This is a genomic window from Halorientalis sp. IM1011, assembly GCF_001989615.1.
Classification (GTDB): Archaea; Halobacteriota; Halobacteria; order Halobacteriales; family Haloarculaceae; genus Halorientalis.
The window spans coordinates 1,388,997-1,499,706 of record NZ_CP019067.1 but is presented as its reverse complement, the minus strand read 5'-3'; the positions used below and the strand labels follow the sequence as shown (position 1 = coordinate 1,499,706).

108 protein-coding genes and 3 tRNA genes (2 of these 111 only partly in view) are annotated in these 110,710 nt (G+C 67.6%); 56 read left to right on the top strand and 55 right to left on the bottom strand.

Annotated features, from left to right (window positions below; translation table 11 throughout):
• The 3 genes in view from BV210_RS07525 to BV210_RS07515 are tightly spaced (at most 1 nt apart) and all read right to left on the bottom strand, a layout consistent with a single transcriptional unit that may run on beyond the window.
• A protein-coding gene (locus BV210_RS07525) for a hypothetical protein (protein WP_077206032.1) crosses the window boundary here: on the bottom strand, nt 1-993 show its 5' portion. The gene continues 171 nt to the left of window position 1, outside the view; 993 of the gene's 1,164 nt are visible here — the first part of the coding sequence; it begins with the start codon at nt 991-993; its stop codon lies off the left edge, out of view.
• A gap of 1 nt (nt 994) precedes the next feature.
• Nucleotides 995-3,367 carry a cytochrome c biogenesis protein CcsA gene (gene ccsA / locus BV210_RS07520; RefSeq protein ID WP_077206031.1) on the bottom strand — a complete coding sequence of 791 codons (2,373 nt, stop codon included), beginning with the start codon at nt 3,365-3,367 and terminating at the stop codon, nt 995-997.
• Entirely contained in the window at nt 3,364-3,834 is a 471-nt protein-coding gene (locus tag BV210_RS07515; protein WP_077206030.1) for a thioredoxin family protein, read from the bottom strand. Before BV210_RS07515 ends, ccsA begins: the two co-directional genes overlap by 4 nt.
• Before the next feature lie 262 nt (nt 3,835-4,096).
• On the opposite strand from BV210_RS07515, the gene BV210_RS07510 reads away from it, so the two are divergent.
• From BV210_RS07510 to BV210_RS07485, 6 genes are all read left to right on the top strand, one after another.
• Nucleotides 4,097-5,353: a c-type cytochrome gene (locus BV210_RS07510; RefSeq protein WP_077206029.1), complete on the top strand. Its 1,257-nt coding sequence runs from the start codon at nt 4,097-4,099 to the stop codon at nt 5,351-5,353.
• A 27-nt stretch (nt 5,354-5,380) separates the two neighbouring features.
• Nucleotides 5,381-6,073, top strand: a complete 693-nt coding sequence (locus BV210_RS07505) for a cytochrome c biogenesis CcdA family protein (protein WP_077206028.1) — start codon at nt 5,381-5,383, stop codon at nt 6,071-6,073.
• Nucleotides 6,074-6,137: 64 nt separating this feature from the next.
• Nucleotides 6,138-6,863 carry a cytochrome c biogenesis protein gene (locus BV210_RS07500; RefSeq protein ID WP_253741617.1) on the top strand — a complete coding sequence of 242 codons (726 nt, stop codon included), beginning with the start codon at nt 6,138-6,140 and terminating at the stop codon, nt 6,861-6,863.
• A complete protein-coding gene (locus BV210_RS07495) occupies nt 6,863-6,982 on the top strand; it encodes a CcmD family protein (RefSeq protein WP_077206027.1) in 120 nt (39 codons plus the stop codon). The genes BV210_RS07500 and BV210_RS07495 overlap by 1 nt, the downstream gene beginning before the upstream one ends.
• Before the next feature lie 96 nt (nt 6,983-7,078).
• The gene (locus BV210_RS07490; RefSeq protein WP_084802598.1) at nt 7,079-8,143 is read left to right on the top strand and encodes a CPBP family intramembrane glutamic endopeptidase; all 1,065 of its coding nucleotides are present in this window, start codon (nt 7,079-7,081) and stop codon (nt 8,141-8,143) included.
• A 45-nt stretch (nt 8,144-8,188) separates the two neighbouring features.
• Entirely contained in the window at nt 8,189-9,241 is a 1,053-nt protein-coding gene (locus tag BV210_RS07485; protein WP_077206026.1) for an aldo/keto reductase, read from the top strand.
• Between the two features lie 61 nt (nt 9,242-9,302).
• Here BV210_RS07485 and BV210_RS07480 read toward each other — a convergent pair whose 3' ends face one another.
• Both BV210_RS07480 and BV210_RS07475 read right to left on the bottom strand, forming a co-directional pair.
• Complete coding sequence (locus BV210_RS07480) at nt 9,303-9,707, bottom strand: pyridoxamine 5'-phosphate oxidase family protein (protein WP_077206025.1); 405 nt, start codon at nt 9,705-9,707, stop codon at nt 9,303-9,305.
• A gap of 45 nt (nt 9,708-9,752) precedes the next feature.
• Nucleotides 9,753-10,100, bottom strand: coding sequence for a hypothetical protein (locus BV210_RS07475; protein ID WP_077206024.1), 348 nt, complete (start codon nt 10,098-10,100; stop codon nt 9,753-9,755).
• Between the two features lie 174 nt (nt 10,101-10,274).
• Here BV210_RS07475 and BV210_RS07470 point away from each other — a divergent pair, with 174 nt between their 5' ends.
• Nucleotides 10,275-11,378 (top strand): tRNA (guanine(26)-N(2))-dimethyltransferase, encoded by a 1,104-nt coding sequence (locus BV210_RS07470; protein ID WP_077206023.1) that lies wholly within the window; start codon nt 10,275-10,277, stop codon nt 11,376-11,378.
• On the opposite strand, the gene BV210_RS07465 is transcribed toward BV210_RS07470, so the two are convergent.
• The gene (locus tag BV210_RS07465; RefSeq protein WP_077206022.1) at nt 11,375-11,776 is read right to left on the bottom strand and encodes a hypothetical protein; all 402 of its coding nucleotides are present in this window, start codon (nt 11,774-11,776) and stop codon (nt 11,375-11,377) included. The genes BV210_RS07470 and BV210_RS07465 overlap by 4 nt on opposite strands.
• A 111-nt stretch (nt 11,777-11,887) precedes the next feature.
• Between BV210_RS07465 and BV210_RS07460 the strand changes: the two genes are divergently transcribed.
• Both BV210_RS07460 and BV210_RS07455 read left to right on the top strand, forming a co-directional pair.
• Entirely contained in the window at nt 11,888-13,165 is a 1,278-nt protein-coding gene (locus tag BV210_RS07460) for a YihY/virulence factor BrkB family protein (RefSeq protein WP_077208005.1), read from the top strand.
• Between the two features lies 1 nt (nt 13,166).
• Entirely contained in the window at nt 13,167-14,072 is a 906-nt protein-coding gene (locus BV210_RS07455; protein WP_077206021.1) for a phosphatase PAP2 family protein, read from the top strand.
• A 46-nt stretch (nt 14,073-14,118) separates the two neighbouring features.
• Here the strand turns inward: BV210_RS07455 and glnA are convergent, their stop codons facing one another.
• A complete protein-coding gene (glnA, locus tag BV210_RS07450) occupies nt 14,119-15,492 on the bottom strand; it encodes a type I glutamate--ammonia ligase (RefSeq protein ID WP_077208004.1) in 1,374 nt (457 codons plus the stop codon).
• Nucleotides 15,493-15,619: 127 nt separating this feature from the next.
• Between glnA and lrp (BV210_RS07445) the strand changes: the two genes are divergently transcribed.
• The gene (gene lrp / locus BV210_RS07445; protein ID WP_077206020.1) at nt 15,620-16,075 is read left to right on the top strand and encodes an HTH-type transcriptional regulator Lrp; all 456 of its coding nucleotides are present in this window, start codon (nt 15,620-15,622) and stop codon (nt 16,073-16,075) included.
• A gap of 9 nt (nt 16,076-16,084) precedes the next feature.
• Here the strand turns inward: lrp (BV210_RS07445) and BV210_RS07440 are convergent, their stop codons facing one another.
• On the bottom strand, nt 16,085-17,872 hold the full coding sequence (locus BV210_RS07440) for a hypothetical protein (RefSeq protein WP_077206019.1): 1,788 nt from the start codon (nt 17,870-17,872) through the stop codon (nt 16,085-16,087).
• A 145-nt stretch (nt 17,873-18,017) separates the two neighbouring features.
• On the opposite strand from BV210_RS07440, the gene BV210_RS07435 reads away from it, so the two are divergent.
• Together BV210_RS07435 and BV210_RS07430 are read left to right on the top strand one after the other, a co-directional pair.
• On the top strand, nt 18,018-18,635 hold the full coding sequence (locus BV210_RS07435) for a TetR/AcrR family transcriptional regulator (RefSeq protein WP_077206018.1): 618 nt from the start codon (nt 18,018-18,020) through the stop codon (nt 18,633-18,635).
• On the top strand, nt 18,632-20,077 hold the full coding sequence (locus BV210_RS07430) for an MATE family efflux transporter (protein WP_077206017.1): 1,446 nt from the start codon (nt 18,632-18,634) through the stop codon (nt 20,075-20,077). The genes BV210_RS07435 and BV210_RS07430 overlap by 4 nt, the downstream gene beginning before the upstream one ends.
• Here the strand turns inward: BV210_RS07430 and BV210_RS07425 are convergent.
• The 11 genes from BV210_RS07425 to BV210_RS07375 all read right to left on the bottom strand — a co-directional run bounded on the left by BV210_RS07425 (nt 20,074) and on the right by BV210_RS07375 (nt 30,769).
• Complete coding sequence (locus BV210_RS07425) at nt 20,074-21,027, bottom strand: AEC family transporter (RefSeq protein WP_077206016.1); 954 nt, start codon at nt 21,025-21,027, stop codon at nt 20,074-20,076. The genes BV210_RS07430 and BV210_RS07425 overlap by 4 nt on opposite strands.
• Nucleotides 21,028-21,095: 68 nt before the next feature.
• Nucleotides 21,096-21,791, bottom strand: a complete 696-nt coding sequence (locus BV210_RS07420; protein WP_077206015.1) for a PGF-CTERM sorting domain-containing protein — start codon at nt 21,789-21,791, stop codon at nt 21,096-21,098.
• 44 nt (nt 21,792-21,835) lie between these two features.
• Entirely contained in the window at nt 21,836-24,490 is a 2,655-nt protein-coding gene (locus BV210_RS07415; protein ID WP_077206014.1) for an alkaline phosphatase PhoX, read from the bottom strand.
• 213 nt (nt 24,491-24,703) lie between these two features.
• Nucleotides 24,704-25,156: a hypothetical protein gene (locus BV210_RS07410; RefSeq protein WP_077206013.1), complete on the bottom strand. Its 453-nt coding sequence runs from the start codon at nt 25,154-25,156 to the stop codon at nt 24,704-24,706.
• 351 nt (nt 25,157-25,507) lie between these two features.
• Nucleotides 25,508-27,169 (bottom strand): thermosome subunit beta, encoded by a 1,662-nt coding sequence (gene thsB / locus BV210_RS07405; RefSeq protein WP_077206012.1) that lies wholly within the window; start codon nt 27,167-27,169, stop codon nt 25,508-25,510.
• 204 nt (nt 27,170-27,373) lie between these two features.
• Nucleotides 27,374-28,246, bottom strand: coding sequence for an alpha/beta fold hydrolase (locus BV210_RS07400; protein ID WP_077206011.1), 873 nt, complete (start codon nt 28,244-28,246; stop codon nt 27,374-27,376).
• Nucleotides 28,247-28,301: 55 nt separating this feature from the next.
• Entirely contained in the window at nt 28,302-28,694 is a 393-nt protein-coding gene (locus BV210_RS07395; protein ID WP_077206010.1) for a hypothetical protein, read from the bottom strand.
• A gap of 42 nt (nt 28,695-28,736) precedes the next feature.
• Nucleotides 28,737-29,558 (bottom strand): DUF6159 family protein, encoded by an 822-nt coding sequence (locus tag BV210_RS07390; RefSeq protein WP_077206009.1) that lies wholly within the window; start codon nt 29,556-29,558, stop codon nt 28,737-28,739.
• A 514-nt stretch (nt 29,559-30,072) separates the two neighbouring features.
• Nucleotides 30,073-30,154: transfer RNA gene (locus tag BV210_RS07385), tRNA-Ser, on the bottom strand.
• A gap of 34 nt (nt 30,155-30,188) precedes the next feature.
• On the bottom strand, nt 30,189-30,392 hold the full coding sequence (locus BV210_RS07380; protein ID WP_077206008.1) for a hypothetical protein: 204 nt from the start codon (nt 30,390-30,392) through the stop codon (nt 30,189-30,191).
• The gene (locus BV210_RS07375) at nt 30,392-30,769 is read right to left on the bottom strand and encodes a Rid family detoxifying hydrolase (protein ID WP_077206007.1); all 378 of its coding nucleotides are present in this window, start codon (nt 30,767-30,769) and stop codon (nt 30,392-30,394) included. The genes BV210_RS07380 and BV210_RS07375 overlap by 1 nt, the downstream gene beginning before the upstream one ends.
• A gap of 105 nt (nt 30,770-30,874) precedes the next feature.
• Here BV210_RS07375 and BV210_RS07370 point away from each other — a divergent pair, with 105 nt between their 5' ends.
• Together BV210_RS07370 and BV210_RS07365 are read left to right on the top strand one after the other, a co-directional pair.
• Nucleotides 30,875-31,729, top strand: coding sequence for an SDR family NAD(P)-dependent oxidoreductase (locus BV210_RS07370; RefSeq protein WP_077206006.1), 855 nt, complete (start codon nt 30,875-30,877; stop codon nt 31,727-31,729).
• A 31-nt stretch (nt 31,730-31,760) separates the two neighbouring features.
• Nucleotides 31,761-32,720 (top strand): patatin-like phospholipase family protein, encoded by a 960-nt coding sequence (locus BV210_RS07365; protein ID WP_077206005.1) that lies wholly within the window; start codon nt 31,761-31,763, stop codon nt 32,718-32,720.
• Here BV210_RS07365 and ilvA read toward each other — a convergent pair.
• From ilvA to BV210_RS07345, 4 genes are all read right to left on the bottom strand, one after another.
• Nucleotides 32,717-33,928 (bottom strand): threonine ammonia-lyase, encoded by a 1,212-nt coding sequence (ilvA, locus tag BV210_RS07360; protein ID WP_077206004.1) that lies wholly within the window; start codon nt 33,926-33,928, stop codon nt 32,717-32,719. The genes BV210_RS07365 and ilvA overlap by 4 nt on opposite strands.
• 297 nt (nt 33,929-34,225) lie before the next feature.
• The gene (locus tag BV210_RS07355) at nt 34,226-34,873 is read right to left on the bottom strand and encodes a hypothetical protein (protein ID WP_077206003.1); all 648 of its coding nucleotides are present in this window, start codon (nt 34,871-34,873) and stop codon (nt 34,226-34,228) included.
• Nucleotides 34,874-34,915: 42 nt separating this feature from the next.
• Nucleotides 34,916-35,311 carry a hypothetical protein gene (locus tag BV210_RS07350; RefSeq protein ID WP_077206002.1) on the bottom strand — a complete coding sequence of 132 codons (396 nt, stop codon included), beginning with the start codon at nt 35,309-35,311 and terminating at the stop codon, nt 34,916-34,918.
• A gap of 304 nt (nt 35,312-35,615) precedes the next feature.
• The gene (locus BV210_RS07345) at nt 35,616-36,224 is read right to left on the bottom strand and encodes a hypothetical protein (protein WP_077206001.1); all 609 of its coding nucleotides are present in this window, start codon (nt 36,222-36,224) and stop codon (nt 35,616-35,618) included.
• Nucleotides 36,225-36,400: 176 nt separating this feature from the next.
• On the opposite strand from BV210_RS07345, the gene BV210_RS07340 reads away from it, so the two are divergent.
• From BV210_RS07340 to lrp (BV210_RS07295), 11 genes are all read left to right on the top strand, one after another.
• Entirely contained in the window at nt 36,401-38,605 is a 2,205-nt protein-coding gene (locus BV210_RS07340; protein WP_077206000.1) for a (Fe-S)-binding protein, read from the top strand.
• 290 nt (nt 38,606-38,895) lie between these two features.
• The gene (locus BV210_RS07335) at nt 38,896-39,492 is read left to right on the top strand and encodes a PH domain-containing protein (RefSeq protein WP_216640647.1); all 597 of its coding nucleotides are present in this window, start codon (nt 38,896-38,898) and stop codon (nt 39,490-39,492) included.
• A 416-nt stretch (nt 39,493-39,908) separates the two neighbouring features.
• A complete protein-coding gene (locus tag BV210_RS07330; protein WP_077205999.1) occupies nt 39,909-41,402 on the top strand; it encodes a hypothetical protein in 1,494 nt (497 codons plus the stop codon).
• A 37-nt stretch (nt 41,403-41,439) separates the two neighbouring features.
• Complete coding sequence (gene hemB, locus BV210_RS07325) at nt 41,440-42,420, top strand: porphobilinogen synthase (RefSeq protein ID WP_077205998.1); 981 nt, start codon at nt 41,440-41,442, stop codon at nt 42,418-42,420.
• Nucleotides 42,421-42,509: 89 nt separating this feature from the next.
• Entirely contained in the window at nt 42,510-43,178 is a 669-nt protein-coding gene (locus BV210_RS07320; protein ID WP_077205997.1) for a DUF4129 domain-containing protein, read from the top strand.
• Nucleotides 43,175-43,708, top strand: a complete 534-nt coding sequence (locus BV210_RS20250; RefSeq protein ID WP_077205996.1) for a hypothetical protein — start codon at nt 43,175-43,177, stop codon at nt 43,706-43,708. The genes BV210_RS07320 and BV210_RS20250 overlap by 4 nt, the downstream gene beginning before the upstream one ends.
• Entirely contained in the window at nt 43,705-45,006 is a 1,302-nt protein-coding gene (locus tag BV210_RS07310) for a DUF58 domain-containing protein (protein ID WP_077205995.1), read from the top strand. Before BV210_RS20250 ends, BV210_RS07310 begins: the two co-directional genes overlap by 4 nt.
• Nucleotides 45,003-45,485 (top strand): hypothetical protein, encoded by a 483-nt coding sequence (locus tag BV210_RS07305; protein ID WP_157525916.1) that lies wholly within the window; start codon nt 45,003-45,005, stop codon nt 45,483-45,485. Before BV210_RS07310 ends, BV210_RS07305 begins: the two co-directional genes overlap by 4 nt.
• Nucleotides 45,486-45,941: 456 nt before the next feature.
• The gene (locus BV210_RS07300; protein ID WP_253741615.1) at nt 45,942-47,324 is read left to right on the top strand and encodes an ammonium transporter; all 1,383 of its coding nucleotides are present in this window, start codon (nt 45,942-45,944) and stop codon (nt 47,322-47,324) included.
• Nucleotides 47,325-47,693, top strand: coding sequence for a P-II family nitrogen regulator (locus BV210_RS20600; RefSeq protein WP_253741613.1), 369 nt, complete (start codon nt 47,325-47,327; stop codon nt 47,691-47,693).
• A 3-nt stretch (nt 47,694-47,696) separates the two neighbouring features.
• The gene (gene lrp, locus BV210_RS07295) at nt 47,697-48,155 is read left to right on the top strand and encodes an HTH-type transcriptional regulator Lrp (RefSeq protein WP_077205993.1); all 459 of its coding nucleotides are present in this window, start codon (nt 47,697-47,699) and stop codon (nt 48,153-48,155) included.
• 37 nt (nt 48,156-48,192) lie between these two features.
• Here the strand turns inward: lrp (BV210_RS07295) and BV210_RS07290 are convergent, their stop codons facing one another.
• Nucleotides 48,193-49,071 carry a mechanosensitive ion channel family protein gene (locus BV210_RS07290; RefSeq protein ID WP_077205992.1) on the bottom strand — a complete coding sequence of 293 codons (879 nt, stop codon included), beginning with the start codon at nt 49,069-49,071 and terminating at the stop codon, nt 48,193-48,195.
• A gap of 152 nt (nt 49,072-49,223) precedes the next feature.
• The gene (locus BV210_RS07285; protein WP_077205991.1) at nt 49,224-51,035 is read right to left on the bottom strand and encodes a nitrite/sulfite reductase; all 1,812 of its coding nucleotides are present in this window, start codon (nt 51,033-51,035) and stop codon (nt 49,224-49,226) included.
• Between the two features lie 340 nt (nt 51,036-51,375).
• Between BV210_RS07285 and BV210_RS07280 the strand changes: the two genes are divergently transcribed.
• Nucleotides 51,376-51,678 carry a hypothetical protein gene (locus tag BV210_RS07280; protein WP_077205990.1) on the top strand — a complete coding sequence of 101 codons (303 nt, stop codon included), beginning with the start codon at nt 51,376-51,378 and terminating at the stop codon, nt 51,676-51,678.
• 2 nt (nt 51,679-51,680) lie between these two features.
• On the opposite strand, the gene BV210_RS07275 is transcribed toward BV210_RS07280, so the two are convergent.
• From BV210_RS07275 to nasA, 3 genes are all read right to left on the bottom strand, one after another.
• Nucleotides 51,681-52,985 carry an MFS transporter gene (locus tag BV210_RS07275; RefSeq protein WP_077208002.1) on the bottom strand — a complete coding sequence of 435 codons (1,305 nt, stop codon included), beginning with the start codon at nt 52,983-52,985 and terminating at the stop codon, nt 51,681-51,683.
• Between the two features lie 327 nt (nt 52,986-53,312).
• The gene (locus BV210_RS19800) at nt 53,313-53,480 is read right to left on the bottom strand and encodes a hypothetical protein (protein ID WP_157525915.1); all 168 of its coding nucleotides are present in this window, start codon (nt 53,478-53,480) and stop codon (nt 53,313-53,315) included.
• Nucleotides 53,480-55,624: an assimilatory nitrate reductase NasA gene (gene nasA, locus BV210_RS07270; RefSeq protein ID WP_077205989.1), complete on the bottom strand. Its 2,145-nt coding sequence runs from the start codon at nt 55,622-55,624 to the stop codon at nt 53,480-53,482. The genes BV210_RS19800 and nasA overlap by 1 nt, the downstream gene beginning before the upstream one ends.
• A gap of 330 nt (nt 55,625-55,954) precedes the next feature.
• Between nasA and BV210_RS07265 the strand changes: the two genes are divergently transcribed.
• The 3 genes from BV210_RS07265 to BV210_RS07255 all read left to right on the top strand — a co-directional run bounded on the left by BV210_RS07265 (nt 55,955) and on the right by BV210_RS07255 (nt 58,986).
• Entirely contained in the window at nt 55,955-57,295 is a 1,341-nt protein-coding gene (locus tag BV210_RS07265) for a glutamate-1-semialdehyde 2,1-aminomutase (RefSeq protein ID WP_077205988.1), read from the top strand.
• A 71-nt stretch (nt 57,296-57,366) separates the two neighbouring features.
• Nucleotides 57,367-58,143 (top strand): formate/nitrite transporter family protein, encoded by a 777-nt coding sequence (locus BV210_RS07260; RefSeq protein ID WP_077205987.1) that lies wholly within the window; start codon nt 57,367-57,369, stop codon nt 58,141-58,143.
• Nucleotides 58,144-58,188: 45 nt separating this feature from the next.
• On the top strand, nt 58,189-58,986 hold the full coding sequence (locus BV210_RS07255) for a hypothetical protein (RefSeq protein WP_077205986.1): 798 nt from the start codon (nt 58,189-58,191) through the stop codon (nt 58,984-58,986).
• A gap of 16 nt (nt 58,987-59,002) precedes the next feature.
• Here BV210_RS07255 and BV210_RS07250 read toward each other — a convergent pair whose 3' ends face one another.
• Nucleotides 59,003-59,335, bottom strand: coding sequence for a multidrug efflux SMR transporter (locus BV210_RS07250; protein WP_077205985.1), 333 nt, complete (start codon nt 59,333-59,335; stop codon nt 59,003-59,005).
• An 88-nt stretch (nt 59,336-59,423) separates the two neighbouring features.
• Here BV210_RS07250 and BV210_RS07245 point away from each other — a divergent pair, with 88 nt between their 5' ends.
• Nucleotides 59,424-60,272, top strand: a complete 849-nt coding sequence (locus BV210_RS07245) for a ribose-phosphate diphosphokinase (RefSeq protein ID WP_077205984.1) — start codon at nt 59,424-59,426, stop codon at nt 60,270-60,272.
• Between the two features lie 189 nt (nt 60,273-60,461).
• On the opposite strand, the gene ileS is transcribed toward BV210_RS07245, so the two are convergent.
• Nucleotides 60,462-63,713, bottom strand: coding sequence for an isoleucine--tRNA ligase (gene ileS / locus BV210_RS07240; protein WP_077205983.1), 3,252 nt, complete (start codon nt 63,711-63,713; stop codon nt 60,462-60,464).
• A gap of 87 nt (nt 63,714-63,800) precedes the next feature.
• Here ileS and BV210_RS07235 point away from each other — a divergent pair, with 87 nt between their 5' ends.
• The 6 genes from BV210_RS07235 to BV210_RS07210 all read left to right on the top strand — a co-directional run bounded on the left by BV210_RS07235 (nt 63,801) and on the right by BV210_RS07210 (nt 72,085).
• Nucleotides 63,801-64,433, top strand: a complete 633-nt coding sequence (locus tag BV210_RS07235) for a uracil-DNA glycosylase family protein (RefSeq protein ID WP_077205982.1) — start codon at nt 63,801-63,803, stop codon at nt 64,431-64,433.
• A 64-nt stretch (nt 64,434-64,497) separates the two neighbouring features.
• Nucleotides 64,498-67,719 (top strand): PAS domain-containing protein, encoded by a 3,222-nt coding sequence (locus tag BV210_RS07230; protein ID WP_077205981.1) that lies wholly within the window; start codon nt 64,498-64,500, stop codon nt 67,717-67,719.
• A gap of 88 nt (nt 67,720-67,807) precedes the next feature.
• Complete coding sequence (locus BV210_RS07225; RefSeq protein WP_077205980.1) at nt 67,808-68,947, top strand: hypothetical protein; 1,140 nt, start codon at nt 67,808-67,810, stop codon at nt 68,945-68,947.
• A 72-nt stretch (nt 68,948-69,019) separates the two neighbouring features.
• Nucleotides 69,020-69,889, top strand: coding sequence for a ZIP family metal transporter (locus BV210_RS07220; protein ID WP_077205979.1), 870 nt, complete (start codon nt 69,020-69,022; stop codon nt 69,887-69,889).
• A gap of 77 nt (nt 69,890-69,966) precedes the next feature.
• Nucleotides 69,967-71,787 (top strand): LEA type 2 family protein, encoded by a 1,821-nt coding sequence (locus BV210_RS07215; protein ID WP_077205978.1) that lies wholly within the window; start codon nt 69,967-69,969, stop codon nt 71,785-71,787.
• Between the two features lie 76 nt (nt 71,788-71,863).
• On the top strand, nt 71,864-72,085 hold the full coding sequence (locus BV210_RS07210; protein WP_077205977.1) for a hypothetical protein: 222 nt from the start codon (nt 71,864-71,866) through the stop codon (nt 72,083-72,085).
• A 247-nt stretch (nt 72,086-72,332) separates the two neighbouring features.
• Here BV210_RS07210 and BV210_RS07205 read toward each other — a convergent pair whose 3' ends face one another.
• Genes BV210_RS07205 through BV210_RS07195 form a run of 3 tightly spaced genes read right to left on the bottom strand, consistent with a single transcriptional unit; the run spans nt 72,333 to nt 74,687 of the window.
• Complete coding sequence (locus BV210_RS07205) at nt 72,333-73,484, bottom strand: thiolase family protein (protein ID WP_077205976.1); 1,152 nt, start codon at nt 73,482-73,484, stop codon at nt 72,333-72,335.
• A 53-nt stretch (nt 73,485-73,537) separates the two neighbouring features.
• Nucleotides 73,538-74,263, bottom strand: coding sequence for a HalOD1 output domain-containing protein (locus BV210_RS19500; protein ID WP_084802595.1), 726 nt, complete (start codon nt 74,261-74,263; stop codon nt 73,538-73,540).
• A 1-nt stretch (nt 74,264) separates the two neighbouring features.
• Nucleotides 74,265-74,687: a hypothetical protein gene (locus BV210_RS07195; protein ID WP_077205975.1), complete on the bottom strand. Its 423-nt coding sequence runs from the start codon at nt 74,685-74,687 to the stop codon at nt 74,265-74,267.
• A 200-nt stretch (nt 74,688-74,887) separates the two neighbouring features.
• Between BV210_RS07195 and BV210_RS07190 the strand changes: the two genes are divergently transcribed.
• From BV210_RS07190 to BV210_RS07175, 4 genes are read left to right on the top strand one after another with little or no spacing between them, the layout of a single operon-like run.
• Nucleotides 74,888-75,265, top strand: a complete 378-nt coding sequence (locus tag BV210_RS07190; protein WP_216640645.1) for a DUF5658 family protein — start codon at nt 74,888-74,890, stop codon at nt 75,263-75,265.
• A 58-nt stretch (nt 75,266-75,323) separates the two neighbouring features.
• A complete protein-coding gene (locus tag BV210_RS07185) occupies nt 75,324-75,749 on the top strand; it encodes an HIT family protein (protein WP_077205974.1) in 426 nt (141 codons plus the stop codon).
• A 43-nt stretch (nt 75,750-75,792) separates the two neighbouring features.
• Complete coding sequence (locus tag BV210_RS07180) at nt 75,793-76,518, top strand: AAA family ATPase (RefSeq protein WP_077205973.1); 726 nt, start codon at nt 75,793-75,795, stop codon at nt 76,516-76,518.
• A gap of 38 nt (nt 76,519-76,556) precedes the next feature.
• Nucleotides 76,557-76,760: a hypothetical protein gene (locus BV210_RS07175; RefSeq protein ID WP_077207999.1), complete on the top strand. Its 204-nt coding sequence runs from the start codon at nt 76,557-76,559 to the stop codon at nt 76,758-76,760.
• Here BV210_RS07175 and BV210_RS07170 read toward each other — a convergent pair.
• Complete coding sequence (locus tag BV210_RS07170; protein ID WP_077205972.1) at nt 76,757-78,037, bottom strand: hypothetical protein; 1,281 nt, start codon at nt 78,035-78,037, stop codon at nt 76,757-76,759. The two genes, BV210_RS07175 and BV210_RS07170, sit on opposite strands and share 4 nt — an antisense overlap.
• An 86-nt stretch (nt 78,038-78,123) precedes the next feature.
• Here BV210_RS07170 and BV210_RS07165 point away from each other — a divergent pair, with 86 nt between their 5' ends.
• A complete protein-coding gene (locus tag BV210_RS07165) occupies nt 78,124-79,860 on the top strand; it encodes an ATP-dependent DNA helicase (RefSeq protein ID WP_077205971.1) in 1,737 nt (578 codons plus the stop codon).
• Nucleotides 79,861-79,989: 129 nt separating this feature from the next.
• Here BV210_RS07165 and BV210_RS07160 read toward each other — a convergent pair whose 3' ends face one another.
• Together BV210_RS07160 and BV210_RS07155 are read right to left on the bottom strand one after the other, a co-directional pair.
• Nucleotides 79,990-81,012 carry a class I SAM-dependent methyltransferase family protein gene (locus BV210_RS07160; RefSeq protein ID WP_077205970.1) on the bottom strand — a complete coding sequence of 341 codons (1,023 nt, stop codon included), beginning with the start codon at nt 81,010-81,012 and terminating at the stop codon, nt 79,990-79,992.
• Nucleotides 81,009-82,154 carry a 60S ribosomal export protein NMD3 gene (locus BV210_RS07155; RefSeq protein ID WP_077205969.1) on the bottom strand — a complete coding sequence of 382 codons (1,146 nt, stop codon included), beginning with the start codon at nt 82,152-82,154 and terminating at the stop codon, nt 81,009-81,011. Before BV210_RS07155 ends, BV210_RS07160 begins: the two co-directional genes overlap by 4 nt.
• Nucleotides 82,155-82,264: 110 nt before the next feature.
• On the opposite strand from BV210_RS07155, the gene htpX reads away from it, so the two are divergent.
• The 3 genes from htpX to BV210_RS07140 all read left to right on the top strand — a co-directional run bounded on the left by htpX (nt 82,265) and on the right by BV210_RS07140 (nt 84,634).
• Nucleotides 82,265-83,134 carry a zinc metalloprotease HtpX gene (gene htpX / locus BV210_RS07150; protein ID WP_077205968.1) on the top strand — a complete coding sequence of 290 codons (870 nt, stop codon included), beginning with the start codon at nt 82,265-82,267 and terminating at the stop codon, nt 83,132-83,134.
• Between the two features lie 93 nt (nt 83,135-83,227).
• Nucleotides 83,228-83,911: a DUF2270 domain-containing protein gene (locus BV210_RS07145; protein WP_077205967.1), complete on the top strand. Its 684-nt coding sequence runs from the start codon at nt 83,228-83,230 to the stop codon at nt 83,909-83,911.
• A gap of 90 nt (nt 83,912-84,001) precedes the next feature.
• Nucleotides 84,002-84,634, top strand: a complete 633-nt coding sequence (locus BV210_RS07140; RefSeq protein ID WP_077205966.1) for a hypothetical protein — start codon at nt 84,002-84,004, stop codon at nt 84,632-84,634.
• Here BV210_RS07140 and BV210_RS07135 read toward each other — a convergent pair.
• A complete protein-coding gene (locus BV210_RS07135; RefSeq protein WP_077205965.1) occupies nt 84,631-85,296 on the bottom strand; it encodes a histidine kinase N-terminal 7TM domain-containing protein in 666 nt (221 codons plus the stop codon). The genes BV210_RS07140 and BV210_RS07135 overlap by 4 nt on opposite strands.
• Nucleotides 85,297-85,491: 195 nt before the next feature.
• Here BV210_RS07135 and radA point away from each other — a divergent pair, with 195 nt between their 5' ends.
• Nucleotides 85,492-86,529 (top strand): DNA repair and recombination protein RadA, encoded by a 1,038-nt coding sequence (gene radA / locus BV210_RS07130; RefSeq protein ID WP_077205964.1) that lies wholly within the window; start codon nt 85,492-85,494, stop codon nt 86,527-86,529.
• Nucleotides 86,530-86,679: 150 nt separating this feature from the next.
• On the opposite strand, the gene BV210_RS07125 is transcribed toward radA, so the two are convergent.
• Nucleotides 86,680-87,123 (bottom strand): acyl-CoA thioesterase, encoded by a 444-nt coding sequence (locus BV210_RS07125; protein ID WP_077205963.1) that lies wholly within the window; start codon nt 87,121-87,123, stop codon nt 86,680-86,682.
• A 324-nt stretch (nt 87,124-87,447) separates the two neighbouring features.
• On the opposite strand from BV210_RS07125, the gene BV210_RS07120 reads away from it, so the two are divergent.
• From BV210_RS07120 to BV210_RS07105, 4 genes are all read left to right on the top strand, one after another.
• Entirely contained in the window at nt 87,448-87,849 is a 402-nt protein-coding gene (locus tag BV210_RS07120) for a DUF2178 domain-containing protein (RefSeq protein WP_077205962.1), read from the top strand.
• Nucleotides 87,846-88,070, top strand: a complete 225-nt coding sequence (locus tag BV210_RS07115; protein ID WP_077205961.1) for a helix-turn-helix transcriptional regulator — start codon at nt 87,846-87,848, stop codon at nt 88,068-88,070. The genes BV210_RS07120 and BV210_RS07115 overlap by 4 nt, the downstream gene beginning before the upstream one ends.
• Before the next feature lie 243 nt (nt 88,071-88,313).
• On the top strand, nt 88,314-88,532 hold the full coding sequence (locus tag BV210_RS07110; protein WP_077205960.1) for a hypothetical protein: 219 nt from the start codon (nt 88,314-88,316) through the stop codon (nt 88,530-88,532).
• A complete protein-coding gene (locus tag BV210_RS07105) occupies nt 88,525-88,722 on the top strand; it encodes a hypothetical protein (RefSeq protein WP_077205959.1) in 198 nt (65 codons plus the stop codon). The genes BV210_RS07110 and BV210_RS07105 overlap by 8 nt, the downstream gene beginning before the upstream one ends.
• Nucleotides 88,723-89,001: 279 nt before the next feature.
• On the opposite strand, the gene argF is transcribed toward BV210_RS07105, so the two are convergent.
• The 9 genes from argF to BV210_RS07060 all read right to left on the bottom strand — a co-directional run bounded on the left by argF (nt 89,002) and on the right by BV210_RS07060 (nt 98,168).
• Nucleotides 89,002-89,889, bottom strand: coding sequence for an ornithine carbamoyltransferase (gene argF, locus BV210_RS07100; RefSeq protein WP_077205958.1), 888 nt, complete (start codon nt 89,887-89,889; stop codon nt 89,002-89,004).
• Nucleotides 89,890-89,891: 2 nt separating this feature from the next.
• The gene (locus BV210_RS07095; protein ID WP_077205957.1) at nt 89,892-90,977 is read right to left on the bottom strand and encodes a [LysW]-lysine hydrolase; all 1,086 of its coding nucleotides are present in this window, start codon (nt 90,975-90,977) and stop codon (nt 89,892-89,894) included.
• On the bottom strand, nt 90,974-92,113 hold the full coding sequence (locus tag BV210_RS07090) for an aspartate aminotransferase family protein (protein ID WP_077205956.1): 1,140 nt from the start codon (nt 92,111-92,113) through the stop codon (nt 90,974-90,976). Before BV210_RS07090 ends, BV210_RS07095 begins: the two co-directional genes overlap by 4 nt.
• Nucleotides 92,110-92,937, bottom strand: a complete 828-nt coding sequence (locus tag BV210_RS07085) for an acetylglutamate/acetylaminoadipate kinase (protein ID WP_077205955.1) — start codon at nt 92,935-92,937, stop codon at nt 92,110-92,112. Before BV210_RS07085 ends, BV210_RS07090 begins: the two co-directional genes overlap by 4 nt.
• Nucleotides 92,938-92,959: 22 nt before the next feature.
• On the bottom strand, nt 92,960-94,015 hold the full coding sequence (gene argC / locus BV210_RS07080; RefSeq protein WP_077205954.1) for an N-acetyl-gamma-glutamyl-phosphate reductase: 1,056 nt from the start codon (nt 94,013-94,015) through the stop codon (nt 92,960-92,962).
• On the bottom strand, nt 94,015-94,929 hold the full coding sequence (locus BV210_RS07075) for a RimK family alpha-L-glutamate ligase (protein WP_077205953.1): 915 nt from the start codon (nt 94,927-94,929) through the stop codon (nt 94,015-94,017). The genes argC and BV210_RS07075 overlap by 1 nt, the downstream gene beginning before the upstream one ends.
• 46 nt (nt 94,930-94,975) lie before the next feature.
• Entirely contained in the window at nt 94,976-95,140 is a 165-nt protein-coding gene (lysW, locus tag BV210_RS07070; protein ID WP_077205952.1) for a lysine biosynthesis protein LysW, read from the bottom strand.
• A 229-nt stretch (nt 95,141-95,369) separates the two neighbouring features.
• The gene (gene argH, locus BV210_RS07065; RefSeq protein ID WP_077205951.1) at nt 95,370-96,902 is read right to left on the bottom strand and encodes an argininosuccinate lyase; all 1,533 of its coding nucleotides are present in this window, start codon (nt 96,900-96,902) and stop codon (nt 95,370-95,372) included.
• 3 nt (nt 96,903-96,905) lie between these two features.
• Entirely contained in the window at nt 96,906-98,168 is a 1,263-nt protein-coding gene (locus tag BV210_RS07060; protein WP_077205950.1) for an argininosuccinate synthase, read from the bottom strand.
• A 357-nt stretch (nt 98,169-98,525) separates the two neighbouring features.
• On the opposite strand from BV210_RS07060, the gene BV210_RS07055 reads away from it, so the two are divergent.
• The 3 genes from BV210_RS07055 to BV210_RS07045 are packed head-to-tail and all read left to right on the top strand — an operon-like array spanning nt 98,526 to nt 99,540.
• Nucleotides 98,526-98,708, top strand: coding sequence for a hypothetical protein (locus tag BV210_RS07055; protein WP_077205949.1), 183 nt, complete (start codon nt 98,526-98,528; stop codon nt 98,706-98,708).
• Between the two features lie 58 nt (nt 98,709-98,766).
• Nucleotides 98,767-98,982, top strand: a complete 216-nt coding sequence (locus BV210_RS07050; protein WP_077205948.1) for a hypothetical protein — start codon at nt 98,767-98,769, stop codon at nt 98,980-98,982.
• 48 nt (nt 98,983-99,030) lie between these two features.
• Nucleotides 99,031-99,540, top strand: a complete 510-nt coding sequence (locus BV210_RS07045; protein WP_077205947.1) for a 2'-5' RNA ligase family protein — start codon at nt 99,031-99,033, stop codon at nt 99,538-99,540.
• 1 nt (nt 99,541) lies between these two features.
• Here BV210_RS07045 and BV210_RS07040 read toward each other — a convergent pair whose 3' ends face one another.
• Together BV210_RS07040 and BV210_RS07035 are read right to left on the bottom strand one after the other, a co-directional pair.
• Nucleotides 99,542-101,665, bottom strand: coding sequence for a helicase C-terminal domain-containing protein (locus BV210_RS07040; RefSeq protein WP_253741657.1), 2,124 nt, complete (start codon nt 101,663-101,665; stop codon nt 99,542-99,544).
• A gap of 140 nt (nt 101,666-101,805) precedes the next feature.
• Nucleotides 101,806-102,762 carry a cation diffusion facilitator family transporter gene (locus BV210_RS07035; RefSeq protein ID WP_077205945.1) on the bottom strand — a complete coding sequence of 319 codons (957 nt, stop codon included), beginning with the start codon at nt 102,760-102,762 and terminating at the stop codon, nt 101,806-101,808.
• Nucleotides 102,763-102,870: 108 nt separating this feature from the next.
• On the opposite strand from BV210_RS07035, the gene BV210_RS07030 reads away from it, so the two are divergent.
• Nucleotides 102,871-103,380: a metallophosphoesterase gene (locus BV210_RS07030; RefSeq protein WP_077205944.1), complete on the top strand. Its 510-nt coding sequence runs from the start codon at nt 102,871-102,873 to the stop codon at nt 103,378-103,380.
• A gap of 203 nt (nt 103,381-103,583) precedes the next feature.
• Here BV210_RS07030 and BV210_RS20455 read toward each other — a convergent pair whose 3' ends face one another.
• On the bottom strand, nt 103,584-104,408 hold the full coding sequence (locus BV210_RS20455; RefSeq protein ID WP_077205943.1) for a helix-turn-helix domain-containing protein: 825 nt from the start codon (nt 104,406-104,408) through the stop codon (nt 103,584-103,586).
• A 105-nt stretch (nt 104,409-104,513) separates the two neighbouring features.
• Between BV210_RS20455 and BV210_RS20755 the strand changes: the two genes are divergently transcribed.
• Together BV210_RS20755 and BV210_RS07020 are read left to right on the top strand one after the other, a co-directional pair.
• Nucleotides 104,514-104,642, top strand: a complete 129-nt coding sequence (locus tag BV210_RS20755) for a hypothetical protein (RefSeq protein WP_256385563.1) — start codon at nt 104,514-104,516, stop codon at nt 104,640-104,642.
• A gap of 230 nt (nt 104,643-104,872) precedes the next feature.
• The gene (locus tag BV210_RS07020; RefSeq protein ID WP_077205942.1) at nt 104,873-105,973 is read left to right on the top strand and encodes an aminopeptidase; all 1,101 of its coding nucleotides are present in this window, start codon (nt 104,873-104,875) and stop codon (nt 105,971-105,973) included.
• A gap of 183 nt (nt 105,974-106,156) precedes the next feature.
• Here the strand turns inward: BV210_RS07020 and BV210_RS07015 are convergent.
• Together BV210_RS07015 and BV210_RS07010 are read right to left on the bottom strand one after the other, a co-directional pair.
• Nucleotides 106,157-106,264, bottom strand: a tRNA-Ile gene (locus tag BV210_RS07015).
• Nucleotides 106,265-106,395: 131 nt separating this feature from the next.
• Nucleotides 106,396-106,500 (bottom strand) — tRNA-Asn (locus BV210_RS07010).
• Nucleotides 106,501-106,600: 100 nt separating this feature from the next.
• Between BV210_RS07010 and cca the strand changes: the two genes are divergently transcribed.
• Complete coding sequence (gene cca / locus BV210_RS07005; protein ID WP_077205941.1) at nt 106,601-107,974, top strand: CCA tRNA nucleotidyltransferase; 1,374 nt, start codon at nt 106,601-106,603, stop codon at nt 107,972-107,974.
• Here cca and BV210_RS07000 read toward each other — a convergent pair.
• From BV210_RS07000 to BV210_RS06990, 3 genes are all read right to left on the bottom strand, one after another.
• Entirely contained in the window at nt 107,953-108,963 is a 1,011-nt protein-coding gene (locus tag BV210_RS07000; RefSeq protein ID WP_077205940.1) for a histone deacetylase, read from the bottom strand. The genes cca and BV210_RS07000 overlap by 22 nt on opposite strands.
• Entirely contained in the window at nt 108,960-109,400 is a 441-nt protein-coding gene (locus BV210_RS20815; RefSeq protein WP_077205939.1) for a histone, read from the bottom strand. The genes BV210_RS07000 and BV210_RS20815 overlap by 4 nt, the downstream gene beginning before the upstream one ends.
• 65 nt (nt 109,401-109,465) lie before the next feature.
• Nucleotides 109,466-110,710, bottom strand: partial view of a single-stranded DNA binding protein gene (locus BV210_RS06990; protein ID WP_077205938.1) — the 3' portion only. It continues 219 nt past the right edge of the window; only the last 1,245 of its 1,464 coding nucleotides appear in the window; its start codon lies beyond the right edge, outside the window — the gene reads right to left on this strand; the stop codon is at nt 109,466-109,468.

The window sequence follows — 110,710 nt, the reverse complement described above, 5'->3', positions numbered from 1 at the left end:
CAGCATCGGGATCGGCATCCCGCTTCTGTTGACGAGCCGGAGCTCGTCGGCGTACTCGACCCGGTCTGCGTCGTACCCCTGCAACACGACGACCAGCGAGTCGGTATCGTGGAGGACAGGCTTCGCGAGCCGGCCGTCGGGGAGTTCGTACCGGACGGTCACGCGGATCTGCGAACCAGGGGCCAGAGAGGCGTTCACCGCGACGCCGTCGGCCGTGCGCCGATGCCGTAGTTGCTGGTCCTGGATGGCGACCGAGCGTACCGTCGCGTTCGGCGGCAGGCCGACCGCGACCGGCCCGACGAACGGCCGGTCGGCCGCGTTCTCGAACTGGATGCGCTCGACAACCGTCGTCGCGCCGTTGCGCTCGACGGGCTGGACGACGTGGCTGGCCGGGTCGCCGCCGGTCACCCGTAACGCCGCCCCGTCGCTCGTCGGGGGCCGCACCCGGAGTTCTGCCCCGGTGGCGTTGGTCCCCGTCCGGAGCACGTACCGATACGGGGCTCCGTTCCGGTTCGTGCGGAGGGTGTAGCTCCGATTCAGCTGGAGCGGACCCAGTTCGATCCTGCCCTCCGGTCCGGCCTCGAGTCTCGCGACGGGCGGGCCGGCCCGGGACAGGACCGTGAGCTGTGCGTCGGTTACCGGCGTCCCGTCCGGAGTCACAAGCCGTGCCGACAGCGTGGCGGAGAGCGTGAAATTCGCCCGTGGTTCGGAGACGACGCGGTAGTGGCTGGCGTTCCCGTGCTGGAGGCGCACGGCGTACATGGTCGCGTTGGGGAGGCCCGACGCCCGGTAGCGGCCGTTCCGCACGGTCGTCGAGACCGGCTCGCCCACTCGCTTGAACCCGCCGTCCATCGGCGTGACGGTGACGGTGTCGCCTTCGGCGGTACCGTTCTCGACGTCGACGGTTCCGGTCACCGGATCGGCCGCGGCGACGCCGGTGACGGTGGCGAGGCAGGCGAACGCGACCAGGAGTGTAAGAGTCGTGCGTGCCATGTCAGTCGGAGGTTGCGGGGTCGGTCTCGAGCGACGGACTGCGCAGGCGCGTCCAGACGCCGTGGGCCGGATCGAACAGGAAGACGAGCAGCATGCCGAACAGCAACGCGGCCACACTCAGTCGGAGCGGCGTCATCAGGGGGATGCGTTTGACCGTCAGTGAGGCCGTGTCGCCCTGGATCGCCGCGATGACGTACGTGTCCGAGACCAGTCCGCGGTCGACGATGACCTCCCGCGTCTGCATCCCGCCCTGTCGCGGATACCGTTTCTGTGCGGCCCGTCCCACGGTGACCTGCTGGCCGTCTTCGTACACCGCGAGGTCGACCGTCTGTCCCGCCACGCGGGTCAGCCCCAGCGACGCCGGCGGGTCGGACACCGGGCCGACGTTCCCCGGGGACGTCAGGACCACGACGGCAGCCTGTGGCACGTAGTCCCAGAGGACGGCACCCCGTGCGACGACCTCGTCGCCGCGAGCGAACTGGGTTGTAGTGGTGCCGTTGGCTGCCGTGACGCCGAGCCAGACGCCCGAGTCGTCGAGCTGGTAGACCGTCGCGCTGGGGCCACGCCTGATGTCGGTGACCGTACCGTGGACCGTCTGGGTCGTCCCGTTGGTCGCCGTCCCTCGCCGGTTGATGTCCCGGGTCGACAGCGCGACCCGGTCGACGTCCGGATTTTCGGGCACCGAGTACGACCCGAACGACAGCGCCTGCACCGAGTACGGCGAATCGGGGACGTCGACCCGCTCGCCGGTCTCACTGTTGCCTTCGACGATGACCGACGCCTGCCCGGTGAACAGGTAGGTGAAGGCCAGGGAGAACACCAGAAGGGCGACGCCGATGTGGACGAACACGATTCCCGTCTGCTTCAGTTTGGTCTGGCGGGGCGCGCCCGGGATGCGCGTGAGGCCGCGTTTGAGCACCGCCAGCACGACGTAGGCGACCGGCGGGAACACCGAGAGCGCGCTCACCTGCCCGACGACGGCGTACAGGCCCGTCGCCTGCTGGTCGGCGCCGCCGAGTTGCCACGTCGTCGTCGGGGCGTACAGCGCCGCGACCACCGTCGCCGCCCCGAACACGCCCAGTCCGACGAGCGCCCGGCGCTTCCCCTCGACGTCGAAGTCCATGTAGAAGCCGAGCAGGAGCAGCGTGACGAGCACGAACGGGTAGCTCCAGCGATTGTAGTAGCGGGCGGTGACCTCCACCTCGATCCCCGTCGCGAGGTCGCGCAGGACGGGGAACGTCAACCCCCACAGGGAGACGAACGCGAGCAGGCCCAGCGCGAGGACGGCCCCGTGGAGCAGCGTCGAGCGCGTCACCCACTCCCCGCCGCTGCCCTCGTGGTCGTCCTCGCGCACCAGCCAGTACCCAAGCGGGAGCCCGACACCCAGGAGCGCGACGAGCCCCACGAGGACGACGATTCCCAGGCCGGCCCCGTTGTCGGCGAACGAGTGGACGCTGCGGAAGACGCCACTGCGAACGACCGTCGTGGTGTAGAGCACGAGCGCGAACGTCGAGGCAGTCATCGCGGGCGCCAGCAGGGCGTAGCGGTCCCTGGGCCGGTAGTTGACGACGGCGTGTAGCGTCGCCGTCAGGAACAGCCACGGCACGAGGATGGCCGTCTCGACGGGGTCCCACGCCCAGATACCGCCCCACCCGAGTACCGTGTACGACCAGAGTGCCCCGAGCGCCAGCGCCGTCGTCAGCAACAGCCACGCGGCCCGCAGCCAGCGGGTCACGGCGCCGCGCCAGGCGGCGAACAGTCCGTCGTCGCGACGGGCCAGACCGACGAAGTGCGCCGCCCCGATGGCGAACGGCATCGTCAGCAGCGCGTAGGCGGCGAACATGAGCGGCGGATGGATGGCCATGTACGGATCGATCAACAGCGGGTTGAGACCGCTCCCGGTGGTCGGGACGCCGCCCGAGACGGCAGTCGAAACGTGCCGGAACGGGCTATCGAGGACGAGTACCGTCCCGAAGTACGCGACGACGCCCATCGTGAGCGCGCCGACGAGTCGGCCCTCGGCGTCCCCGGGACCGCGCTGCCAGATGGCCCACGCGGCCACGACGGCGGCGAGCGTCGCCCAGAGGAGCAGCGAGCCGGCGTTGCTGGCGTAGACGCCCGTGACACGGTACAGGAGCGGGAGATAGTCCGCGGAGTTCTGCCAGACGTACGCGTTGCTGTAGTCGGTGACGACGAACTGGTAGGTGAGGTAGACGAGCGAGACGACGAGCAGGCCGGCAGCACCCGCGACGACTCGTGGGACGAGCGCGTCGAACCGGTCGTCCCGGCGGGCGTAGCCGACGCCGAGCAGCGTCGTCGCGACCGCCGCCAGCAGGGTCCCGGCCCCCAGCAGGAGCGTGCCGAGTGTCGTCATCGGTCCATCCTCCGCTCGGCGCGGTCGAGGTGCGAGAGGAAGCGATCACGCTCGACGTAGCCGTTTATCTTCACGAGCCGGGTGCCGTTCGGGTGGGTCGCCACGAGCTGTGGCGGGTAGTTCGCGTCGTAGCGGTTGACGAGTTCGGACGTTCGCGACCCGTCGTTGTCGAGATTGACGGCGACGAGGACGAACTCGTCGAGTCGGTCTCGCACCGTCGGGTCGGAGTAGACGTTCTCGTCGTAGTCCTCGCAGTAGGTACACCACGTCGTCCAGAAGTAGACGAGCATGGGCCTGTTCTGCTCGTCGGCGATGGTCGCGGCCCGCTCGTAGTCGGTGTGCCACTTCGTATCGCCGTGATAGGAGTACGCGTCGTCACGGAGTACCGGTGCCGTACTCATCGACGTATATCCGACCCCGAGCGCGACGACCAGAACGACGGCGGTCAAGGACTTCCGCGCGTTCATCGAACCTGCCCGCTACTCCACGCCCCGCGATAAATATTGTTTGGATAGCACAAACAACATCTACCTCAGCATTCATACTGCTGACCGGGTCGACAGACCATTTTCGTCGAGTGTGGGCTGTCTTGGCGTTTATATAAACACAGTGTGGATAATAGTTATCACGGCCGGCGGTGTAATTTGCGTGCCAGTATTGTAGATATCTCACCATGCTGTCGACGATACAACACGACCCTGCCGATTCGTTCGCGGTGGTGAGCGGTTCGTGAACCTCCCACTCGATCGGCGGGCGCTGGCGACACTGCTCACACTCGTGGTACTTACGCTGGCTGGCTGTGGATTCAATCCCCCGATTGCGAACGATACGTCGCCGGCCGGTGGCGGCGACGGGGGTGCCGCCCCGGGCGGGGAGGGCGGGCCGGGTGCGCTCCCAACCCAGTGGAACGACACGCACGTCTACGACGAGGGGTTGCGGTCGGGCGAGAACAAGACGAACTTCCGCTACCGGAACGCGACGGCCGGTGACGCGGTCGAGTTCGTCCCCAAGGAGATGAACGAGTCCACGCTCCCGGCGAACCCCTACCGGCGCGACCTCGTCCGTTACGGGCGGGAGATCATGGCCAATACGTCAGAGGTGATGCCCGACCACGTCGGGAACAACCTCTCCTGTGCGAACTGTCACGGCGGCGGTGACCTGCCGACGACTCAGGGGATGGTCGGCCAGGACATCGACTTGATCCCGTTGGTCGGGACCGCTGCGGGCTACCCAGAGTGGACCAACCGGACCAGCCGGATGCGCGACATGCGACAGCGCATCACGGGGTGTTTCCTGCGGAGCATGGACGCACCCAGCTCACCCGAGGGCGTCCCCAACTACACGAGCCGCGAGGTGCAGGCGATGGAGGCCTACATAGAGTGGCTCGGACAGGGCCAGCCCATCGGTAGCGCTCCCTACTGGCGCCGCCTGGCCAAGCCGACCGGCGACGAGCAGGTTCCGATCCCCGAGATCAACCCGGTCCGGGGCGCCGAGCTGTACCTCGAGAGTTGCGCGTCCTGCCACGGCGCTGATGGCCAGGGCATCGAGGGCCAGTATCCGCCGCTGTGGGGGAACGGCTCGTACGGCGACGGTGCCGGGATGGGCCGCGTCTACACCGCGGCGGCGTTCATCCGCGAGGCGATGCCGTACGGCACCCCCCACACGGTGTCGGACTGGCGTGACGTCCAGGACATCGCTGGCTACATGAACGCCCACGACCGGCCGAACCTCCAGCGCCAGTCACAGGACTGGCCCGAGACGGGCCCGCCCGACGAGGCCGTCTACTACGAACGCACCCAGGAGCGGTTCGGCTACGACCGCAACCCGATGGCGCACAAGCTCGAGCTGGCGGGCATCCCGACCGACGACACGCCCCTCGAGGAGGACATGATTCCAGACGACGTGAGCCGGTACGACCAGCCGCTACGTAACGAATCCGCGAACACCCAGAACAGCATCTCGAACGCGATGAGCGACGGGGACTGAGCGCAGTCTCCCCCAACCATTCCGTCTATGGTCGACCTCCCGAGCGTGACGGCGGTGTTCCTGGCTGGGCTACTGACGATTCTGACGCCCTGCTGTCTGCCGATGCTCCCGCCACTGCTGGCCGGCGGCGTGGGCCATCGCCTCCGGCCGCTCGGCATCGTCACCGGGAGCGTCGTCTCCTTCACGGCGGCCGGGGTCGCGACCGGGGCAGTCGCCGGCCTCGGTCCGGACACGTTCCGACTGCCGTTCACCGTGCTGGTCGTCGGGTTCGGGGTGGTCCTGCTCGACGACGGTATCAACGCCGCCTACGAACGCCGTGCCTCTCGACTCGCCGGGTGGGCGACCGACCTGTCGTCTGGACTCGAACGGGACGCCCATCCTGTCGCCAGCGGCGTCGCACTGGGGCTGTTGCTCGGCGTCATCTGGCTGCCGTGCGTCGGCCCGGTCCTCGGCGCCGTGCTCGCCGCCGTCGGGCAGACCGGCGACCTGGTCAGGTCCGGCACGCTGCTGTTCGTCTACGGCTGGGGATTCGGCGTCCCCTTGCTGGCAGTCGCCTACGGGGGCAACCGGACCGTTCAGTGGTTCGAGTCACGACTGCTCGCGGGCGACCGGCCAGCTGTCCTGCGGCGCGTGACTGGCGCAGTCCTCGTCGGGACCGGCGTGTCGCTTCTGTTCGAACTCGACAAACTCGCGATGACATTCGCTAACGGAACAGTATGACTACTGGACGACCGCGGTGGAACCCGCCGTCGGCGGCGTTTCACTACGACAGGAGGAGAGACCGATGAGTACACTGACCTCGACGCTCTCGCGGCTGATCCGCGTCGCGGACTGGCTCATGTGGAGCCGCGTGGTCCGGTGGGGTACGCTCGTCACCGGCCTGCTCTCGATGGGGCTGGTCTTCGGGTACGCCTCGGACACGATGTACGGAATCGAACACGGCGCGAACCTCATCGCCTACTGGCACGTCCCGATGGCCTGGGTGGCCGCGCTCGCGCTGTCGGTGACGTTCCTCGGGAGTGGGCTGTACCTCCGGTACGGCGGTCGGTTCTGGAACCGGCTCGCCCACAGCGCCGGCGAGATCGGGTTCCTGTTCGCGACGCTCACGCTGCTCACTGGAAGTATCTGGGGCCGCGTCGTCTGGAACTCCTGGTGGGAGTGGACCGATGTCCGCCTCGTCACGTTCCTGATCGTCTGGTTCATCTACGCCGGCTACCTCCTCGTCTACGGCGCGACCGATCGCACCAGCGACGAGCGGTACGCGGCCGTCTACGGCGTGCTGGGGTTCATCACCGTTCCGATCTCGTATCTGTCCACGCGGCTGTGGACGCCCACGTTCCACGAGACGACGCTGGCGAACCCCGAGGTGAGCGCCAACATCGACCCCCTGACGCTGGGGGTCTCTTTCGTCGCCGCGACGCTGCTGTACGGCTACCTGATGGCACTGCGAATGGAACTACACGAACTGACCGACCGCGTCCGCACCCAGCCACACGGAGGTGACCATTGATGGAACCGCTCTTGCTCGTCGGATACACGAGCCTGTTCGTCCTGCTGTTCGGCTACATGCTGCGCCTGCAGCGGCGACTGGCCCGCCTCGAACGACGGCTCACCGACCGCCAGCAGTAACCGCGACCGTACCGGCCCCCGAGCGAGCCACGTTGTGGCCCGTTCCCCGTCTGCTGACCCCCTCGTTTCATTCCGCCGGCGCTCCACGGCCCCGACATGAGCGACGAGCACGGGGGCGCGGACGGTGGGTCAGAGAGCGACGAAGTCGAGGCGACCGGGGCCCGGTCGGAAGCGGGAAGCGCCGGGAGTCGCGGCGTCGCAGGGCTATTCGTCGGACTCTTCTGGAACCGGCGGGAGCGCCGGCTCCGGTTCCCGTGGCGACTGGCCGTCGCAGTGGGGGTCGTCGGCCTCCTGGTCCTCGCGCTGGGCTCGGTGGCGGTGATCGCGCTCGGCGACGCCTGGATCGACGGCGCCGGCGGGCAGCTCCTGTCGACCGTCGCGGTCGTCGTCGCCCTCCCCGCTACGAGCTACATCGTCGGCCGGCGCCCGATCCGGGCACTCGGCCTCGACCTCGACCGCCAGTGGTGGCGCGACGCGGGATTCGGCCTGGCGCTCGGCGCCCTGCTCCCGACGCTGTTGTTCGGCGTCGGCGTCGCTGCCGGCTGGGTAACCGTCACCGGAACCTTCGTGACAACGTCCGACGCCTACCTCGCGTTCGGCGACGCGTCCGTGCCAGTCGCACTGCTCTCGGTTCTGGTCTTCTTCCTCGGCGTCGCCGTCTCCGAGGAACTGTTCGTCCGGGGCTACCTCCTGACGAACCTGGCGGAGGCGCTGGCCGGATTCGAGCGAGTTGCGGGCCGGCACGCCATCACCGTCGCGACGCTCGCGACCGCCGGGCTGTTCGGCGTCCTGCACGCCGGCAACCCCAACGCGACCCTGCTCTCGATCACGAACATCACGCTGTTCGGCGTCCTGCTCGGGTTCTGTTACGTCTGGACCAGTCGGCTGGGAATCGCCGTCGGCGTCCACCTGACCTGGAACGCGGTCGTCGGCGCAGTGTACGGGTTCCCCGTCAGCGGGCTCACCGTCGGTGTCACCGTGCTGGAGACGGAGACGACCGGCCCCCCGCTCCTGACCGGCGGCGCGTTCGGCCCCGAGGGCGGGCTGCTCGTGTTGCTCGCGCTCGTCGCTGGCTTCGGCCTGACGGCCTGGTGGGTCCGGCGGGAGTACGGCGATCTCGCGCTCAGGGAGTCCGTCGCGGTGGCGACCCTTCGGGAGTAGACTGCAATCGTACGCGCTAAGTGGACCGCGTCCCAACGAAGGGACATGAACCAGCGCGAACTCGGTAACTCGGGCGTCGAGGTCAGCGAAGTCGGCTTCGGTGCCTGGGTCGTCGGCACGGACTGGTGGGGCGACCGCTCCCGCGAGCAGGCCGTCGACATGCTCGAACACGCCATCGACTGCGGCGTCACGTTCTTCGACACCGGCGACGTGTACGGCCACGGCGATTCGGAGGAACTCGTCGGCGACGCCCTCGCCGAGTACCGCGACGAGGTGACCGTCTCCACGAAGGTCGGCTACGACTTCTACAACAACCCGCAGGCCGGCCACGGCGAACTCCCCAAGCGGATGGACGGCGAGTGGATCCACACGGCGCTGGACCGCTCGCTCGACAGGCTCGACATGGACTACGTCGACGTCCTCATGCTGCACAACGCAAACGTCGACGAGGTCACGCCCGACGTGCTGGAGGCACTCGACGAACTCCGCGAGGAGGGCAAGGTCGAGGCCGTCGGCTGGGCGCTGGGCCCCTCCATCGGCTGGCTCGCGGAGGCCACCGAAGCGGTGGAACAGGAGTTCGACGCGCTCCAGCTCGTCTTCAACGTCTTCGAGCAGACGCCGGGTCGACACGCCATAGAGGAGGTCCGCCGACTCGACGCCGACACCTCCATTCTCCCGCGGGTCCCCCACTCGTCGGGCCTCCTGAACGAACAGGTCACGCCCGACACGGAACTCGGCGAGGACGACCACCGCGCCTACCGCCCCGACGAGTGGTACGAGACGGGGTGGGAGAAGGTGGACAACCTGCGGTTCTTAGAGCGGGACGGCGAGCGCACGATGGGACAGGCCGCGATCCAGTGGTTGCTCTCCTTCGACGAGGTGGCCTCGGTCACCCCGACCTTCCGCACCACCGACGACATCGACGAGTGGGCCGGCGCGGCCGACACGCCCCCGCTCTCCGACGAGGAGTTCGAGCGCGTCGAGGAGCTCTACGAGGACAACTTCGGCATCGACCGCGACGACGGGATGGACGCCCTGCGCTCCTCGGTCGGCGGTGCGGATCTGGAAGACGTGGACAAGCAAGCGGCGGGCGATTGACGGGAGGACGAGCGCAGCGAGTCCTCCGAACGCGCGAGCGGGCGGAGCCCGCGAGCGACGGTCAGCTTGGATCCATCGAGTAAACCTCGTCGGGGCGGATACGGAGGACGATCCGCTCGCTCTCGATGGGCTGTTGATACTCGTCTTCGCCCGTGTAGCGCATCGCGAGGTCGTCGATGTGCTCCCGTGCGCCCTCCGTCGTCACGTCTTCGACCTCGCCGGTGACCGAGAGGAACCGGTAGGGGTTGTCGGGGTCGGTCATGCTGGCCGAGACGGTCGGATCTTTCTCGACGTTTTTCGCCTTGCGGCGGTGGCGTTCGGTGTTCACGAGGAGGCGGTCGGCGTCGGCGTCGTAGTCGACCCAGACCGGCGTGGTGTGCGGGCGGCCGTCGGGCAGCATAGTCGTGACGTGGGCGAACGTGGCCTTCTCGAACAGGTCGAGGTACGCCTCGGGGATCTCGGGCATGGTCTTCAGGACGGCCTCTCGGCAGTTATAAACTGGGGCGAAAAATCAGAGGAAATCCCGCACGTCGCTGTACCACATGTCGTGGTGGTCCACCTCGTCGATGGCCTCGGCGATGCGGACGGCCAGCGCGTGCCAGCAGAGTTCGGTCGGGTCGTCGGGGTCTAAGTTGTACTCCGAGTCGGCGCAGGTGCAGTTTCCCTCCTCGACGATGTACTCGTCCTCGTAGCCGACGACGACGGTGAAATCGCGGTACTCCTTGACGCGGTGTTCGCCGACGGCCTCGATGGCGCGCTGGCCGCGTTCGCCGTGGACGGAGACGATACGGTCGACGCTCTCCGGGGTGAGTTCGCCGGCGGTGGCCAGTGCGGCCACCCAGTCGTCGACCGCTGTCACGACCGCGAAATAGTGGCGGACCGTCAAAACAGGTTCGATGCGGGAGACGCGAGGCGAGGAGCGGCTCCCAACGCGCGAGCGGGCGGAGCCCGTGAGCGGCGAAGCGCTGCGTCGGAGTGGATCCGATCCGGCGCGGAGCGCATCCCTTTTCGTGCTGGCCCGGCGACCCCCGGTATGCGAATCGAGGAGGGCGGCGTCGACGTCGAGGTTCCCGGGGAAGCCACCGACGGGAAGGAGGGCGAGGTGTTCTACAACCCGGAGATGGAGCTCAACCGTGACCTCACGGTGGCGACGCTGCGGGCCTACCGGGAGCGCGAGGATTCGGAGCCGACCACCTATCTCGACGCGACGGCCGCCAGCGGCATCCGGGGCGTGCGGGCCGCGGCCGACGGCTGGACGGCCACGACCTGCGACGTGGACCCCGAGGCCGTCGACCTCGCGGCGGCGAACTTCGAGCGCAACGGGCTGGCGGGGGAGACGATCCACGAGGACGCGAACGTCCTGATGCACCAGCGGCGCTTCGACGTGGTGGACGTGGACCCGTTCGGGACGCCGATCCCCTTCGCCGACGCCGCCGCCCGGAGTGCGCAGGGGCTGCTCTGTGTCACCGCGACCGACACCGCGCCGCTGTGTGGCGCACACTTCGAGAGCGGCGTCCGAAAGTACGGCGCGGTCCCGCGCAACACCGAGTACCACGCCGAGATGGGACTCCGGGTACTGCTCTCGGCGCTGGTCCGCACCGCCGCGAAGTTCGACGTGGCCGCCCGCCCCGTCTTCAGCCACGTCACCGACCACTACGCCCGGACGTACCTCGACGTCGAGCAGGGCGCTCGGGCCGCGAACGCCCTGCTTGAGGAACTCGGTCACGTCGATCACTGCCAGCACTGTCTCTACCGCGAGCACGAACGTGGACTGCTGGCCGACCCGCGCGAGGACTGCCCGAACTGCGGTCACCACCTCCAGACCGCCGGTCCGATCTGGCTCGGCGACGCCCACGACCCCGAGTTCGTCGCCGCCGTCCGCGAGGCGGTCACCGACGAGTTCGGGACCGCCGACCGGGCACGCGACCTCCTCTCGACCATCGAGGGGGAGCTATCGACGCCGACCCACTACGACCAGCATCGGCTCTACAAACGGTGGAACGAGTCGGCGGTGGGGATGGACGACTTTCTCGCGGCACTGCGGGACGCGGGGTACGAGGCATCCAGAACTCACTACGGGGGAACGACGTTCAAGACGACGGCGGACGTGGCCGAGGTCGAGGCGGCGCTGGCCTAGGAGGAGCGTTCTTCCTGGATCTCGCGGCCGATCTGGAGCGCGCCGGCGACGACGTAGTGGACGGCCCGGTAGACGGGGCGGAGGATGAGATTGAACACGCCCACGATTCCGACGATGCCGCCCAGCGCCTGGAGTTCGCCGGGCGTGGCGCCGATGAGGAAGCCAGCGATCGCCACGACGGCGGCGAGGACGGGCCCGAGCCAGAGTCCAGAGAGGTAGGCCCCGTACTCGTCGCTGCGCTGCCAGGCGACGTAGAGTCCGGCGGCCAGAACCGCGAAGCCGACGGGCAGAATAGGTGACGCTCCGATCCCGGCGTAGCCCACCGGGATGAGAAGTACGGCCGCCAGCAGGAACACGACCGAGATGCGGAGGATCCCCCGTTCGTATTTCTCGTCCATACCAGTTGTGCAGGCCCGGGCCTAAATGGGTTTTCGGTCACACGAGCGGACCTGTCGTGAAACGGTAGCTATTCCGATGCGATATTGGGACAGGCGGTCGAAGTGAGTGTCGTGTCACGGAACGCAGACGCGACGGGTGTGGCGCGAGCCGTCGTCGCCGCCGCCCGATCAGAGCAGATCACGTTTCTGGCCGCCAGCCTCGCCTACTACACGTTCGTCTCGCTGATGCCGCTCCTCTTGCTGGCGATCGTGATCGCCACGGCGCTCGGTGGGGACGCCCTGGCCGCGAGCGTGGTCGGTCAGCTAGGCACGATCCTCTCGCCGTCGGGCGAACAGATCCTGCTGGAGTCGCTGACGGGCGCGAGCGGGCGCGCCGGTGCGACCGTCGCCGGGGTGGTGGTACTGGTGTGGGGGGCACTGAAGCTGTTTCGCGGCCTCAACGTGGCCTTCGGGCAGGTGTACGGCACCGCCGAGTCGAGTACGCTCGTCGATCAGGTCGTCGACGCCACCGTCGCACTGGTGGCGGTCGGCGTCGGTGTCGGCGTGGCGGCGGGCGTCAACGTCGCCGTCGGCTACCTCCCGAATCGGCTCGTGGCCGCGCTCGGGATCCCGATTCTGGCGCTGGCTCTGACGATCACGTTCCTCCCGCTGTACGTGATCCTCCCGGACGTGCCGGTCGGGATCCGGGAGGCGGTTCCCGGGGCCGTCCTCGCGGGGGGTGGCTGGGCACTCCTGAGCTCCGGCTTCCGGATCTACGCCCAGAACGCGGGCGGATTTCAGCTGTACGGCGTCATCGGTGGCGTCCTCTTGCTGGTGACGTGGTTCTACGTCGGCGGGCTCGTCTTGCTTTCGGGTGCCGTGTTGAACGCCGTGCTGGCCGACCGGGACGATGGCAACCGGCAACTACAACAGGAACCGCAACGAGGTATCGGTCAACGAGCGAGTATGTCCGACGAACACGGGGACGCGCCGGACGACGGCGACGACGGTGCCGACGTGAACGCGACAGCGACAGGTCCGGACGAGGAATCCGACGTGGAGGCCGAACTGGCCGAACTCCGCTCGAAACTCGACGAGTTCGAGGAGGACATCGACGACCGGACCGTCCACCGCGAGGAGATCGAACACGACCTCGAACGGTACGTCCGCCGCCGCGTGCGCCGCGGTCACGCGACCGGGTGGGGCCCGTACCTGGTCTTGCTGTACGGCACCGCCATGACCATCGGCGCGTTCTACTTCCTCGACGGCGGCTGGGCCATCCTCGCGATGCTCGTGATCTGGCTGTCGACGCTCGGCCTGTACACGCTGATGGTGCTTGTCGGCCTCGGCATCACGGTGGCCGGCCTGCCCGGCCGCCTGCGCGCCGCCGTCGAATCGTTCCGAAGCTGAGATGTCGCTCCGCGACGCCGGTGCCGTCGAGGCCTTTGGCGCGCTGCCCGACCCGCTCGTCGCCGCCTTCGCACTGGTGACACTGCTGGGCGACGTGGCCACCTACTTCCTGCTGTTCTCCGTCCTCTACTGGCTGGGCGACCGGACCCCCGTCATCGGCGACCGGCTGGACCGACCCCTGATCGTCCAGGTCGTCGCCCTCGGATTCACGGCGCTGGCGCTCGTCACAGTTCTGAAACACGTCTTCGCGCTCCCGCGTCCGCCCGGGGCCGGCACGCCGGTCGCGGTCGCGGGCGTCCCCGACGCGCTCCGACCGCTGGTACGAGGGGCGACCGTCGATGACGGCTACGGGTTCCCGAGCGGGCACGCCATCGGTAGCACCGCCGTCTACGGCGGCCTCGGCTGGCTGGTCGCAGACGAGAGCGATCGGCGACCGCTGTACGCCGGCGCGACGATCGCAGTCCTCGTCTCGCTGTCCAGAGTCGTCGTCGGCGTCCACTACCTCGGTGACGTCCTCGTCGGGGTCGCGCTGGGCGTGGCGCTGCTTCTCGTCGTCACTCGATACTTCCCGACGCCGGCCCGGTCGTTCCCGGCGGCGGGCGTGCTGGCCGCGATCGGACTGGTCGCCGTCGGTCCGACCGAGTACCTGCTGTTCGGACTGGGTGCCTCGCTCGGCGCGACCGCCGCGTGGTGGACCCTCGGCGATCGGATTCCGGACAGGGCTCGCTCGGGTCGCGAGGCGCTGGTGACGGTCGTGCTAGGGATACTGGTCGTCGGTGGCCTCCTGGCGGTCGTCGCGGCGCTTGACCTCCCGGCGCTGGGGACCGTGGTCGCGGTTGCGGTCGTCATCGGGGCGCTGGTGGCGGTCCCGGTGGCTGGCGCGCGCGTCGATGCCGCTCTCGGATGAGTAAAGCGTCGCCCTACCGCCGACCGAAAACGAAAGTGAGCCGCAGTTAGAACGTCTCGAGGTAGCGGTCGAGTTCCCACTCGGAGACGTCGACGAGGTACTCCTTGTACTCCTGCTCTTTGGCCTCGACGAACTTCTCGCCGATGTGATCGCCAAGGGCGTTCATGACGGTCTCGTCTTCCTGGAGTTCGTCGACGGCTTCGCCGAGGTTCTCGGGGAGGGTCTCGATGCCGTACTCCTCGCGTTTCTCCGCGTCGAAGTCGTAGATGTTCTCCCGGACGGGGTCGGGGCACTCCAGCCCGCGCTCGATGCCGTCGAGACCGGCGTGGATGAGCGCCGCGAAGGCGAGGTAGGGGTTACACGACGGGTCGGGGAAGCGCGCCTCGATCCGACTGGCGGCCGGGATGCGGGCGGCCGGCTTGCGGATCAGCGCCGAGCGGTTGCGGTCCGACCAGGCGACGTAGACGGGTGCCTCGTAGCCGGGCACCAGGCGCTTGTAGGAGTTTACGGTCGGGTTCGTGATGGCCGCCAGCGCGGGCGCGTGTTCGAGGATGCCGGCGGTGAACTGCTTTGCCTCCTCGCTCAGGTCGAACTCGTCGTCGCCGTCGTGGAAGGCGTTCTCGCCGTCCTCGGTGAAAAGCGAGATGTGGGTGTGCATCCCCGAGCCGTTGATCTTCGGGATCGGCTTGGGCATGAAGGTGGCGTGGAGGTCGTGTTCGGCCGCGATGGCCCGCACGACCGTCCGGAAGGTCCCCACGTTGTCGGCCGTCGTCAGGGCGTCGTCGTACTCGAAGTTGATCTCGTGTTGCCCTTCGGCGACCTCGTGGTGGCTGGCCTCGATCTCGAAGCCCATCTCCTCGAGGCCGTAGATGATGTCACGGCGCACGTCGGAAGCGAGGTCCTTGGGTGCGAGGTCGAAGTAGCCGCCGGCGTCGTTGGTCTTGGTCGTCGCGCGGCCGTCCTCGTCCTCCTCGAACAGGAAGAACTCGGGTTCCGGTGCGGCGTTGACCGTGTAGCCCAGTTCCTCGGCGCGTTCGAGGGCCTGCTTCAGAACGTACCGGGGGTCGCCCTCGAAGGGCTCGCCGGTCGAGGTGTTGATGACGTCACAGATGAGTCGGGCGCTGGCGTGTTCCTCGGAGTTACGCCACGGCAGAACGGAGAAGGTGTCCGGGTCCGGCACGAGCCGCATGTCCGACTCCTGGATCCGGACGAACCCCTCGATCGAAGAGCCGTCGAAGTAGATCCCCTCGCTGAAGGCCTTCTCGGCCTGCTCGGCCGGTACGCTCACGTTCTTCACGGTCCCCAGAATGTCCGTGAACTGGAGCCGGAGGAAGTCGACGTTTTTCTCCTCGATCTCGTCTACCACTGCCTGTGCGTCCTCTGTCAACCCGCCGTCAGCCTTGATGTTCGGGTTTGTCATCTTTCTCGTCATCGGATCGGTAGACCCGAGATACAAAAACCCTGCTGCTTTGCGCAAGTCTTCCGTCAGATCGAGGGGAATTGCATATTCGTAAAATTCTAAAGGGAGGGGCGTCTGTTCAGACATAATGACGTACGAAAATCTGGACCGAAAGTTGGTGAATTCCCTACTGGGCGACGGCCGTGCGAGTTTGCGAAGCCTCGCCGAGGAACTGGACGTGTCCGTCACGACCATCTCGAATCACCTCAAAGACCTCGAAGAAGACGGGATCATCACCGGGTACACGCCCAAAGTCGACTACGACGCGCTGGGCTACGACGTGACCGCCGTCGTCCAGCTGAAAGTCGAGGGGTCGGCCCTGCCAGACGTGACCGACCGCCTGCAGGAACACAAACAGATGATCTCGGTCTACGAGGTCACCGGCGACTACGACATCATCGCCATCGGCAAGTTCACCGACACAGACGGCATGAACGACCAGATCAAGGAGATGCTGGTCGATCCCGAGATCAAGGAGTCCAACACCAGCGTCGTGCTCAACGCCGCCAGCGAACACGAGCAGTTCACGCTGGACGTGGAGTAACGCAGGCGATCAGTCGTCGTTTCTGCGAGCCGCGAGCATCGAGAGCGCCGCCAGTGCCAGTGCCGCTATGACAGGACCGAACCCGGGGCCGGAGCCGTCGGTCGTCGCAGCGGTCGTCCCGAACGGTTCGGTACCGGCGGGCCGGTGTGCGTTGCCCTCGGCGGTGCGGTTCGAGGACGAGGGTTCGGTCACGGTTCGGTCGCCCGTGGTTTGATCGGGTGTCGACGTGTCGGTCGCCGGCGGCGGCACGATGGTGTTGGGTGTCGAGGGCGGTGTTTCGGGCGGATCAGGCATCGGTCCCGACGGCGACTGCTCGCTCGACTGGTTCGTCACGGAGAGGGTCGCGGTATCCAGCTCGTATCTGCCGTACGTGAGCTGGAGCCGGTAGGTCCCGGGCGCGAGCGCGCCGTCCGAGAAGTTCGTCGTCGCGTTGCGAGTCACGGTCCCGACTGCGGATCGGAACAGCCCGCTCGCGTTCCCGGCCCCGGCCGTGTCGAGCCAGAGCGTCTCGTTGCGTTCGATAGGTGCGTCGTCAGCGAGCCCTATCGACGCGGACGCGTTCGATCCGACCCGGGTGAGTTCGAGCGTCAGTTCGTTGCAGTCCCGCGTGAGCGTGATCGGCAGGACGCTACCGGACGCGACGGTGTAGTTCTCTCGGTGGATCACGCCCGTGACCGAGGAGTGGTATGTCGTTGCGATCTCGGCCGTCGCCGTCTGACCAGTGTCGAGACGCTGGACCTCGATCGAGAGGTCCGCGCCCAGACACCGGATCGCGGGGATGGCTGACAGTTCGATCGTCCCGTTCTCGTAGGGGATCGTCCGGATGTCGTCACCGACCTGCTCGCCGCGGAGCATCGCCCCGAGCGTCGCCTGCGAGTAACCGGTCGGTGGGTTATTGAGGGCGGCGGTGACGGGGACACCGTCGGGAACGCCATCGACCCGGACGAACGCCCAGTTCCCCGGATCGTTCGTCGAGAACTCGTCCGAGAGTGCCTCGGCCGAAATCTGCCCCTCGTCCGCCGTCGGCCGCGCCCGTCCGTCTGACGAGATGGTCAGGTTCGCCGCGTTGCTCCGGTTCCCGTAGACCCGTGGATCGAGTCGGAGTCTGTACGTCCCGTTCAGTTCCGGCAGGTACCCGGTCCGCTTGCGGTCGGTCGCCTCGGCGTCGAGTTCCGTGGTGAATAGTTCGCTCGCGTTGGTCGGCGCGCTCGTGTCGATCCAGACCGTGTGGGTCCGGTCTTCGTCGTCGACGGTCACCGACGCACGGTAGTCGGAGTTCGGGTCGACGAGCTGGAGCGTCGCGCGGTCGTAGTTCGTCGTGATATCGACGGGGACGACGCTCTCGGGCGTGCCCGTGTACGTGTCTCGGGCGAAGTCCGCGGTAAACCCGCCCTCGTGGGTCACCGTAATCGAAGCCCTCGTCGTCGTACCGGTGTCGAGGCGCTGGACCGTGAACTCGTAGTCACCGGATCCCAGTATCGGCGGATTCGCCACCGGGATCGTGCCGTTTGCCGGTACGGTCGTCCGGACGCCGTTTGCGGTCGGGTCGCCGTCGATCATCGATCCCAGCGTCGGCGATCCGATCCCAGTCGCCGTGATCTCGATCGGGGTCCCCACCGGCAGGCCTGAAACGTACAACTCCGTCCCGTTCCCGCCCAGCGGGATCTCGTCGCTGGCCGCGCGCACCTCGAACGCGGTTCCGTTGTCGGTCTGCTGTGGGATCGCGGCCGCAGGCTGAACGGCCACCCCGACACCCAAGACTACCACCACCCCCGCGAGGACCAGTCGGCGGAACATATCGGTACCAGTCCTGTCAACGGAATAAGTCTCGTGTCTCGGATCACATCGGCATGCAGCTCCCGAACCGGCTGCTGTGAGGTGTGAAACCCTCACACAGCGCGTTCCCAACGCTTTTGACTGAACAGTCAGTAAGACGGCGTAGATGAGCGACGCGCGCGACGATATTATGGAGGCGACCTACCGTGCGCTCTGCACCCACGGATACGCCGATCTGACGATGCAGGACATCGCGGACGAGGCCGAGTTGAGCAAGGCGGCGTTGCACTACCACTACGACAGCAAACGGGAACTGCTGGAGTCGTTTCTGGAGTTCCTCTACGACAGGTTCACCGAGCGCGTGAGCGACCCGGCGGGCGAGACCGCACCAGAGCGCCTGCGGGCGCTGGTCGACGCGGTCCTCTACCCGCCGGTCGAGGACGACGACGAGCGAGTGGCGTTCAAGACCGCCCTGCTCGAACTGAAGGCGCAGGGCCCCTACGACGATGGGATCCGCGACCGCCTCCAGCAGTTCGGCGAGTTCCTCCGCGGGGAGGTCCGGGCTGTCATCGACGACGGGATCGAGGCGGGAACGATCGATTCCGGGATCGATCCCGACGACGCCGCCCGGTTTCTGGTGACGGCGCTGGACGGCGCGAGCACGAAACAGGTCGCGGTCGGGCAGGACCCCGACTGTGCCCGCCGGATGCTCACCGCCTACATCGAGGGGACGCTGACGGTCGACGGCCCAGACCGGGAACCACAGGAGGTCGGTCCCGAATGAGCATCCGCGAGCGCCTGAGCGGTCTGTTCGTGGGCCAGGAGGAACTGGAACTGACGAGCGGCCCCATCGCCAAGCCGCTGTTCTATCTCTCCCTGCCGATCGTCATCACCAATCTGTTGCAGGTCACCTACAACCTCGCGGACACGTTCTGGCTCGGCCAGTACAGTACCGTGGCGCTGGCGGCGATCACCTTCGGCTTTCCGCTCGTCTTCCTGCTGATCTCGCTGGGGATGGGGCTCTCGGTCGCGGGGAGCGTGCTGGTCGCCCAGTACACCGGGGCCGACGAGACCGCCGAGGCCGAGTACGCAGCCTCCCAGACGGTGACCTTCGCCCTGCTGTTCTCGGCGACGCTCGGGCTGGCCGGCTTCTTCGTCGTCGGGGACTTCCTGTCGCTGATCGGGGCCTCCGGACCGGTCTTGCCCCCGGCGACCGACTACATGGAGGTCGTCACCCTCGGGCTGCCCTTCATGTTCGGGTTCATCGTGTTCATCGCGCTGATGCGGGGCTCGGGCGACACGATCACACCCATGCTCGTCATGCTCGGGACCGTGGTCCTGAACGTCGCGCTGGACCCGTTCCTGATCTTCGGCTGGGGCCCCTTCCCCGAACTCGGCGTGCAGGGGGCGGCTATCGCGACCGTCTTCTCGCGCGGGCTGGCGATGGCCGTCGGCGTCGCGATCATGATCGGCGGGCGGCGCGGCATCCAGATCAACGTCCGCGATATGGTCCCCGACCTGGCCTACGCTCGCCGTCTCCTGCGGATCGGGGTGCCGGCCTCCGTCGAGGGGACCAGCCGTGCGGTGTCGGTCAACCTGTTGCTGGTGATCGTCGCGACGTTCTCCGTCACCGTGGAGGCGGCCTTCGGCGTGGGTGTCCGGGTATTCTCGACGATCTTCATGCCCGCTATCGCGGTCGACCGGGGCGTCGAGACCATGACTGGGCAGAACATCGGCGCGGGCAAGCCCGACCGCGCCGCGACCGCCAACCACTTCGCCGCGAAGGCCTCCTTCGTGATCCTCGCGGCGCTGGGCGTCGTGACCTTCGCGGTCGCACCGGCGGTGATGAGTATCTTCTCGGACGACCCGGCGGTGATCTCGGAGGGCGCGAACTTCCTCCGGATTGTCGCACCCACGTTCGGCTGTATCGGCGCTGTGCGGGCATACAGCGGTGGGTTCCGCGGAGCCGGAAAGGTGCTGACTGCCGCCGGTATCTCCATCCTCATGCTGGGGCTCATTCGCCTGCCGATCGCCTGGTTCGGGGCGCAGATATACGGCCCGAACGGCGTCTGGGCCTCCTTTGCCATCTCGAACGTCCTCGCCGCGACCATCGCGTACCTCTGGTTCAAGCGAGGCACCTGGCGCGAGGCCGACCTCACCGACGACGAGGGCGAGGGCGGTGAGGAGACGGAGATGGGCAGTCCCACGGCCGCGACCGACGACTAGAGGATCACTCCCGTCTGCAAGAACACGATCAGGCCGGTCAGCGTCACCAGACTCGCCAGCGTGGTGACGAGGATCGTCGTGCTCACGTAGTCCGCGGCCGAAATCCCCGCGGTGGTATCGCTGGATCCGAATTCGATCGTCAGCATCAGCGGCGTCACCGCCGCCGGCATCGCGCATTCGAGGACGAACACCCGGCCGACCGTCCCCGTCAGCCCGACGGCGAGGGCGACGCCGGCGGCGAGGACGGGCGCGACCAGTAGCTTGAGCGCGCTCGCCGGGGCCGTCCGTGCGACGGAACTCCCGCCGCTCGAGTTCGCCAGCTGGATGCCGAGCATGAGCAACATGACGGGGATCGCGGCGTCACCGGTGAGCCGGATCGTCTCCATCACGGCGGTGTCGGTCGGCGGCGCGAGGTCACCCACCCGGACGACGGCCGCGGCGGCAAGCGCGTAGACGAGCGGGAGCCGGAAGACCCGCGTGACTGCGCCCAGTGCCGACCCGGCGTCGCCGCGGGCGGCGACGTAGACTCCGACCGTGTACATCAGCACGGACTGGGCGACGATGTAGAGGACGGCCGTACTCCGCCCCAGGGCCCCGAAGGCAAAGGCCGACAGCGGGATACCGTAGTTGCCCGCGTTCGAGAACGTGCTCGTCAGGACGAGCGCTCCGAGGACGGGTTCGTCCTCGCCGAGCGCACGCCCGACCACCTCCGCGAGCGCCACCATCCCGACGGTGAACAGCGCCACGCCGGCGAACAGCCGTGCGACCGTTGGCCCCGAAATGGGGGTCGTCACCAGACTGTAGAAGACGAGTGCCGGCGCGAGGACGTACAGCGTGATATCGGAGAGCGGTTCGACGGCGACGTCCTTGGTCCAGCCGAGCGCGTACCCGATCGCGGCGACGGCCACGACCGGCAATACCGCCGATCCCAGTACCGATACCAGCGACACGCTCGGTGTGAGCCACGGCGACGGCTCAACGGTTTCGATCCGACCCAGGCAAAAACGAGCGTCGGGGGTCAGCGCCGCCGGCGCACCAGCAGCGCCACGGTCAGCAGGGCCACGAGTGTGACGACCCCGCCGAAGCCGGGACCGGCGGTCCCGGTCGGAGAGGTGGAGTCTCCCGAACCGGGGTCGTCGGCCGGATCGCCGGCGGTATCGCCGATCGAGCCGCCACCGTCGGCCCCGCCACTGCCGTCCGAGCCGGCACCGCCGTCGCTGGCCAGCGGTTCCACGGCGACCCATCCGGGATCGGAGGCCGGTGCGACCCGGCTTCCGTTGTCGGCGTCGACCTGTGCGTCGGTGACGCGGACGGCGGTGGTCCCGCCGCCGGTGCCCGCGACCTCGACGGTCGCCAGCGTGACGTTCGTCGCGCCGGGGGGCGTGTCGGTCACGGCGGCTTCGAGGGTCACGCGCTGGCCGTCGCCGGAGACGGACGGATCGGTCGTCAGCCGGAACGCGTCCGGATAGCTGGCGTTGCGGACTTCGGCGACGCCGTCCTCGGCGAGTTCGAGGGTCACCTCGTAGCCCGACAGCCCGGCCGGGGCACGGGAGAGTGCGAGCCGGAGCGTGCGCGTCTCGTCTTCCTCGACCGTTGCGTTCGTGACGGTCAGCTGTGCGCCGTCGTCGGCCGTCGCCGTCCCGGCCCCGCCGACCAGCAGCAGGCCGGCGAGGAGGGTGAAGGCCGCGACCGTTCGGATAGGGGTTCGTGACATGGTCTGTCGGGCGTGAGAGGGGGACTGGAATCGGGTCCGGACCGTTACTGCTCTTCGTACAGTTCGACCACGTCGTCGTAGTCGATCTGGCCGTTCTCGTTGAAGTCGTAGGCTTCGACGTTCATCGTCACGGACTCGTCGTCGAGGTTCTCGAACAGGAGTTCGATGTCGGCGTAGTCCATGCGACCGTTGCCGTTGACGTCCTCGTAGCGGCCGTCGCCGTCGGGGTCGGTCGGGGCCGTGCCGCCCGGACCGCTGCCGATGGCGGGTGGGCCGGTGACGACGACGCCCGTGCGTTCCTGCACGTCGATCTCGCTGCCGACTTCGTCGTCCATGTCGCGGACGGACACTTCGAGATCGGTGGTGCCGGTACCGGTCGCTTCGAGTACGAGCGTGCCGAGCGTGACGTTCTGTGCGCCGGGCTGGACCTCGCCGTCGAGGTCCGCGACGCGGAGTTCGACCGACTGGCCGTCCCCGGCTACCTCGGGTTCGGCGGTCATCCCGAGCGCGTCGTCGTAGCTCGCGCCCGTGATCTCGGCGACGCCGTCGTCGCTGGTCGAGACGGTGAGCCGTGCGCCCGAGAAGCCGTTCGGGAGCGAGGACACAGTGAGATCGGTCTCGCCGGAGCCGCCGCTGGCGATGGCGAGGGATTCGACGTCGACGTCGACAGGCGGCTGATAGACGTAGAGCCCGTCGTTGGGGAAGTTCGCGGGACCCGACTTGAAGCCGTCCTCACAGCAGAGGACGCGACCGTCGTCCATCACGTAGACGTTGTCGATGTTGGCCACACCGTCGTCGCCGTCCGCCTGCCGATCGCTCGCGACGAAGTCGGGGCCGACGACGACGGGTTCGAGCCGGGAGACGTTGTAATCCTGCTCCAGTTCGCCGCGGTAGATGATGCCGCCGTCGATGCGGTCGAGCTGAACGTCGCCCTCCTCGTCGGCCAGGGCGTCGTTGAACTCCGAGATGCCGAAGTAGACGAACTCACCGGGGCCGGCACCGTCCCGGCTGTCGACGCCTTCGGCCTTGTTGAACTCGATGGACGCTCCGATCTCCTTGGCGGCCGCTCGGGTCTCCAGAAACGGCACTCTCCGGAGGTCCTCGTCGACGCCGTCGTAGCCGTGTTCCTCGTACTGTTCGGCCCACTCGACGATCTCCTCGTTGGTGATGTAGTTCCGGTTCCCGTTCTCGACGACGTACTGGTCGGCTTCGGCCAGCACCTCGTCGGTGACCTCGTCGCCCTCGCTCCAGCGTTCGGTGTGGGCTTCGAGATAGTCGACCTGGGTCACGTCGTCGTACTCGGCGATCCACTGCTCGCACTCGCGCTGGCTGGCGTGCCCGAGCGGGAGCCAGTCGATCAGGAGGTCGGTTTCGGCAGGGTTGTTGCGAACGCCTGCGTCCTCGGCTGAGGCCGCGTCGTTCGTGATCTTCGGCGCGTACAGCGTACCCTCGACGTCCATCGGGTCGTCGTAGCCGTCGATCTCCGCGTCGGCGACGAACTTGTAGATGCCCTTGCTGTCGCCGTCGGAGAGCCCGTAGGCGGTCTTCCGGTCGGCCTGGATGTTCGGGGCTTCCCAGGCGGCCCGGCCCATGACGTAGTACTTGACCGGCTGGGGCGGGTCGGCGGTCGGCTCGCGGACGTCGACGTGGTAGCCGTACCGGTATGGGTTCGGGTAGACGTCCGAAATCGGTTCGGTCGTGTTGGAGTCGCTGCCCTGGTCGACACGCTCGGCACCGAGGTAGTACGCCAGGAACTCGACGCCGCTGAGCGCCCAGTATCCCTGTGGGGAGAAGTCGAGGTGCTCCGTGCAGTCGCTTGGGTTCGGTCGGTTCCAGAACTGGCAGCCGCCGATCATGCCCTCGCCGGAGCCGGCGTCGACGATGTCGCCGACCGTGTTGGTACGAGAGACGCGCGGGTGTGCGTAGTTCTCCTCGGAGGAGAGCATCGTGTCCCAGGGGCTGAGATCGCCGTAACAGTTGATCCGGGTCCCGCCGAGTTCTCGGAGGGGCTCCGTGTTGGCGAGGTTGATCGCGTTCTCCAGGTCGGCCTCCCACTCGCCGTCCTCGGTCATGCTGATCGGGATGCGGCTGACGTTCCCCGGGCTGTTCTCCCAGTTGGTGAACAGATACCCCTCGGTGCCCGCGTCGTTCGTGGGGACGAACTGGTTACAGTCCGGGTTGGTCGCGGCACCACCGTACTGGGTGCCTTCGAAGGTATCGAGCGAGATATCGGTGCCGTCGGGCGTCTGGGCGACGCCGAGCCGTTCGCTCCCGCCGTCGATCGGTTCGCGGCCCTGAGCGAGCAACACGTACTCGTGGTTGGCCGCGCGAACGCGGCCCTGCTCCGCGTCAGTGGTCGGGACCGGGACTTCCGCGAAGTCGTCGTTGTCCCCGTCCAGCTCGAAGGTGAAGTCGCTGAAGTAGCCGACACCGGCCCGGTCGAACGGTTCCGGATTGTCACCGCTCGGGTGCTGGAGGCTGTACAGCAGGCCGCCGTTCTCGAAGACGAACGGGCCCGTGACCTCCGCACCGTAGGCCGTCGTGGAGAAGCGCTTGATATCGCCGACGACGCTCGGTGCACCGGACGTATCGCTCTCCGGGATTTCGGTCTCCGAACCGCCGGCAATTCCCACCACACTGGCCCCCAGTGCGGCAGCGACTGACGATTTCATCAGGTTTCGCCGATTGAGATCCACCATGCAGGCGGAGAGCGGGATGCACGTACAAAGCCGCTTTATATTACCAGTACGTTGGGGGAAGAAAAATACGCCCGCGTACATACGACCGCTGTCGCTTCGTACCGCTATGCGTGGGTACGTTTGACAGCCTCCCGTGACACGGAGGAACTGCGAGCAGTTGCTGGAGGCGGTCGGAAGCCGGACGAAAAACAGCGGGATTGCGACGGGGCGCGGTTACCTCTCGACGTTGCGACGCGAGTCGTGTCGGTCGGCTACGCCCTGTTCGACGGCTCCCTCGCGAACCTTCTCGGCCCGTGCCCGGACGTTCCTGATGAGCCGCTGGATCTTGTCGGGTCGCTCGGCGAAGTAACAGCTCACCCAGTCTTCGCTGGCGCCCGGGAGCGTCCGCATGTACGCCACCATCGTGTCCCGGCCCGCCGGGATGATCTTCGGCGGCACACCTCGTTCGCCCGTCTCCGACTCGACGAAGCCGTTCACGTCGAAGTACACGTCGGCGTACAGCGTCGCCATCTCCGGGTCCTCGAACGTCTTGCCGCAGTGATCGGGTGCCTCGAAGTGGTAACGCCGCCCGTCCTCGTCCTCAATCTCGACGATCCGGACGTTCAGGACGTACTCCTCGTAGATGCTCTCCTGTGCGTCAACGGACCGGTCCGCTGTGTGGGACATGTGCGGGCCTGCGCGCGGCCATCGCTTTAGATTAAGTAATTTTGATATGTATTCCTCAGAGCGGGACTGAGCCCTCTATAGAGTACAAAGGAAGCGGAAAATTAGTCGAAATGCGGTGCGGGTGCGGTGCGGCGGGCAGCCAGCGGCAGGACCGCACGCGAACGGCGCGAAGCGCCGTGAGCGCGCGGACCGCGGCGAGCGACGAACGGGAGCGAGCCGCGATTTTTGGCCGAGCTTTTTGCCGCGAGTCGCGCGCGGAGCGCGCGACGAAGCGTGTAAAAAGTGGGGTTGCCTCGCGGGTCACTTCGTTCCCCGCTCGCAGTTCGGAGAGACTTGCTACGCTCGCCTCTCCTACATCATGCCGCCCATACCGCCGCCCATGCCGCCCATGCCGCCCATACCGCCGGGCGCGCCGCCGGGGCCGCCTTCCTCGCCGTCGCCCTCGGTCGAGAGGTCGCCGGCGGAGATGATGTCGTCGATCTTCAGCACGAGGTTCGCGGCCTCGGTGGCCGACGAGAGGGCCTGTTCCTTGGCGTGGGCCGGTTCGACGACGCCGGCCTCGTAGGTGTCTTCGACGTCGCCGGTGAAGACGTTCAGGCCGGCCCGTTCCTCGCCGTCGTCGTGGGCGGCCCGCAGGTCGACCAGCGTGTCGATGGGGTCGAGCCCGGAGTTCTCGGCCAGGACGCGGGGGACGAGTTCCAGCGCGTCGGCGAAGGCCTCGACGGCCAGCTGTTCGCGGCCCTCGACGGAGTCGGCGTGGTCGCGGACGCGGCGGGCGAGTTCGACCTCGACGGCACCGCCGCCGGCCAGCACGCGGCCGTCCGAAACGGTAGCGGCGACGACGTCGAGCGCGTCACTGATGCCGCGTTCGAGTTCGTCGACGACGTGTTCGGTGGAGCCACGCAGCAGGAGCGTTACGCCGTGGCTGTCCGACCCCTCGACGTAGAACAGTTCGGCGTCGTCGTCGCGGGTCAGATCGCCGGTGCCGAGGTCGTCGGCCTCGACGGTGTCGAGGTCGGAGACGATGCTCGCGCCGAGCACTTCCGCGAGGAACTGCATGTCCGTCTTCTTGACGCGGCGCAGGGCCAGGATACCTTCTTTGGCGAGGTAGTGCTGGGCCATGTCGTCGATGCCCTTCTGACAGAAGACCACGTCGGCCCCGCTGTCGACGATGGCGTCGACCTTGGCGCGGAGCTGCTCTTCTTCCTGCTCGATGAAGGACTGGAGCTGGTCGGGGCTGTCGACCGAGAGGGAGGCGTCGGCCTCGGCCTCCTCGATCTCGATGGGCTGGTCGAGTAGCATGACGGAGGCGTCCTCGAGGTCGGTCGGCATGTCCTCGTGGACGGGGTCCTTGTCGATGACTGCGCCCTCGAGCAGTTCGGAGTTGCCCGCGGAGCTGCCTTCCTGGGTCTCGATGTTGAGGAACTCCAGGTCGACGACGCTGGAGCCGTCGTCGGCCTCGACGGTGACGGCCTGCACGGCGTCGTAGATGAGCTGGCTGAGGTGTTCCTTGTTGAGTTCCGCGCCCTTGCCGGTCATGGAGGTCTCCGCGACTTTGCGGATGGTCTCCTCGTCGTCGGGGTCGACGGACTCGGCGATGTCGTCGATCTCGGCCTGGGCGTGCTTGCTGGCGATGTCGAAGCCCTTGATCATCGCCGTCGGGTGGATGTCCTGATCGAGCAGGTCCTGGGCCTGCTTGAGGAGTTCGCCCGCCGTGGCGACCGCCGTCGTCGTGCCGTCGCCGGCCTCGTCCTCCTGGGTCTCGGCGACTTCGACGATCATCTCGGCGGTCGGGTTGTCGATGTCCATCTCCTGGAGGATGGTCACGCCGTCGTTCGTGACGGTGACCGACCCCATCGAGGAGACGAGCATCTTGTCCATGCCCTTCGGGCCGAGTGTCGACTGTACCGATTCGGCGACCGCGCGGGCAGCCGCGATGTTGTGTTCCTGAGCGTCCTTGTCTTTCATGCGCTGGGCGTCCTCGCCCATGATGATCATCGGCTGACCGCGCATTCGCTGCTGCTGGCTCATAATCAAGCGAATGATTGAAAGTGCTTCTATAAAAACCTGTCGTCCCTGCGCCGATAGCGGATCCGGCGAGAGAACGGCATCGAACCGGAGAACCGGCCGCTTGCGACGGGTTTCGTCGGCCTATGTGCAGGAGTAACATACTACTGGCCAGCGATAGATGTCGGGAATCCAGACGCGTTTAAGTAATCAGTCGGCAAACGAGAGGATCCGGTCGGCGACGGCGTCGGGCCGTTCGGCGTGCAGGAAGTGACCGGCGTTGTTCAGGATCTCCAGGTCGGCGCGGGCGTCGAAGCAGTCGGTGACGCCCTCGAAGAGGTCGGCCCCGATACAGCCGTCGTGCGCGCCCGCGAGTACGAGCGTGGGGGCGTCGATGCCGGCGATCTCCTGTTCGGACCGACGGCGGGGCAGGAACATGTCGAAGAAATCGCGGTAGTACCGCAGGGCGGCCTCGACGGTCTCGCCGGCCCGGAAGGTGTCCTTCACCGCGTCGAGGTGGGCCGCGTCGTAGTCCCAGTCGGGGCTCCAGAGTTGCCAGAGTCGTTCGATCAGCGCGAAGTCGTTCGCGCGGACGATCTCCTCGCCGTGGCCGGGGACCTGGAACTGGTTCATGTACCAGCTCCGCATCGCTTGCGTGGCGTAGTCGTCGAACTGCGACCAGAAGTTCGGCGGGATCGCCATCGAGACACAGGTCCCGAGCCCCTGCCCGCCGGTGACCGCTGCCGTCGTGACCGCCATCCCGCCCCAGTCGTGGCCCACCACGAGCGGGTCGGGGTCGTCGAGTTCGCCGGTCAGCGCGAACACGTCCGAGGCGAGCATCATGGGCGAGTAGTTGCCCGGCTCGGTCGGCGGTCGCTCGGTCTCGCCGTACCCGCGCATGTACGGGGCGTAACAGGTGTAGCCGGCGTCGGCGAGTCGTTCCATCAGCGGGACGAAGGTGCGGGGAGAGTCCGGGAACCCGTGCAACAGCAGGGCGTCGCGATCCCCGTCCCCACAGGTCAGCGCGGCGAACTCCAGCCCGGTCGTGTCGAGCGTCGTCTCTTCGACTGCTGGCGTGGACATGTGTGCCACCACACCCCCAGCCCGGATTCCACTGTTCCCCGAGAGGTGAGGCCGTTTAAACCGGCTCTCGCCAGTTCACCGTGACGGTCCCGATCACGAACTCGTCGTGCGTGTCCGGATCGCGGCGGATCCGGAGCGTGTTCTCACCCTCGCGGAGGTCGGGCACCTGAATCGTCGTCATCCAGTACTGCCAGCCGTCGCCGGGCGGCACGTCGAACCCCGAGAGCGCCCGGTCGTTGACGATCACCTCGTGGCCGTACGCGTCGACGCCGTAGGCCTGGAGTTCGAGGTACGCGTCCGTGGCCGCGTCGGTGGGCACGCGAAACCGCTGCTCGGAGGAGCGGTCGCCGACGAACTCCGCCCACGGCACGTCGAGGGCATTCGGGTTCTCACCGAGGTGTTCCCGCACCTCCAGCAGCCGGTAGTCGGCGCGATACTGCTCGGTCATACGCAGACGTGACGCTGACCCAACAAGAAAACAGGTGATTCGTCAGCGCGCGCCGCGGTCGAAGTCGACGTTGTCGAACTCCGGTGGGCGCTTGCCCTCGGTCGCGTACACGTACAGTGCGGTCTTGGCGATGGCACCCAGCGCCGTCGACAGGAGCGCGGCCCCGAGGATGACGACTGCGGCGATGACGGCGGCGACGACGAAGCCCGCGCCGCCACCGAAGCCGCCGAGCGCGAAGAACACCACGGCGGCGACGGCCAGTCCGACGAGGACGAACAGAATCGAGACCAGTCCGACGCCGAAGTTGGCACCGGCGGTCTCACCCCAGGTGTTCTTGAACGTCTCGCCGCTACGCTTGAACATCTCCAGCGGGCCGACGTCCTCGAAGACGATCACCGGGATGATGAAGTAGGTGATGATCGACCAGGCGACGCTCACCACGAGCGCGACGATGCTGCTGACGATGCTGTCGTCGCTCTCGATGGCCCGGAGGAGCATCCCGACGGTCGCCGAGATGACCGCCCAGACGAACAGCGGCGTCTTGTGTCGCCAGGCCGCGGCCAACCCGGATTTGACGGAGGGCTCACGCCCCTCGAAGCTCTCGCGAGCGCTGTACACCAGCCCCGCGTTGAAGAACGAGGCGATGAACGACGTGCCCAGGTACAGCGCGAAGAGGACGACGTAGGCCGTCGCCCCCTCGAACAGGTTCAGGACGTACGATCCACCGAACAGCAGGGCGATGAACAGCAACCCTGCGATACCGCTGATCACCGGGAAGAGGGTCAGTTCCGGCTGCTTGCGGAGGACGCGAAGGCTGTCCATCGACAGGTTCCAGCCCATCTTCAGGCGGCTAAATATCCCCATGCCTCTCCTTTCACGCAGATATCACATATCCCTTTTGGGTTTGAGTCTGGCGGTTGCTGGAGTGTGCATCTGGTGTCTAGCATCCGCGCGACCGAAGGGAGCGCGGTTCACCGCTCGCGCGAAGCGCGAGCGGGCTTTTTTCGCCCACGTTTTTTGGCCTCGAGGGAGCGGAGCTCCCTCGGCCCGTGCGAACGGGCGGCTTTGCCGCCCGTGAGCAGACGGGGGTCGAGCCGCGAGCCTTCGGCTCGCGGCGAGGCCCCGTGAAAAAAGGTGGTACGCCAGGACTGGGAGTGAGCGAACGCGGAGCGTTCGCGAACGCCGATAGACGAGCTCTGCTCGTCTATCGGAATTTGAACCCAGAGGAAGACGTTCCGGGGTGCTCGCTCACTCCGTTCGCTGTGCTCCCGGGGCTGCGTCTTCCAGGGCTTCAAATCCACTGTCGGTCGTGACTCGCGGGGAGTGAGCGACGCCTCGCCGACGGTCGGCGTCGCTCACGGGTTGCTCGTCACAGACACGCCAGGACTGGGATTTGAACCCAGAATCCCGGAAGGGAACACGCTTTCCAGGCGTGCGCCTTACCGTTCGGCCATCCTGGCTCACGTGAGCCTATCGCCGTTCTGCGTTTAACGTTTACCCTTTGGGGTCCGTCGTCAGCCCGAACTGATAGACGTAGCTCACCCCACTCGCCCCGGCCACGACGAGGGCAGCGACGGCGAACTTCACGAGCCAGTCCACCCGTTCCGTACTCACGAGTTCGTACCCCTGCAACAGCACCAGAAAGCCAAGCCCGCCGACGAAACCCCACAGCAGGCTCGACTTGATGCGTGGGTCCATCAGGTCGTGACGACGGCCTCGATCTCGACGCCGACGCCTTTCGGGAGGGCACCTACCTCGACGGCGCTGCGGGCCGGTGGCTCGTCCTCGAAGTAGGTGGCGTAGGTCTCGTTCATCGCCTCGAAGTCGTCGATGTCGGCCATGTAGACGGTGACTTTCAGCACGTCGTCCATGGTCGCGCCGGCCTCCTCGACGATGGCACGGAGGTTGTCGAGTGCCTGCTCGGTCTGGTCGGCGATGGGGGCGTCGTCGAGCAACTCCCCGTCCGGGGTGAGGGGAATCTGGCCGGCGGTGAACACGAGCGAGTCGGTCGCGGTGGCCTGACTGTAGGCCCCGACCGCCGCGGGCGCGTCGTCGGTGCTGACGGTGCGTTTCATGGACGAACACGGGGTCGGCGCGGACTTAAACACCGGCGGTGCGTCGCCGAGTCGCTGGTATGTACACGCCCATCTTTTTGCACGGTCGGGGAGTCAGATGCAATCATGACAGACGGAGTCGAACCCCCGGAACTCACGGCCGACCGCATTCTGACCCTGGACGACGACCGCTTCACGACCGACAGCGTGGCGCTGGTGACCGGCGCCGGCTCGGGCATCGGCCGCGCGACCGCGGTCGCGCTGGCGGAGAACGGCCTCGCCGTCGCGGCGACCGACGTGGACGAGGAAGGACTGGCCGGGACGACCGAGAAGGCCGAGGGAATGAGTGTGAGCGGCGAAATTCACGAGATCGTCGGCGACCTGACGAACGACGAGGACGTGCGTCGGATCGTCGACGGGGCCGCCGAGGAAGGCGACCTGCGCTACGTCGCCAACATCGCGGGCCTCCAGCACATCTCGCCGCTTCCGGAGTTTCCGATGGAGAAGTACGACCTGCTGCACGACGTGATGGTCCGCGCCCCGTTCCTGATCGCCAAGCTCGTGATGCCCCACATCCGCGACACCGACGACGGCGTGGGTGCGATCGGGAACATGTGCTCGATCCACGGCCACACGGCGACCCAGGACAAGGCGGGCTACATCACCTCGAAGTTCGGCCTGCGGGGGCTGACGAAATCCATCGCTGCGGAGGGCGACGGCCCCCTGCGCGCGTTCACCGTCTCGACGGGGTACGTGAAGACGCCGCTGGTGACAGACCAGATCCCCGACACCGCCGAGGAGCGCGGCATCACCGAAGAGGAGGTCGTCGAGGACGTGATGCTCGGGGAGTCCCAGGTCACGGAGATGATGGAGCCGGTCGACGTGGCGAACCTCTTCACCCTCGGGTTCTCGGAGTACGGCAAACACCTCGACGGCGGCGACCTCACCTGGGACGGGGGCCACCTGTCGACGTACGAGTGAGTTTAGGTGACTCGGGGCCGGAGACGGGATCATGAGCGACGAGACGAACGTCGCGATCGCGTGCCAGGGTGGGGGTAGCCACACCGCGTTCACCGCCGGTGCCCTCGGGGAACTCCTGCCGGCCATCGACCGCCGAGGCGACCGGCTGGTGGGACTCAGCGGTACCTCCGGCGGCGCGTTCGCGGCTGTCGCCGGCTGGTACGGCTCCCTCGCCGACGACACGACTGCGCCGTCGGTGCTCGAGGACCTCTGGACCGAACTTGCGGCGTCGGGCCCACTCGACAGGACGAGCAACGACGCGCTGGTCTGGACCACCTATCTGGAGAACATGGGCGTCCCTTTCCCGGAGATCAGTCCCTACCAGTACCCCTTCGCCGCCTGGGGGCAGGACCAGCTCCGCGAGACGCTGACGGAAGTCGTCGACTTCGACGCGCTGCCAGCGCTGGCGACGGCCGACACACCCGAACTCGTCGTCGGGGCCGTCGACATCGAGGCCGGGACCTTCGAGACGTTCACCGGCGGCGACGTGACGCCGACGGCGGTGCTCGCCTCCGCGGCCGTCCCGCACCTGTTCCCGGCGGTCGAGATCGACGGCGACAGCCACTGGGACGGCCTGTTCTCCCAGAACCCGCCGATCCGGGACCTGTTCCACGTTCCGTACGAGCGCAAACCCGAGGAGCTGTGGGTCGTCCGGATCAACCCCCAGACACGGTCGGGCAACCCGACTTCGATGCGTGAGATCGTCGACCGGCGCAACGAACTCGCGGGCAACCTCTCGCTCAATCAGGAGCTGCACCACGTCGAGCGGATCAACGAGTTCGTCCGCGACGGGTACCTCCCGGACGACGAGTTCAGAGAGACAGCCGTCCACCAGCTCGGCCTCCCGGACGAGTTCTCCTACGCCTCGAAACTCGATCGCAGCCCCGAGTTCGTCGAGGAGATGATCGAGCTGGGCCGCGAGCGGGCCGAGGCGTTCCTCGACGACCGCTAGAGCAGGACCTCGGTCTCGTAGCCCGCCTCCTCCAGAGCCTCGAGCACGATCGCGACGTGGTCGTGGCCCCGCGTTTCGAGGTCGAGTTCGACCTCGGCGTCGTTCATCGCCACGTCGCGGGACGTGCGGTCGTGGCGGATGGCGTAGATGTTCGCCCGGTGTTCCGAGAGGATGTTCGTCAACTCCTCCAGCGTCCCGGGCCGGTCTTTGAGGACCGTCCGCAGCCGCAGGTAGCGACCGGTCTTCACCAGCCCTCGCAGGATCACCGTGGTGAGCTGGTTGAGGTCGATGTTGCCCCCACAGAGCGCCGGGACGATAACCTCGCCCTCCTCGTAGTCGAACCGCTCTTCGAGGACGGCCGCCAGCGGGACCGCGCCCGCACCTTCGACGAGGGTCTTCGAGCGCTCCAGCAGTTTCGTCAGCGCGACGGCGATCTCCTCGTCAGATACCGTGACCACCTCGTCGACGCGCTCCTGGATGATCGGAAACGTCTCGTCGCCGATCCGCCGGGTCGCGATGCCGTCGGCGATGGTCTCGACGCTGTCGCGCTCGACGATTTCCCCCTTCGCCAGCGACGCGGCCGCGCTGGAGGCTCCTTCGGCCTGAACGCCGATCACGCGCACGTCGGGGTTTCGGCCCTTGATCGCCGTGGCGATGCCGCTGATGAGGCCGCCGCCGCCGATGGGGACGACGACGGTCTCGACCTCGGGGCAGTCCTCGAGGATTTCCAGGCCGATGGTGCCCTGCCCGGCCATCACCATCGGGTCGTCGAAGGCGTGGACGTAGGTGCGGTTCTCCTCGCGTTCGATCTCGTGGGCGCGTTCGGTGGCTTCGCTGTAGTCCTCGCCGTGGAGGACGACCTCGGCCCCGTAGGCCCGGGTGGCCTGCACCTTCGAGACCGGCGCGGGTTCGGGCATGACGATCTTCGAGTCGACGCCGATCCGTGTGGCCGCCAGCGCGACCCCCTGGGCGTGGTTGCCGGCACTGGCCGTCACGACGCCGGCCTCACGTTCCGTCTCGGAGAGCGTCGCGATCCGGTTTGTCGCGCCTCGGATCTTGAACGCGCCCGTGCGCTGGAACGTCTCCAGTTTCAGGTGGACCGCCGCGTCGGTCATCGACGAGAAACTGTGGGAGTACTCCAGTGGCGTGTGTCTGGCCGTCTCCGCGACCCGCTCGCGCGCCGCCTCCACGTCCGCGAGTTCGAGCATGCTCGGATTTCCCACTACGCGGAGTTAGGGGTTTCCCGGACGCGTCGCGACCGCACCGCTCACGGTCCCCTGTGGTCACCCCTCGCTCTGTCCGCGGCCTCCCGATGGTCGGCCGCGCGGCTCGCGGTCCGTGCCACGGGCCGGCAAAAACGGAATGGAGCGTGTGACTGCGTTTCGACTGCCACCTCCGAGATACTTAAACCCCGTGGACATTCTGCCATCCCGAAACCGCCATACTGCGGCCGGATATGACCTGTGTCAGACGGATAGCTGACGGGCGTCTGGATATATAAATGGTTAGAGCAGCGACCGGAGTGACCGGGTGCGGACCCCACACTGCTCGCGGAACTCGCAGGGGGAACACTTCGCGTCGTCGTCGATGCGCCCCGGTGGTCCGTCGACGGCCTCGGCGGTCCGAACGGCGCTGCGATAGGTCCCCTTCCGGCGCGTGGTCAGCGGCACCTCCCTGATGACGCCGTAGGCCGGATACTCCGCGAACGCGCGCTCGACCGGTGTCTCCCGCTCCCAGGACAGCGCCTTGGCGGCCGCGACCAGCCGCGCGGTCTGGGGCTCCCAGACCCCTACGTCGGGCGGACTGCCGGCGAACACGAGCGAGGGAGCCAGCGGGTCTTCGAGTACCTTGTGTGCGACGCCGCGACACTCCCTGCCCTCCAGCATTCGCTCACGGATCGGCGGATCGACCAGTCCGTCCCAGGCGTCGAGTCTGGCCTTCGCCTGGCCCAGTCGGGAGCGAAACGTGGTGGGTGAGACCTCGATGGGGGCGGCCAGCAGGTCGGCGTCGCTGTCGAGCAGGCGCTCGTACTCGAAGGCGAGGTTTCGGCAGGCGGCGACCTCGTCGGGTACGTCCGGCGGCCCGGCGCGGCGGCGGTAGTAGAGCTTTCGCGGGCAGTACGCGGCCGTCTCCACGTCCCGGAACGTGTGCATAGCCGGGGCTGGTTCCGGATTCGTACTTGAACTTTCGTCCCTCTATCCCACGGTACGAGCGGAGAACAGTCGAACTCCGATGACGAACCCGACCGCGAGGAAGATGCCGCTCGCGGCGCTCGATAGGCGTTTCGGGGGTAGCCCGGCGAACTCGTACCCCATCCAGACCACGACCGCGAAGGCGATGATGACTAGGGCGCGGCCGGCGACGCCGATGTCACGGAACCATGTGTCCACCTGCGACCCGACGGGGGAGGCCGCGACCGGACCTAGCGCGAGCACACAGGCGACGAACCCGCCGACGAACCAGGACCAGACGACTGGCTCCCCGGTGTAGAAGTCGTAGGCCACGTCGAACAGGAGGACGACGGCGATGGCGACTTCGATTTTGTCGGGGGCTCCGTCGGGGAACCAGTCGCGGGCGGTGACTGAGGGCATCGTGGAGCAGCTGTTTCGCGCGGACTGCGAAGAACTCTGTGCCGGGCGGTGCGGTCGCGGTGCGGATCCTGCCACCGTCCGGCGGCCTCCGGCCGCCGGTTCACCGGGAGCGCGCTCTCGGCCTTTTTCGCCCACGTTTTTGCCGCGAGTAGTGCGGGAGCAAAGTCGTTCGAGGGACCAAGTCCCTCGTGATGACGAGAGAGCTTCGCTCTCTCGAACCACTCCCGCATACCATGCGAACGGGCGCTTCGCGCCCGTGAGCAGATGGTGGCCGCAGGCCATCCGAGCGGGAAAAACGTGGGTTTCAGAACTTGGTATCCGTCTCGATGTCCTCGGCGGCCTCTTCGAGGCCGTCCTCCTGGGCGGACTCGGTCAGCCGGATCGAGAGGGCGGCGTCGGGGATGGCGTCTTCGAATTCGCTCTGGAAGCGGCCACTGACGCGGCGAATCTCGGCCTGTGCGTCGATCACGGCGAGCGCACGCTCGACGGTTTCGGAGTCGGCGTCGAGTTCGTCGGCGAGGGCGGCGGGATCGGGGTCGTCGCCCTCGCTGCGGGCGTCACGGATGATAGACAGGTCGAACGGGAAGTCGGTGTCGGCGTCGTCGAGCAGGTGGAGGTCCATGCGGGCGCGAAAGACGGTATCGGGGTCGAGATCGACCTCGTCGGCCAGTCGCTCGTCGTCGTCGCCGTCGTAGAACCCGCGGACGATCGCCACGAGGGCGTCGGTGTCGAGGGCGGTCGAGAAGTCGTAGCGGTCGGCCATGCGCTCGACGACGGCCTCGATGCGGGCCGTGACCGCCTCGTCGTCGGCGTCGGTGAGCGACCCCGGCCCCTCCGCCTGGGACTCCGTGACGGTCTCCTCGTCGGTCACGTCGACGAAGATGTCCCGGAGTTCCTCGGTCTTGTCGTCCATCGTGCCCCGTACCGATCGACGCGCGTACAAAAAGGTGTTGCCGGCGATAGCCGGTCGGGTGGGGTGATAGGGGCGGGGAACCGACCACTCGGTCGAAAAATCGCGTGCCAGTTGTGTAGCGTGGGTATGCTGGCGCTTGGCAAGACTTAAGCGCGTAACTTCCACACACCCACAACATGGTACTACCGTTGCAGGCGGGTGACACCGTCACGCGGCCGACGATGTGGCAGATCGGCCACCTTGGCGAGGTCGTCTTCTACTACCTCGCCGCTATCACTGTCGCAGTGCTGATCTGGGGTGTGTACCGGCGGTTCGACCGGTACACACAGGGCGACGAGGACTGGTTCGAACGCCTCGACGACCTCGGCAGTCGGATCACCGAGGCGACAAAGATCGTGTTCACGAACGAGAAACAGTTCGATCGTGACCTCTACGGCGGACTGATGCACTCGTTCATCCTGTGGGGCTTTCTGACCCTGCTCATCGGGACGACGATCCTGGCTATCGACATGGACTTCCTCGAGAAGGGCGGGAAACTCCTGACGGGCCAGAGCTACTCCATCTTCAACGGGGACTTCTACCTCTCGTACTCGCTCGTGATGGACTTCATGGGCCTGCTCTTTGTCGTCGGGATCGGCATGGCGCTGTATCGGCGCTACGTCGTCCGGAACGAGCGCCTCTGGGGCCCGAACTCCAGTCTGGAGGACCACCTGTTCATCTGGTCGCTGTTCCTGCTCGGCGTCGGCGGGTTCGTCGCCGAGGCCATCCGAATTCTGGGCACCAGCGCGGTCCGTGACGTCTCGTTCGAGACCGTCAGTTTCGTCGGCTGGTTCCTCAAGGACGTGTTCGCGGCCGCCGGGATGACCCCGGAGACGGCCACGGCGCTGTATCCGATCATCTGGTGGGGCCACGCCATCAACGCCTTCATCTTCATCGCGGCGATCCCCTACGCGAAACCGTTCCACATGATCTCGTCGTTCGCCAACGTCGTCACGCGCGACGAGAAAGCCGGCAAGCGTCTGCCCGGCATCCCCGCGGATCTGGACGCCGACACCGGCGCGGAGTCGATGGACTCCTTTTCGTGGAAGGAGATCCTCGATCAGGACGCCTGTACGAAGTGTGGCCGGTGTACCTCGGTCTGCCCGGCCAACGGCTCCGGCCGTCCCCTCTCGCCGCGGGACGTGATCCTCGACCTGAAGAACTACCGCGAACACGTCGACAACGGCGGCGACGAGAAGACCATCGTCGGCGACTCCGACGACGCGGTGATCCAGGCCGAGACGATGGAGTCCTGCATGGCCTGCATGGCCTGCATGGACGCCTGCCCGGTCGAGATCGAGCACCTCAAGACCTTCACCCGGCTCAACCGCCAGCTCACCGACGAGGGCGAGATCCAGCCCAGCCTGCAGGACGTGTTCCAGAACGTCATGCAGAAGGGCAACACCTTCGGCAACTCCCAGCGCAACCGCGGCGACTGGGCCGAGGACCTCGAATTCGACGTGGCCGACGCCCGCGAGGAGGACGTCGAGTTCCTCTGGTACGTCGGCGACTACCCGTCCTACGACGACCGCAACAAGCAGGTCGCCCGGTCGCTGGCCAAACTGTTCCAGGAGGCCGACGTGGAGTTCGGTATCCTCTACGAGGACGAGGTCTACGACGCCAACGACATCCGGCGGGTCGGCGAGGAGTTCCTGTTCGTCGAGCAGGCCGCGACGATGGTCGAGAACTTCCAGGACGTGAACTTCGAGAAGATCGTCTGTACCGACCCCCATTCGTTCAACACGTTCAAGAACGAGTATCCGGAGGTCGACTTCGAGGAGTTCGCCGACGACCCGATGATGGACTTCGACATCGAGGACGACGAGTGGAACCCCGACGCCGGCATCTACCACTGGACCCAGGCCGTCGAGGAACTCGTCGACCGCGGGAAACTCGGCCTCACCGGCACCGAACTCGACTACACCGTCACGTACCACGACCCCTGTCACCTCGGCCGGTACAACGACGAGTACGAGGCCCCGCGCGAGTTGATCCGCGCCACGGGCTGTGACCTCCACGAGATGCCGCGCAACCGCGACGACTCCTACTGTTGCGGTGGCGGTGGCGGCGGCCTCTGGATGGAACTCGAAGAAGAAGAGAAACCGAGCGAGGAACGCCTCCGGGAAGCCCTGGAGGACACCGAGGCCGGCAACGCCGTCGAGAAATTCGTCGTCGCCTGCCCGATGTGCATGACGATGTACGAGGACGGCCGCAAGACCGGCAACTTCGAGGACGACATCGAGGTCGTCGACGTGGCCGAACTGCTCGTCGAAGCCATCGAGTCCGGCGGCGTCAGGGCCGGCGCGGCCGCCGGCGGCGAGTCCGCACCCGCCGACGACTAACGGCACCCACTTTTTCCATCGGGGGGTGCGCAGAGCGCACCTCCCGTCTGCTCACGGGCGCGGAGCGCCCGTTCGCATGGTATGAGGGACATTCGGTCCCTCACTAAGCAAAAACTTGGGGAAAAAGCCGAACTCGCGGCTCCGCCGCGGGTTCGGTACCACGACGTGGCACTCGACAACATCCTGTGGGCCTTTCACGGCTGTTCAAACGCCCGCGAATCACCGGGAGACGGCTCACTGTCCGAAATGACCGCTGGTACTTTACGGGTTTGCTGTCATTTTCGGCTCGGATGTCAGGGCAGAACGACGACCCCGGGCAGGGGACGCAGTACACGGAACAGACACAGCAGGGCCACGGTGGCAACGGCACGCAGAGCGGTACCGGGTCGGCCGGCGGCGGACCGTCACGACCCACGCAGGCGTCGATGCCGCTGATGGACGGCGAGGAGGTGTTGATCGATGCGCGACCGGCGTGGTCGGCGTACAGCCTCCAGTTACTGGTCGCGATCTTGGCCTTCGTCGGCGGACTCGCGGCCGGTGACGAAGCGGTGATCGTTGGCTTCCTCATCGCGGCGGCCATATCTGGGTACGTCCTGTACCAGCGGCGGAAAGTCAGGTACGTCGTTACCGACCGCCGAATGATGAAGCTCACGGGCATCTCCTCGAAGTCGACCAACGAGGCGTGGATGCTCGACGTGCGCGGGCTCAAGACCGGCGCGTCGCTGATCGAGCGGCTACTGGGCCACGGTCACATCGTCGTCTCGACGGACATCATGGCGTCGGGCTTCGGCCGGTTCCGCGTCAGCGGGATGACTTTCGGTGGCATCAGCAACTACGAGGAGGTCGCCGCCGTCATCCGCGAGCGTCAGAACGACCAGAAGATGTAAGCACCGCGGCTCGCCCCCCGGATCGAGCCGAGCGGTTCGACCACCGTCGGCCGTCGCGTGACCGCCAGTTGATTTCGCTCGGAAGTTCCGTGAGCGTCGCGAACGATACGTCAGCGTGACCGCGACTGCTGGAACCAAATGACGGAGAGACTGACTCGCCGGGAACGAATTACGGGCTGTCGAAAAAGCATCCGTCGAACGGAGTGAGGCGGTTCACCGAAAGACACAGTGCGTCTTTCGACCCCTCGTTCGTTCCCTGCGGTCACTCACGAGGACACCGGACGCGAGCGGAGCGAGCGTCCGGCCTTTTTCACCCACGTTTTTCGAGGTAGTGGTCGCGCGAAGCGCGACCCGACGAAGAAAAAGGTGGCTGGGAAAACATAAGTGACCCCGCACGCTGGTATTATCGAACACCTGTGGTTACCCGTCGTCACCTGCTTCTCGTCGGACTGGTCGCGCTCTCGGCAGCCTATCTTCTGGTGGGCGGGCTCGGCACGATCGCCGACACGCCGAGCGAGGGGGACGCGATCAACCGGAGCAAACTGGTCCAGCCGACCGACAACGGAACGTATCTCTGGCCGTACACCTCCCGTAAACGGGCCAGTTCCGGTCGCACGCTCGCGATCAACCTCGTGATCCACGGCGAAGACGACCGCGTCAGGCGGGCGCTGACCGAACAGACCAGTCTCGACTGGCGAGCGCCGATCGACGAACGGCGAAACGACTCCGCCGACAACGAGACGGGAGTCGGGAACGACACCGTCACCGGGACGCCCGAGGACGCGCCCGGAACCGTTTCGATGGCGAACATCACCGGGAACGAGACGGCTAACGGCACGGAGACGCCAACCAGAAACGAGACGGGCAACGGCACGGCGAATGTGACCGATAACGGGACGGCTAACGGTACGGCGAACGCGACCGAGGCGCCGGGTCCCGGCCCCCGACAGGCCCTCCAGAAGCGGATCTTCGAGTGGGCGGACGCACACGGATCGACGCGGTACACGTACTTTGATGGGACGCCGCGCGGCGGATCGGGACAGTGGGTCGACGAGAGTTACCAGATCCACGCGGGGGCGTACCTCGGGAGCCGCCACCACATCCGGGCCTACGCCGCCCCGCGGGACGACTGGACGGCGATCCAGGTCCACCAGGAGTACTGGGACTGGTTCCGACTGCGACACACCGTCACCGACATCCGGAACGCCAGGAACCAGCTGGAGGCGGAGTTCATCGGGCAACCGTACGTCACCGACGTCACCCGGACGTACTACGGGATCAATCGCGGCTGGAACGACGGCTGGCTGTCCGAGATCCACCTCGGGCCGGCCATGCTCGCCGTCGTCGGCCTGATCGGCCTGATATCGTCGGGAACCCGTCGCGCGCTCGGGCGCGACGCGGCCGCCGCCCTGCGGTGGACCGGTCGGAACGTCCGCGGCCTGGTGACGATGGCGGTGCTCGCCGGGCTGTATCTGGGTGTCCGGAGCGCGGGCATCTACCTTGAGTCGCTGTCGTCGGTCGACCCGCGCGCGTTCGTCGCCGTCCTCTACCCGATCATCGCGCTGGGCCTGCCGGTCGTGGCCTTCGTGTTCGCCCAGCCGTTCGGCGCGACGTCGCGATTCGAGCGACTACAACGGATCGCGCGGCTGCTGGGCCCGCGGATCGACCCGACCGCGGCCTTCGGGTTCAGTTTCGTCGGCCTCTGTGCCGCGTTCGTCCTCGACTTCGGTGGTATCGGCATCAGGTCGGTCCCGATCGAACTCGCGATCCACCGGGTGGGGCTGGCCGTCGCCTTGGGGCTGATCGCCGCCGGGGCGACCCGGATCGACGAGCGCGGTGGGAGCCTGCTCCTCGTGGGTGCCCTCGGCTGGCTGGTCGGGCTGGCGATGCCGCTGTTTGGCTATCTCTGAACAGTGGGTTTTTGCGCACACCGGCGGTAGCACGGGTATGAACATCACGCAGCGGCCCCGCCGGCTCCGTCGCGACGGGATCCGCTCGCTCGTCAGCGAGGTCGACCTCTCGGCCAGCGACCTGATCGCGCCCGTGTTCGTCGACGCGACGACCGACGACCGCCAGCCCATCCCCTCGATGCCCGGCCACGAGCGCGTGCCCGTCGACGAGGCCGTCGCCCGGGTCGAGGAGGTCCGCGAGACCGGCGTCGACGCCGTCATGGTCTTCGGCATCCCCGAGTCCAAAGACCCCCGGGGAACGCGTGCCTGGGCCGAGGACGGCGTCGTCCAGCGGGCGGTCCGGCGGATCACCGACGAGACCGACGCCTACGTCGTCACCGACGTGTGCATGTGCGAGTACACGGACCACGGGCACTGCGGCGTGGTCGAGGAGCGCGCGGCCGAGGACCCCACGCTGACGGTGAAAAACGACGAGACCCTCGATCTGCTGACGGAGACGGCCGTCTCCCACGCCGAGGCGGGCGCGGACATGGTCGCGCCCTCTTCGATGACCGACGGGATGGTCGGCGCGATCCGGGAGGGACTCGACGGCGCGGGCTACTCGGACGTGCCGATCATGAGCTATGCGGCCAAATACGAGAGCGCCTTCTACGGCCCGTTCCGGGACGCCGCGGACGGCGCGCCCGCCTTCGGCGACCGCCGGCACTATCAGATGGATCCCGCGAACGCCCGCGAGGCGATGCGGGAGGTCCGACTGGACGTGGAACAGGGCGCGGACGTGCTGATGGTCAAGCCCGCCCTGCCCTACCTCGACGTGGTGAGTGCGGTCCGCCGGGAGTTCGACTACCCCGTCGCGGCCTACAACGTCTCCGGGGAGTACGCAATGTTGCACGCCGCCGCCGAGAAGGGGTGGCTCGATCTGGAGGCCGTCGCGTACGAGTCGCTGCTGTCGATCAAGCGGGCGGGTGCGGACCTGATTCTGACGTACTTCGCTGAGGACGTGGCCGCGCAGTTGTGACGGGTCGGCGAGGCCCGCCGGTTTCGGTCGGTTTCTGACCGCGAAAAGGCCGGTCGAGCTTCAAGTTCCGTGCAGTCGAACGGACAGGCGTGCAGAGACGACCGCTGTTCGTCGCCCTGGTCGCCCTCTCGGCCGCGCTGGCCTTCGGCGTCGGTGCCACCGCCGTCGCCGACCTCGACTCTCCGAGTGTCACGAGTGGCCCGGTGAATACGACCAACGAGAGCGCGAACGCGAGCGCAGGCGGCGGTGCCGGCGGTGGGGGCCCCGGTGGCGTCGATCCCTTCGGATCCGTCGGCGGGATCTACGGCCTCGTCGCGGGACTGCTCCCGACAGTGCCGCCGGCGCTCTTGTTGATACTCACCGCGCTGGTCGTAGCCGCTCTCGCGCTCGCCGGACTCCGACACCGCCGGGACGGGACCGACCGCCCCCCGGAACCGGAGGTGTCGGTCGATCCCGAGAGGGGGCGTGACGACGCGACCGGAGCGAGCGCGGCCATTTCCGACGCGCCCCCGACCGATAACGACGTGTACCGCGCCTGGCGGGCGATGGTTTCGGAACTCGACGTGACCTACGGCGAGACGACCACACCGCGGGAGTTCGCCCGCGAGGCGGTCGAGGCTGGCGCTGACAGCGCCGCAGTCGAGCGGTTGACCGACCTGTTCGACCGCGTTCGATACGGAGCGGTGGAACCGACCGAAGAGCGCGAGCGGGCGGCTCGGGACGCACTGGCCGCCGTCGAGGACGGTGATGCGGAGTGATCCGGCGCGTCCTGCTCGCCGTCGGGTTCGCGTCGATAGCCGCCGGGGCTGCGCTCGTCTTCACGCCGCTGTCGGTCGGTGGGGGCGGGCTGGCAGCGGTCGTCCTCGTCGGATCGGCACTGCTGGCCGGCGGCGTCGGCGGGTTGGCTGCGCTCGACCGCTCCTCGACGACGGTCGCCGACGGGAGTTTGCCCGACCCGAGCGACCGGGAGCGGCCGGTGCCCGGCGACGAAATCGACCGGCAACTGGCCGCCCTCTCGACCCGGGACGAGGACACACGGGAGACGCTGCGGGCACGGATCGAGGCGGTCGCCGTCGCGGTGCTGGCCGAACGACTGGACTGCTCGCGAGCCGAGGCGCGTGAGCGGTTGGCCGCGGGCGAGTGGACCGACGACGCCGCCGCGCGGGCGTTCTTCGAGGAGCGGCCCCCCTCGCGCCGGGACCGATTGCGGACGTTATTGCGCGGCGAACCGACGTTCTCGCGGCGTGCTCGCGCCGCGCTCGCGGCGCTGCGGGAGGTGGAGGGGTGACCGGGACCGTCCAGCGAACGAGGCGCTGGCGCGGACTCGGGGCCGCTGCGTTGCTCGCCGGCGCGTTCGGACTGGTCACCTGGACGCCGGCGCTGTTCCCCGTCGCCGCCGTCGCGGTCGCGTTGCTCGCGTACGGGCGGGTCGTCGCGCCCCCGTCCGCGACGCTCGCGCTCACCCGGTCGGTCAGTGAGTCGGACCCGGACCCCGGCGACGACGTGCGGGTCCAGCTCACGGTCGAGAACGTCGGTGATCGGACGCTTCCGGAACTGCGACTGGTCGACGGCGTGCCACCCGCGCTCCGGGTCGTCGAGGGCGCGCCGAGTCTCGGGACGAGCCTGCGCCCCGGCGGGACGGCCACGCTGTCCTACACCGTCGAAGCCGCCTCGGGCGTCCACGAGTTCCGACCGGCGACCGCCGTCTTCCGGGACGCCGCGGGCGTGATCGAGCGACGGGTCGAGATCGAGGCCGACGACGCGACGGAACTGGGGGAGTCGCTCCGGTTGGCCGACGGTCGACCGCTCCCGTTGCGGGCCGCGACCGCCCAGTTCGCCGGCCGCAGAACCGTCGACGGCTCCGGTGACGGGTTGACGTTCCGGACGATCCGGGAGTACCGGCGGGGCGACCCGCTGAGTCGCGTCGACTGGCGACGTCGTGCCAGAACAGGTGAACTGGCGACCGTCGAGTTCCACCCCGAGCGGTCGCTTCCGGTCGTCCTCGTGATCGACACCCGGCCGGTGGCGGCGGTGGCACCGACGCCGGACGGCGAGACCGCGATCGAACGGTCGCTGTCGGCGGCAGCGACGCTGTTCGGCGGGCTCGTAACCGCCGATCACCGGGTCGGCATCGCGACGCTCGGCCCGGAGCGGGCGTGGCTCGCGCCTGGCCGCGGGCGTACACACGAGCGGCGTGCACGTGAACTGCTCTCCCGGTCGGTGGAGCGCGGGGCGAGCGACGGCGACGAGGAGACGGCGGGCGAGGGCAGCGAAGAAACGGACGCGCCCGACGCCGGTCGTGCGTGGCTTCGTGAGCGCCTTCCCGGAACTGCCGAGGTGATCGTGGTGACGCCGGCGGTCGACGACGCCGTCGCGGGTTTGATCGAGGGACTCGCCGCGCTCGGACGGCCGGTCAGCGTCGTCAGCCCGGATCCCACGGCCGAGACCACGGCAGGACGGACGCTCGCGCGACTCGAACGCCGAGCACGACTCGCCGACGTTCGCGCGGGCGGTGTCCCCGTCGTCGAGTTCGGGCCGGCCGAGGACGTCGAACGCGCCATCGCGACGACGAGGTGGTCGCGGTGAGACCCGGCCGGGTCGCCGCCGGCTACGCGACGGGCGCGGCCGTCGTGGCGTTCGTCCTCGCCGGCGTCGGCGCGCTCGCAACGGTGCTGGGCGTGCTCGGGCTAGTCGGGATCGCTATCGGGTCGTTCCGCGGCCGGGCGACCATCGTCACGGTCGGTGCCGTGGGGCTGTTCGGCGCGATCGTGGTCGGTGGCGTGGCTGGTGCGGGGACCGCACAGCTGGTGGGTGCCGGCGCGGCCGTCGCCGTCGCCTGGACCGTCGGACGGACGGCGACCGAACTCCGGGCGGCGCTCGACGAGGCGGCCGACGCCCATCGATTGGAAGCGACTCACGCCGCCGGAACTACCGCCGTCGCACTGGGCGCGGCCGGCGTCGCCGTCGCACCCACGGTCCTGTCTGTCTCGGCGTCGCCATCCGGCGTCGGACTCCTGCTGGTGGGCGGAGTCTGCCTGACGGCCGCGCTCGCGCTCCCGGAGTAACGGGTCCGGTACTCCCGCGACACCGTCGATCGCGGCTGGATAACTGCCCGAACGGTCGAACGGCCGAGCGAATTCGAAAAGAGACGGTGTTTTCGGCTAGTTTCGTGACGAATCGGTACGTGATCGTCGCGTTTGCGGACGAGACAGCCAGACGACGCGCGCAGGGGCTACGAACGGGTAATCGCCCCGAACTCCGGTCGACAAACGTCCGGAAATGCATCGAACAAATGCCCAGATACTGGACGAAATACAACCTTATACAGATAATAGTCTACTGCAATTCCAACGTTCGTCTACCCAACAGTTGGAAACTGTGCGATTCTCAAGCTAATGCTTATGTGGTGGGATTCCATGACCTTCTCTCGTGAAATACCAAACGAGCATAGCGCGTTGCGGTGAAAAGTTAGACAAACACTCGGGTACTCACAGCATCCGTGGAACGGGGGTGCCGGCCTGATGGATCCGATCTTCCTGCAGGTCACGGTCGGTGACGTCGCGAGTGCGGTGAACTTCACCTGGATCCTGGTCGTATCGTTCCTGATCTTCTTCATGCACGCCGGGTTCGCCATGCTGGAGGCGGGGCAGGTGCGCTCGAAGAACGTCGCCAACCAGTTGACCAAGAACCTGCTGACCTGGTCGATCGGGGTGATGGCCTTCTTCCTGATCGGTGCCGGGGTCAGTAGTCTCGTCGGCGGGTCGGGCTTCGCCTGGACGCCGGGGAGCGATCCGTCGTCCTGGGCCAGTAGCTGGCTCTACGGGGCCGTCTTCGCCATGACGGCGGCGACCATCGTCTCCGGGGCGGTGGCCGGCCGTGCGAAGCTCCGTGCGTACGTGACCTACACGTTCCTGCTGGCGGCGGTCATCTACCCCGTCGTCACCGGGATCACGTGGTCCGGGACCTACTTCGCCGAGTTCCTGGGGACCGGCTTCCAGGACTTCGCCGGCGGGATGATCGTCCACGGGATGGGCGGCATCGCCGGGCTGACGGCCGCGTGGGTGCTCGGCCCCCGCATCGACCGCTACAACAGCGACGGCAGCGTCAACGTCATCCCCGGGCACTCGCTGACCTTCGCCGTGCTGGGAACGCTGATCCTGGCCTTCGGCTGGTACGGGTTCAACGTGGGCACGGCCGCGATCTTCACGACCGCGGCGGACGGCTCCATCGCCGGCTTCAACGGAGCGATCCTCGGCCGCGTCGCGCTGACGACGACCCTGGCGATGGCGATGGGCGCGATCGGGGCCGCGGCCGTCGCGCTGGCCAAGACCGGCAAGGTCGACACGCTGTACGTCGCAAACGGTCTGCTGGCCGGTCTCGTCGGGATCACCGGGATCACCAACGCCGTCACCTGGTGGGGTGCGGTCCTCGTCGGCGGCCTCGCCGGCGCACAGCTCCCCATCGTGTTCAGCTTCGTCGAGAAACGGCTGAAGATCGACGACGTCTGTGCGGTCTTCCCGGTCCACGGGAGCGCCGGCGTCCTCGGATCACTCGCCTTCCCCTTCGTCGCGGTCGGCGGCTTCTCGGTGGACGCCCTGATCTCGCAGGTCGCGGGCGTCGCCGTGATCGGCGTCTGGACGGTCGTGGCGACCGCGCTCGTCTTCGGCGTGTTGAAGGCGCTGGGTCAGGCCCGCGTCTCCGAGAGCCACGAGCGCGAGGGCCTCGACATCGCCGAACACGGCGTCGAGAGCTACCCCGAGTTCTCGCTCGGTGACGACGCGACGATGACGGACGGCGGTACTGCACCGGCTTACAAGACCGACGGCGGTATCGTGAGCAGAGCGAACGATTCCTCGTCTGACCTTCGGTCAGAAGGCGACTACGACAACGACGGTGAGAACTGAATGAGCGACACGCAACCCAACGACGGCGGTATCAAGATGGTGATCGCGTTCATCCGGCCCGGCAAACTGTCGGATGTCAAGAAGGGCCTCGCCGAGGTCGGCGCGCCCTCCCTGACGGTGACGAACGTCCGCGGTCGCGGCAGCCAGCCGGTCAAGAAAGGGCAGTGGCGCGGCGAGGAGTACGTGGTCGACCTCCACGAGAAGGTCAAACTGGAGACGGTCGTCGCCGACGTGCCCGCCGGGGACGTCGTCGACGCGATCAAGGACGCCGCCCACACCGGCGAACCCGGCGACGGCAAGGTGTTCGTGGTCGACGTCGAGGACGCCGTCCAGATCCGGACCGGCAAGACCGGTCCCGACGCTGTCTGACGGATGGCAGTCGACGACACCGACCGTCGCATCGTGAACGCGCTGCTCTCCGACGGTCGGGCCAGCGCCCGCGACATCGCCAGCGAGACCGGACTCGCGGCGACGACGGTCTCGAAACGGCTGTCGGCCCTCGAAGAGGACGGCGTCATCGAGAGCTACCGACCGGTGATCGACTACGATCGGCTGGGCTACGACGTGACTGCCGTCTTCCACCTCAGCGTGGACGGCAACGGACTCAAACCCGTCGTCGACCGCCTGCGCGACCACGAGCGAATGGTCAGCGTCTACGAGGTGACCGGCGGTCACGACGTGGTCGCGGTCGGGAAGTTCGAGGACACCGACGAGATGAACCGCAAGATCAAGGACCTGCTGACCGACCCCGACGTGGAGGCGGCGAACACGAGCGTCGTCCTCGAGGTTGTCCGGGAGAACGCGCAGTTCCCCGTCGACGTGGAAGGCTGACGACGGGCCGCTTTTTTCGCCTCCGGTCGCCGGTATCTCACTCGTCCGATCCCGACGCGGTCGCCCGATCCGTCACTGTGAGTTCCCCCGAGAGTAACTGCGCGGCAGGCGGGGCGAGTGTGATCCCCTCCTCGTCGAACTGGCGTTTCACCGCACGGCGGAAATCCGAGCGAAGGGTCGCGATGTCACTGTTTCCGGGGTCTTCGATCCAGAGCTCCGCCTGCACCGTGATCGCGTTTTCCCCCAGATCGATCACCCGTGCGTTCGGCGCTGGATCGTCGAGAACCGACTCGAAATTCGCGGCGATCTGCTGAAGTTCCATGAGGGCGCGCTCGGTGTCTTCGTAGTAGGCCAGAAACACCTGTTCGGTGACTCGATACGTGTCCCGGCCGTAGGGTCGAGTCAGTGCGTTGTTCGTGAGTTCGGTGTTCGGTACCGAGATGGTCTCGTTGTCGGGTGTCCGGACTCGCGTGACGCGAAAGTCGACTGCTTCGATGGTCCCTTCCCCACCCTGCCAGGAGATCCAGTCGCCGACGTTGAAGTCGGGATCGGTGACGAGGAACAGCCCGCTGATGAGCGAGCCGAAGACCTGCTGACCCGCGATGCCCAGGCCGAAGGTGATGGCCGCGATGATGACAGCCGACTCCGAGAAGACGAACCCGTAGCCGGCGGCGATGATGCCCGTGACCGTCGCGAACCCGATCAGGAACACCTGCAGGTACGTCTCCGTCGCGGACTCGATCGTCGGGTTGTTGCGATTGCGCGACCGGACGACACGGACGGCGACCGGGACGAGAACGAACTGACCCACGAGATAGACCACCAGAAAGCCCACGAGAAACCAGAACAGCTCGGAGAGTATCCGATCGTACGCCAGCAGAAATCCTGTCATCCACTCCGGGAGTTGGCCGACCATGCGCCGACTGTCGGTGCGCCCCGGTAAAATCCCAACTGCTTGCTACGTCGGCGAACTGTGGCCGTCGTTACTCCCGGGCGTCTACCGGGAGCAGTTCCGGCGCGGCGTCCGCAGGCGCCGGGGCGGTCGTCCGTCCGTCTTCGTGGTCGGCCTCAGTCATCGGCCGAGAGGGGCGTCCCGTCGGGGGCGGTCGGCGCGGGACTCTCGCCGTCGTCGAAGGGGTACCAGGACTGCTTGGCGTCGTGCATCCAGGGGTCCTCGTAGCTGGTCTCCTCGGGTTCCGCGAGCGAGATCAGGTTCTCCTGACCGGTGGCGTCGACCCACTCGCGGAAGGTCTGGCCACCGACGGCTTCGCCGTCTTCGTTTCGGTGCCCGGAACGGGCACCGCTCTCCTCCCGGAGCGCTGCGTAGGCCTCGACGAGATTCTTGATGAGTCCAGGGACCTCGTCGGCGGGGACGCGCTGGCGCACCCAGTCGACGAAGCTGGGGTCCTCGCCGACGCCGCCGCCGACGCCCACGTCCATGGCCTCGACCATCTCGCCGTCCTTGCGGGCGCGCATCCCCTGGAGCCCGATGTCGGCGGTCATGGCCTGCCCGCAGTCGGCCGTACAGCCCGAGTAGTGGATCTTGATCCGATCCACGTCGTCGGGCAGTTCGACGTTGCGCTGGAGCCAGCGTAGCATCCGCGCGGTCCGGGCCTTCGTCTCGGTCAGTGCGATCGAACAGAACTCCGTCCCGGTACAGGCCATCGCGCCCTGCTCGAAGGGACTGGGCTCCGGGGTGTAGGTCTCCAGCAGGTCGTGCGCGAGCAGGTCGTCCAGCTTCTCGTCGGGGACGTCCATGACGAGCGGGTTCTGCCGGCGGGTGAGCCGGATCTCGCCGCTGCCGTACTCGTCGGCCAGGTCGGCCAGTTCGATGGCGTCCTCGGCGGGCAATCGCCCGACGGGGACCGAGAGTCCGACGTAGTTCGTGCCGTCTCTCTGGTCGTAGACGCCGACGTGATCGTGTGCGCCGCGCTCGGCCGGCTTCCCGGCGTTGTAGGTGTACTCGCCGCGGAAGTCCGTGCCGGCGCGTTCGAGTTCGAAGTCGAGTCGCTCGTCCATCGCCTCACGGATCTCGTCGGTCCCCCACTCGTCGACGAAGAACCGGGCACGGTTCTTCTGGCGGTTCTCGCGGTTGCCCTCCTCGAAGTAGAGTTCGACGAACGCCCGGACGGTCGCTTTCGCTTGGTCCGGACGGACGAAGATGTCCAGCGGACGGGCCGGGCGCGGCTCGCGCCCGCCGAGGCCGCCGCCGACGCGGACGTTGAAGCCCCTGACTTCTTCGCCGTCGATCAGTTTGTGGGCCGGCTCCAGCCCCACGTCGTTGATCGAGTCCTGGGCGCACCCCTGCCGACAGCCGGACACGGAGATGTTGAACTTCCGGGGCATGTTCGCGAGGTCGTCGTCGCCGCGGATGTCTTCCTCTATCTCGTCCAGGAGTTCGCGGCTCTCGACGTACTCCTCGGCCTTGCCGGCGACCGGACAGCCCGAGATGTTGCGCATGGTGTCGCCTCCAGAGGAACGACTGGAGACGCCCACCGATTCCAGTTTCTCCCAGATTTCGGGGACGTCCTCCAGCTTGATCCAGTGGAGCTGGATCGACTGGCGGGTCGTCAGGTCGATCCACCCGTTGCCGAACTCCGGGTTGTCGACCGGCCCCTTCGCGTAGTCGCGAGCGACCTCGCCGATCGCCCGGAGCTGCCCCGGTTCGAGGACCCCGCCGCAGTTGGTCAGCCGCAGCATGAAGTAGCTCTCCTGGCCCGACCGCTGGTGGAAGATCCCCCAGAACTTGAAGCGCGTGAACCACTCCTCGCGCTCGTCCTCGGGAATGGACTCCCACCCCGTCTCGGCGAACTCAAGGAGCTTCTCCCTGACCTCGTCACCGTACAGTTCGTCTTTGACTCCTTCCTTCTTGTGTGGCATAGTCGATCACTGAATTAGGTGTCTGTCACGATTTTTCTGGAATACTGCAACGATTTTCCAGCTATTCACGTTACAACAATCCAGTCTCGTCCGTATAACAGTAATCGTTGAACAAGTACAGAAATAAGGGTGCTCGCATGGCGTTCGTCTACTTTATCAGGAGCGTTAGTGTGTTTAAGGACGTAAATCGTCCACCGTCTGGACGAATATATGGACGAACGGGCGGTTCGTTCGGGGGTGACTGATCGACCGATCCGCGAATCGAGGGTCGCGACCGCGCGCGAGCGCGGGCCGGTTCGGTTGGAGAGCGTTTTTGCCACGGGGACGCGAGGCCACGGCCATGACGGACGACCGGGACCCCGAGAAGACGCTGGAGGACTGGAAGGCGGAGATGCAGGCCGAACACGAGACCGCGATCGCCGACCCCGATCCCGACGAGGACCACCGCATCGAGGGCGTGACGCAGGTCAGCTACCGGGTGTACTTCGAGTACGACCAGGCGGCGGACGAACTGGAGCGGGACCGGCGGGAACAGGTGGACGACCTCGCGGACCCCGAACTCCTCTCCTGTTCCTGTGGCGTCCGGGGGATGACCCGTGAGGAGGCCCGCCAGCACGTGGCGGCGCTCCGGGAGGCCGAGTAGTCTCAGTCGTCGGCGGCGACGCTACCGGCGTCGGTCTCGGTGCCGACGAAGCCGTCAGTCGTCGCGCGGGTGGCGACGTGGGGCTGGAACACCCAGGCCGCAAGCAGGACGATGGGGAGCATCGAGACGGCGACGATGGAATAGCCCAGGTGGAGGTTCGCCAGGAACGGCGCGGCGTAGACCAGCGGGTAGACGATCCCACCGACGGTGCCGACGCCGCCGACGACGCCCGCGACGGCCCCGGAGCTGTCGGGGAACATCGCTGGCACCTGCGCGAAGATCGCCCCCTCGGCGAACGCACAGCCCATCCCGACGAGGAAGCCAGCCCCGACCGCCAGCAGGACCTGGCCACTGAGACCCGCGAGCGTCATCCCGAACATCGTGAGGACGACGAAACACAGCGAGACGAACGTCCACTGCTCGCGGTACCGGCCGGTGAAGATCGGGAGGATGTTCTTCTCCTTGCGCGCGAGCAGGTCGCTGACGTAGCCCCCGATGGGCCGGAGCAGGCCGGCCGCGACCGAGAACGTCGCCGCGAACGTACTCGCCAGCACGAGGTTCTGCGTGTCGAACCCTTCCCGGTAGTAGGTCGCCAGCCAGCCGTTCATCGACAGTTCGAGCCCGAAGGTCATCACGTACGCTAACGCGAGCACGACCGTCCCGTAGCGGGTCGCGGTGTAGAACCACCCCTCGAAGCTCGCGCTCTCCTTGGTCGCCTGGCGCTTCTGCTCGCTCTTTGCCGCCTCACCGAGCGTGTAGTAGGCGATCGCCAGCAGTATCGAGACGACGCCGGTGTAGAAGAAGGCGGCCCGCCAGTTCGTCTGGAAGAGCGGGCCGCTCCAGTCGGTCGGGAACACGCGCGGGAGGATCAACGCCCCGCCGGCCGCGCCGGCGTTCCCGACCCCGGCGTAGACTCCCTCGGCGGTCCCCAGGGTCTCCTCGTCGAACCACTCGGAGACGTGCTGGATCCCGATGACGAACGTGATCCCCGCGGTCGCGACGATCAGCCGTTCGACGAAGAAGACGGTGTAACTCTGGGCGAAGGCGCTGGCCATCGAGAACACCCCGACGTAGCCCAGCACGATCGCGAACACCGTGGGCGCGCCGAACCTGTCGGAGAGCCACCCCGTCAGGATCCGGCCGAAGGGCGCGAGCCAGATGGCCGCGCTCGCGAGGATCCCGATCTCGGCCAGCGACAGCCCGAACTCCTCGGCCATCGGCCCCGTGAAGGGGGCAAACGAGAACCAGATCAGGAACGAGAAGTTGAACCCGATCGTGGCGAGCAGGAGCGTCCGCCACTTGGTCATCCCGATCAGTCCCATCGCAGGTCACCCCGGCCCAGACCGCTGTGGCCACCGTCCGATCCTATTTCCGAATGAACATCCACCTTTTTCCCGAACATAGATTCGAATTTGATGTTTTTCTCCAGTCGAGTGTGTGTCTGATATCGTAATAAGCGCTACTGTGCTGGATTTCAACATTCACTGGCGCATAGTCGACGTACACTCGAAATGAGGAAGAATACAAGGAGTATAATCACGTTCTTCGGCCGAAATTCGGGACGAAAGTGAACGATCGTTGTCCGGAAAATCCAGGGTATCCGATCCGGCCCGACCGCGTGAGTCTGTGGCCGCTCACCCGGGGAACTGGAAGGAGTCGCTGGCGGCGTACTCGAAGACCGTGGCCTCGCCGACGACGCCGGTGTAGAAGAGAGCCGCGCGCCAGCCGGCGGCGAACAGCGGGCCCTGCCAGTCGGCGAAGACGCGGGGAAGCGCCAGCGTCCGCCACTTCGTCGTCCTCATCAGTCCGAGGCCTCGACCGGATCGGGGTCGACCGTCGCCTCGCCGCTGGCGGGTTCCGCCGCGGGAGCCGCGAGCGCCACGGCGCACTGCTTGAGGTTCGGTTCGTCCGAGCGCGGATCGGTCGCCGGGACCGTGAGTTCGTTCGTCGCGGGGTGGTGGATCGGCAACCAGACCAGCCCCGCCGGGACCGCAGGGTCCGGATCGAGCCGGGCGGTGATCGCCCCCCGTCTGGTCTCCAGCCGAATCTCGTGTTCGTCGTCGGACTCGACATCGTCCACCGCGTCCCCGTCCAGGTAGGCGGCGACCGTCTCGGGATTGACCCGGGCCGTCACCGGTCCGGGGTCGTCGACCGGGCGCGACCGGACGCCAGTGTTGTAGCCGTCGACCTCGCGCGCAGTAGTCAGCGTGAGCGGGTACGCCTCTTCGGTCGGTTCCGGGAGTGGGTCGGGTTCGGGGGGGGTCGAGAAGTTGGCCGTCCCGTCGGGGGTGGCGAACTGCCAGCGCTCGCCCTCGCCCTCGGCGGCATGGTAGCGGTAGCCGCCTTCGGTGTCGGGTTCCGGGGCGGGCCACCGGACGGCGAGTTCGTGGTCCAGTCGTTCGTAGGCGATGCCCGAGCAGTCGGCCTTCGTGCCCGCGGTCAGTTCGGTGAACTCGTCGAACACGGCGGCGGGGTCGACCGGCGGTTCCGGCAGCAGGCCGGGGACGATCTCGTTGGCCACCGCCGCGATGATGTCGATGTCCTGCTGGACCGTCGGCGGCGTCTCCGAGGCCGCCCGGACCCGCGAGACGCGGCGTTCCATGTTCATGACGGTGCCCTCGGACTCGCCCCAGGTCGCCGCCGGCAGGACCACGTCCGCGAGTTCCGTCGTCTCGGTCCGGAAGCTGTCCTGTACGACGAGGAAGGCGTCCTCCAGCTTCTCCGCGACGGCGTTGGCGTCCGGCATCCCGGCCACGGGGTTGGTCGCGACGGCGTAGACCGCCTCGACCGGCCCGTCATCCACCGTGTCGATCGTCCCCACCGGGCCTGGGCCGGTGTCGTCGGGCAACCGGCCGACGGGGACGCCCCACTCGTCGGCGATCTCGGCTCTGTGGATCGGATCGTCGAAGGGCCGCTGGCCGGGCCAGGATCCCTTCGAGGAGACGACGCGGGTCCCCATCGAGTTGGCCTGCCCGGTCAGCGAGAACGGGCCGCTCCCGGGCCGGAGGTTCCCGGTCGCGAGACAGAGGTCGATCAGCGCCCGTGCGGCGTCGGTGCCCCGGACGCTCTGATTGATCCCCATCCCCCAGTAGATCAGGGTTGGGTCCTCGAAAGCTGCGGCGAGATCCTCGACCGCCGCGAGATCGACGCCCGCCTCGTCGGCGGCCGCTGCCGGATCGGGGAGGTCCGCGACCAGGTCCTCGAACCCATCGGTCGCCTCGTCGACGAACTCGCGGTCGACCGCGCCGCGGTCGACGATCTCGGCGAGGACGGCCCGGGCCAGTGCGAGGTCCGCGCCGGGGTCGAGCTGTACGTGGTCGTCGGCCGTCGTCGCGGTGTCGGTCTCGACGGGATCGACGACGAGCATCCGGCTGTCCGCCGCACTCGCGCTCTCGCGGATCCACCGGAACATCACGGGGTGGGCGATGGCCGGGTTGGCCCCCCAGACGACGTGGGTCTCGGCCTCGGGGATGTCGTCGTATGTCGTCGGTGGCGCGTCGCTCCCGAACGCCTCGTAGTAGGCCGTCACCGCGCTGGCCATGCAGAGCGTGGTGTTGGCGTCGTAGTACCGCGTCCCGAAGCCGCCGCGGGCGAGTTTCCCCAGCGCGTAGGCGGCTTCGTTGGTCTGCTGGCCGCTGCCCAGGACGGCCACGGCGTCTCGATCCCGGGAGAGGGCCGCGTCGAACCGCTGGGCGACCCGGTCCAGCGCGTCGGGCCACGAGGTCTCGACGAGTTCGCCCCCCTTGCGGACGAGCGGCTTCGAGAGCCACTCGCCGTCGGGATCGGCGCTCTCCTCGATGCCGCGCTGGCAGGCCAGCCCCCGGTTGACGGGGTGTTGCCCGTCGCCCCGCACCACGTCGACGCCGTACCCCTCGTCGACCCCCAGGTGCTTGTGACCACAGCCCACCGCACACCGCATACACGTGGTCGGAACCCACTCGGTCATGAGTCCCAGTCGACGGCGGTGCGTTCGGCCGTGAGAAGTGAACAGTCGTTTGATACACCACCGATTCTCTGATAGCACGACGCCATTCCTGATCGTTTCGTTCCACTATCTCCGGTGGTAAAACACTTCCCAAAACAAACGCGGTATTTTCCGATCGGTCGGTGGACGGACGGCTGGTTTGCACTGGAATATGGTCTCTTTACGGACGTAAATCGACGGATCGCCGGACGGTCACCGACCGCGGGCGGTGGGGCGGTCCCGGACCTCGCGCGGACCCGCGACGCGGGCGAGTGAGTCAGGTCTTTGGTGTGGGCGGGCCAAGGCCGGAGTATGACCCACGAGCAGTCACGCGATCTGTACGACCGGGCGCTGTCGGTGTTGCCCGGCGGCGTCAACTCCGCGGTGCGGGCGGCCATCGAACCCTACCCGCCCTTCGTCGAACGGGGCGACGGCGGCCACGTCATCGACGCCGACGGCAACCGCTACATCGACTGGGTGATGGGCCTCGGCCCCCTGTTGTACGGCCACGACACGCCCCAACCCGTCGAGTCGTCCATCCAGTCCCACGCCAGCGAGGGCCCGATGTACGGGATGCCGACCGAGATCGAGGTCGAACACGCCGAGTTCGTCGCCCGACACGTCCCCAGCGTCGAGATGCTGCGGTTCGTCAACTCCGGGACGGAGGCGACCGTCTCGGCCTGCCGCCTCGCCCGCGCCCACACCGGCCGCGACAAGATCGTCGTCATGCAGGGCGGCTACCACGGCGCACAGGAGACCACGCTCGTCGAGGGCGAGTACGACGACGTCCGCCCCTCCAGCCCCGGAATCCCCCAGTCCTTCGCCGACGAGACGCTGGCGATCCCCTTCAACGACGAGGAGGCCGCCCACCGGGTCTTCGAGGACTACGGCGACGAGATCGCGGCCGTCCTCGTCGAGCCGATCCTCGCCAACTACGGCATCGTCCGCCCCGTCGACGGCTACCACGAGACCCTCCGGGACCTCACCGAGGAGCACGACTCCCTCTTGATCTTCGACGAAGTGATCACCGGCTTCCGGGTCGGCGGCCTCCAGTGTGCCCAGGGGAAGTTCGGTATCGAACCCGACCTGACGACGTTCGGCAAGCTGATCGGCGGCGGCTTCCCCGTTGGGGCGATCGGCGGTCCCGCCCGGCTGATGGAGCAGTTCACCCCCTCGGGCGACGTGTTCCAGGCGGGCACCTTCTCGGGCCACCCGGTCACGATGGCCGCCGGCCTCGAATCGCTGCGCTACGCCGCCGAACACGACGTGCACGACCACATCCACGACCTCGGCGAGCAGCTGCGCACCGGGCTGGCCGAGATCGTCCGGGAGCAGGCCCCCGAGTACACGGTTACCGGCGTCGACGGGATGTTCAAGCTCGTGTTCTCCCGCGAGGCTCCCGACACGTTCGAGGGCCACTGCGAGGGCGCGTGCAAGCAGCGCGAGGACTGTCCTCGGTTCGAGCTCTGCCCGAAAAACGGCGCGGACGTGGCCGCCGGCGAGACCGACCGCTGGCGGCGCGTCTTCTGGCCGAAGATGAAAGACGAGGGCGTGTTCCTCAGCCAGAATCAGTTCGAGTCCCAGTTCGTCACGTACGCTCACACCGAGGAGGACGTCGCGGACACGCTGGAGGCGTACAAAGAAGCGCTCTGACCGCTCCGGGAAGGGACCTGTCACGACGGAGCGCACAGACGCTTTTGGCCGAATCCGTCGTTATCGGTCACGTGTCCGCGGCGCCAGACCCCGCCGAGATATTCGACCGGGCCGCCGAGGAGGGCGAGCGCCGCCTCGACCAGTCGCTGATCGAGTTGCTCGCGACGAGTTTCATCGCCGGGTTCACGGTCGTCTTCGGGACCGTCGCGCTCGGCATCGTCCACGCCGCCGTGCCGGCCGGAACGGGCCGTCTCGACGCCGTCGCCGGCGCGCTCGCGTTCGGGCTCGGCGTCGTGTTCCTGGTCGTCGGCCGCGCCGAACTGTTCAACGAGAACTTCTTCGACCCGATCGCCGCCGCCATCGAGCGCGACGGGTTCCCCACCGGGGAACTGCTCCGTCTGTGGGGCGTGACGTTCGCGCTGAACCTCGTCGGCGGCGGCCTGATGGTCGTCGTCTTCTGGGTCGAGGGGACGCTCCCGGCGGGGACCGAGGTCGCCTTGCGCTCGTTCGCCGAACACACCGCCGGCCGCTCGACGGTCGCGAACTTCACCAGCGCCATCGTCGGCGGGGCGCTCGTCGCCCTGCTCTCCCATTTCCTCGCCGCGGTCGACAGCGGCGGGAGCCGGATCTGGATGGCCTACGCCGTCGGGTTCCTGCTGGCGCTTGGTCCCTTCGAACACGTCGTCGTGACGATGCTGCACGCCTTCTTCGGCGTCCTCTACGGGGCCGAGATCGGCCTCGCCGAGTTCGCGGCACTGACAGGGATCATCACCGCGGGCAACGTCGTCGGCGGGATCGGCCTCGTCACCATCACCCACGTCGCACAGGCCAAGGGGGCCCGGGAGTAGGCCGCGCATCGGTACGCTTTCGCCGGTGCCCGCCCGAGCGGAAGTATGAGCGACGCGGACATCAGTCTCGACGAGAAGCGGGTCTACGGCGAGAAGACCGGGACCACAGAATTATACGTCGCGGCCGAACTGGGTGTGGCCGTCGTCGCCGTCTCGGCCGACATCGTCGGCGAGTTCTCGCTGGCCCACCGCTGTACCGCCCGCGACGTGGCCGCCGGCCCCGACTTTCTGGCCGTCGCCACCGACGAGAACGTACTGGTCAGCGCCGACGGGGGCTACGAGCCGACCGACTTCGGCCCCGCCGTCGCGGTCGGCTTCGACGACGGCGACCTGCTGGCGGCTGGCCCGGACGGTCGAGTCGCCCGCCGTGCGGGCGAGGACTGGACGACGCTCGGCACGGTCGAGGACGTGCGGGCCATCGACGGCGATCTCGTCGGAGCGGCCGACGGCGTCTACCGCGTCGGCGACGGCCTCGACCACGTCGGCCTCACCGAGGCGTGGGACGTGGCGACCGGCGGGACGCCGCTGGCCGCCACGGGCGAGGGACTCTACTACCTCGGGCCGGGCTGGGCGAAGGCGATGGACGGCGAGTTCACGGCCGTCGCCAGCGATCCCGATGGCGGTCTCGCCGCGACCGCCGACGCGCTCTACGCTGGTGAGGGCGAGGACTGGTGCGAGTGCGAGATCCCGACCGAGGAGTCGGTCGTGGCGCTGGCACAGGGGACCGGAAACTACGCCGTCTCCGAACGGGGGACGGTGCTGGTCGACGCCGGCGACGGCTGGCGCTCCCGGGCGCTGGGGCTGCCCGGCGTGAGCGGGGTCGCCGTCGCGCCCGAGGCGTAGGGGTGCGACCGGGCGGTCAGTGCGCGGACATCCCGCTGACGACGTTGAGCAGGACGACGCCGAGGACGATGCAAGCGATGCCGGCGAGTCCCGCGAGATCGACCGTCTCGCCGAAGGCGACGACGCCGACGGCCGCGATGCCGACGATACCGAGGGCGGCCCACGTCGCGTAGACCAGTCCGACGGGGAGTTCCTCCAGTACCAGCGCGAGCAGGTAGAAAGCCGCGCCGTAGCCGACGACGACGCCGACGCTCGGGAGCGGGTTCGAGAACCCCTCCGAGAGTTTGAGCGAGGTCGTGGCCAGCAGTTCCGAGAGGATCGCCGCACCGAGGAGGGCATACGGGTTCACGCGAGAGGAGTCGAACGAGTGACACTAATCGCTTCCGTTTCCCGTCGGAAGCGAAAAGGGGTTTAGCCGCCGCGGCGAGGGGCCGACTATGATCGTCAGTGGGTCCAGTTCCCAGTCGCTGGCCGCCGCGCTGGCCGCGGCGACCGACGCGGACCTCGCGCCCGTCTCCTTCGAGCGGTTCCCCGACGGGGAACTCATGGCACAGGTCCCGTACTTCGATTCCGAGTCGGCCGTGATCGTCGCCTCGACCGACACGAGCGACGCACACGTCGAGTTGCTCCAGCTGCAGGACGCCGTCCGCGAGGCCGGCGCGTCCGATATCACCACCGTGATCCCCTACATGGGCTACGCGCGGCAGGACGCGGCCTTCGAGCCGGGTCAGCCCGTCTCCGCCCGCGCGATGGCGAAGGCGCTGAGTACGGGGACCGACCGCGTGCTGACCGTCAACCCCCACGAGCCCGCCATCGTCGACCACTTCGACGTGCCGGCCGAGACCGTCGACGCCGCCGCCTGCCTGGCCGACCCGCTCCCCGAGGACCTGGCCGAACCCGTCTTCCTCTCGCCCGACGAGGGGGCGATCGACATCGCCGACACAGTCAAGACCGCCTACGGCCGCGGCGAGACGGACTACTTCGAGAAGACGCGGCTCTCCGGGTCGGAGGTCGAGATCGAGCCCCGCGACGCCGACGTGGACGGCCGCGACGTGGTGCTGACCGACGACATCGTCGCCACCGGCTCCACGATGTCCGAGGCCGTCGGTGCGCTGGACGACATGGGTGCCGCCAGAATCTTCGTCACCTGCGTCCACCCGATGCTCGCCGCCGACGCCCGGACGAAACTCGCCCGCGCCGGCGTCGAAGCCATCTACGGGACCGACACGCTGGAGCGGTCGGTCAGCGCCGTCAGCGCCGCGCCGGCGATCGCCGAAAAACTGTAAGTTTCAGTCCGACGCCTCCACCCCACCTTTTTCTCGTTGGGTTCGCTCCCGTTGGTCGCGAACCGCGCTCTGCTCACGGGCCGCGAAGCGGCCCGTTCGCATGGTATGAGGGATCTTCGATCCCTCACTACTCGAAAAATGTGGGCGAAAAAGCCGGTCGCTCACTTCGTTCGCGACCGGTACGATTCGCTAGTCCGACGCCTCGGCCGCCGCGACCGCTTCCACCGCGATCTCCATCGCGACGCCTTCGACCTCCCACTCCTTCCGGAGGCCGTCCTCGACGGCTCCGAACTCGTCGGCGCGGACCTCGTCGGCGATCAGGTCCTCGTGCTCGCGGACGAGGTCGGCCACGCGGTCGTCGCCGATGTCGAGGTCGACGCGGATGCGCGCTTCGAGGTCGAGATCGAGGTCTTTCCGCATCTCCTGAACCCGACGGATCACCTCGCGGGCGTACCCCTCGCTCTCGATGTCCTCGGTGAGTGAGGCGTCGATGTAGACCACACCCATTTCGTCGCCGTCCACGTCGAAGGCCACGCCCGTCACGTCGTCGGGCGTCTGCGTGACGAACTCGACCATCTCCTCCGTGAGGTCCACGGACTCGCCCAGCGCGTCCTCGACGGCGGCTTCGAGCGCCTCGACGGTCGGCTCGTCGACGCTGGCCTCGTTCAGCGCGTTCATGACGCGGCCGGCGTCGTCGCCGAACTCCGGTCCGAGCAGGCTCATGTCCGCTTCGGCGGAGTAGGCGAGTTCGCCCCAGCTCTCGCCGGGTTCGATCAGGTCGAGGTCGCGGGCGTTGAGCCGCTCGGTCAGCAGGTCGCGCTGGCTCTCGACCGCGGCGGCCGTCTCCTCGTCGTCGGCCGCGACGACGACCCGCGTGATCGGCCAGCGGAGGCTGCGTTCGGCCTGCTGGCGCGCGTTCGAGCCGGCTTCCTCGACGGCGCGGGCGACCTTCACTTCGTCCTCGAGTTCCTCGTCCTGCCAGAACGCGTCGGGTTCGGGCCAGTCGCACATGTGGACGGTCTCGTGGCCGGCGTCACCGGTGAGGTTGCCGTAGATCTCCTCGGCGACGAAGGGCGCGAAGGGCGCGATCAGCGCGACCGTCTCCTCCAGCACGCGATAGAGCGTGGCGTAGGCCGCTTCCTTGGAGTCGCTGTCGTCTTCCTCCCACATCCGCTCGCGGACGACCTGCACGTAGAAGCGGGAGACGTCCTCGACGACGAACTCGAGCAGGGCGTGGAGAGCCTTGTCCTGCTCGAACTCCTCGAAGTGCTCGGTCATCGTCTCCTCGACGGTCTGGAGTCGCGAGAGGACCCACTCGTCGACGAGTTCCGTCTCGGCGTGTTCGAGGTCCACAGTACCTGGATCGAACTCGTCCATCCGCATGTAGGGGAGCGGGAACCGGAAGACGTTCCAGAGGATGTTGAGCCGGCGCTGCATCTCGGCCATCTCCTCCCAGGAGAACTTCATGTCGTCGGCCTGGCCGGTCACCGAGAGCAGGAACAGGCGCATCGGGTCCCGGCCGTGGCGCTCGATGGCCTCGCCGGGTTCGACGATGTTCCCGATCGACTTGGACATCTTTCGTCCATCCGAGTCCAGCGCCCAGCCGTGCATCAGCACCTGATCGTAGGGCACCTCGCCCAGCGCGGCGGTACCCATGCCGAGCTGGCTCCAGAACCAGCCCCGCGTCTGGTCGTGGGCCTCGATGATGAGATCGGCGGGCCACAGTTCGTCGAACGCCTCGTCCTGCTCGGGGAAGTTCAGCGTGCCCCACGTCGCGACCGAGGAGTCGAGCCACACGTCGAACACGTCGCCGACGCGGGTGTAGGTGGTGCCGTCCTCGGTAATCGTCAGGTCGTCGACGGTGCCCTTGTGGATGTCGACGCTCTCGGGGTCGATCTCCTGGTCGACGCGCTCTGCGAGTTCCTCGCGCGTGCCGATCACGATGGCGTCGTCCATCCCGCCGTTCCAGTCTTCGGGGGTCCAAATGGGAATGGGAATCCCCCAGTAACGCTGGCGGGAGACGTTCCAGTCGGGCGAGTCCTCGACGAAGTCCCGGAAGCGGTTGTCCCGGGCCTCCTGGGGGTACCACTCGCTGTCCTCGATGTTGTCGAGGAGTTCCTCTTTGATGTCGGTGACCGTGATGAACCACTGGTCGGTGACCATCTGGATGATGCCGGTGTCACAGCGCCAGCAGTGGCCGTAGTCGTGGTGGACGGTGTCCCGCGAGAGCAGCAGGCCCTTCGAATCGAGGTCGTCCATGATCGCCTCGTCGGCGTCCTTGACGAACGCACCCGCATAGGCGCCGGCCGCGTCCTCGTAGACTCCGTCGGGGCCGACCGGACAGAAGATGTCCAGCCCGAGTTCCTGGCCGCGCTCGAAGTCGACCTCCCCGTGGCCCGGTGCGGAGTGGACCAGTCCTGTCCGATCCGCCTCGACGTAGTCGGCGGTGTAGACCTGCAGCGAACCCTCGAAGTCCGGGGCCTCCGGAACCTCCTCCCGGAGCGGGTGGTCGTAGCTCCAGCCGACCATCTCCTCTCCGGTGACCTCCTCGCGGATCTCGTAGTCGTCGTAGCGGCCCTTCGAGAGGACGTCCTCGACGGTCTCCTCGTGGAGATAGAGGACCTCGGTCTCGCCGTTCTTCGTGGTTTCCACGGCCTGGTAGGTGGCGTCGCCGTCGACCGCGACGAAGGTGTTCGCCGGAACGGTCCAGGGGGTCGTCGTCCAGATGACGAGATACGCGTCGCTGCTCGCGGGTCCTTCGTCCCCGCTCGCACGTTCCGAGGCCTCGCTCCGCTCGGCCTCGCGAAGCGGGAATTTGACGTAGATAGACGGGTCGTCGACGTGTTCGTACTCGACCTCGTTGTTGGCGATGGCGGTCTCACACCGCGGACACTGCGAGATGGAGCGCTGGCCCTGCTCGACCAGCCCGCGCTCGTGGGCCTTCTCGAAGCCCCACCAGGCCGCTTCCATGTACTCCGGGCGCACAGTTTTGTAGGGGTCGTCCCAGTCCATCCAGACGCCGAAGGATTTGAAATCCTCCTGCAGGCCCTCCAGTTGCTCCTCGGCGAAGTCCTTGCACTCCTCGATGAATTTCTGCTCGCCGAACTCCTCGATGTCCTTCTTGTTCTCGAAGCCGAGTTTCTCCTCGACTTTCGTCTCGATGGGGAGCCCGTGCATGTCGTAGCCGGGGCGGTCGGTCACGTCGTACCCCTGCATGCGGAGATAGCGGATGTAGCAGTCCTTCAGCGTCTTGTTCCAGGTCGTCCCCATGTGGGCCGCCCCGGAGGTGTAGGGCGGACCGTCGACGAAGAAGTAGGTCTCGCCGTCGGCCCGGTGTTGTTTGGTCTGTTCGTAGGCGTCGACCGCGTCCCAGTACTCGAAGACCCCGTCTTCGAGGTCGTGGGGCTCGTACTGGTCCTCGACCGGCTCGAACCTGCTCATGTGCATCCAATTCGGTGCCGGGACTAAAGGCAAATCGGTCCCGCCGTACCGGGAGCGTCAAGTCGCCGGCGCGCAACGGGCCCACCGATGCCGGAGTTTCCCGACGCCGACGAGCGCAACCCCCTCGCCGAGGACTGCCAGCGATGTCCCGCTCTCGTCGACGGCCGGGAGTGCATCTCCTGGGGCAACGGACCACGATCGGCCGACCTCGTCGTCGTGGGCGAGGCACCGGGCTACGGCGACCCCGACGCCGACCGCTGGCAGGGGGGCAACTGGACCGGCATGGCCTACACCTCTCGCCACTCCGGGCGGCGGATCCGGGGGTTGCTGGCCGAGGCCGGCTACGGTCACGAGGACTGTTACGTCACGAACGCCGTCAAGTGCTTCCCGCCGGATCCCGACGACCCGACGACCAACCGGGAGCCCACGGCCGAGGAACGGGTCAACTGCCGGCCCTACCTGCGCGAGGAGATCGAGACGGTCGCGCCCCGGGCTGTGGTCACGACCGGGAAACACGCCACGCAGTCGGTGCTGTCGATGGTCGACCGCGAGGTCGACGGGTTCCTCGACACGGTCCTCGACCCCGTTCCGTGTCCGGCGCTGTCGACGACCGTGTTGCCATTGCTCCACCCCTCCTATCAGGAGGTGTGGCGCTCGCGGCTGGGGTACACCCGCGAGGAGTACGTGGATGCCATCGGGCACGCGATCGGGGAACTGTGATTCACGAGCGCGGAAGGAAACTCCCAACTGAATTTATCCCGCTCGCAGAGAAAATAACAGTACGATGTCGGACGAACCGGCGGGAACAGAGGCTCCCGTATCGGGGTGGGCGGTCGACGATACGCTAGTCGGTACGCTGGCACGGACGGTCGATGCGGCCTGTTTCAGACTCGACGACGACCGACGATTGCGGGCCGTCACCGACGAGGTGCTCGACCTGACCGGGCGGTCGCGCGAGGAACTCCTGGGCGAACACGTCTCCGTCCTCTTCGAGTCGGCGGACGCGGCCAGAGCGGAGATCGGCCTCCGGCGGCTGGGGACCGACGGCGAGGCGGTCGAATCGGTCGCCGTGGCAGTGACCGACGGCGAGGTGACGACGCCATGCACGCTCCGGCTGGGGCGGGGCGACGACGGGGTCCTCGGCGTGTTGCGACCACGGGCGGACGAGGATGCGGGCGACGGCAGCCACCGGGAGTTCGAGGAGATGATCGACGCCGTGACGGACTACGCCATCTTCACGCTCGACACCGACGGGACCGTCGTCAGCTGGAACACCGGTGCCGAGCGGATCAAGGGGTACACGGCCGAGGAGATCGTCGGCGAGCGGTTCGACGTGTTCTACACGGCCGAGGACCGGGAGGCGGGTGTCCCGTCCCGGAACCTCGCGAGGGCGGTGGAGAACGGGCGCGTCGAGGACGAGGGCTGGCGCGTCCGGGCCGACGGGAGCCGGTTCTGGGCGAACGTCGTCATCACACCGGTTCACGACGACGGCGATCTCGACGGGTTCGTCAAGGTCACGCGGGACATGACCGAGCACCGCGAGCGGGCCCGACAGCTGAAACGCCAACACGACGAGTTGCAGACCGAACTCGGCGACGTGTTCGCTCGCATCAGTGACGGGTTATACGGACTCGATTCGGAGTTGCGGTTCTCGTACGTCAACGAACGCGCGGCCGAGTTACTCGGGCTAGCCGAACACGAGGTGCTGGGGAAGGACATCCACGACGAACTCGACCCCACCGACCGATTCGAGGCCGCGCTGCAGGAGGCTCTCCACGAACAGTCGTCGGTCACGATCGAAGATTACTACCCACCACTCGACGCCTGGTTCGAGAACACGATCTACCCCACCGAGACAGGTCTCTCCGTGTACTTCCGGGACGTGACCGAGCGCAAGGAGCGCGAGCAGGCACTCGCCCAGTCGCGCCGCCGCTACCGGACGCTGATCGAGGAGTTCCCCAACGGCGTCGTGACGCTGTTCGACGAGGAGTTGCGATATCTCGTCGCGGGCGGTGAGGGGTTCGAGAACTACCCGTTCGACGCCGCCGATCTCGAAAATCACCTCCTCGAAGACTGCCTGCCGCCGGAACTCGTCGACCAGATCCGCCCCCACTACGAGGCCGTCTTCGACGGCGCGGAACGGGATTTCGAGGTGTCGTTCGGCGGCCAGACGCTGCAGTTCCACGCCGTCCCGGTCCGGGACGAGGACGGGCGGGTCGTCGCTGGCATGGGGATGTCACAGGACGTCACCGACCAGCGGCAGCGACAGGCGGCGATCGAGACGCGGGTTCGTCAACAGACCGTCGTCACGGAACTGGGGCAACGCGCCCTCGCGGCCGAGAACCTCGACGCGCTGTTCGCCACGACCGTGCAGGTCGTCGCGGAGACTCTCGACAGCGACTACTGCAAGGTGCTCGACCTCGACGAGGACGGTGACGCCCTGTCGCTCCGGGCCGGCGTCGGCTGGCGTGAGGGTCTCGTCGGCGAGGCGTCCGTCCCGGCCGACCGGGACTCACAGGCCGGATACACGCTCCTCTCGGAGGAACCCGTCGCCGTCGAGGACCTCCGGACCGAAGACCGCTTCTCCGGGCCGGAACTCCTCACCTCTCACGGCGTACGCAGCGGGATCAGCGTCGTCGTCGGGACGACCGAGGACCCGTGGGGCGTGCTCGGCGTCCACGACACGGAGCCCAGGGAGTTCACCCAGCAGGACGCCAACTTCGTGCAGGCGGTCGCGAACATCCTCGCGACGGCCATCGAGCGGGTCGAACACGAGCGGACGCTTCGCCACCAGCGCGAACAGCTCGCGGCGCTGAACAACCTCAACGCGATCAGCCGGGGGATCATCCGCGCACTCCTCCGGCAGTCGACTCGCGAGGAGGTGGAGCAACTGGTCTGTGACCGACTGGCCGACTCGAACTCGTATACCTTCGCCTGGGTCGGGACGGTCGACGAGCAAAGCGACGAAGTCGTCCCCCGAGCCGAGGCCGGCGTGACCGACTATCTCGACGACGTGACCATCCGTGTCGACGACAGCGACGACGCCCAGGGCCCGACCGGACGGGCGTTCAGGACCAACGAACTGCAGGTCTCACGGAACGTCCAGACCGATGCCGCCTACGAGCAGTGGCGCGACCACGCCGAGGAGTACGGCTACCGTACGTCGGCGGCGGTCCCGATCAGCTCCGAGAACACCGTCTACGGTGTGTTGAACGTCTACACCCAACGGCCCGACGCGTTCGACACCGAGGAGCTGGCGGTGTTGGGCGGGCTGGGCGACGTGATGGGTCACGCGATGAACGCCATCGAGCACCAGCGCCTGCTGATGAGCGACGAGATCACCGAGGTCGAGTTCCGTATCCGCGATCTCTTCGGACACCTCGACCTCGACGACGGGTCGGGGACCGTCACCGTCGCGGAGACGATCCCGACCGGCGAGGGCCAGTACCTGGCATACGGGACCGCCAGCGAGGAGGGTCAGGAGTGGCTGGACGCGCTCGTCGAGGCGGTCCCGCACTGGGAAGAGCTGAACTACGTCGGGATGGCCGGGGACGGCTACCGGTTCGAACTCCGTCTGGACGATCCGCCATTGCTGTCGCTACTGAGTGCCCACGGTGGCCGCGTCAGGACCGCCCGGATCAAAGACGGGGACTACCACATGACCGTCGAACTCCCGCCGGACGCACCAGTCCGGGCCGTCGTCGACGGCGTCCAGGAGACCTACCCCGAGGCCGAGATGCTCGTCCAGCGCCGAACGACACTGGACAGCCGCGACGTTGGCTATCTCGGGATCGACCTCGACGAGATCCTGACCGAACGCCAGCTAGCCGCCGTCGAAGCGGCCTACTACGCCGGGTTCTTCGACTGGCCCCGCGGGAGCACCGGCGAGGAGGTCGCCGAGGCGCTGGGAATCTCGCCGCCGACCTTCCACCAGCACCTCCGGGCGGCCGAACAGCACGTTCTGCGTGCGCTCCTCGACCCCGACGACAGCGCCGACGGGCGCTAATTCGCCACACGGCGGCGGGGAACGGGGGCGATCTCCAAACCGTTTAGGCAGGCGGCTTTTGCCCCACAACGGTATGTTCTGCACTGTGATGTACGACGAAACCGCCGCGCGATCCGGCACGGAGGTCGGCACCGCTGATGCGTTCTCCGACCGCGAGGGACACGTCCGCGCTGCGGTCGAAGCGCGTGGCGAGACCACCGTCGGCGAACTCGCTGAGACACTGGCAACCCGGCTGGACGGCGACCGCGACGCCGCCACGCGCCACGAGGTCGCACTGGTACACGTCCACCTCCCGAAACTCGACGCCGCCGGCCTGATCGAGTACGACAGCGAGTCCGGGACGGTCAGGGCCAAGCCGGGGACCCCCGACCCCGTCGCCCGGTGGCGACGCGAACCCCGAGACGGCGACCGTTCGTTCGACGGTCGGGCCACCTCGGGCGAGGCCCCCACGCCCGGGCGCTACCGGGACCGCCGCCGGACGGTCCGGTCGGTACTGACGGCCTGTGCACCGGGCGAGCGAACGACCCTGTCGGTCCTCGCGGTCGCCGTCACCGTCAGCGAGCGGGGCGGCGAGGCCGTCGATTACGGGAGCGTCCGCGCGATGCTCCACCACGTCCACCTGCCGAAACTCGACGCCGCCGGGGTCGTCGACTACGATCCGACGACGCGAACCGTCCGCTACCGTGGGGACGATTTCGGTGACCACGGCCGGGACGGAGCGGCGACACGCGGCGGCGATGGCGACCGCCGACAGGGGGGCGGCGACGGCTCGGTCTGGACCGTCAGCGGCCGCGCCGACGCCCGGGAGCGCCAGCGGGCGCTGTTCGACCACGCCGACGAGTCGCTCGTCTATCTGGCGGCGACGCCGGAGATGGTGACCGACGACTGTCTCGATCACCTGCAGGCGGCGGTCGACCGGGGCGTGGCCGTGACCCTCGCCGCGACCACGGAGTGGGGCACAGAGCGCATCGAGACCGCAGTGCCCGACCTCTCGGTCCGGTCCGTCGACGGCGAGCGACTCGCCCCGCTCCCGGGCGACCACGGCCGGTTCGGGAGGCTGGTGCTCGCCGACCAGCGAGCGGCCCTCGTGGGGTCCCGGGGCGGCGACGAGCGGGCGGTCACGGTCGAGGGCGCGGACCACGACCTCGTCGCGGCCATCGCGGAGCTTGTCGAGGCGACCGACGGGGTCGACTTTCCTGCGGCAGATTCGTCACCGCCGCTCCCCTGATCGGCGGGGGACGTGGCCGCCGGTCGGCCGGCGGGGGAGCCTATATACCAGTGCTGGCCGAACGGACGGGCAATGACGGCAGTCGTGGAGGTGTTCCGGGGCGTCGTCGGGACGAATCCGGTCGTGATGGGGCTCGTCGGCGGGCTCGTCATAGCCGGCCTGAACCTCTTCGGGGCGTCGCTCGTGTTTCTCTGGCGGGACCCCAGCGAGCGAGGCCTCGACGGCGCGCTCGGCTTCGCCGCGGGCGTGATGCTCGCGGCCGCGTTCACGAGCCTCATCGTCCCCGGCATCGAGGAGTACGCCGGCGGCGACCCCATCCCGGTCCTCGTCGGTCTCGCGCTCGGCGTGCTCTTTCTCGACCAGGCCGACCGGCTGGTTCCCCACGCTCACTATCTGCTGACCGGCGAGCGCCGGACCGACGCCGCCGATCCCGGGGAGTCCGTCCCCGGCCTCGACGACGACCGCCTCGCGCCGGTCGTCCTCTTCATCCTCGCCATCACGCTGCACAACATGCCCGAGGGACTGGCCGTCGGGGTCGGATTCGGGGCGGTCGCACAGGCCACCGACCCCGCGGCGGCGGAGGCGGCACTGGGCCAGGCCATTTCGCTCATGCTCGCCATCGGCATCCAGAACGTGCCCGAGGGGCTGGCGGTGTCGGTCGCGGCGATCAACGCCGGCCTCGACCGGCGCTTCTACGCCGTCGTCGCCGGCCTCCGCTCGGGCATCGTCGAACTCCCCCTGGTCCTGCTGGGCGTCCTCGCTGTGACGCTCGTCGAACCCCTGCTCCCCTACGCGATGGGCTTTGCCGCCGGTGCGATGCTGTTCGTCATCTCCGACGAGATCGTCCCCGAGACCCACGTCCGGGGCAACGAGCGGGTCGCCACCCTCGGGACGATGCTCGGCGTCATCGTCATGCTCTATCTGGACGTGTCACTGGGGTGACCGCCCGCCGTCGCGACCGAACTCGACGCTCGATTTGGCCGACGAAACTATACCTCGATTTTCCATAGTTTATCGAAATGGTGTCACGTGAAGTCGCGCTGAAGGCCGGCGCTGTCGTCGCGGTCGTGCTCGTTCTCGGAGTCGTGACGGTCAGCGCGCTGGCCGTGACCGGTGCGTTCGCCGCGCCGACGGTCGAATCGACCAGCTACGAGTGGGGGGCCGTCACCGACGAGACCACCGAAATCCGGACGAGCGTCACGGTGGACAACCCCAACCCCGTCGGGGTGCCGGGCGTCGTGAACGTCGCGTACACGGCCCGGCTGAACGACGTGACGCTGGCCCGCGGGGAGCGCTCCGGCGTCGGGTTCGGCACCGGAACGAACACGATCACCCTCACCGCGGCGATGGAGAACTCGAAGATCGCCGACTGGTGGGTGACCCACGTCAACGGGGACGAGCGGTCGGAACTCACCGTCGACGCGACCGTGACCGCCCCCGGGTTCTCCCGTGAGATTCCCGCCCGCTCCTCGGCCGTCGAGACCGACATCCTCGGCGGGTTCACGACAGCGGAACCACGACAGGTCCAGTTCCAGGGTGACCCCTTCCTGAACCTCCGGAACCAGCGAGCCAGCTGGGGTGAGGCGACCGCGGAGACGACGCCCCTCTCCTTTGCCGCCGACGTGGAGAACGTCCACGACTACCCCGTCACGCTTTCCGGCGTCGAGTACGTCGTCGAGATGAACGGCGTCGAACTCGGGACCGGCCACCGGGAAGCTGGGCTGAACGTCGCGCCCGGCGAATCGGGCTCCATCGACGTGACCGTCGGGCTCGACACGCCGAAGATGGCCGACTGGTGGCGCGAGCACGTCACCGACGACGAGGTGAGCGACCTCTCGGTCCGGATGTACGGCTACGTCGTCCGGGACGGCGAGCGCCAGCGCGTCCCCATGCGCGTGTTCGACCGGACGCTGCGACTGGAGACCGACATGCTCGGCGGCGGGGGAACGAGCGTCTCGCCGGTCGAAACCCCCGAGAACGAGAGCGACTACGAGTCCCCGACGGTCACCGAGACCGACCAGCGGTGGGGCGCCGTCACCGACGACACGACGGCGATCGTGACCGACGCGACTCTCGACACGCCCGACGATCCGGGACTGGCCGCCCTCCTCTCGCTGGACGTGCGCCAGTCGACGACGATCAACGGCATCACGGTCGCCGAGGGCTCGACCGCCGTAGACAGCGTCGAACCCGGCTCCGACACGCTCTCGCTGACCAGCCTGAAGGACAACGGCGCGGTGCCGGAGTGGTGGGCCCGGCACCTCAACGACGGCGAGCGCTCCCGGGTGGTGACGACCCCGACCGCGACCGCCGACGTGGGTGCGACCAAGTTCGACGCCGACCTCGGGACCCGTGAGAGCGTCTTCGAGACCGACCTGCTCGCCGGCATGAACGGTGACCGGAACGAGGAGGTCCAGGTGCAGGGCCGGACCGCGATGGTCGTCACGGGCGTCGACTCGGCGTGGGGGCGAGCGACCCCGGAGACGGCCCCCATCCAGACACGCACGTCGGTCCGGAACGAACTCGCCACGCCCGTGACCGTCGAGTCGATCCACTACTCCGTGGCGACCAACGGCGTGACGCTGGCCGACCGGAGTGTGCAGGTCGGCGAGGTGATCGACCCCCGGTCGAGCGACACCGTCGAGGCCCGGATGGTACTCGACAACTCGAAGATGGATCGCTGGTGGGTGCGCCACGTCCGCAACGGCGAGCGGTCGACCTTCGACGTGGACGTGGAGGCCACCGTCTCCGTCCTCGGCCAGCGCGACCGCGTCGCGCTCGACTCGCTGGGTGCGGAGTCTGCCATCGAGACCGACGTGTTGAACGGCAGCGAGGGGTGAGGAGGTCGGCGGAACGGTCACTCGTTCTGGTCAACCGTGAAGAAGGTATTTGTACGAGCGACCCGACGGATCGGGTATGGTCCTCGATACGACTTCGGTCCGTCGGCGAGTGCAGTTCACGATCACGGACGTCGCCTTCGCCCTCGCACTGTTGGTCGGCACGGCGTCGGTGTGGGCGATGGCCACGGGTGAACCCGAACTGCTGGCGTTCGTAGCGGTCACCGGCCTCGCCGTCGCCCTCGTCGGGTCGACCGTCGCGCGACTGGCCGAGGCGGACACGGCGCCGACGCTGGACTGAGCGACTCGCTCGTGGTCTCCGTCGCTACGAGACACAAACCCGAGACGGGAGAAGGCCGTTGCCCGCGGCCAGAAACGGGCACGAGGTGCCCGTCAAGTGGGAGTAGCGGAACGAACCTTCCGGTCCGACCGCAGTTGCCGACTCGCCGCTCGCACGGAGATGGCTTTCCCCTGAATCCTCTGGTCGTTTTTGAGTGGCTGGCCGCATGATCCGTCACGCCGGCCCAGTAGCGCGCGTACGGAGGGCGTCAGACCCGCTCGATTATGGTCGCGACGCCCTGTCCGAAGCCGATGCACATGGTCGAGAGTGCGTAGTCCTGCCCGGTCCGCTGGAGTTCGTGGGCGAGCTTCGTCAGCAGCGCGCCGCCGGTCGCGCCCAGCGGGTGGCCGTGGGCGATGGCCCCGCCGTTGACGTTCGTGTCCTCCCACGAGGCCCCGGTCTCTTCGAGCCACGCCGCGACGACGGCGGCGAACGCCTCGTTGACCTCGAAGAGGTCGATGTCCTCGATGTCCATGTCGGCTTTCTCTAGCACCTGCTCGGTCGCCGGGATCGGCCCCTTCAGCATCGTGATCGGGTCGACGCCGACGACTTCCGTGGCGACGATGCGTGCCATCGGGTCCCAGCCGTGTTCCTCGACGGCGTCCTCGCTGGCGACGAGCAGGCCCGCCGACCCGTCGACGATACCCGAGGAGTTGCCGGCGTGGTGGACGCCGTTACCCTCCTGCCGGAAGGAGAGGGGGAGTCCGGAGAGGGTCTCCACGTCGGTCTCGGGGCGAGGGTGTTCGTCCTGCTCGACGGTGACGGTCTCGCCGTCGAGTTCCGTCTCGACGGGCGTGATCTGGTCGTCGTAGCGGCCGGCCTCCCAGGCCTCGCCCCACCGTGTCTGGGAGTCGGCGGCGAGTTCGTCGAGTTCCTGCCGGCTGAAATCGTACTCCTCGGCGATCCGCTCTGCGCCCTCACCCTGCGTGGTCACCTCGTCGAAGTGCTCGAAGTAGGTCTCGGTGACGCTGTTGCCGTCCGACCCCATCGGGACCCGGGACATGTGTTCGACGCCGCCGGCGACGAGGGCGTCGTGCTGGCCGGCCATGACGTTCGTCGCGGCGAAGTTGACCGCCTGCTGGCCCGACCCGCACATCCGGTTCAACTGGACGCCGGGTACCTGATCGCCCCATCCGGCCACCATCGGCGCGAGGCGGGCGATGTTGAGCCCCTGCTCGTCGACCGGCGTGACACAGCCGTAGATCACGTCTTCGACCGTCTCCGCCCCGTCGAAGTCGTTACGGTCGGCCAGCGCCGTCAGCGGTTCCGCCGCCAGGTCCTGCGGGTGTGTGTCCCGGAACGAGCCGTTCTGCTTACCGAAGGGCGTCCGCACCGCGTCGACGATGAGTGCGTCTCTCATGTGGCACACGGTACCGGATCGAGACCGATAGGTGTTTCTCCCGTGTCGTGAGGTTACGGGACGGTGACCGTCCCGTCTTCGTCGAGTCGGACCTCGTGACCTTCGATCGAGAAGGAGAGTGAGGTGCGGTTGGGATCCTCGGCGAGCGCGACGATCTCGTCGGCGGAGACGTACGACGACAGGCGGTCCATGTCGCCGGGGTCGATGTCCGTCTCGGCGACGACCGCGTCGACGATCAACTGGCCGACCGGGACGGGGCCCTCCCCGCGCTCGCCCGTGACGGTGACGTAGATGGTGGCGAAGGAGCCCTCGACCACGTCGATCGGGGAGGGATCGGTCGCCGCCTCGGTCTCGGCCGCCACGTCGTCGCCCCAGATGTTCGTGACCACCTCCTCGGCGTCGTCCTCGGCGGCCGCGACGGCGTCGTCCACCTCCGCGGCTGTCGCTTCCTCGTCTCCCGACTCGTCCACCGCCAGTACGGTGTCGGTCGCCGTCTCCTCGTCGGCCGACGGCCCGCCGAGCGTCTCGGGAAGTGTGAGGTCCTCGTACTCGCTGGCCACGTCGGTGAGTCTGGTGCGGGCGGACTCGCCCATCACGTCGGTGTAGGCCAGAACCAGCTCGTCCAGGACCGTGCGGTCGTCGTCGACGACGGTCTCGACTGCGCCGTCGTCGGTGACCGAGAGTCCCTCGACCGAGCGGGCGATGTCGACCGCGCGCTTGCCGATCATGGTCCGCTGGGTCTCGATCAACCGCTCGGCGAGGCGTTCGTAGCTGGTCATCCTATGCCGGACTGTGTTCGCTCATCGTCTCCCAGAGCATGTAGAACCCGGCCAGCAGTAGCGCCGTCGTCACGAGATACACCGTGCTCTCGATGCTCTCGCCGGGGGTCTGGAGGTCCATGATCTTGACCGCGCCGTCCAGCAGGCGCCAGACGGCGAAGACGATGACGCCCCCGCCGGCCACGTACAGCGCCTTACCGATCTCGCCGCCGTAGGCCCGCGCGGCCTGGACGACGAACCCGACCGCACCGATCGAGAGCATCACCTGCGCGATGAGACTCGTCGCGTACCAGAAGCCGGGGCCGCCCGACCCCCCGGCCCCGCTCTGTGCCAGTGCAGGCGTCGTGAACGCGAGGCTTGCGACCCAGAGCACCCCGAGACCGAGGGCGGCGGTCCGTGTCCGACGGCCAACAGTGCGAGTCATTCTCGTGCAGTTTTCAGACGAATTGCTATTAACTGTTTGCCCGACTACATTGAACGAGGCCGGCGGCCGGAACCATCGATTCCGGGCCGGTGTGGCGGATCGAAAGCTTATTTCTCGAAGAACGAGATGTAACGAACGCGGAATCCGACGCCGGGGCCGCACTGGTGGGGCGGCTCGGGCGGGTGGGTGAGGTCACGGATATGGCAATAGACGCGTCCGATACGGGTGGGGTACCCGACGAACGGCGGGCGTACAGGCAGTTGATCGACCGGACGGTTACGGTTGCCAGTCGCCACGAGCGGTGGCTGTGGGTGCTGGTCACCCTCTCGTTGCTGGGCGATATCGCCCTGACGGAACTGGGTCTCCAGCAGGGCCTGACCGAGGGCAATCCCGTGGTCCGCGCGGCCGTGGCCGACGCCGGTATCGGCATGCTGGGCGTGCTGAAAGTCGCTGCCGTCGCCGTCGGGCTGACGGCCTGGGTCGCCATGTCGGACCGCGAGCGCGCCGTCGTTCCCCTGGGACTCGCACTACCGTGGCTCGGCGCCACGGCGATCAACGCGACCCTGCTGTTCGGCTAGAGCGTCGCTCCGCGGACCCGCACACACTTTTTGAGGGCGGCGGTCGAACACCCGGGCGATGCCAGACGACTGTATCTTCTGTCAGATCGTCGCGGGGGAGATCCCGAGCCATACGGTCTACGAGGACGACGAGGTGTTCGCCTTCCTCGACGCGAACCCGCTCGCGCCGGGGCACACCCTGGTCATTCCGAAAGGCCACCACGAGCGGCTGAACGACATGCCAGACGACACCGCGGAAGCGCTGTACGCCGCCATCCACGAACTCGTGCCAGCTGCCGAGGCCGCCGTGGACGCCCCGGCGAGCAACGTCGGCTTCAACAACGGCGAGGAGAGCGGCCAGGAAGTGCCCCACGTCCACGGGCACGTCGTCCCGCGCTTCCCCGACGACGGCGGCAGCCCGATCCACGCCGTCGGCGGCGCGGCCCCGGATCTCGACGACGACGAACTGGCCGACATCGCCGACGACATCGCAGCCCACCAGTAGTCCACCCGTAGGTTTTTATCGGAACACGCGGCCAGCAGGGGGTGTGACCAGCGGATCGACGCTCGCGCTCGCCGGGGCGGTCGGCGGCGCGGGCACGACGCGGACGACCGTGGAGTTCGGCGCGACCCTCGCGCGGGCGGGCCGGGACGTGGCACTGCTCGACGCCGCCTTCGCCACGCAGGGACTGGCGGCCCACGTCCCCGGCCGCATCGACCCGGACGTGACCGCCCTCTGTACCGGCGAGGGCGGGTTACGGGACGGCCTCGTCGCCCTCGGTCTCGACACCCCGGGCCGGCTGGCGGCCTGTCCCGCTCGCGCCCCGTTCGAGCGGCTGGCACGGGCGAAGACCCCCGACGCAGCCCGTCGGTTCGAGGAGGTACTCGACTCGGCAGCCGACCGGTTCGACCACGTACTCGTGGACACGCCGCCGGTCGCGGCCAACCAGGCCGTCGCGGCGGTCACCAGCGCCGACCGCGTGGCGCTCGTCGCCCCCGCCACCGAGCGCGGACTGGACCGACTGCCGACGATGCGCGACCGACTCCACGATCTGGATGCGCCGGTCGACGCCGTGATCGGGACACGAGCCGACCCGGGTGGGACCGTCGAACCGGCCGACGCCACGATCCCGGAGAGCGACCAGCGGTCGGTCGCGGACCTGCCGGTCTCGGCCGATCCCGACACCGAGTTCGCACCGGCGGTCGCGGCGGCCGTCGAGACGGTTCTCGACACCGAGCTGAGCCTCGACTTCCCGGAGGAAGGGATACTGTAGTCCGGAACCGCCAAGCCGCGGGCGGCCAAACGGTGGGTATGGCACACGAGCCCTGCGACGGCTGTGGGGAACGCGTCGAGGTCGCCGGCGGGATCGCCGACATCTGGTCGTTCGGCGGCGACCGCGCCGCGGGGCTGGCGCTGGAACTCGCCGACGGCTCGGAGTGGCTGCTCTGTTCGGCGTGCATCGAGCGCTTGCCCGACGACCGCGACGCGACCGCCGAGGACGTGGAGCGCCTCTAGGCGTCCGGACCGGTGTCCTCGGACAGCGTGGCAGAGGTGTCGCCGTCTTCGGGTTCCCAGACGAGCACGATCTCGAAATCGCTGGCGACGCCGATCCGGACCCGGTCGCCCGCGGCGACGGCCGGATTGCCACCGCTCTCGGTCGCCGTGTTCGTCGCCGGCCACTGACTATCGGCAGTCACCACGTCCAGTTCACCGGCGTCGGTGTCCGGGATCGAGTCGGCACCGACGAAGCCGACTCCGCGGACGAACAGTTCGCTCGCCTCGACCGCGTCCCCGCCGTGGTGGCTGACGGTCACGACGCCGACGCCGTCGCCACGAGCCTCGTACTCCCAGGTGAACGACACCTGGGGGACGTCCCGCTGTCGATCCCCGGAGACGGACGGTGGGAGCACGGCCGTCACGTCGGCCGTGGCGAACGTGGCCTCGACGGTCGCGACCCGTCCGGTCGCGGTGACGCCCGTCGACCGTGCGTTCTCGTAGAACCCGCGATCCGCGACCGCCCTTCTGACCGCTTCGACCGGGACGGCGTCGCCGCTCTCGAAGACCAGCGGGGCGGCGAGCGTGGCACGGTCCCCGTCGATCGACCAGTTCGCGCCCGCGGCGACGAGGCCCTCGGAGCCGGAGCCGCCGGACTTCGTCCGCCCGATGGCGAGCGGGGCCGCCCCCAGTTCGGCGACGAGCGTCCGGCAGTCCTCGCTGGCGTCGGTGTAGCGGTCGATCGCGCCGCGTTTCGCGTCGATCGCCGCTTTCGGGCCGTCCATGTCGCCCATCTCCGCATTCAAGGGGAGAACCGCCGTCCCGTCCGTGACGGCGGCCGAGTGGTCGTAGATCGTGTATCCGTGGTAGGTCTCGGTCACCTCGGCCTGTTCGGAGAGCGACGAGCGGAAGTCCGACACGTCACCGACCAGCACCTGGGCGTGCCCGACATTGATCGCCATCGACAGGTCGGCGAAGGAGATCCGTCCGTACTGGGCCGCGACGTCGAACACGCCCTCGAACCTGGTTCCGGCGAGGCCGTCCCGCTGCCCCGCGAGTGAGGCGGCGTCGACGACCACGAACCGATAGTGATCTTCACCCAGTTCGGCCGGCGCGGGCAGCCAGTCGGCGTAGCCGGGGATCGAACCGGCGTCGGTATCGTCACTGTCGTCGCCGTCGTCGTCGGTCGGTGTGCCGGGTCCGTCGGTCTGTAGACAGCCGCCGAGGCCGACGGTGAGGCCGCCGGCGAGGAGGGTGCCGCCGGTCCGGAGGACCGAGCGTCGTGGGGACTCGTCCATGGCCGACGTGACGCACAGCCGTCACTTAACTCTCGCGGGTAGTTCGAGCCGAACGACTTTAGCCGGGGAGGCGCGCATCACCGGACGTGAACCCCGCCCGGATCGAGTCGGAGTTCCCCGCGCCCTCCTACCGCGGGAACCAGGAGCAGGCGCTTGCGGACATCCGCACCGCGTTCGAGGCCGGCAACGACGTGGTGCTGGTGCGTGCCCCCACCGGGAGCGGCAAGTCCCTGCTCGCCCGATCCATCGCGGGCGCGGCCCGCACCGCCGGCGAGGCCGAGGCCAACGAACCCATCGGCGCGTACTACACGACGCCGCAGGTCTCCCAGCTCGACGACGTGGCCTCGGACGACCTGCTCGAAGATTTAGAGATCATCCGCGGGAAGAACAACTACTCCTGTATCCTGCCGGGCGAGACCGACACGCCAGTGGATCAGGCACCCTGCAACCGCGAGCGGATGTTCGACTGCCAGGTCAAACACCGCTGTCCGTACTTCTCGGACCGCTCCATCGCCGCCAACCGCCCCATCGCCGCGATGACGCTGGCCTACTTCATGCAGACCGCCGGCTCGGACGTGTTCGGCCAGCGCGACGTGGTCGTGATCGACGAGGCCCACGGCCTCGCCGAGTGGGCCGAGATGTACGCGACCATCGACCTCTCGCCCCGGCGGGTGCCGGTCTGGGGTGACGTGAAACCGCCCGATATCGACGGCCCCGACGACGCCGAGGGGTACGCAGAACGTGTCATACGGATCGCCTCGCGCCGCCAGGAGGAACTGCGTGGCAACGCCGAACTCGACCCCGACGAGGTGGCCGAACGTGATCGGCTCACCGAACTCATCTCGGAACTCCAGTGGTTCCTCGAAGATTACCGGGATCCCGACAGCGCGACGACGTGGGTGGTCGACCAGCCCGACGGCGCGGGGTCGGCGGTGACGATCAAACCGATGAACCCCGAGCGCTACCTCAAGCACACGGTCTGGGACCGGGGCCAGAAGTTCGCCCTGCTGTCGGCCACGATTTTGAGCAAGGACGCCTTCTGTGCCGGCGCGGGACTGGACCCCTCGCGGGTGGCGCTCGTCGAGGTCGACCACACCTTCCCCGTCGAGAACCGGCCGCTGTACGACGTGACACAGGGGAAGATGACCTACGAAGAGCGCGACCGGACGCTCCCCCGCATGGCGGAGGTGCTGGTGCGGATCATGCAGGCCCATCCCGAGGAGAAGGGGCTGGTCCACTGCCACTCCTACGGGATTCAGGAGCGACTGGTCGACCTGTTGAGCGAGTACGGCGTCGACGAGCGCGTGCGCGTCCACGACCGCGAGAACCGCGATGCCGTCCTCTCGACGTGGAAGCGCAGCGACGGCAACGAGGTCTTCCTCTCCGTGAAGATGGAGGAAGCGCTGGATCTGGAGGGCGATCTGGCGCGCTGGCAACTGCTATGCAAGGCTCCCTACCCCAACACGCGGGACTCCAGAGTCGCACAGCGGCTCGAGGACGGGCAGTGGGGCTGGTACTACCGCGCCGCGCTCCGGACGGTGATCCAGGCCTGTGGCCGGGTCGTGCGAGCGCCGGACGACTACGGCGCGACGTATCTCGGGGACTCCTCCCTGCTGGACCTCTTCGAGCGCGCTCGCACGGACATGCCCGACTGGTTCGCCGAGCAGGTCGACCGGATGACGAGGCCGGACCTGCCGGCACTCGATTCGGGCGCGGCTATCGGCGAGACGGGTTCGAGAAGCCGGTCGCGCTCACGGTCGCGTAGCTCGACGACCCGGGACTCCGACGGTTCCCACCCCCTGTCGGACGTCTGGGACAGCTAGAAGAACGACACCGTCGCGTACGCGATGGGCGATCCGATCATCAGGATCGTGAAGATGATCGCGATGAGCTGCTTGCGGTCCATACCACCAGTTCGTGACCGCGGGAATTAGAGTTTTCGCACTCACAGATCACTCGACCCGCGCGTCCACGACCACGTGGGCGACCCCTTCGCTGTACCCCTTGACTTTGCGACGGTCCAGAATGTCGACCGCTCGGCCGCGCTCGTCGGCGGCCGTCTCCAGTCGCTCGACGGGTCGGTCGTACACCAGTGCCTCGGGCGTGGCCTCGTGCATGTGGACGATTCCACCGGATTCGAGGGCGGAAAGTGCCGCGTCGAGGTACTCGTGTGCCTCGTAGTAGCCCATCACGACGCGGTCCGCCTCGACGCCCTCGGCCACGTCCCGACAGTCGGCGCGGTAGAGGTCCACGCGGTCGTGTACGTCGTTGAGCTTGGCGTTCTCCAGCAGGTAGCGAAAGGAGTCGGGGTTGATCTCGGCCGCCGTAACGTGTGCACCGGCCCGGGCCATCGGGAGCGTGAAGTAGCCGACGCCGGCGAACATGTCGAAGATGCGGTCGCCGGCTTCGACTGCGTCACCCATCAGTTTGCGCTCGGCTTTGTTCCCCGGCGAGAACATCACCTTGGCCAGATCCAGGGCGTACTTCGTCCCGTGTTCGGTGTGGACCGTCTCGGTGTCGCCCGCGCCCGCGATCACCTCCACTTCGGGTTCCCGTTGCTCGCCGTCGATCCCGTGCCGTGCCAGCACGGTGTCGGCGTTGGCGTGCAGATCCAGCAGCGCCGCGCCCACCTCGTCGGGTCGGGGGGCGTCGCCGATGTCGACGAGGACGACCGTTCCGATGACCGCCCACGACCCGGGAGCGCGATCCAGTTCGTCCTCGGTCCAGCCCCGCTCGCGGAGGTGATCGTCCAGATTCCGGAGTCGGGGCTCGGCTTCCTGTCGGACGACCTCCCGGACTGCGGTCGCCTCGGGCGGGGCCGTCACCGGGAGCGCGACGGCGTCCTCACCGAACGGCCGGACGCTGCGGTCGTCGTCGTAGACGCCCTCCGCCCGGAGCGCGTCGGCCGCGGTCTCGGCGCGGCCGCGGGCGACGACCGCGGCGAGGGGGGCGGCGTCGTCGGTTCCGCCGGTCATGCGTCGCCACCCTCGCCGTTCACGTCCCCCGCGCCATCGTCCTCGGGCAGCACGTGCAGGCCGGCGCGGCTCTTGAGCACGGGCACGGTGTCGGCGTCGGGGTCGAGGTAGTCCGGGCGGGCGACGGTCTTGGCCTCGTAGGTCTCGGGATCGAGCACCTGCACGGCGTTCTCGTCCTCGACGGCGACGAGCGTCGTCTCCTCGGCGTCCTCGCGGGTGCCCAGCCGCCGCGCATCGGGCGCGTTCTCGTCCTCGAAACTGGCCTCGAAGGGCTCGCCGGTCGTGACACGGCGGCCTTTCAGGTTGCCCCGGACGCTGCGGACGAGGACCGGTCCCTCGTCGTCTTCGGGGTCGATGACCTCGCCGGGGCGATAGCGGGGGAGGCGGACGGCGTAGGTCACCCGGTAGACCTCGTTGCCGTCGCTGTCCTCGGTGACGAGCGTCTCGTAGCTCTCGTAACTGCCGCCCAGCTGGCGGACGATCCGGTCGGCGACGGCCTTCCCGAGTTTCGTCGTCGAGAGCTGCACGTTCAGGCCGCCTTCGGTCCGTTTGGCCTCGGTGACGAACGCCTCGCGGTCGCCGTCGGCCTCGCGGTCGGCGACGTACTCGCGGGCGATCTGCTCGGCCTCGTCCAGTTCGCCGTCGCTGGGGTCGCGCTCGTCGGCCCGGACCTGCACGATGGCGGCGTAGGACCCGCCTGCGATGCGGCCACAGCGCTTGCAGGTCTCCCGCGAGATCTTCACGGGCACGAGCACCTCTTCGACGACGGGCGTGTCCCGGACGATTCCGGAGAAGCGACAGTGCATCTTGATCGTCGTCGCGTCGACCTGTTCCGGGGCGACCTCCCAGTCGACGGCCTCGGCGTCGAGGTGGACCGCCAGGGCCTCGCTGACCTCCTCGACGGCCACGTCGACGTAGTCGTCGGCCCCCACGTCGACCCAGCGGTTCCCGCGGTGGACCGCGCCGCACTGGGCACAGACCCGGATCTCGATGCGATCCGGGGCGTCCACGAGGTCGAACTCCTCGAAGTAACAGTCGTCACAGAGCACGCGATCGGGATCTTTCGGTTCGCCCGGGCGAGGTTCCGGCCGCTCCGGGATAGCCTCCCCACACCGCGGACAGAACTCGCGTGACTCACTCATTGCCCCCTCGTACTCGATTCGGTCGGTTAAGCGTCGCGTTCCCGGTCCGCCGGGAGCCGCGATAGCCAGTCGCGCACGGTGCTTAATTGCGCTCGGCCCGTATTCCCCCCATGGAGTGGGAGACCGACTGGGGCCTCCGGGCCCGGATGGCGCTGACCATGCTGTTGCTCGGCGGCCTCTACGTCCTCTTCATCGGAGCCCTCTCGCTGTACTTCCAGGGGGTCCTGCCGATCCTGCTGGTGATGGGGCTTTTCATGGGTGCACAGTTTTTCTTCAGCGACAAACTCGCACTGAAGAGCATGGGTGCGAACGAGGTCGACGAGTCCGAGTATCCCGACCTCTACCGGTCGGTTCGGCGGCTCTCCCAGCAGGCGGATCTGCCGATGCCGACGGTTGCCGTCGCCGACTCGGAGGTGCCCAACGCCTTCGCGACCGGGCGGTCCCGGAAGACCGCTACCGTCTGTGTGACCACGGGGCTGCTCTCGGCGCTCGACGAGGACGAACTCGACGGCGTGCTGGCCCACGAACTCGCCCACGTCAAGAACCGCGACGTGGCGGTGATGACGATCGCCTCCTTCCTCTCGACCATCGCCTTCCTGATCGTCCGGTGGGGGTGGCTGTTCGGTGGCCGCAACCGCCGCGGCGGCGGTGTCGTCGTCGCCATCGTCGTCTCGCTTCTCGTGTGGGTCCTCTCTTTCCTGCTGATCCGTGCGCTCTCCAGATATCGGGAGTTCGCGGCCGACCGCGGCGGGGCCTTGATCACGGGCAACCCCGCCGCGCTGGCCTCGGCGCTCGCGACCATCGACGGCCGGATGGATCGCGTGCCGAAAGAGGACCTGCGCGAGCAGGCCGAGATGAACGCCTTCTTCGTGATCCCCATCACGCGCGGGTTCGTCGGGCGACTCGCCCGGACCCACCCGCCGACCGAGCGCCGGATCGAGCGGTTACAGGCACTGGAACGCGAACTGGCTGGCGTGTAGGTTCGGGCGCGTGGGTCGGCCGTCGGTCGCGAGTCCCGTCGCGTGGCACGTGCCGGCAGAACACGGAGTGGGCCGGGGACCGACACCCGTGGCATGGCCGACGACGATTCGACCGACGTGGGCGAGCGGGTAAGTACCGACGTGGAGACGACGACCGACCTGCTGGGCAACTACTACCGGGGCGAACTCGACCGGATGACGACCGAGCAGAACCGCGTCGACCTGACGACCAACTGGGCGATTACGCTGCTAGCGGCGCTGCTCGCGTACGTGTTCTCGAGCGGGGACCGCCCCCACTACGTCCTGCTCGTGGGCATCCTCGCCCTCGGGCTGTTTCACGTCGTCGAGACTCGACGGTACAGAGCCTACGACACGTGGCGTGCACGCGTTCGTCTCCTCGAGGAGAACCTGATCGCCCCGGCGCTGGATCCCGAAGCGGGGATCGAACACGGTGCCTGGCGGTCCGAACTCGCCGTCGACCTGCAACAGCCGACGCTCAAGACCCCGACGGGGGAAGCGTACGCGCGTCGACTCAGGCGGGTCTACCTCCCGCTGTATCTGGTGCTGGTCGCGTCCTGGACGGTCCAGATCCTCCTGCTCGGGACGGGAGATCCGGTCGCGACGGCCGCAGCACCCGGGGTTCCGGGGTGGCTCGTCCTCGGCGGTGTCGCCACGTTTACCGTCGTGTTGCTGGCGATCGCGTTCTGGCCCCGGGACCGACAGGCGAAAGGGGAACTCCGCGATCAGGAACGATCCAGCGACTGGAAGGAGAAGTGACGCGTTCGGGACCCGGCGGCGGGACACCTGCAGCGCGACCACCGGCCCGTGGAGGACAGAGCCAAGAGCGTCCGACCCGACGGGGCGGGTATGGGACTGCTCGACGGCCTCCGGCGCGTGCTCGGACTCGAAGCCGAGGCCGCCGCCACCCGGCCGGCCGATCCCGAGGACCTGTTCGGCATGAGCACCGCCTACGTGACGATGGCGGCCGAGCTGGGGTTCGAGCCGGCCGGGACCGCCGCGCTCTGCTTTTCGAGCGTCGACAGCGCCGACTTCGCCGACGCGGTCGACGAGGTGGCGGCTATCCTCGAAGCCGGCGAAGCCGAGACCGGAACCCGTGCCGAGTTCCGCGCGGATCGGCACGGCTACGACTGGGTCGTCCTCGAAGACGACGACGTGGAGGACCTCGTGACGAGCGTCCACTTCGCCGCCGACACGCTCGTCGAACGGGGCTACGGCTCCCGACTCCTCGCTGCACTCTTTGCCTTCCGCCGGGCCGAGACCACGCTCGACGGCGACGCGGGCGACCGCCCGCTCTACTGGGTATACTCGTTCCGGCGCGGCGCGTACTACCCGTTCGCGCCGACGGGCGAGCACGAGCGCGACGACACGGTGGAGTTCAAACTCGCGAGCGTACTGGACGGCGAACTCGACGTCGAGGACGACGAAGGGTACTGGTATCCGCTCTGGCCCGAATCACGCCGGGGCCACCCCTGGGACTAGAGGTAGAACATCGCGGCCATGATGCACAGCCCCGAGATCAGGAACGCGAAGGGACCGTAGTCGATGGTCGTTCCGCCGATGACGTAGAGGGCGGTACCGGCCGTCGGCAGTATCGTGGCGACCAGGAACGCGCTGGTGGTGTTGATCCACGACTCCTCGCTTCGCTCCAGCACGGCCTGGACGAACATGCCGATCGCGGCCACCGCGATGGCGAGCGAGTAGTACGCGTAGAGGTAGTACCACAGCCCGAACTGGTGTGTCAACGGCCAGACCTTACCTGGCCGCATGAAGTGCTGGACCACCCACAGATTGTGCCCCGTGATGATCAACACGGCCGTAATGAACGGGACGACCGCCAGCGCCGCGATGTACTTCGGCCGGATCAGATCGTCCCGACCCGTGAACCGAAGGGCGATGACGAAGATCGCCGTCGGGACGATCGCACTCCCGAGGAAGTGGATCTGGTACCAGAAGATCTTCATCTGCGATTCCGCCGCGGAGAACTCCATGGCGTATCCGCCGGCCCAGAATACGGCCCCGATGAACAGGGCGAACAACTCGTACGCGCCCTTCTGTTCGTGGTAGTACGCTGTCAGCGCCGCCAGGCCGGTCCCGACGACTGCGACGATCCACAGCGGTATCGTGTATACTGTAAATTCCACACCTGATCCCCCGTTGGAGAGTATCAACAGACACTCATATATAAAGATTGCAATTGCTATGGGAACCCTTCTCGAAGTGCGGGATCGACCCTAAATCCTCGGCCGGAGTCACAACGACCCCGCCGCTTGCTGGCAGTTTCACTTTCACTACGGTGTTAACGAGGGTTTATGTGGGAGGGGGCAGAAGACCGGTGTATGGCAACGAGCGAAGACCTCGAAGAGCTGCCGGGCGTGGGACCGGCGACAGCGGAGAAGCTGAAAGAGAACGGATTCGACGGCTACCAGGGCATCGCGGTCGCCAGCCCGGGTGAACTGTCCAACACCGCCGACATCGGCGAGTCCAGCGCGGCCGACATCATCCAGGCCGCCCGTGAAGCCGCCGACATCGGCGGGTTCGAGTCCGGTGCCGCAGTGCTGGAGCGGCGCGAACAGATCGGGAAGCTCACCTGGGGCGTCGAGGAGGTCGACGACCTGCTCGGCGGCGGCGTCGAGACCCAGTCGATCACCGAAGTGTACGGCGAGTTCGGGGCCGGCAAGTCCCAGGTCACCCACCAGCTCGCGGTCAACGTCCAGCTCCCCAAGGAACACGGCGGCCTCGAAGGCAGCGCCATCTTCGTCGACAGCGAGGACACCTTCCGCCCCGAGCGGATCGACCAGATGGTTCGGGGCCACGACGACGAGGTCCTGCAGGACACGATGGAACTGTTCGGCATGGAGGAGGGAAGCGTCGACAACGAGGCCGACCTGGAGGAACTGGTCGAGAAGTTCCTCGACAACATCCACGTCGCGAAGGCGTTCAACTCCAACCACCAGATCCTGCTCGCGGAGAAAGCGAAGGAGATCGCCAGCGAGAGTCAGGACGACGAGTTCCCCGTCCGCCTGCTGGCGGTCGACTCCCTGACCGCTCACTTCCGCGCCGAGTACGTCGGCCGTGGCGAACTCGCCGAGCGCCAGCAGAAACTCAACAAGCACCTCCACGACCTGATGCGCGTCGGCGACCTCAACAACACCGCGGTCGTCGTCACCAATCAGGTCGCCTCCAATCCCGATTCCTTCTTCGGCGACCCCACCCAGCCCATCGGCGGCAACATCCTCGGCCACACCTCCACGTTCCGCATCTACCTCCGCAAATCCAAGGGCGACAAGCGGATCGTCAAGCTCGTCGACGCCCCCAACCTCCCCGACGGCGAGGGCGTCATGCGCGTCGAGGAAGGCGGCCTGATGGACGAATAAGAACCCACTTTTTCCGTCGGGGGGTCGCCGGGGGCGACCCCCCGAGCAAAAACTTGGGGAAAAAGCCGAACTCGCTGCGGAGCCGCGAGTTCGGTACAACGAGGTTGTGGTGACCGCACAGCACCGCCACCGCACCTCACACCGTCTCCCCTACTCGCCGGAATCGTGTTCGAGGGCCGCCTCACGCAGTCGCTCGCCGCGATCGGTTTCTGTGGTGAGGTCCGGGACTGGCGTCGGGTCGCCCGCCTCGTCGACCGCGACGAAGACGAAGTAGGAGTCGGTAGTCCGCTCGCGCTCCCCGGTTCGGGGGTCCTCGTGGAACGCCTGCAACCGGACCCGGACGCTCGTTCGCCCGGTCGCGTAGGCGTAGCCGGTGACGACGCAGGTGTCACCCTGCGGGACCGGCCGCTCGAAGTTGAGATCGCTGACGTGGGCGGTGACACACGCTTCGCCGGCGTGGCGCATCGCGCTCATCGCACCGACCTCGTCCATCCACCGCATGACGTTGCCGCCGTGTGCCGCCCCGTAGTTGTTGGTGTCGTTGGGCTGGATCCGCTCCCTGTTCTCGATGTGCGTCTCCGTGATCGACGCCATGGTAGTGCGTCGGTACCCGGATGCAAAAGCGAGACGCCGATAGAGGTGGCCCGCGAGCAGCACCGCGTCGGACGAGTCGCCGAGAATCGACCCACAGGCCGACCGTACCGCCAGTCGAACAATTGTAGCAACCGGGCGTAAAACTTATTTTACTACGTCAAAGACGTTTTACTGTAAAACGCTCTTTACGACAAGAGCGTTTGACGAGGTGGCAGGCATGGAACGAGCACAGCGAACCCGCGACGCGAACGCACAGATCGGCGCTGGCCTCCTGTTCGGCGCTGTACCGATTCGGATTCGAGAGTCGAGCCGAGGTGTGGAGCCATGACGGCACTGCTCGACCGCGCGGGACGGATTCGCTCGGCGGTCGCTGGACTGGCAGCCGTCTCGGGGCTCGGTCTCGCGGCGTTCACGATCTTGAACCGACCATTCGTCGCCGTGGGTGTCTACGCCGTCGCGATGGCCGGCGCGATCGGCCTGCAGGCCACCGCCGATGTCCCTGTCTTCGACGAACGGGACGCGAATATCTCCCGCGAGGCCGCGAACTGGACGCTCACCATCTTCGGCTGGGCCTCCGCGGGCGTCTTCCCCGCACTGACGGTCGCGTGGGGGCTCGATCTGTTCGAGTGGCGGCCCTGGAGCACCGCCATCGCGCTGTTCGTCGCGGTACTGTACCTGACCTACGGCGCGCTCGCGTTCGCGCTGGGACGGAAACGGTCAGCATGAAGAACTCACTGCAGGAGTACCGCGAGCAGTACGGATTGAGCCAGCGCGAACTGGCCGAACACGTCGGCGTCACGCGCCAGACCATAAATGCCGTCGAGGGCAACCGATACGACCCCTCCGTCGAACTCGTGTTCAAACTCGCCGCCTTCTTCGAGTGTCCGGTCGAGGACATCTTCCACCCCGACGTCGACGTCGAGACGACTGCAAGCGATCACGAGTGACGAACGACCGGAAAACGGAGGTTGTACCCCCGAACTCCTCCATGAGAGACGGGGTGAGAGGGCAGCGGGGCGAACACGGGCGGTAGCGGGCAGGGTGCGGGTGGTGAGCCACCCGTTCGTCGCTTGACACGGGGGGATAACAGCGGTACCGGAGAGTCAAACGGTCGTTTGAGTCTCGGCTTCGATCTGCGTCCACGGCTGGGGGACACCAGATTGATAGTCGAGCCAATAGGAGCTGGGGACATGGTCCCGCGGCTATCCGATCTCCCCGCACCGGGTCCCGTCCCCGTCGCGCTATTCGTTCTTGCAGCAACGGGTGCGTTCGCCTGGCTGAGTGCGACCGGTCAGATCGAACTCGTGTCGCTGGCCGCCCTCCAGCTAATCGGCATGCTCCTGTTCATCTCCTGGGTGGGCGTCTTCCGGCCGCTCCGGGATGTGTTGCCGGGTGAGCAATATGAGTGAGAAGACCATCGTGGATTTCATCGAAGAGTGGCAGACTGGAGCGGCGCTCCTCCTCGCTTCGGCGTTCGTCGGACTCCTGGTTGGATCGACCGTCGGGAATCGAAGCTCGGCCATCGCTGGATTCGTCAGCTTCTTCGTCGGGTCGATCCTCGCCTTCTTGGCGTTCTCGTACCTGCTCTACGGTCGATAGTGTAGTCCCCTACTGCGCACTCGCGGCACAGTGGGCGAAAAAGCGGCCACAAACTCCGTTCGTGGCCGGTACTACTGCTCGGCCAGCCACACCAACAGCCCGTTCTGGGCGTGCATCCGGTTCTCCGCCTCCACCTTTTTCTCCTCGGGTGACTCGCTCCGCTCGTCACCCCTCGTCGAAAAACGTGGGCGAAAAAGCGGCTCGCTCCCGGCGGTTCGCGGCGATGCCGCTCACCTCACCGAGGGCTCCCAACGGTCGCCCTCGCACCGCTCGCCGTAACTACTGCTCGGCCAGCCACACCAACAGCCCGTTCTGGGCGTGCATCCGGTTCTCCGCCTGATCCCAGACGATCGAATTCTCGCTCTCCAAGGCTTCGTCGGTCACTTCCTCGCCGCGGTGGGCCGGAAGGCAGTGCATCAGCGGCCGGTCGCCGAGCAGGTCGGTGGTGACCTGAAACCCATCGAAGTCGGCGAGCTTCTGCTCGCGCTGGTCCTCCTGCCCCATGCTGACCCACACGTCGGTGTAGACCACGTCGGCGTCTTCGACGGCCGCCTCGGGATCGTGGGTGGTCTCGGGTTCGCCGCCGAGTCCCGCGGCGCGCTTGAGAACGTCGTCGTCGATGCCGTACCCTTCGGGCGTGGCGACGGTCAGGTCGATGCCGGCCATCGCCGCGCCGAGGACGAACGACTGGGCGACGTTGTTGCCGTCGCCGACCCAGGCCACGTCCACGTCGAACCCGCCGAACCGCTCGCGGATCGTCAGCAGGTCCGCCAGCGTCTGGCAGGGGTGGGCGTCGTCGGTCAGCCCGTTGATTACCGGGACGGTGGCGTACTCGCCCAGTTCCACCACGTCCGCGTGGTCGAACACGCGAGCCATGATGAAATCGACGTACCGCGAGACCGCGCGGGCGGTGTCCTTGATCGGCTCGCCGTGGCCGAGGTGGATGTCGTCCGGCCCGAGGAAGATGGCGTGGCCCCCGAGCTGGGTCATCCCCGTCTCGAAGGAGACTCGGGTTCGGGTCGATGGTTTCTCGAAGATCATCCCCAGCGTCCGATCGACCAGCGGTTGCCGGCCGTCGTCGGCCGCCTTCAGGTCGGCGGCGCGGTCGAGGACGGTAGTCAACTCTTCGGCGGTCAGGTCGTCGACGTCGAGCAGTGCGCGTGCCATGTCTACTCCTCCAGAAGCCGGGTTGCGACCGTTTCGAGTACCTCGACCGAGCGGTCGTATTCGGACAGCGCGAGGTGTTCGTTGGGCGCGTGATCGAGGTCCGAATCGCCGGGGCCGTAGGTGACCATGGGACAGTCCCACTCCTGTGCGTACACGTTCATATCGCTTGTGCCGGTCTTCCGGAGCAGGCGTGGGTCGCCGCCGGCCTGCCGGATGGACGCGCGAAACGCCCGCGCCACGTCGGTCCGGGGCGACATCATCACCGGTTCGACCCTGTCCTTCCAGTGGACGCGGTCGGCCACGTCCAGATGACCCTCGGTGATCTCGATGATCTCCGCGGTGTTCATACTCGGGGGCACCCGCAACTGGACCTCCATCGTCGCCTCGACGGAGAGGCCGTCCTCGGTGAGCCCACCGTCGATCTTGGTGGGTTTGGGCGTCACCCGCTCGAACACCGCCTCCCACTCGTCGGTGGCGAACTCCGCTTCCACGTTCGACCACCAGGCGATGGCGTCCTGGATAGCGTTGTTCTCCGGGCGGGAGGTGTGGCCCGACTCGCTGGTCGCGACGTAGGTGCCGGCCACCAGGCCGCGGTAGCCCAGCGTGATCCCCTCCCAGCCGGAGGGTTCGCCGTTGATCACGGCGTCGGGCGCGGCCTCGCGATCCTCGACCAGATAGCGGCCGCCACGGGAGTCGACTTCCTCGCCGACGACGCCGACGAACGAGGCTCCCGTTCGAACCGCGGCGACGGCCATCGCCGCCAGCGGCCCCTTCGCGTCGACGCTTCCGCGGCCCCAGAGGGCCTCGGCGTCGCCGTCTTCGGCCTCGCGGATCTCGACGGGGATGTCCCCGGGGACGGTGTCGATGTGGGAGGTCAGGAGGACGCCGTCGTCGGCGGGCGCGCGGACGTTGCCGATCTCGTCGATCCAGACCTCGCGGTCGTGTTCCTCGAAGTACGAGACCAGCACCTCGGCACAGCGACGCTCCTCGCCCGAGACCGAGGGCGTCGAGACCAGATCGACGAGCAACTGGCGGGCCTCCCCGTCCACGTCGATCGTGCTCTGACTGGTGAACTGGGTCCCGCTCATCCCTCGTCCTCCGTGATCGTTGCTGTGAGCGCGTCGACGACCTCGTCGGCGTGGTCCTCGGTGATCGAAAGCGGCGGGAGCAGGCGCACGACCGTCCGGCCCGCCGGCAGCGCCAGCACGCCGTGGTTCAAGGCGAGTTCCTTGAGCACGCGGTTGGCCCCGCGACCGACCTCGACGCCGATCATCAGGCCTTCGCCGCGGACCTCACGCACGTCGTCGCCGAGTTCGTCGTCGAGTCGCTCCTGGATGTACGAGCCGATACGGGCCGCGTTCTCGGTGATTCCTTCCTCCGTGATCGTCTCGACGGTCGCCTCGGCGGCCGCCGAGATGACGGGCCCACCCGAGAACGTCGAGGCGTGGGAGCCGTAGTTCTCGGCGATCCACTCCCGGCACAGCGTCGCGCCGATGGGCAGGCCGTTGCCTAGCCCCTTCGCGCTCGTGATCATGTCGGGCACCACGCCGGACTCGTCGGCGGCCCACAGGCTTCCGGTCCGGCCCATCCCGGTCTGGACCTCGTCGAAGATCAGCGCCGCGCCCGCGTTCTCGGTGACCTCACGGGTCCGCTGGAGGAACTCCTGACTCGCGGGGTTGATCCCGCCCTCGCCCTGGACGGGTTCCACGATGACTGCGGCGGTGTCGTCGTCCACAGTCTGTTCCATCGCCTCGGGGTCGTCGTAGGGGACGAACTCCACGTCGCCGATCAGGGGCTCGTAGGGCTTCTTGTACTTGTCCTTCCACGTGGTCGCCAGCGCGCCCATCGTCCGGCCGTGGAAGCCCTGCATCGTGGCGACGATCTTGGAGTTCCCCGTGGCCGAGCGGGCGAACTTCAGCGCTGCCTCGTTGGCTTCCGTGCCCGAGTTACAGAGCCACGTGTAGTCGATGTCGCCGGGCGCGGTGTCGGCCAGCAGGTCGTACAGCCGCGTCCGGGTCTCGACGGGGTAGGACGCCTGCACGTAGGTGAGGTCGTCCAGCTGCTCGCGGACGGCCGCCTGCACCGCGGGGTGGTCGTGCCCCAGCGGGACGCAGGCGTAACTGGCCCCCATGTCGAGGTACTCGGTGCCGTCCGATCCGTAGAGGTACGCTCCCTCGCCGCGTTCGATCTGGATGGGTTTCTCGTTGAAGACGAATCCGCTCATTGTAGTGCCTCCTGATACAGGTGTGTGCCGCCGCCGTCGAGCGCCGAGAGGATCGGCTCGTCGGCGTTGGCGTCCGCGATGACGACCTCGTCGGCCCCCGATTCGAGGGCCTCCTCGGCCGCCATGATCTTCCGGCTCATGAATCCCTCGGCGGCCGCTTCGAGGGCCTCCCACTCCGCGCTCGTCTCGACCGTCTCGATCAGCGTGTCGGGATCGTCGGGGTCCTCGTAGACGCCTTCCACGTCCGTCAGCAGGACGAGCGTCCCGCCGAGTTCGCCCGAGATCGCCGCCGCCGAGCGGTCGGCGTCGGTGTTGACGGGGATCACGTCGCCGTCATCTGCACCGGCCATCGGCGGCGCGGCGACAGGGACGTATCCATCACTCAGCAGCGACTCCAGCAGGTCACCGTTGACCTGCTTGATCGTCCCGGAGTGATCACCGCGCTTGATCTTCTTCTTGCCGTCCTCGACGACCCGGACCGCCGACTTCCGGGGACCGTGCAGGAGCTTTCCGTCGACGCCGTTGAGTCCGACCGCGTCGACGTCGAGGCTCTGCAGGCCAGCGACCAGCTGGGTGTTCAGGTGGCCGAAGACCATCTCGAACACCTCCATCGTCTCCGCGTCGGTGAACCGACCGACCACGCCGCTCGGCGTCTCGACGTACTCCGGTTCGATGCCGAGTCGCTCCAGCGTGTCGTCGACGGCCGTGGAGCCGCCGTGGACGACCGCCACGTCCTCGCCGTCCTCGTACAATGCTGCGATATCCGAAAGGGCACCCGCGGGATCGACCGCGCGAGCGCCACCGACTTTGATAACTGTTGTCATTACGAAAATACCTCTCCGGTTGCTACGGCGAGCCCACGGGATGCAGGCCACGGATGTCGAGGCCCGCTGTCTCGTCGAGGCCCAGGGCGACGTTGGCTGCGTGGACGGCCTGGCCGGCCGAGCCCTTCATCATGTTGTCGATGGCCGAGAACACGACCAGCCGTTTGTTGCCGGGGTCGAGTTCGAAGCCGACTTCGGCCTTGTTCGTCCCTGCGACGGACTTGGGTTCGGGGTAGCGGTAGACGCCACCGCCGCCCGAAACGAGTTCGACGAACGGTTCGTCCTCGTACTGCCCGCGGTAGGCCGACCAGAGGTCACCTTTCGAGACGGGCTCTTCAGGAAAGACGTGACAGGTCGCGCTCGCGCCGCGGATCATCTCCACCGCGTGGACGGTGAAGGACACGTCGACGCCGAGGAACTGCTGGATCTCGGCCTCGTGGCGGTGCCCGGTGGGCGCGTAGGGCCGGACGACGCCGGAGCGCTCGGGGTGGCTGGAGGCCTCCCCGCCGCCGGCACCGCCCTCCGAGGAGCCGACCTTCACGTCGACGACGATCTGCTCGTCGCCGGAGAGCACGCCCTCCTCGAACAGGGGCAGCAGTCCCATGATCGTCGCAGTGGCGTTACAGCCGCCGGAGGCGACGATCTCGGCCCCTTCGAGGTTCTCACGGTTCAGCTCGGGTAGTGCATACTCGGCCTTTTCGAGGAGTTCGGGCCGACTGTGACCGTCGTACCACTCGTCGTACTGCTGTTCGGTGTCCAGCCGGAAGTCCGCCGACAGGTCGACGACGGTGCCCGCGGCCTCGCGGAACTCGTCGATCTGCTCCATCGTGACGCCGTGGGGCGTCGCGGCGAACAGCACGTCGACCGATTCGAGGTCGTCCGGACTCGAAAAGCGCAGGTCCAGATCCCGCAGGTTGGGGTGCTGGTGGCCGACCGTCTTGTTGGCCTTCGAGCGACTCGTCGCCTGGACGATCTCGAAGTCGGGGTGCCCAGCCAGCAGGCGCAGGAGTTCCCCGCCGGTGAAGCCGGTGCCACCGACGACCGAGGCAGTGAGCGAGGGTTCGCCGTCCGCGGACATCAGGCGCTCACCCCCTGTTCCTGCTCGGCCTTGGTTTCGAGCCAGTCGACCACGCGGGCGGGCACGTCCACGTCGGTCGCTTCGTTCAGCGCCTTGAACTCGACGTTGTGGTTGACCTCGTGGACGGTGTAGCCGTAGTCTCGCGGCTCGTCGCCGCTCGACCCTTCCGAGGAGCTTTGCGCCTCGCCTGTCCCCATGAGGTCGACGCCCAGCAGGCCGCCGCCGACTGCCTCGGAGGCCCGCTCCACGAGGTCGAGGGCCTCGTCGTCGAGCCCGAACGCGTCGGTCTCGGCTCCCTTCGCGGCGTTGGTGATCCAGTGGTCCGAGGACCGGACCATCGCGGCGACTGGTTCGCCGTCGGTCGCGAGCACGCGGATGTCCTCGCCGCCCTTGTCGACGTACTCCTGGACGTAGAACACCTTGTGCTCGTAGTGGCCCAGGGTCTCTTTGTGTTCGAGGATGGCCTCGGCGGCCGTCCGGCTGTCGATCTTGGCCATCAGGCGACCCCACGAGCCCACGACGGGCTTGAGGACGCAGGGGTAGCCGAAGTCCTCGATGGCTTCCATGGCCGCGTCCTTGGTGAACGCGACTTTGGTGTCCGGCGTCGGGACCGCATCCTCGACCAGCGCGAGGCTGTTTTTGGCCTTGTCGGCACAGACGTCGGCGGTGTCGGGGTGGTTGACGACCGGGATGTCGTAGGCGTCGATGAAGCGCGTGGCGTAGACGCTGCGACTGGTCGCGAGACACCGGTCGACCACGAGGTCGACGCCCTCGAAGTCAGCAGGCGGCTCGGACAGTCCGAACTGCTGTTTGCGGACGTCGATCTTCGTGACCTCGTGCCCCCGGTCACGAAGCTCCGAGAGGAGGAGCTTCTCGTCTTTGCGAATGCGCGAGTAGAGTATGCCGAAATTCATGGTATCACCGGCCGGCAGCAGCCGTACCGCGCGGCCGAACGCACGCTCACTCGCCCCAGTCCTCTTCGAGCTCGGGCGCCGTGTCCAGCTCGACGGGGTCGGTGTCGACGACTTCCAGCTCCGCACCGCAGGTCGAACAGTCGACGATCTCTCCCACTTCCAGGTCGTCGTGCAGGGTAACCTCCGCCCCACACTCGATGCATTCCGTCATTGGTACCTGCAAGTCACGCTCGTTACTACTTAAACCCTTCGGACCTGTCGGGGAGAATTAACAACGCAAACTACCGTCTAACCGTAGCAAAAGCGACCGTGGCGGCATTTCACGATTTCGTTATCATGATTCTGGTAATTCGTCCCCTCGCGGGGATCGCGGTCGCGGTGCGGGGGCCGCTGCGCCCCGGCCTCGCGGGAGTTCACGTCGCTGCCGAACGGGTCGGGACTCAGACATAGGCGGCCACCACCTCGCGGAGACGGTTCTCGGCATCGGCCAGCGCGGTCCGTTTGTCCGCCAGCGTCTCGCGGTCGGCGTCGAGGTCGGCCCGGGCCGCCGACAGCTGATCGGCCACCGCATCGGGAGCCGGCCCACCGGCCGAGTCCCGACTCGCCACGCTTTCGGCGGGGTCCAGCGCGTCCTCGACGGCCCCACGGTCAGTGTATGCAGACAGCGACTCGCCCAGCACCTCCTCGGCCGCCGCCTCCAGCGTCTCGTAGTCGGGATCGGCCGACCGCTCGGCCGCCACCGCGACCAGTTCGTGGGCCGTCCGGAAGGGCAACCCTTCCATCGCGAGCAGGTCCGCGACACCCGTCGCCGTCGAGAAGCCCGCGCCGGCCTCCTCGGCCAGTAGCTCCTCGTTCCACTCGGCCGTGGCGACCGCACCGGCCGCGACCTCCGTGGCCTCGATCACGGCGTCGATCGAGTCCCAGCCGTACTGGCCAGCGCGCTGGAGATCACGGTTGTACGCCCGGGGCAGTCCCTTCAGCGTGGTCAGGAGTCCGGACACCGCGCTGTGGGCGTCGCCCGCCCGGGCCCGCACCAGTTCCAGCGTGTCCGGGTTCTTCTTCTGGGGCATGATCGACGAGGTCGACGAGTAGTCGTCGCTGAGGTCCACGTACCCGTCGTTCGCGAAGATCACGATGTCCTCGGCGAGTCCCGACAGCGTCGTCGCCAGATTGGCGAGTGCGGTCGTCGCCTCCAGCAGGAAGTCGCGTGCGGACGCGCCGTCCATCGAGTTCCCGAGTACCGAATCGAATCCGAGCAGGTCGGCTGTCCGCTCGCGGTCGATGTCGAAGGGCGTGCCCGCGAAGGCCGCCCCGCCCAGCGGCGAGCGGTTCGTCCGCGCGTAGGCGGCCAGCAACCGCTCGGTGTCGCGGGCCAGCGCCCGCTCGTAGGAGAGCAGGTAGTGGCCCACCGTCGTCGGCTGGGCGTACTGGAGGTGGGTGAACCCCGGCATCAGCGTCTCGGCGTGGTCCTCGGCCGCGTCGACCAACTGCTCGCGTGCGCCCACGACCGTCTCGACGGCGTCGAGCAGATCCGAACGCAGGCGGTAGCGGATACAGGCCGCCACTTCGTCGTTGCGCGAGCGCGCGGTGTGCATCCGGCCGCCCTCGGGGCCGACGGCGTCGATCACCGCCGTCTCTATTGCGGCGTGCACGTCCTCACCGTCGGGCAGTTCGGCGTGGCCCGCGTCCTCGATCTCGTCGAGCGCCGCGAGGATTTCGCCCGCGTCCTCGTCGTCGACGATGCCCTGTTCGGCGAGCATCACGACGTGGGCGCGGTCCACGGCGAGGTCTGCGGCGAAGATGCGCTCGTCTGCCGCGAGCGAGGAGAGGAACCCGCGGGCGGGGCCGCCGCTGAAGCGGTCCCGGCGGACGACATCCCCGGGAGCGTCAGCGACCGGGGGCTCGTCGGAGCTTGCTCCGACGGTGTCGCCGCCGGCGTCGGCGTCCTCGCCGTCGGTGGGTTCCTCGCTCATCGTTCAGTTCTCGTCGCCGTCGTTTCCGCCGTCCGTCACGGCCTCCGCGGCCGCGCTGTCGACGGCCTCGCTGACCTTGTTCGCCAGGCGCTCCTGGAAGCCGTGGTACTTGGCGACGCCGGTGGCGTCGGCCTGTTCGATGTCGTCCGTGACCGCTTCCGTGTTGAAGGAAGCCTGCCCCTCCGCGTAGCAGGCGTACTCGCTCTCGCGGGCGACCGGACGGGCCTGCCCGCCTTCGAGTTTGACAGTGACGGTGCCGGTGACGCGCGTCTGGGTCTCCTCGATGAACCCTTCGAGCGCGCGGAAGAGTGGCGCCTTGACGAGGCCCTGGTAGCCCTTCTCTGCCCACTCCTGGTCGATGCCCTGTTTGAAACTGCGCTCTTCCTTGGTGAGGACGAGGCCTTCGAGGGCCTCGTGGGCGGCCAGCAACACGGTGGCCGCGGGGTGCTCGTAGTTCTCGCGCACCTTGAGGCCGAGCATCCGGTCTTCCATCGTGTCCGTGCGGCCGATGCCGTGTGCGCCGGCCTGTTCGTTCAGCTGTTCGATGATCTCGACGGGCTCCATCTGCTCGCCGTCGACGGCGACGACTTCGCCCTGCTCGAACTCGATGTCGACCAGTTCGGCGTCCTTGCCGCTGGGACTCTCCGTCCAGTCGTAGATCTCCTCGCTGGGCACGTGCGCGGGGTCTTCGAGTTCCGAGCCCTCGACCGAGCGACTCCAGAGGTTCGTGTCGATGCTCCAGCGGCCGCCGTCGCCGCCTTCCACGGGCAGGTCCTTCTCCTCGGCGTACTCCTGTTCCCACTCGCGGGTGAGGCCGAGTTCACGCACGGGCGCGTGGACGTTCAGATCCGAGTCGCGCCAGACCGTCTCGAAGCGGAGCTGGTCGTTGCCCTTGCCGGTACAGCCGTGGGCGAGGGCGGTACAGCCCTGCTCCTCGGCGACTTCGAGGATCGCCGTGGCGATGACGGGCCGGGCCAGCGCGGTCCCGAGCGGGTAGCCCTGGTAGGTTGCGTTGGCCTTGACGGCGTCCATACAGAGGTCGGCGAACTCGGCTTTCGCGTCGACCACGTAGTGATCGAGGCCCAGCGCCTCGGCGGTCTCCTCGGCCTCGTCGAACTCCTCTGCGGGCTGGCCCACGTCGACGGTGACGCCGATCACGTCGTCGTAGCCGTATTCTTCTTTCAGCAGCGGTACGCAGACTGTCGTGTCGAGCCCGCCGGAAAAGGCGAGCGCGACCGTTCCTTCGGTGTCGTCGGGTTCTGGCATGTGTGTTGTGTGAATCGTGGTGTGATGCGGACCGCCCGGCACCAGTCAGTGGGCGGTTCGAGACGAAACGACCGTGGAGTGAAGTGGGAATGAGGTGGGCCTAACGGCCCCGTCGTCGGAACTCTCGCGGTCGCGGAAAACGGTGAACGGACCCGCCGGTCTCGCTCGGGAGCGAACCGGTTCCGCAGGTCCGTGTCATGTACCCCGACCTACCGGAGATTCGTATTAAAACCTTCCGAGATGCCGTTCCCGTGCCGCGCGGTGGCACATCTCGTGACCGGGCTCAGCGGCCGTTCCGGGCCGCGACACTGCAGGACGGCCACAACCCCTATGTCGTCGTCGGTCGCAGAATCCAACATGAACCTCCGCGCCGCACTCGATACGGACGACCTGCTGAAGATCGTACTGGTCCTGGTGATCGTCCTGCTCGCGGTCGAACTCGTCGAAGAAGTCGTCGGCGCACTGTTTAGCTTCCTCGGCCCCGTCCTCGCGCTGGTGATCCTCGCCCTCATCGTTCTCTACTTCCTCGACAGAATCTGAGTCGGGTGTCGACTGTCAGACCATGGGATTTAAGCTGAAACCGGTAGATTTCACCCCTATGGGAGAGGGGCAAGTCACAGCGGCCAGTGAGGGCCGCGTCACAGCGACGAAGGTCAGAAACCTGTTTATCTTCCTGGGGCTGGGGTTACTCCAGTTGATGGTCATCTTCCAGGGACTGGCCGCCTACTGGGATATCACGATTCCGATGTTTCCGCTGCTGTTGATCCTGCTGGGATTCGTGGCGGCGGGCCTCCTGTTCATCGCGAACTTCTAGGCGGTCGCGACCAGCAGTCCTTTGATCGCCAAGCCCCTCGAGAGACGCGTGTACAGTCTGAACGTTCCGGTCCCGTCGTCGGTCGCGGCCCTCGCGAGTCGGCTGGCGACGGACCTCCCGACCGCACACACCCGCGACCGCGGTCGCCACACGCTGGGTGTCAAGCGACTCGGCGGCGACGGCCCCGGTGAGTACGCCCGCCTCGAAGCACGCACCCGGGAAGCGCTCGCCGGCACGGCACCGTTCGACGCCCGGATAACCGGTATCGAGGTGTTCGAGGAGGCACCCGTCGGCAGTTCCCCCGTCGTCTATCTGGCCGTCGAGAGCCCCGGCCTCCGGGCGCTCCACGAGGACCTCTGTACGGTATTCGACCCCGTCGACGACATCGAGGGCGAGGGGTACTCACCGCACGTCACCATCGCCCGGGGCGGTGACCCGGCGGCCGCCCAGCAGCTACAGGCGCGTGAGATCGATCCCATCGAGTGGACCGTCGACGAACTGATCTTCTGGGACTCCGAACGTATCGAACCGGTCAGCGGCGTCTCGCTGCCGGCGTGACCTACGGTTTCGGCGGCGCTCCGTCCCAGGCGTCCATGTCGCCGTAGAAGTTCAGCATCGCGAACTTCAGTTTCTCCGGGTCGATGTCGATCATCTCCGCGCGCTCCTCCGGCGGGAACGTCTCCCGCACGGTATAGTTACCCAGTTCCCGCTCGCCGAGTTCCGTGTAGCGTTTGTCGACCAGCACGCGCGCCCCGAAGTCCTCGGGCGAGCGGACGACCCGCCCCAGCGCCTGCCGGGTCTTGCGGACCGTGGGAATCTCGACGGCGTAGGCCCAGCCCGCGTCCTCGGTCCCCATCCACTCGCCGCCGCCGTCGCCGAAGGCCTGGTCGTAAGCCTCCTGCACCGCCTCCATCCGGTCGTCCAGATGGGGATAGGGGACGCCGACGACGACGACGGTCCGAGCGTCGCCGTCGTCGAAGCTCACGCCCTCCGCGAGGGTACCCCACAGCGACGTAAAGAGGACGCCGTTCTGGCTATCCGTGAACTCCTCGCGGAGTTCTCTGGCGCTCGTCGCGGGTTTATCGAGGTACCGGTCGCCGGCGGTCTGCACCCGGTCGTGATAGCGCTCGGCTTCGCTGTAACTCGGGAAGAAGGCGAGCGTGTTGCCCGGCGTGAACCTGATGGCGTCTTCGAGGACGCCGGTCACGGTGTCCTGGACCGCGCGATCGTCGCGCTCGCTGGCGAAGAGCGCCGGCGCTTCGACGGCGTAGGTCCGTCGCCGTTCCTCGGGGAACTGCGCGCCGTAGGCCATCGTCTCGGGGTCGTCGAGGCCGAGTACGTCCTCGGTGACCGGGAAGGGACGCAGTGTCGCGCTCATCAGCACGCTGGCGTGGAGTTCCTCGAACAGCGACCGGGTGACCTCCTGTGGGATACACCGGTAGAGTTCGGCCCGGCCGTAGACGTCGCCGCTCGCGTCGTCACGGCGGACGCTCACCACCGGGTAGTGGCCCTGGGCGTCGCCCTCGTCCATCCACATCCTGACGAACTGGATAGTCTGAAGGGTCTGACACTCCTGTCGGGTGCTGGTCTCGCCGTTCTTGTACGCCTCCTCGTACTTCTCGTCCAGCGCGCGGGCGAACTTCAGCGCCTCCCGGAGGTCCACGTCGTAGCCCGGCCCGGTGTAGGCCTGCAGGAAGGCGATGGTCAGGTCGTCGCGGCCACCTTCGTTGGTGATCGTGAGATCCTCCCAGTTCTCCTCGATTCGCTCGCGCTCGCCGAATCCGAGGGCGTCGTCGTAGGTCTCGACCAGCGCCGAGCGGAAGGCCTGGACGACGTTCCGTGCGGCCTCGGCTCGCGGATCGTCCTGTTCGGCGAGTTCGTCCAGCGCGCTGTCGAGGGTGTTCTCCGTGAGGGTGCGGGTCGCGTGGTCCCGGGCCGCATCCTCCACGTTGTGGGCCTCGTCGAAGACGGTGATCACGTCCTCGGGGTCCCGCCCGAGCCACCGGAAGAAGTGCTCGCGGATCCCCGGATCGAGCAGGTGGTGGTAGTTACAGACGACGAGGTCGACGCCTTCCATCCCCTCTTTGAGGAGTTCGTAGCCGCAGAACCCCTCCATCTCGGCGTACTCGTAGATGTCGTCGGGGTCGCGCACGTCCGCGAACAGCCACTCGTAGAAGGCGTCCGTGTTCCCCGTCAGATTCTGGTAGTAGTAGTCACAGGTGTTGCCGGTCTCCCGCAGGTCCTCGAGGTCCTCCTCGACGGCCTCCAGTTCCTCGACGACCGCGCCGCGGGCCTCGGCGGCCTCCTCGCTGCCGGCCTGGCTCTCCTCCAGCAGCGTCTCTTCGCGCTCGTTCAGTTCCGCGAGGTCCTGCTCTTTCTCGACGATCTCGCGGGTGGTGTCCCGCAGGGCCTGACACTCCTCGTAGCCCACGTCGACGTGGCACATCGACCCTTTCCCGCGAAAGACGACCGCGCGGATCGGCTCCTGTTCGGTGATGGCACGGGCCTCCCGGACGAACTGACGCATCTGCTGGTGGACGTTCGTCGTGATGACGACCGTCTTGTCTTCCTCGCGGGCGTACTCCAGTGCTGGCACCAGTGCGGCCAGGGTCTTGCCGGTCCCGGTCGCGCCCTCGAACAGCACGTCCGACCCGTCGCCGAGCGCGTCGTAGATGCGGTCCATCGCGTCGCGCTGGTGGTCGTAGGGCTCGTCGTACGGGAAGAATCGAACGTAGCCGGCGTCGTCTCCGTCGCTCGACACACTCGGTCCTTGTTCGCTCCCGGACAAAAAGTCTCGCGTCCGGCCGGCCGGGGCCGGGCGTCTCAATCCACCGGTTCGACGTAGATCCGGTCGGCGAAGGGTTCGACCTCTCGGATGGCGGCTTCGATATCCGCGATGGTCTCCTCCCGTGCCTCGGCAGTGAGGTCGGCAGCGAAAGCCACGTCGGTCGTGATCAACACCTGTCCCGCCCCGAAGTACACAGTACGAAGGTCGACGACCTCGTCGACGCCGTCCCAGCCCGCCACGAGCTCCCGGATCTTCCCTTCCTCGTCTCTGGGCAAACTCTCACCCATCAGGAGGCGCTTGTTCTCCCAGGCGAGCGCGATGGCAAAGCCCATCAGCATGAGTCCGATGATCAGCGCCGCGGCCGCGTCGTACACGGAGTTCCCCGTGACGTTCGAGAGGTAGACGCCGAACAGCGCGATGCCCGCGCCCGCGAGCGCGATGAAGTCCTCGGTGAACGCCGTCAGCGTCGTCACGTCGGAGGTCTTCCGGAACGCTTCTTTGTACCCGCTCCAGTCGTGGACGTCGATCTGGCGTTTGAGTTCCTTCCGGGCCTTCCAGAAGGCGTAGGTCTCGAAGACGATGGCCCCGATCAGGACGGCGTAGTTGACGTAGACGGGCGGGAACGACAGCGTGATATCGGTGAGCGGAATCGTCGGCTGGCGGGCCGCGTGGTCGACACCGTGCACCAGCGCCTCGTAGCCGTGTCTGGCCGACTCCCAGCCGGCGATGCCAAAGAGCATCACGGAGACGAGGAACGCGAAGAAGAACTGCGCTTTCCCGTAGCCGAAGGGGTGGCGACGGTCGGCGTCGCGGGCCCCGTAGCGGATGCCGATCAGCAGGAACACCTGGTTGCCCGTGTCGGAGATCGAGTGATACGTCTCCGAGAGCATCGCCGGGCTGAGCGTCAGCAGATACCCCACGAACTTCATGATCGCGATCGCCCCGTTGGCGATCAGCGCCGCGATGACCACCCCCTTGCTGTTGCCTGCCATTACCGATGGGTCCACAGGGAGCCTCAAAGTCGTTCTGGACCGACGATTCGACCGCAACGCCAGCCGCGATCCGTCGGAGGTTTACCTGCCCTCCTCGTACCCGCGACCATGCTCACCGTCGTCTCCGACACACACGGCACCGGAGGCCACCGGCTGGAAGGCCGGACCCTCGACGCCGTCCGCGAGGCCGACGCCGTCGTCCACGCCGGCGACTTCACGACCGAACCGGTACTCGACGCCGTCCAGTCCGAGGCCGCACGGCTGTACGGCGTCGTCGGCAACAACGACCGGCCGGGCGTCAGGGACCGACTCCCCGACCAGCGCGTCGTCGAACACGAGGGCCTGCGCCTGGTCGTCGTCCACGGTCACGAACACACCGAGACCGCCCTCTCACTGCTGGGCCGGCAGGAGGCCGCCGACCTCGTGGTCTTCGGTCACTCCCACCGCCCCGGCGTCCACGAGGGCGACGGTGTGACGCTCTTGAACCCCGGCAGCTACGCCCAGCCCCGGCGATACCGGCCGGCACACGCAGAACTGGAGTCCGGCGGCGACGGTGACGGCGTCGAGGGACGACTGGTCGATCCGGACGGCACTGTCTTCGAGCGGTTCCGGGTCTGAGAAGGCGGCGCGCCCGGGACGGATTCGGCGGTTCGAAACGAGTCGGAGACGAGTCGGGTCTCGGGAGGGCCGAAGCGTGCGGGCGCACCTGTCGCTACAGACCCTACTTAAATGTAGCCAGCGAAAGCTCAAACGACCGTTTTAGTCATCGGGAACCCGCGCGAAGACGGCCACTCGCCCGCCGAACCAGTCCGCTCGCCGGATCAGTCCGTGAAGTACCAGACGCCTGCGACGATGGCCAGCGCGGTCACGCCGCCGAGGAAGAAGAGCAATCCCGGCGGGAGCGAGAGCGCCCCGGCGACGGCGTCGCCGGCCCCAGACGCGGCTGTCTCGGTCGCCGCCCGTGCGGTCTCGGTGGCGGCATCGACGGTCTCGCTGTCGAGTGCCTCGGGTGTACTCGGCCCGGGCGCGTCGGTGCCGTTGGCCGAGGTCGGCTCCGTTTGAGCGATCCCGATGTCGCCGCCGTCCCCGGTTCCGTTCCCGGACCCGCCGGACGGTGTGGGACTGTCGGTGGCGTTGCCCGCGGCCGGCCCGGCGGCCGGATCGGAGTCGGTCGGTGACTGGCTCCCGGTCGGGTTCAGGAACCCGCCGTTTCCGATGGCGGCCTGGATGGCGAGGCTGGCGATTCCGACGATTCCGAGGCTGCCGAGAAAGCGCGAAAGGGCGGTCCGGAGGCTCGATCTGTCGTCGTCGTTCCCGCCGGCCATGATGACCAGCGGGCGGTCGGCGGGGGCGTAGACGTTCATCTCGCGGCCCTTCTCGGAGTAGATCTGGTCGATCACCTCGATCGCGCCGGCGTCCTCCAGTTTCTCGAGGTGGTACTGGACGTTCTGGAGGGAGGTGTCGACCCGTTCGGAGAGGGCGGCGGGCGGAGCGGGGTCGTCGTGGAGTTCCGACAGGACCTGCCGGGCCGTCTCGGAGGTCAGCGCGGACAGCACGTCGTCGGCGTCCTCTGAGTCGACGCCGATGACGCGCGGCTCGGCCTCCTCGGCCGCGGACGTGTCGGGTTCGGAGGGCAACAGCGACATCGTTCGCCGGCTACGATAGCATCGGGCATCAACTTTGTTACGTCTTCCCGGATCCGAGCCGGGCCGAGGAAAAGGACTTTGCCGTCGCGGGAGCAACCTCGCGACATGGCCGATCTCGTACTCTGGGGGATGGTCGCCGTCATGCTCGGCTTCGTCTTCCTCGTCTACCTGTTTTTCCGCCGCACCGCCAAGGCGATGAAAGAGGGGATGAACGAAGGGCGACGGAACGGGTAGGCGGCCGTCCCTCGCCGCGTACGGCTCCCGTTGGTCGCCGTTCACTCGTATCGAGGACTCGCGTCGCCCGTCCTCGTTGCTGGCGGGTCGGCGCGTTCTCGCGGGCGGAGCTCGCGAGAATCGAGGTCGACGACCTCGTCTTCCCCGCTCGCAATCGACGAGCCGCTCGCTTCGATCGCGCCTCGCTACCTTCCGAAAACGATTACCGCAAACCGACCATCTGCCGTGACATGGACCCACGTATCCGCGAACACGCGCAGGTGCTCGCAGACGCCGTCGATCTGAGCGCCGGCGACAACCTCGTTATCAAGGCCGAACCGGCCGCAGACGACCTGATCGTCGCGCTGTACGAACTCGCGGGCGACCGCGGTGCCCACCCCGTCACCCTCCGGACGAACCGGAGCGGCCGGGCCATCCGGGGCTACCTCCGCTCGGCCGATCAGGCCGACGTCGAGTTCGAGACGCCCGGCCACGAGCAGGCGCTGGTCGAGGAAGCCGACTGCCACGTCGTCATCCGGGCCAACGCCAACGTCACCGAGATGGACGACGTGGACAGCGACACGACCGCCGAGTACCAGCAGGCCCACAGCCCCATCCTGAACGAACGGCTCACCGACCGCTGGACGCTCACCCAGCACCCTACGCCCGCGAACGCCCAGCTCGCCGAGATGAGCACCGAGGCCTACGAGAACTTCGTCTACGACGCCATCCTGAAAGACTGGGACGAACAGGAACAGTTCCAGGAGCACATGGTCGAGATCCTCGAAGACGGCGAGGAAGTGCGGATCGTCTCGGGCGAGACGACCGACGTGACCATGTCCATCGCGGGCAACCACGCCCTCAACGACACGAACACGCACAACCTCCCCGGCGGTGAGGTGTTCACCGCGCCCGTCCCCGACTCCGTCGAGGGCGAAGTGCTGTTCGACAAACCGGTCTACCAGAACGGCCGCGAGGTCCTCGGTGCGCGACTGGTCTTCGAGGACGGCGAGGTCGTGGAGTACGACGCCGAAAAGAACGAGGCGGTCCTGGAGTCGATTCTGGAAACCGACCCCGGCGCGAAACGGCTCGGGGAGCTGGGGATCGGGATGAACCGCGACATCGACCGGTTCACCTACAACATGCTGTTCGACGAGAAGATGGGCGACACCGTCCACATGGCCGTCGGCCGGGCCTACGAGGAGACCGTCGGCGAGGACAACACCCAGAACCAGAGCGCCCAGCACGTGGACATGATCGTCGACATGAGCGAGGACTCCCGCATCGAAGTCGACGGCAACGTGGTGCAGCAGGACGGCGTCTTCAGGTTCGAGGACGGGTTCGAAGCGTAATACTCTGCCCCACTCTCGGTTGCGTCGAGATAATTCGATTGGAGGCGCTAAACGTCGTCACAAACTCTATTGGGCCCTGGCGGTTTGAACCTCGCCGACTTCGCTCGTTCCACTCGCTCGTCGTCTGCTTCAAACCGCCAGGGACACGATTCGCTGCTCGCGGAGCGCTCGCAGCGAAGTCGATGGGCCCTGGCGGATTTGAACCACCGACCGCCCGGTTACCCACAATCCCTGACCGCTGTCAGTGATTGGTATGAGCCGGGTGCTCTAACCAGACTAAGCTAAGGGCCCTCTGTCCGCGGATTCTGCGCGCCCGGCCTTTAGCCTTCGGGATCACCGTTCCCGGTGCGTGTGCCGGGCCGTTCGCAGGTGGCCGGTGTCGACGAGTGAACCCGTGGCTCATGAAGTGAGATTGGGAGAAGCGCCACCGCCAGGGTTCGAACCTGGGACAACCTCGTCTCTGCGGTGAACAGGCGAGACCTCCTCACCGTAACAGCGAGGTGCTCTACCAGCTGAGCTACGGCGGCACGTTCGCAGGCATCACAGAGTAGCCGGAGTTATTTGATAGGGCTTTCGCTTTCGGGCGGCATCGACACGCTTTCACGGGGTCACGGGATACGGCATCCCATGAGCGAGGAGTTCGACGCCGTCGTCGCGGCCGTCCGCGAGCGGGTCACGCCCGACGACGAGGAACGCGAGCGGCTCAGGGCCGTTACCGAGCGCCTCACCGAGCGCACCGAGGCCGCCGCCGACGAGTTACCCGTCGAGACCGACACGGTACTCGTCGGCTCTACCGCCCGGGGAACCTGGCTGGCCGGCGACCGCGACGTAGATCTGTTCGTCCAGTTCCCTGCCGATCTGGAACGCGACCGACTGGAGGAGTACGGCCTGCAGGTCGGCCGCGAGGTCCTCCCCGACGGCCGCGAGGAGTACGCCGAACACCCCTACACCGTCGGCGAGTTCGAGGGGTTCTCCGTCGATCTGGTGCCCTGCTACGACGTGGCCGACGCGACCGCCATCCAGTCGGCCGTCGACCGCACCCCCTTCCACACCGCCTATCTCGACGAGCGACTGGACGACGACCTCGCCGCCGAGGTCCGGGTCGCCAAGGCCTTCCTGAAGGGGATCGGCGTCTACGGCGCGGACCTGAAGACCCGCGGCGTCTCCGGCTACCTCACGGAGCTACTGGTCCTCGAGTACGGCGGGTTCCGTGCGCTCGTCGAGGCCGCTACCGACTGGCATCCGCCGGTCGAACTCGACCCAGCGGACCACGCCGAGGCGACCTTCGAGGATCCGCTCGTCGTCATCGACCCCACCGACCCCGAGCGTAACGTCGCCGCCGCGCTCTCCCCCGCGAACGTCGCCCGCCTCCAGCACTACGCCCGCGAGTTACTGGCCGACCCCCGCGAGGCCCTGTTCGAGCCCGACGAGCCGGACCCCCTCGACGCCGACGGCGTCCGCGAGGCCCTCACCGCCCGTGGAACCACGCCGGTCGCCGTCGTCTTCGACGCGCCGGATCTCGTCGACGATCAGCTCTGGCCCCAGCTCCGCAAGTCACGGCACGGTGTCGCCGACGAACTCGACCGCCGCGGGTTCGACGTGTTCCGCAGTGCTGCGTTCGCCGACGACCGGGCCGTCCTCTTTCTCGAACTCGCTGTCGCCGAGCGCCCCGCTATCGAGCGCCACGACGGCCCGCCCGTCCACGTCCGCGAGCACGCTCGCGGATTCTACGAGAAGTACGCCGACGACTCCCGAACCGAATCCACTGACCCGCCCTACGGCCCGTTTATCGCCGAGGACCGCTACGTCGTCGAGCGGGAACGCGAGTATACCAGCGCGCACGAGTTCCTGACGAGCGACGCGCTCTTCGAAGTGGCGCTCGGCGCTCACGTCGAGAGCGCGCTCGAAGACGGCTACGACGTGCTGGTCGGTGACGACGTCGCGGAACTGGCAGCCCCGTTCGGTACGGCACTCGCTCGCTACTTCTCGCCGAAGCCCTGATCCCGGAGGTCGGCGAAGATCGATTTCGCGCGGTCTTTGACCTCGTCCTCGGGCTCGACCGGCTCGCGACCGTCGAACACCTCGTGGACCATCGTGACGCTCTCGGCGAGCGTGTCGAGTCCGTAGCCGCCTTCCAGCACGAACCCGAGGCCGGCGTCGGCCGCCTCGGCAACGTCTCGCATCCGTGTCGTGAGCGCGCCGTACCCCTCCGTCGAGACGCGCATCCGGGAGATCGGATCGTGGCGGTGGGCGTCGAACCCGGCGCTGACGAGGATCAGGTCGGGGTCGAACGTGACGAACTCGGGACCGACGAAGTCGTCGATGGCGGCACAGTAGTCGGGGTCGCCACAGCCGGGCAGCAGCGGAACGTTCATCGTCGTTCCCTCGCCGTCACCTTCGCCGGTCTCGTCCACGTCGCCACTCCCGGGGTAGAGGCCGTCCTCGTGGATGGAGCAGTAGAACACGTCGTCGGCGTCGTAGAAGATGTCGTGGATGCCGTTACCGTGGTGGACGTCCCAGTCGAGGATGGCGACGCGGTCGGCGTCGCCGTCGTCGATGACCGCCTGCGCGGCGACGGCGGCGTTGTTGACGAAACAGAAGCCCATGGCGTCGTCTTCGACGGCGTGGTGGCCGGGTGGGCGGCCCAGCGCGAAGGGCGTGTCACGACCGTCGTCGCCGGCCAGTGCGCGCTCTGCGGCCCACATCGCCTGGCCGGCCGCAGCCAGTGCGGCGTCCCAGGTCGCCTCGACGGCGACGGTGTCGTCGTCCCAGTCACCGCCCCCGTCCGCGCAAAAATCCTTGATCGCGTCGACGTAGCCGGCGTCGTGGACGGCGGTGACGGCAGACTCTGGCGCGTGGTCGGCGGCGACGTACTTGACACCGTGCTGTCGCGAGAGGGCGCGCCGGATCGCCCGGAGGCGGTCGGGACTCTCCGGGTGGCGGTAGCCGGTCTGGTGTTCGAGACAATCCTCGTGGTAGCCGAAGTTCATCCGAAGTACTGGGCCAGTTCGAAGTACGCTTCCACGTCCTCGGCCTTGACGGTTCGGCGGTCGGCGTGGCGCGCCAGTTCCGTCGCGGCCGCGGCCACGTCGTCGGCGAAGGTTTCGAGTTGATCGGCGAGCGCGATCCGGGCGTCCATCGACACCCGATAGGAGTCGTCGATGTCGAGCCGTGCGATCCGGTCGACCGGTGCGACCGGCAGTTCGAGCGTGTCCTTGTCGGGCACGGACGAGACGCCGAAATCGGACGCCATCAACGTCTTCCGCCCGTCGGCGGTCGCCCGCTCGGCGGCGTCGACGGCGAGGCGTGCGCCCCGTCGCTGGATCCGCCGCGCCAGTTCCTCGGCCGCTTCGGCGCTGACCCGAAGCGTCCCTGCGTTCCGTCGAATGACCGTGTCGACCGGCGCGAACGGAAGCTCGACGCTCATACCGCATACCGGGACTGTCGCAGTCTTAAGGCTTTCCGTGAGTCTCTCTGGCAACCGCCCCGTCCTCAGAACACATCCTCGGCGTCCAGCCGACCGTCCGACAACCGCCCGCGTGCGGTGACCTCCTGGCCGAGCTGAAGCGTCGCGCCCGTCTCGACGCTCATCGTCTCCTCGCCGTCGTCAAGCACGACCGGCTCGCCCGTCTGGACGACCGTCCCCGTGAACTCGACCACCTCGCCGTCCTCGCCGGCATCGCTGCCGGCACCGTCCGCGTCACCCGACGTTTCGACTGCGGCCGCCGTCCCGCCGTCGCTCTCGGCGGATTCGCCGTCGGCGAACGCGTCCAGCCCCGTCTCTGCTGCGTCCTGCTCTCCCGCCCCCGTCTCGCTTCCAGCGCCGCCTGTCGGCTGGGTCGTCGCCCCGTCGTCGAGGACGACGACCGTCGACCGCCAGTTCGCCGACGCTTCGAGGTCGTCCTGCCAGCCGTCGTCGATCTCCACGTCGGCGAAGAATACCTCGTCGCCGGGCCGGATCTCCTTGTCCGCCTTGTCGCCCCACAGCGCCACGCGGATGTCGTCCGTCTCGTCCTGTACCCGGACGTTGCGGACCTGCCCCTCCGAGCCGTCGTCGCGGTCGAAGGTGCGTTTCGGGTCGGCGCTTCGGATCACACCACCGATATCGACGGTCTGGCCGATCTCGATGTTGCCGATGGGTGCGGTCTCGGGCGTGAACTCGACGGTCTCCTCGACTGCCTCGACGGCCCCGTGTTCGCCGACGTGGAGTTCGAGGTCGCCGTCGCGTTCGCGGACGTAGCCGTCGACGACCTCGACGGCCGTCCCGGCCGACAACTCCTCGGCGCGATCGGCCCGCTCGTCCCACATCGTCACCCGGATTCGGCCGGTCTCGTCGCCGATCGAGAGGTTCGCCACGCGGCCCTCGGAGCCGTCGTCGCGGTCGAAGGTGCGGACCGACTCCGTATCGAGGACCAGCCCGCGGACGTTCACGTCCGACTGACCCAGCGTCAGCGCGTCGATGCCCGTCGTCCCGCCGGGTTGCACGTCGATCTCCTCGTCTTCGTCGGGTTCGGCCTTGTCGACGCTCACTTCGAGGCCGTTGTAGCCGTCCTTGGGTCGGCCCTTGATCCGGAGGACGTCGCCGACTTCGAGCTGGCCCTCGTCGATGGAAACGGCCTGCTCGTCCCAGAAGGAGAGGGTGACGGCACCGGTCTCGTCGGCGACTTCGACGTTGATGACGCGGCCGTCCTCGTCCTCGCCGTCGCGCTCGAAGGTCCGCAGGTCGCCGACGGCCAT

What these genes read in the sequence shown, in the direction of transcription:
- glnA (WP_077208004.1), bottom strand. Translation starts at nt 15,492, where the DNA reads ATGACAAACCCGAACATCAAGGCTGACGGCGGGTTGACAGAGGACGCA.
- BV210_RS07160 (WP_077205970.1), bottom strand. Translation starts at nt 81,012, where the DNA reads ATGACCGGCGGAACCGACGACGCCGCCCCCCTCGCCGCGGTCGTCGCC.
- BV210_RS07335 (WP_216640647.1), top strand. Translation starts at nt 38,896, where the DNA reads ATGTCAGGGCAGAACGACGACCCCGGGCAGGGGACGCAGTACACGGAA.
- BV210_RS07340 (WP_077206000.1), top strand. Translation starts at nt 36,401, where the DNA reads ATGGTACTACCGTTGCAGGCGGGTGACACCGTCACGCGGCCGACGATG.
- BV210_RS07075 (WP_077205953.1), bottom strand. Translation starts at nt 94,929, where the DNA reads ATGAATTTCGGCATACTCTACTCGCGCATTCGCAAAGACGAGAAGCTC.
- BV210_RS07370 (WP_077206006.1), top strand. Translation starts at nt 30,875, where the DNA reads ATGACAGACGGAGTCGAACCCCCGGAACTCACGGCCGACCGCATTCTG.
- BV210_RS07230 (WP_077205981.1), top strand. Translation starts at nt 64,498, where the DNA reads ATGTCGGACGAACCGGCGGGAACAGAGGCTCCCGTATCGGGGTGGGCG.
- BV210_RS07440 (WP_077206019.1), bottom strand. Translation starts at nt 17,872, where the DNA reads ATGTTCCGCCGACTGGTCCTCGCGGGGGTGGTGGTAGTCTTGGGTGTC.
- BV210_RS07235 (WP_077205982.1), top strand. Translation starts at nt 63,801, where the DNA reads ATGCCGGAGTTTCCCGACGCCGACGAGCGCAACCCCCTCGCCGAGGAC.
- BV210_RS07410 (WP_077206013.1), bottom strand. Translation starts at nt 25,156, where the DNA reads ATGTCCCACACAGCGGACCGGTCCGTTGACGCACAGGAGAGCATCTAC.
- BV210_RS07060 (WP_077205950.1), bottom strand. Translation starts at nt 98,168, where the DNA reads ATGCCAGAACCCGACGACACCGAAGGAACGGTCGCGCTCGCCTTTTCC.
- BV210_RS07420 (WP_077206015.1), bottom strand. Translation starts at nt 21,791, where the DNA reads ATGTCACGAACCCCTATCCGAACGGTCGCGGCCTTCACCCTCCTCGCC.
- BV210_RS07505 (WP_077206028.1), top strand. Translation starts at nt 5,381, where the DNA reads ATGGTCGACCTCCCGAGCGTGACGGCGGTGTTCCTGGCTGGGCTACTG.
- BV210_RS07515 (WP_077206030.1), bottom strand. Translation starts at nt 3,834, where the DNA reads ATGAACGCGCGGAAGTCCTTGACCGCCGTCGTTCTGGTCGTCGCGCTC.
- BV210_RS07110 (WP_077205960.1), top strand. Translation starts at nt 88,314, where the DNA reads ATGGTCCCGCGGCTATCCGATCTCCCCGCACCGGGTCCCGTCCCCGTC.
- thsB (WP_077206012.1), bottom strand. Translation starts at nt 27,169, where the DNA reads ATGCGCGGTCAGCCGATGATCATCATGGGCGAGGACGCCCAGCGCATG.
- BV210_RS07175 (WP_077207999.1), top strand. Translation starts at nt 76,557, where the DNA reads ATGGCACACGAGCCCTGCGACGGCTGTGGGGAACGCGTCGAGGTCGCC.
- BV210_RS07085 (WP_077205955.1), bottom strand. Translation starts at nt 92,937, where the DNA reads ATGACAACAGTTATCAAAGTCGGTGGCGCTCGCGCGGTCGATCCCGCG.
- BV210_RS07225 (WP_077205980.1), top strand. Translation starts at nt 67,808, where the DNA reads ATGTACGACGAAACCGCCGCGCGATCCGGCACGGAGGTCGGCACCGCT.
- BV210_RS07105 (WP_077205959.1), top strand. Translation starts at nt 88,525, where the DNA reads ATGAGTGAGAAGACCATCGTGGATTTCATCGAAGAGTGGCAGACTGGA.
- BV210_RS07495 (WP_077206027.1), top strand. Translation starts at nt 6,863, where the DNA reads ATGGAACCGCTCTTGCTCGTCGGATACACGAGCCTGTTCGTCCTGCTG.
- BV210_RS07280 (WP_077205990.1), top strand. Translation starts at nt 51,376, where the DNA reads ATGACGGACGACCGGGACCCCGAGAAGACGCTGGAGGACTGGAAGGCG.
- BV210_RS07470 (WP_077206023.1), top strand. Translation starts at nt 10,275, where the DNA reads ATGCGAATCGAGGAGGGCGGCGTCGACGTCGAGGTTCCCGGGGAAGCC.
- BV210_RS07000 (WP_077205940.1), bottom strand. Translation starts at nt 108,963, where the DNA reads ATGAACTTCGGCTACCACGAGGATTGTCTCGAACACCAGACCGGCTAC.
- BV210_RS07390 (WP_077206009.1), bottom strand. Translation starts at nt 29,558, where the DNA reads ATGGGGATATTTAGCCGCCTGAAGATGGGCTGGAACCTGTCGATGGAC.
- BV210_RS07190 (WP_216640645.1), top strand. Translation starts at nt 74,888, where the DNA reads ATGGCAATAGACGCGTCCGATACGGGTGGGGTACCCGACGAACGGCGG.
- BV210_RS07030 (WP_077205944.1), top strand. Translation starts at nt 102,871, where the DNA reads ATGCTCACCGTCGTCTCCGACACACACGGCACCGGAGGCCACCGGCTG.
- BV210_RS19500 (WP_084802595.1), bottom strand. Translation starts at nt 74,263, where the DNA reads ATGACCAGCTACGAACGCCTCGCCGAGCGGTTGATCGAGACCCAGCGG.
- BV210_RS07275 (WP_077208002.1), bottom strand. Translation starts at nt 52,985, where the DNA reads ATGACCAAGTGGCGGACGCTCCTGCTCGCCACGATCGGGTTCAACTTC.
- nasA (WP_077205989.1), bottom strand. Translation starts at nt 55,624, where the DNA reads ATGACCGAGTGGGTTCCGACCACGTGTATGCGGTGTGCGGTGGGCTGT.
- hemB (WP_077205998.1), top strand. Translation starts at nt 41,440, where the DNA reads ATGAACATCACGCAGCGGCCCCGCCGGCTCCGTCGCGACGGGATCCGC.
- argC (WP_077205954.1), bottom strand. Translation starts at nt 94,015, where the DNA reads ATGTCCGCGGACGGCGAACCCTCGCTCACTGCCTCGGTCGTCGGTGGC.
- ccsA (WP_077206031.1), bottom strand. Translation starts at nt 3,367, where the DNA reads ATGACGACACTCGGCACGCTCCTGCTGGGGGCCGGGACCCTGCTGGCG.
- BV210_RS07255 (WP_077205986.1), top strand. Translation starts at nt 58,189, where the DNA reads ATGAGCGACGCGGACATCAGTCTCGACGAGAAGCGGGTCTACGGCGAG.
- lrp (WP_077205993.1), top strand. Translation starts at nt 47,697, where the DNA reads ATGGCAGTCGACGACACCGACCGTCGCATCGTGAACGCGCTGCTCTCC.
- BV210_RS07040 (WP_253741657.1), bottom strand. Translation starts at nt 101,665, where the DNA reads ATGGACCGCATCTACGACGCGCTCGGCGACGGGTCGGACGTGCTGTTC.
- BV210_RS07290 (WP_077205992.1), bottom strand. Translation starts at nt 49,071, where the DNA reads ATGGTCGGCCAACTCCCGGAGTGGATGACAGGATTTCTGCTGGCGTAC.
- htpX (WP_077205968.1), top strand. Translation starts at nt 82,265, where the DNA reads ATGGAGTGGGAGACCGACTGGGGCCTCCGGGCCCGGATGGCGCTGACC.
- BV210_RS07185 (WP_077205974.1), top strand. Translation starts at nt 75,324, where the DNA reads ATGCCAGACGACTGTATCTTCTGTCAGATCGTCGCGGGGGAGATCCCG.
- BV210_RS07245 (WP_077205984.1), top strand. Translation starts at nt 59,424, where the DNA reads ATGATCGTCAGTGGGTCCAGTTCCCAGTCGCTGGCCGCCGCGCTGGCC.
- BV210_RS07265 (WP_077205988.1), top strand. Translation starts at nt 55,955, where the DNA reads ATGACCCACGAGCAGTCACGCGATCTGTACGACCGGGCGCTGTCGGTG.
- BV210_RS07220 (WP_077205979.1), top strand. Translation starts at nt 69,020, where the DNA reads ATGACGGCAGTCGTGGAGGTGTTCCGGGGCGTCGTCGGGACGAATCCG.
- BV210_RS07375 (WP_077206007.1), bottom strand. Translation starts at nt 30,769, where the DNA reads ATGAAACGCACCGTCAGCACCGACGACGCGCCCGCGGCGGTCGGGGCC.
- BV210_RS07170 (WP_077205972.1), bottom strand. Translation starts at nt 78,037, where the DNA reads ATGGACGAGTCCCCACGACGCTCGGTCCTCCGGACCGGCGGCACCCTC.
- BV210_RS07155 (WP_077205969.1), bottom strand. Translation starts at nt 82,154, where the DNA reads ATGAGTGAGTCACGCGAGTTCTGTCCGCGGTGTGGGGAGGCTATCCCG.
- ilvA (WP_077206004.1), bottom strand. Translation starts at nt 33,928, where the DNA reads ATGCTCGAACTCGCGGACGTGGAGGCGGCGCGCGAGCGGGTCGCGGAG.
- argF (WP_077205958.1), bottom strand. Translation starts at nt 89,889, where the DNA reads ATGGCACGCGCACTGCTCGACGTCGACGACCTGACCGCCGAAGAGTTG.
- BV210_RS07485 (WP_077206026.1), top strand. Translation starts at nt 8,189, where the DNA reads ATGAACCAGCGCGAACTCGGTAACTCGGGCGTCGAGGTCAGCGAAGTC.
- BV210_RS07415 (WP_077206014.1), bottom strand. Translation starts at nt 24,490, where the DNA reads ATGGTGGATCTCAATCGGCGAAACCTGATGAAATCGTCAGTCGCTGCC.
- BV210_RS07195 (WP_077205975.1), bottom strand. Translation starts at nt 74,687, where the DNA reads ATGACTCGCACTGTTGGCCGTCGGACACGGACCGCCGCCCTCGGTCTC.
- ileS (WP_077205983.1), bottom strand. Translation starts at nt 63,713, where the DNA reads ATGAGCAGGTTCGAGCCGGTCGAGGACCAGTACGAGCCCCACGACCTC.
- argH (WP_077205951.1), bottom strand. Translation starts at nt 96,902, where the DNA reads ATGAGCGAGGAACCCACCGACGGCGAGGACGCCGACGCCGGCGGCGAC.
- BV210_RS07140 (WP_077205966.1), top strand. Translation starts at nt 84,002, where the DNA reads ATGGGACTGCTCGACGGCCTCCGGCGCGTGCTCGGACTCGAAGCCGAG.
- BV210_RS07285 (WP_077205991.1), bottom strand. Translation starts at nt 51,035, where the DNA reads ATGCCACACAAGAAGGAAGGAGTCAAAGACGAACTGTACGGTGACGAG.
- BV210_RS07430 (WP_077206017.1), top strand. Translation starts at nt 18,632, where the DNA reads ATGAGCATCCGCGAGCGCCTGAGCGGTCTGTTCGTGGGCCAGGAGGAA.
- BV210_RS07380 (WP_077206008.1), bottom strand. Translation starts at nt 30,392, where the DNA reads ATGGACCCACGCATCAAGTCGAGCCTGCTGTGGGGTTTCGTCGGCGGG.
- BV210_RS07035 (WP_077205945.1), bottom strand. Translation starts at nt 102,762, where the DNA reads ATGGCAGGCAACAGCAAGGGGGTGGTCATCGCGGCGCTGATCGCCAAC.
- BV210_RS07215 (WP_077205978.1), top strand. Translation starts at nt 69,967, where the DNA reads ATGGTGTCACGTGAAGTCGCGCTGAAGGCCGGCGCTGTCGTCGCGGTC.
- BV210_RS07365 (WP_077206005.1), top strand. Translation starts at nt 31,761, where the DNA reads ATGAGCGACGAGACGAACGTCGCGATCGCGTGCCAGGGTGGGGGTAGC.
- BV210_RS07395 (WP_077206010.1), bottom strand. Translation starts at nt 28,694, where the DNA reads ATGACCGAGCAGTATCGCGCCGACTACCGGCTGCTGGAGGTGCGGGAA.
- BV210_RS07095 (WP_077205957.1), bottom strand. Translation starts at nt 90,977, where the DNA reads ATGAGCGGGACCCAGTTCACCAGTCAGAGCACGATCGACGTGGACGGG.
- BV210_RS20755 (WP_256385563.1), top strand. Translation starts at nt 104,514, where the DNA reads ATGGCCGATCTCGTACTCTGGGGGATGGTCGCCGTCATGCTCGGCTTC.
- lrp (WP_077206020.1), top strand. Translation starts at nt 15,620, where the DNA reads ATGACGTACGAAAATCTGGACCGAAAGTTGGTGAATTCCCTACTGGGC.
- BV210_RS20815 (WP_077205939.1), bottom strand. Translation starts at nt 109,400, where the DNA reads ATGAGCGTCGAGCTTCCGTTCGCGCCGGTCGACACGGTCATTCGACGG.
- BV210_RS07435 (WP_077206018.1), top strand. Translation starts at nt 18,018, where the DNA reads ATGAGCGACGCGCGCGACGATATTATGGAGGCGACCTACCGTGCGCTC.
- BV210_RS07455 (WP_077206021.1), top strand. Translation starts at nt 13,167, where the DNA reads ATGTCGCTCCGCGACGCCGGTGCCGTCGAGGCCTTTGGCGCGCTGCCC.
- BV210_RS07120 (WP_077205962.1), top strand. Translation starts at nt 87,448, where the DNA reads ATGACGGCACTGCTCGACCGCGCGGGACGGATTCGCTCGGCGGTCGCT.
- lysW (WP_077205952.1), bottom strand. Translation starts at nt 95,140, where the DNA reads ATGACGGAATGCATCGAGTGTGGGGCGGAGGTTACCCTGCACGACGAC.
- BV210_RS07055 (WP_077205949.1), top strand. Translation starts at nt 98,526, where the DNA reads ATGAACCTCCGCGCCGCACTCGATACGGACGACCTGCTGAAGATCGTA.
- BV210_RS07480 (WP_077206025.1), bottom strand. Translation starts at nt 9,707, where the DNA reads ATGCCCGAGATCCCCGAGGCGTACCTCGACCTGTTCGAGAAGGCCACG.
- BV210_RS07090 (WP_077205956.1), bottom strand. Translation starts at nt 92,113, where the DNA reads ATGAGCGGATTCGTCTTCAACGAGAAACCCATCCAGATCGAACGCGGC.
- BV210_RS07350 (WP_077206002.1), bottom strand. Translation starts at nt 35,311, where the DNA reads ATGCCCTCAGTCACCGCCCGCGACTGGTTCCCCGACGGAGCCCCCGAC.
- BV210_RS07400 (WP_077206011.1), bottom strand. Translation starts at nt 28,246, where the DNA reads ATGTCCACGCCAGCAGTCGAAGAGACGACGCTCGACACGACCGGGCTG.
- BV210_RS20600 (WP_253741613.1), top strand. Translation starts at nt 47,325, where the DNA reads ATGAGCGACACGCAACCCAACGACGGCGGTATCAAGATGGTGATCGCG.
- BV210_RS07020 (WP_077205942.1), top strand. Translation starts at nt 104,873, where the DNA reads ATGGACCCACGTATCCGCGAACACGCGCAGGTGCTCGCAGACGCCGTC.
- BV210_RS07345 (WP_077206001.1), bottom strand. Translation starts at nt 36,224, where the DNA reads ATGGACGACAAGACCGAGGAACTCCGGGACATCTTCGTCGACGTGACC.
- cca (WP_077205941.1), top strand. Translation starts at nt 106,601, where the DNA reads ATGAGCGAGGAGTTCGACGCCGTCGTCGCGGCCGTCCGCGAGCGGGTC.
- BV210_RS07115 (WP_077205961.1), top strand. Translation starts at nt 87,846, where the DNA reads ATGAAGAACTCACTGCAGGAGTACCGCGAGCAGTACGGATTGAGCCAG.
- BV210_RS07500 (WP_253741617.1), top strand. Translation starts at nt 6,138, where the DNA reads ATGAGTACACTGACCTCGACGCTCTCGCGGCTGATCCGCGTCGCGGAC.
- BV210_RS07490 (WP_084802598.1), top strand. Translation starts at nt 7,079, where the DNA reads ATGAGCGACGAGCACGGGGGCGCGGACGGTGGGTCAGAGAGCGACGAA.
- BV210_RS19800 (WP_157525915.1), bottom strand. Translation starts at nt 53,480, where the DNA reads ATGAGGACGACGAAGTGGCGGACGCTGGCGCTTCCCCGCGTCTTCGCC.
- BV210_RS07050 (WP_077205948.1), top strand. Translation starts at nt 98,767, where the DNA reads ATGGGAGAGGGGCAAGTCACAGCGGCCAGTGAGGGCCGCGTCACAGCG.
- BV210_RS20455 (WP_077205943.1), bottom strand. Translation starts at nt 104,408, where the DNA reads ATGTCGCTGTTGCCCTCCGAACCCGACACGTCCGCGGCCGAGGAGGCC.
- BV210_RS07205 (WP_077205976.1), bottom strand. Translation starts at nt 73,484, where the DNA reads ATGAGAGACGCACTCATCGTCGACGCGGTGCGGACGCCCTTCGGTAAG.
- BV210_RS07355 (WP_077206003.1), bottom strand. Translation starts at nt 34,873, where the DNA reads ATGCACACGTTCCGGGACGTGGAGACGGCCGCGTACTGCCCGCGAAAG.
- BV210_RS07465 (WP_077206022.1), bottom strand. Translation starts at nt 11,776, where the DNA reads ATGGACGAGAAATACGAACGGGGGATCCTCCGCATCTCGGTCGTGTTC.
- BV210_RS07300 (WP_253741615.1), top strand. Translation starts at nt 45,942, where the DNA reads ATGGATCCGATCTTCCTGCAGGTCACGGTCGGTGACGTCGCGAGTGCG.
- radA (WP_077205964.1), top strand. Translation starts at nt 85,492, where the DNA reads ATGGCAACGAGCGAAGACCTCGAAGAGCTGCCGGGCGTGGGACCGGCG.
- BV210_RS07210 (WP_077205977.1), top strand. Translation starts at nt 71,864, where the DNA reads ATGGTCCTCGATACGACTTCGGTCCGTCGGCGAGTGCAGTTCACGATC.
- BV210_RS07145 (WP_077205967.1), top strand. Translation starts at nt 83,228, where the DNA reads ATGGCCGACGACGATTCGACCGACGTGGGCGAGCGGGTAAGTACCGAC.
- BV210_RS07125 (WP_077205963.1), bottom strand. Translation starts at nt 87,123, where the DNA reads ATGGCGTCGATCACGGAGACGCACATCGAGAACAGGGAGCGGATCCAG.